Here is a 115,343-nt window from a genome sequence, read left to right as displayed (position 1 = left end):
AGAACAGACAGAGTTAAATGGTGAAAAACATTTTCGTTTCAAATGTTCTACTACAGAACATCATCACCATTTCATCTGTTTAGATTGCGGAGGAACGAAGGAAATTACATCGTGTCCAATGGAATTTATGAATAAAGACTTTACAGGTTATGAAGTAACGGGGCATAAATTTGAAATATATGGACGCTGTCCGAAATGTGCACAATAAAAAGCTTGTCAGTTTTTGAACTGACAAGCTTTTTTATTAGCAGTTTTGCATTTTATTTTTCTTGTTTTGCTGCGTATTCTGCTGCAATTTTATCAATTTCTTTCTTTAACTCTTCCACCATTGTTTCTTCTGGTACTTTACGTACAATTTCACCTTTACGGAAGAGAAGACCTTCTCCACGTGCTCCAGCAATCCCAATATCTGCTTCACGCGCTTCACCAGGACCGTTTACTGCGCAGCCAAGGACAGCAACTTTAATCGGTGCCTTAATTTTTGAGATGTATTCTTCTACTTCATTTGCAATGCTAATTAAGTCAATTTCAATACGTCCGCAAGTTGGACAAGAAATCAATGTAGCGGCATTAGAAGCAAGTCCGAATGACTTTAATAGCTCACGTGCTACTTTTACTTCTTCAACTGGGTCTGCACTTAATGAGATACGTAACGTATTCCCGATACCTTTGCTTAAGATTGCCCCAAGACCAGCCGCACTTTTTACAGTTCCAGCAAATAAAGTTCCGGATTCCGTAATGCCAAGGTGTAATGGATAATTGAAAGCACGAGATGCTTTTTCGTAAGCTTCAATTGCTAAATTCACATCAGAGGCTTTCATCGATACGATAATATCATGAAAATCGAGATCTTCTAAAATTTTAATGTGATGCAAAGCGCTTTCTACCATACCATCAGCAGTTGGATATCCATATTTTTCTAGAATATGACGTTCTAATGAACCAGCGTTTACACCGATGCGGATTGGAATGCCGCGTTCTTTCGCAGCATTTACAACTGCTTCAACTTTATGACGACGACCGATGTTTCCTGGGTTAATACGAACTTTGTCAATACCGCCTTCAATTGCTTTTAATGCTAGGCGATAGTCAAAGTGAATGTCAGCAACAAGAGGGATATTAATTTGTTTTTTAATATCGGCAATTGCATTTGCAGCGCGCTCATCAGGAACGGCTACACGAACAATTTGACAACCTGCCTCTTCTAAACGTTTAATTTCAGCAACTGTTGCTTCCACATCATGGGTTTTCGTTGTTGTCATGCTTTGTATAATTAATTCATTATTACCGCCAATTGTTAAATTTCCAACTTTAACAGGACGTGTTTTTGTACGATGAGTTATTTCATTCACGAATAGATCGCTCTCCTTATAAAAGAAGTTTCTTATTTTGTAGATAAACACAGTTATATTGTATGCAGTATTTATCTGGTGAAGCAAAATGTCTATATAAATCCATTTTGATTTTTCAATTTGTATTTATATAGTTTCACTTTTCCTATTGTATCAGCGCCTTACTACAGTTGACAAGAATTATGTGATGTTATTACTGGTAGAGGGGGAATTTGTATTTTTTTCCGACTTGTAATTTTGCTGGAGATTTGTCTTGATTTAAGTCTTTGAAATCCGTAACAACCTTTTCAATAGAAGGGATTTTTTTCTTGTTAATTTCTTCTGTAATGGAGAGAACAGTATCGCCCGTTTTTACTTCAATGACTTTAAATTTTGCCTGTGATGTATTTTCTTTTTGCTTATCATTTGCAACTTTAGCTGAGGTTTCTTTTGTTTTGGAATATGTATGAAGCAACGGTAACGTGCCGATTGTCATATCATAGTACAAGACGTAACCGAGAACAAGTAGTAACAAGACACCGCCAAGCCTTTTCATATTTTTCCACTCCTTTGTAGAGAAATATATGCTTGTCCAAAAAAAAAATGCCTTGAGGGCATTTTTTATAGTGAATTTTTTTCTTTTGGTCTTGGCACTTCTTTTATTGTTAAATAAAGAACGACGAGAACAACACCAATGAATATAAATAATGAGAATGGAACATTTATTTTTAATAAGTCCATAATCATAAAGAATATAGTCGGGATTGTAAAACTATAGGCAGTTAAAGTCCAAACTTGTTTGTAAGATAATTTACGAACTCCGCTCATTGCAGAGCCGATAAATGCCAATAGTGAAACACCAAGAAAAGTAATGAATAGTTCGAATAAGTAAATAAATATCCCGATTAAGAATATAGCAACTGAAGAGATGCTATCAATGAATGAAACGATTTCCTTTGCATCTTTCTTTTCAAAAGTTGTATTTCCTAAATCACTATATGGGAAGGATTGTGTTTGTTGTTGTGCCGTTGAAACCATTTTATTTTTTAAAATGAATATACCATCGCGGTTTGGATAAGCCTTTGTATCTGTTGCGTTTGGATCAAATACAAAAATAAAATCTGTTTCATCTTTTATAATTGGTTTACTAATGTCTGCGTGAAGTTCACCGTTTTCAATTTTAAAATCAGGCACATCTTTTTCGATAGAACGATCGATTAAATTAATGCCTTCATGGATGAAGTCTCCAAGTAAAATCGTTTTTGGAACGGTAGCAAGCAGACAGAGTAACATTATGTAAAGAATCGTCTTTCCGATTTTTTGAAAACGAAAAAGTGCCATTTCTTTTGGTGCGTATAAGCTTTTAAACAGCTGGATAAATATGGACATGCATTCACTTCCTTCATTAAATATATTGATTTATAATCTCATTGTAACGTATGTTTTTAAGGAATCACAAGATATATCATGTTGCATGTGAAAATACAATTGACACATTTCTTTTTAATATGGTAAATTTATCTTACATTTTTACATATAATATACCATCGAAGTTTAACTGATTAGAGTGTATGGTTGATGACTGCTCATATATTACGGACCCTTAGCTCAGCTGGTTAGAGCAGACGGCTCATAACCGTCCGGTCGTAGGTTCGAGTCCTACAGGGTCCATATCCATTTCGCATATTGATACATAGCGGAAAAGCTCTCTTATAGAAGGGAGCTTTTTTTTTGCGAAATGTATGAGCATTTCGTTTGAAAAGAAATGGGAAATTTGCTACCTTAATGTTAGCGAGGCAATACGTTAAATTTGTTTTCACCCTTATGTAATTAGGGTAAAATGAATTTGTATGCCAAGTCATTATCGGCAATACATACAATGGGAGGAATATAACAATGGCAAAACATGAATTACCAAATTTACCTTATGCGTATGATGCGTTAGAACCTCATTTTGACAAAGAAACAATGAACATCCATCATACAAAACATCACAACACATACGTAACAAACTTAAATGCGGCATTAGAAGGACATGCAGAATTAGCAGAAAAAAGCATTGAAGAGCTAGTAGCAAACTTAAACGAAGTGCCAGAAGCAATTCGCACAGCAGTACGCAATAATGGTGGTGGACATGCAAATCACTCTTTATTCTGGACAATTCTTTCTCCAAATGGAGGCGGACAGCCAGTAGGTGAACTTGCAAGTGCAATTGAAGCGAAATTTGGTAGCTTCGATGCATTTAAAGAAGAGTTTGCAAAAGCAGGCGCAACTCGTTTCGGTTCTGGTTGGGCATGGCTAGTTGTAAACAATGGTGAATTAGAAGTAACAAGCACACCAAACCAAGATACTCCATTAATGGAAGGCAAAACGCCAGTTTTAGGATTAGACGTTTGGGAGCATGCATACTACTTACATTACCAAAACCGTCGTCCTGACTACATCAATGCTTTCTGGAGCGTTGTAGATTGGAATGCGATTGAAAAACGTTACCAAGACGCAAAATAATAATAAATGTAAAAACTAGGAGGAATTTCTCCTAGTTTTTTTGTTTGCTCTTTTTTGGAGAGTTGATTGGCTCACCTTAATATATACAGTTCAAGTTGATTTACTAACATACAAATTGCTGCTATACAGAATACACCATAATGTGCACTTGCCTTCTCTCTTTGTTTTAAATAACGCATGTGGCAGAAAAGGGTCCTGATCGCTCCAAGCATGGCCGGACACTCTTGCCCATCTAAAAAAAGTGGTTTTTATGTTGGTTTTTCAAGTTGTATTTATATATTAATGAGAAAAACGTTTACTCATGAAAGTTTTATTTTCGGCTTTTCTTCTTTACATAATTGTGACCTTCTTTGGAAGACTAGAACATGAAGTAAAGGAGAGTTTATATGAAATGGAAACATTTAGTTGGCGATGTTGAGGTGAATCGTGATTTAGTTTTATTACTCATAATTGGCGGGTTATATACGTTGGCCATTTCGTTGTCCAATACGTTTGTTAATATTTATTTATGGAAGCAAACGAAGGACTTTATGAATATTGGCTTTTATAATTTAGCAAGCGTTGTTTTACAGCCGTTGACTTTTCTTGTTGCCGGAAAACTAGCGAAACGAGTAGATCGTACAATTTTACTTCGCATCGGTGTAACAACATTAGCTGTTTTTTTTATCGTTGTATTACTGGCAGGAACGAACGCTTCGCAGTATATTTTACTTATCGGTGGCATACTTGGGATAGGATATGGATTTTACTGGCTCTCATTTAATTTGTTAACATTTGAAATTACAGAGCCAGAGACACGTGATTTTTTTAACGGATTTCTCGGATTGCTCACCTCATTTTCAGGTATGATTGGTCCAATTGCATCCGGGTTTATTATTTCGCGTATGGAAAAGTGGAATGGGTATACATTCGTTTTTTTCCTATCTTTAACCTTATTTACTATTGCGATCGTTGTAAGCTTTTTTCTGACAAAACGTGAATGTGAAGGGCGTTACGAAATTGTTGAAGTAATGAAAGAGAGAAAGAGTAATAAAAACTGGGGGAGAATTACAATTGCTCATTTCTTTCAAGGGCTTAGAGAAGGTACATTTATATTTGTTATCTCTGTATATGTGTATATGGCCTCTGGTAGTGAATTAGCACTGGGGAAATATGGACTTGTAAATTCCGCTGTTTCTTTCGTTTGCTATTATGTAGTGGCGCGTGTATTGAAAAAGGAGTGGCGAAAACAAGCCATTTTACTCGGTGGAATTATTTTATATGCAGTTGTATTTTTAGTTGTCTTTCATGTCACGTATACAAAATTACTTATTTATGCAGCTTGTATTGCCGTAGCGTATCCAATTCTGCTTGTTCCGTATGGTTCGATGACATATGATATAATAGGCAGAGCTAAACAAGCAAAGGAGCGGCGAGTAGAATATATTGTTGTTCGTGAACTATGGCTAAACGGAGGAAGAATCTGTTCGGTTTTAAGTTTTTTACTAGCAGTTTCATTATTTCCGGCAGAAAAAAGCTTGCCTATTTTATTATTAATATTAGGTGCTGGACATTTACTTATCTATTTTGCGATTCGAAATGTCAAATATGATGATGAAAAAGCATGCCATGCAGGGCTTGCAGCTGTACAAACGACGCAAAATACAACAGAAGGAGAAGGTTAACTTCTGTGATGTTTTATGTTAAAATAAGAAAACGTATATGACAGTAGCGAGGACACCTGAAGAGGGTGTCCCTTTCCGCTTATATAGCTGTTGGCAGAGGGGGTCCGTATGAGTAAGAAAAAGAAAAAAAAGAAAACCCATGTTCCATTTCGGTTAAACGTGTTGTTTTTCTGTGTGTTTTTACTGTTTTCAACGGTAATTGTCAAATTAGGTATGATACAGATTGTCCATGGTGAAGATTATAAAAATGAAGTGAACAGAAAGGAAAACTTAACGGTAAGTACCCCTGTTCCGCGTGGGAAGATTTTTGACAGGTATGGCCGTGCAGTAGTGGATAATACACCACTTCGAACGATTACGTATACAAGAACGAAGGAATCGAAACGTGAAGAACGTTTAGAAACAGCAAAGCAACTTGCAAAGTTGCTTGATGTACCGACAGATAAATTAACGGAACGAGATAAAAAAGATTTTTGGATTTTGTTAAATGAAAAACGGGCAGAAGCAAAAATTACGAAAAAAGATGAAGCTGATTTAAAAGCGAAAAAAATTGATGATAAACAATTGGCACAGCGTCAACTCAATCGTATTACAGAATCAGAAATAAATGAATTAACTCCTGAAGATTTAAAAGTGTTAGCGATTAAGAGTAAGATGGAGGGCGGCTATGCGATGACGCCGCAAATCATTAAAAAAGATGTGACGCCTGAAGAATATGCTATAGTTAGTGAAAATTTAGCGAAGCTTCCAGGAGTAGACACTACAGTTGATTGGGATCGTCACTATGCATATGGAGATATGTTCCGCACTGTACTTGGTGGTGTAACGAGTTCTGATGAAGGATTACCGCGAGAGAATCTAGATTATTACTTAGTTCGTGATTACAATCGTAATGATCGCGTTGGGAAAAGTTATCTTGAGCAGCAATATGAAGATGTATTGCATGGTATGAAAGCACAAGTGAAAAATATTACGGATCAAAAGGGAAATATTCTTGAGACTGTATATCTTTCTAAAGGAGAAAGTGGAAAGAATGTAAATTTGACCATTGATATGGAGCTGCAAAAGAAAGTTGAGCAAATTATTGAAGAAGAAATGAAAAAAGCAAAAGCTTCAGGCTCAGCAGCGTATATGGACCGCGCGTTTGTTGTGATGATGAATCCGAAAAACGGAGAAATTTTATCGATGGCTGGTAAACAGTTTGGGGAAGAAAATGGACAAAGTGTGATAAAAGATTATGCACTTGGTACGATGACGAGTTCATATGAAATGGGTTCGACTGTAAAAGGGGCTACTCTTTTGACAGGATATCAAGCAGGAGCTATTACACCGGGACAATTAATTGTCGATGAACCACTTGTATTTAAAGGTACGAACGTGAAAAAATCGTGGACAGGATCAGGAATGGGACAAATTGACGACTTAACTGCCCTGCAGCGATCTTCAAACGTATACATGTTTAAAACCGCAATGGAAATTGCTAATGCACCGTATGTGCCGAATGGTACATTAAACATTAAACAAAAAGCTTTTGATACAATGCGTTATAACTTTAGTCAATTAGGTCTTGGAGTACCAACGGGAATAGATTTGCCAAATGAAATGTCAGGATTAAAAGGATACGCACCAGGAGAACCTGGTAAGCTACTCGATTTAGCAATCGGACAGTTTGACACGTATACACCACTGCAATTGGTGCAATATGTATCAACAATTGCCAACGGTGGTTATCGGATGAAACCACAGGTTGTAAAAGAAATTCGCACTCCGACTTCAAAACCTGAAGAGTTAGGAAAAGTAGTAGAGTCGATGGAGCCAACAGTTTTAAATCGGATAGATATGAAAGAGGATTATATTAAACACGTCCAAGCTGGCTTTAAAATGGTAATGCAAACACCAAACGGAACAGGTTATAGTTCTTTTGGTACTGCGACATATGATCCAGCAGGAAAAACAGGAACTGCACAGGCCGCTTATGCTGGTCCAAATGCTAAAGAAGTAAAAGCGCAGTTAGGTGATAGAAACATATATAATTTAACATTTGTTGGATATGCGCCAGCATCTGATCCAGAAGTTGCATTCTCTGTTGTTGTTCCGTGGCTCACGGATGATCATAACCCAGTAACTAAAACTATTGCACGCCGAATAATGGACGCATATTTTGATTTGAAAAAGCAAGAAGTAAGTGGAAACACTGGTAAACTAGAAGATACGAAGAAAACAAATGAAGAAGAATAAAAATGTGAAAGATTGGCACACTATCTATGAAGATAGTGTGCTTTTTTTTATACATGTTGCATATAGTGATGACAGAAGTGTACAAGCCTAAGAAAAATTATGTACAGTATATATTTTCAAAAGGAGGGTTGAAGAAGAGTATATAAAGTGAAACTTTAATCAGTGGGGGTTTTCTTCATCCCCCACTGATTATTAGTTGAACCAATCGGGCTTTTACGGGCAGTTTATCTCCCGCCTAACTTCTTTGCTTTTGCTGAATTTTGAGGCGGGAGTATTACTGCCCGTTAATGCGGGATAAATCGACATTGATCTTTCACCATCTAAATCGCTGCTATGCAAAACAAAAAGTGACAAGCACTCGTTCCCTCTTTTTGTTTAGCATGGCCCGTGGCAGAAAAAGGCCCTGACCGCTTCTAAGCATGGCCAGGTGCTCTCGCCCATCTAAAAAGAAAAGGTTTTTATCCTGGTTTTTTAATTTGTATATAGATATTTACAAAACTTTTACAAACTATTAAAACCGAATTAATAGTTCAACATTATTCTTATATATGTACTCCTGTTCGCAGGAGGCTCCTAGGAGGAAATATTACGTGAAACGTAATAGAACACACACCATGGTTTTTATCATATTACTGTTTTGTTTATCTGTTCATACGTTACCTGTTTCCGCCACTAGTATGGCAGGAGAAGTGCAAATTGATGGATCTTCTACAATTTTTCCGATTATGGAAGCAGTAGCAGAAGAGTATACGAAGCGAGAACCTCATGTAAAACTTTCTATTGGTATATCCGGAACGGGAGGTGGATTTCATCGTTTTGGAAAAGGAGAAGTGGATATAACAAATGCTTCTCGGCCAATGAAAAGGGAGGAAGAACGGCTTGCTAAGAAGCACCATATTACGTATACGCCATTTCAAGTTGCTTATGACGGTCTTACGCTTATTGTGAATCGTGAGAATACGTGGGCAGATAATCTTACAATAGAAGAGTTGCAAACGTTATGGAGTGAAAGTGAAACGCTGAAAAAATGGTCGCAAATTCATCCGAAATGGCCGCATGAAACGATACAATTTTACGCACCGGGCATAGATTCTGGTACGTATGATTATTTTCAAAGTGTAGTATTGCAACAAAAGCGGATTACAAAAACAGTTACATTATCTGAGGATGACAATGTTTTAATAAGAGGTGTTATGAGCAATAAACACGCAATTGCCTTTGTTGGATATGCATACTATGCTGCGAATCGTGACAAAGTAAAAGCCGTAAAAATTAACGGTATTTCACCGACGAAAGAAACGATACAATCCGGGGCATATAAGCCGTTGTCTCGGCCGCTTTATGTATATGTAAATAACGCTTCTATCCACGAGAAAAGTAGCGTGGCAAATTATGTATCTTTTATGATGAAACATGCCGGAGAGCTTGTAGAAGAGATTGGATATGTGAAGTTGCCGCAATATAAATATAATGAACAGCTGCGAATGTTAACAGAAATGCAAAAATAACGTCAAGATGGAAAGGGGTTTTCATCTTTGGCTCGTAATAAAAAGAGTCATGTTACGATTTCTGTTCAACATTTGATTGAAAGAAATGCAGGCAAGCGAAAGAAAGCACAGCGAATCAATCAAATGGTTCCTTTTGTGTTACGAATAATCGCCAGTATCTCTATTATTACAACGATGGGGATAATTGTAACTTTGGCAAATGAAACATTTATGTTTTTTGAAAGAGTATCAATCGTTTCCTTTTTTACTGAAAAAGAATGGCTTCCTTTTTTTGAAAATCCTAAGTTTGGTATTTTACCGCTTATATATGGAACGGTACTCGTTACTGGTATTGCAATGATTGTTGCTATTCCGATTGGATTAGGATGTGCAGTGTTTTTAAGTGAATATGCTTCTAATGCGGCGAGAAAGGTGTTAAAGCCAGTATTAGAGTTATTGGCAGGGATTCCGACAATTGTATACGGTTTTTTTGCTTTAACAGTTGTTACACCTATTTTGCAGCGCATTGTTCCAGATTTACAGTTTTTTAACGCACTTAGCCCAGGGATTGTAATTGGCATTATGATGATCCCGACGATTGCATCTCTTAGTGAAGATGCGATGCGAGCTGTTCCTCATAAAGTGAGAGAGGCTTCTTTTGCGATTGGCGCCACTCGTTTTGAAACGACAAAGCATATCGTGTTACCCGCTGCATTTACTGGAGTCTTAGCAGCAATTGTGCTAGCTGCTTCAAGAGCAGCTGGAGAAACGATGATTGTCGTCATTGCGGGTGGTTCGACGCCGAGTTTATCGTTAAATCCGACACAGTCTATACAAACGCTCACAGCATATATTGTGCAAGTTAGTTTAGGAGATGCCCCTTATGGAACGATGTCATATTATAGTATGTACGCTGTCGGAGCGACGCTATTTATGTTTACGTTGATTATGAATATGATTGCACAGCGTATTATGCGTCGTTTGAAGGGGGCGACATAATATGCGACTGCTAAATGAGCGAAACATAGAAGAACATATGCCTCCACGCTTTTGGAAAGATCGTGTATATAAAACTGTATTTCGCATAGCGATGTTATTTTCACTTTGTATATTGGTTTTTTTACTATACCAAATTTTTCAACAAGGAATAACATATATTTCATTAGATTTTTTAATCCGTTTTGCATCGCGAAATCCAGAGCAAGCTGGTATTGCAGCAGCTTTATCGGGAACGATTTTATTTATGAGTGTTGTCGCTCCTACTTCCTTTTTATTTGGAGTAGGAACAGCTCTTTATTTAGAATACTATGCAAAACAATCATGGTTTACAAAAATAATTGAGATCAACATTCAAACGTTGGCAGGAGTACCATCAGTTGTTTTTGGATTATTAGGATTAACGATGTTTGTATATGGCTTACAGTTAGGTGAAAGTATATTAGCGGCCGCATTAACGATGAGCCTTCTCGTTTTGCCAACTGTTGTTGTTGCAGCGCAAGAAGCACTGCGCTCTGTACCAAAATCGTTGCTAGAAGCTTCTTATGGAGTAGGAGCAACGAAGTGGCAAACGATGTACCATGTTGTGATTAAAGAAGCAATGCCAGGAATCTTAACAGGTTGTATTTTAGCGTTATCACGAGCGATTGGAGAGGCGGCCCCGCTACTTGTCATTGGGGCACTTGCTTTTGCAAACTATGTACCGCTTGATGTAATGGATAGATTTACAGTTTTACCAATTCAAATCTTTAATTGGATGAATAGGCCGCAAGAGGAATTTCAACATGTAGCAGCAGCTGGAATTATTGTGCTACTACTGTTGCTACTTCTTATCAATACTCTTGCAATATGGCTGCGAAATCGTAAGTAAGAAGGACTGGATGAAAGGGGAATTTCAAAATGGTAGCTACAGTAGTAAAAGTTCAGGTGAAAAATGAAGAAAAGGTAGAACCTCAAACAAAAAAAGTTGTATTTGATACGAAAAATTTAAACTTATGGTATGGGGAAGACCATGCATTAAAAGATATTAATTTAAGTATTCATGAAAATGAAGTGACAGCGATTATTGGACCGAGTGGGTGCGGGAAATCTACTTATCTAAAAACATTAAACCGCATGGTAGAGCTAGTGCCAATCGTTCGGACAACAGGTGTAATTGAGTATCGCGATCGCAATATTTTTGATAAATCATATCCTGTTGAAGAACTGCGTACGCATGTGGGAATGGTATTTCAGAAGCCAAATCCATTCCCAAAATCAATCTATGAAAATATTGTATATGGTCCGAAAATTCATGGTATTCGCGATAAGAAAACGTTGGATGAAATTGTTGAGAAAAGTTTACGCGGTGCGGCGATTTGGGATGAATTGAAAGATAGATTACATGATAATGCATACGGATTATCCGGTGGACAGCAGCAACGTTTATGTATCGCGCGTTGCTTAGCAATTGAACCAGATGTCATTTTAATGGATGAACCAACATCAGCATTAGACCCAATTTCTACATTAAAAGTAGAAGAGTTGATTCAGGAGTTAAAGAAAGATTTTAGTATTGTGATTGTGACGCATAACATGCAACAAGCGGCTCGTATTTCTGATAAAACAGCTTTCTTCTTAAGCGGAGAAGTTGTGGAATATACGGATACAAATAAGTTATTTACAACTCCAACAGATAAACGAACAGAAGATTATATTACAGGACGATTCGGTTAATAGTATTTGTTTGAAGGAGCAACTTGTCTTCTTATTGGATGCTTTATTTTAAATGAAAGTGCATGTGTAACAGGTGAGGGAGGAAACAACATGGTACGCGAACAGTTTCAATATGACTTACAAACATTACAGCAAAAAGTTATTGAACTAGGTGAATTAGCAAAACAAGCTCTTGAAATTGCAATGGAAGGATTGCGTACAAGAGATGTAGAGAAAGCAATTGCAGTAATTGATGGTGATTACCGTATGGATAATTTGGAAGAGGAAATTAATGATTTTGCCTTAATGCTGATTACGAAACAACAGCCCGTTGCTAGTGATTTACGAAGAATTTTTGTTTCGATTAAAACGGCAACAGATCTAGAACGTATTGCAGATCACGCGGTAAACATTGCTAAGTCAACCATACGTCTTGGAGAAAAAGAGGTTTCGGTTTCATTACAAAGCCTTGAAAGTATGTTTAAAATTGCAATAGATATGTTGCAAAATGTGCTTCTAGCTTATAGAGAAGAAAACTTAACATATGCGAAAAAAATTGCTGAGATGGATGATGAAGTTGATGAACTGTATGGAAAAGCAATTCGTGAATTTATTTCTTCTATTCCAGATAAGCCAGAGGCAATTGGACAAATTACACAACTATCGTTTATTGCCCGTTATATTGAGCGAATAGCAGATCACGGTACAAATATTGCAGAAAATGTTTTTTACCTTGTAAAAGGGAAGCATTATTTGTTAAATGAATAAAGTGAAACTGCCATTAGTGGGGATTTTACTGCCCGTTGATGCGGGATAAAATGTTTTATGAGAGGAATGCAAAGGCATTCCTCTTTTTTAGTCAAAATATGACGAAAAAGTATCATTGTTACTTTCTTGTTACGATGATACTATGGATTATAATGGAATTTTAAGAAAGCGTTTACTTTTAGTATGGCCCACTCAAACGGCTGGTAAGAAGCGCAAGAAAGAAGAAAACCAAACCATCCGTAAGAGCCCGATTGGTTCAACTAACCTTTCATGAAAAAAGCGTTCATGAAAGGAAGTTTCACTTTATTCTTCTATATGAAGAGAAAAGAGGGATGTATGGAACCTTTGCGTATTTTAATGTTGGCATGGGAATATCCCCCGATGATGGTAGGTGGCCTTGGAAGGCATGTGTATGAATTATCACGAGCTCTTGCACGTTATGGACATGATGTGCATGTAGTAACTGTGTACGAAGAGCAATGCACAACATATGAAAAGGTACATGGGGTACATGTACATCGCGTTGCAGTTGATTATCGTGAAAAGTATCATTTTTATGAGTGGATTGCTCAGTTAAACAAATCTATGATTGTTTATACACAAGAACTATGTAAAGTTTACGCGTTTGATGTCATTCACGCTCATGATTGGCTTGTTGCTATTTGTGCGATGGATTTACAAAAACAAGAGCAGTTGTCTCTCGTCACAACAGTTCATGCAACGGAACGTGGACGGAATAGCGGGATTTATACATCATTGCAATGGAAAATACATATGCATGAAAAAGAGCTAGTAACAGAATCTAACGTTGTGATTGTTTGTAGTCAGTTTATGAAAGATGAAGTTGTGCGGGATTTCGAAGTAAATAGTGATGCTGTTATTGTGCATCCTAATGGGATTGATCAATATTTTTTTCACGCGGTTACGCCTTCGCTAGAAATTACAAATCATTATAATTTAGTGAATCGATTGGTTGTATTTTCAATTGGCCGAATTGTAAATGAGAAAGGCTTCTATACCATTATTGAAGCAGCACCTCAAATTACCCAGCGGTATCCGCAGATTTTATTTATTATTGCAGGTCAAGGAACCATGTTAGAGCAGTATCGTGCCGCTGTACAGGGGATGGGACTACAACATTCTATTCATTTTCTCGGTCATATTACAGAAGAAGAGCAGCGAGCATTTCTTCAAAGGTGCGATGTGTTATTAATTCCAAGCTTGTATGAACCTTTTGGGATTGTTGCATTAGAAGGGATGTTAGCCAAGAGACCGGTTTTAGTTTCGCGTGTGGGCGGTCTGCAAGAGATCATTGTAGATGGTGTGAATGGGTTTCAAATGCAACCAGGTTGTTCGCAAAGTTTGAGTGAGAAATTAATATGGATTATAGAACAGCCAAAAATTGCTCATCGCGTCGCAAATAAAGGGTATGAAGATGTTCTTGTTCACTATAATTGGAATGAAATTGCAAGAACAACGGCACAGACGTATGAAAAAGCAGTTCAACATCATAAATGTGGAGGTTGAATGCCGATGAAGGGGGTTATTTTAGCTGGAGGGAAGGGGACGCGTTTACGTCCGTTAACATGTAACCTTCCAAAACCCATGTTACCCCTACTACAAAAGCCAGTGATGGAATATAGTATTGAACTATTGAAACAGCATGGTATTCGTGAAATTGCGATTACTGTTCAATATATGAGTTCCGTTATTCAAAATTATTTTGGTGATGGTAGTAAATGGGGAGTGAAGTTATATTATTTTGAAGATACCCCCCCTCTTGGTACAGCGGGGAGTGTAAAACAAGCAGAGAAATTTTTAGACGAACCATTTGTTGTAATTAGCGGAGATGCGCTCACAGATTTTCATCTATCGAAAGGAATTGATTTTCATAATAGTCATAACGGGATCGTTACGATGTTTGTTAAAGAAGTAGTGAATCCATCATCGTATGGATTAGTTGTCACAAATCAGCATCATGAAATTATTAAATATATTGAAAAACCAAGTTGGAATGAAGTCATTTCCAATACAGTAAACACCGGTATTTATATTATAGACCCCGACATTTTTTCTTATATTACACCTCATACGTTTTTTGATTTTAGTCATCATGTATTTCCTTTATTAGAAAACAAAGAAGCAATGTATGGATATGTAGCAGATGGATATTGGCTTGATATTGGTACGTTCACACAATATCGTCAGGCTCAATTTGACTTGCTTACGAAGAAAGTTCATGTATCTATTCCATATACAGAAGTGTTGCCAATGGTATGGATTGGAGAAGATGTAACAATTGAAAAAGGAACAAAGATACACGGCCCTGCTTTTATTGGTGAGGGAACAACAGTGCAAACAGGAGTTATTATTGAACCGTATTCTATTATTGGTAACCATAGCTTAATTTCAGCATATACTCGTCTTCAAAAAAGTATTTTACTCGCTCATACGTATGTAGGAAAGCGATGTGAATTGATTGGAACCACCATTGGAGACGGCACAATTATTGAAGATGGAGTTACTTTATTTGAAAAGAGTGTTGTGGCTGATCATTGTCGAATTGGCCAAAATGCAGTGATTAAGACGAAAGGGAAAGTATGGCCAGAGAAAGTGGTTGAGAGTAGTACAATTATTGCTTCATCTGGAATTACAGAACATGAAAATATTTCGTGTTTTTTGCAGAAAAGTCGTATATGCGGCAGAAGTAATTTAGATATTACGCCACAAGTTGTTGTGAAATTAGCGATGGCATATGGCTCTTTATTATCAGAAGGAGACAGTTTGCTGATTGGCAGCAGTACACATGCGGACGTGCAAATGTTTAAACATATTTTTTTACATGCTGTTCATACAGCGGGAGTGCATACAATGGAATGCCAAGACATGAACGAATCTTGCTTCCGATATGCAACCGGGCAAACAAATGTCGTTGGTGGAGTGTTTTTTTATAAGGGGAAAGATGAGAAACTCATTATTCAATTTTACGATGAAGAAGGAATGGCATTAACATATAAAAAGCAAAAAGAGATAGAAAATTTGTATATGGCAGAGTCATTTCGTTATGTCGATAGTAAAAGTATTGGGAATAATGAAGTCATAGATGTTTGTTCAGAAATGTATATTGAATCTACTTTGCAATTCATCGATACCCCTGTTATAAAAAGACAACATTTTCACCTTCTTATCAATAAGCCGGATGAGTTATTTCAACCGTTGCTATCCTCTTTTTTACAGAAAATCGGCTGCACAGTAACGTGGTTATATGCCGCAAAGCAAAAAGAACATATTAAGTCATTAATGAAATCGAGCCGGGCAGATATGGCGATTCTATTTCAAGAAGAAGAAAATACATTTGAATTATATGATACTTACGGGAATATTTATAAAAATACAAATTGCGAAGAAATCGATATTCCTAATTTATTGTTTGAAAAAGATAAAGGTTTTTACCCATTATCATTAAAATTAGGAGAATGTTATCTTCTTTTTTATATCCATATTGAAAATAAGAAGTTATTTCAAATGAGATGGCAGCAAGATATTTTATTTCGAGTTGGTAAATTATTGGAGTTAATTGTTCTTCAAGGGAAAACATTGCCAGCAATGTTAGAGCAATATTCACCACTGTACTTATTATGTGATGAAGTAGTTTGTTCATGGAATGAGAAAGGGAAAGTATTAGGGATGTTGCTGCGAGATCGCGTACAGCGCGAGTTTGAAGTATTAGAAGGAATTAAATTTACACATGCAGAAGAAGAGTGGTCTTACGTTGTTTCAGATGTAAATCAACCTAAATTTCTCGTTTATTCTCATGCAAGAAACCCAGTCATAGCAAAGGAAAATATGAATACACTTATAGAAAAAATTAGACAATATCAAAAGGTGTAGAATTTTTGTTTTAAAAGTGGTATTATGGTATAGTCTGATTTAAGTTATTAGTGACTGGAGGGAAATAAGAATGCGTGTGAATATTACTCTAGCATGTACAGAATGCGGAGATCGTAACTATATCTCTAAGAAAAACAAACGTAACAACGCTGAGCGTCTTGAGCTTAAAAAATATTGCAAGCGTGACAAGAAGTCTACGTTACACCGCGAAACAAAGTAAGCAGTAGGGATATTTTCCTACTGTTTCTTTTGTATATAGGGGGAATTCAAAATGAAAGAAGAGAAAAAAAAATTACGAACAGAAATATTACAGCGTATGAATGCTTTATCAGAAGAACAGTATACGACTTTATCAGAAAAAATTGCAGATTCTCTATTTAAACAACGAGAATGGACCGAGGCTAAAACAATTGGGATTACACTTTCTATGGAGCGTGAAGTAAATACATATACAATTATTGAAAAAGCATGGGAAGAAGGAAAAGCAATTGTTGTTCCAAAATGTAATCGTGAAACGAGAACAATGACATTTCGTCAAATTACAAGTTTTGAACAATTAGAAACCGTTTATATGAATTTACGGGAGCCTGCTCCATCAATGACAGAAGAAGTATTAGCAGAGGAGATCGATTTACTTGTCGTACCAGGTGTTGCCTTTACAAGAAAAGGCGAGCGTGTAGGATATGGCGGAGGATATTACGATCGTTATCTCGTGAATTATAAAAAGAAAACGCTATCATTGGTTTTTAATCTTCAAATTGTGTCTCATATCCCAGTGGAACCGTTTGACAAAACTGTGCAGAAAATTATTACAGAAAAAGAAACATTGTCAATTTTATAATTTATATAGATAAATTATAAATTGACGATTCTTTTTTATGTTGATTATAATAAACTATGTGAACGTTTTCTTATTGTATTTTTATAGTAAGTAGACATTTAGAGGGTGAAAAAATGAAAACTATTTATGATATTCAACAATTATTAAAGAAATTTGGAACGATTATTTATACAGGAGATCGTGTTGCAGATTTACAATTAATGGACGATGAGCTTCGTGAATTATATAAATCACAGCTTATTGAGCCGAAAGAGTATCAGATGGCTTTATTTTTATTAAAGCAAGAAATTCAAAAAACGACATAAAAACTTCTTTCTTTTTAGGGGAGGACAAGAGCGCCTGGTCATGCATAGAAGCGGTCAGTGCTTTTTCCTGCCACATACGAGTACAGGTGATGTTGTATTCTGTATAGCATTAATTTATATGTTGAAAAATGAAACTGAATTTATATATTCTATTGACGAAATAGATGAAAGAAGGCGAACAACATGGAAGAGAAATGGTTGGTTGGTGTTGATCTTGGCGGAACAACTATTAAATTAGCATTCATTAATACTTATGGTGAGTTTATCCATAAATGGGAAATTCCAACGAATACAAGCGAACAAGGAAAACATATTACACTCGATATTGCAAAGGCAATTGATAAAAAGTTACAAGAACTAGGTGAGCTAAAAAGTAAGTTGGCTGGAATTGGGATGGGTGCACCGGGTCCTGTTCATGTTGCTTCTGGAATGATTTATGAAGCAGTAAACTTAGGATGGAAAAACTATCCTCTTAAAGATTTATTAGAAGTAGAAACTGGTTTGCCAGTTGTTGTTGATAATGATGCGAATATTGCAGCGCTTGGAGAGATGTGGAAAGGCGCTGGAGAAGGTTCAAAAGATATCGTTTGTATGACGCTTGGAACGGGCGTTGGTGGCGGTGTTATCACAAACGGTGAGGTCGTCCATGGTGTAAGCGGAGCAGGCGGTGAAATTGGTCATATTACAGTTGTAACAGAAGGTGGCTTTGCTTGTAACTGCGGGAAATCAGGATGCTTAGAAACGGTTTCTTCTGCAACTGGTATTGTACGGGTTGCAATGCAAAAAATACAGGAAACAGATGAGGCTAGCGTATTGCGTTTGATGCTAGAGCAAGAAGGTCTTATTACATCTAAAGATGTGTTTGATGCACTTGCACAAGGTGATGGATTAGCAAAAAAAGTAGTTGAAAAGGTTGCTTCGTATTTAGGATTAGCAGTCGCAAATCTAGCTAGTACATTAAACCCAGAGAAAATTGTTATTGGCGGTGGTGTATCAAAAGCAGGTGATGCATTGTTACAACCAATTCAACGCTATTTTGAACAATATGCATTTTCACGTGCTGTTAAAAGTACAAAATTAGCAATTGCGACACTTGGTAATGATGCTGGGGTAATTGGCGGAGCATGGCTTGTGAAAAAGTATATTTATGAAGTAAAGTAAAATGAAGCTTTTTATTTATAGAAGATGAGCAAGAAAAGAAGAAGGAAGGGGTTTCCCTTCCTTTTTCATATGCTAGAAATCATGGTGTATGTAGAGTTTGTAAAGAATTGCTTAATGTGTTGGTGGATAGCCATTGTTTAGTACTGTCATGACTGTAAACCACCCGAAAACAATTACAGTTGCAACAGAAAAGCCTCCAGCAAGAAGGTTTTTGTCCCGCAATGTTTTAAGAGAAGAGTATACAGCTAACAGAGTGACTAACGCAAAAATAATAACAAGACCCATACATATCCCCTCTACTCTCTTGATTTGTTTGATTTTTTGTAATATTTTTTCATTTCAATTGTACATGTTTTCAATAGGGTTGTCGAGGTTTCGTTTCCTATAAGAAGAAAATATTGTATGATGGAAGTGAGTGTAATGACTGGAGGAGATTAAGTATGAAGTGGATTCAAATGCCGTTAGGGCCACTGCAAACAAATGCATATATTTTAAGTAATGACCAAAAAGAATGTATTATTTTTGACCCAGGTAATGAAGGGGAAAAACTTATAAATTATGTAAAACAAGAACAGTTAAAACCATTAGCTATTTTATTAACACATGCACATTTTGATCATATTGGTGCGGTGGATGAAGTACGTACTGCTTTTCAAATTCCAGTATATGTTCATCAAGAAGAAGCGGATTGGTTAGGAGATGCTGCTGTTAACGGTTCGCAAATTTTTATGATGAATCGTAGTATTACAGCAAGACCTGCGGATCACATCATTGAAGGAGAAGGAACTTTGACAATTGGTTCGTTTACGTTTGATATGTTTGAAACGCCGGGGCATTCACCGGGAAGTATTTCATACTATTGCAAAGAAGCAAACGTTGTCATTTCAGGTGATGTTTTATTTCAAATGAGTATTGGCCGCACTGATTTGCCGGGAGGTAGCTTCCAAGAATTAATCATGAGTATTGAAGAAAAGTTATTTGTATTATCCGATGATACAACTGTGTTATGTGGGCATGGTCCAGAAACAACGATTGGCTTTGAAAAAGAAAATAATCCATTTCTACAATAAGGGGAACGGCAATGAAGCACGTTCTAAAACAGGCGATGGAAAAAGAAGAAGACCACTCTATTTCTTATAGTACATATATGAGCCTTGCTTTATATGACGAAAATAATGGCTATTATATGAAAGAACGTGAAAAAATTGGCAGGCAAGGAGACTTCTTTACAAGTAGTAATGTGTCTTCTATTTATGCAAAAACATTTGCTCATTTTTTTCTTCGGCTTGTAAAAGAAGGAGTTGTTACACCTCATATATGTGAAATTGGTGGTGGAACGGGGAAATTTGCTTATAATGTATTGCAAGAGTGGCAAACGATTTCACCTGATACGTTTGCAAACTTGCAGTATTCTCTTATAGAAGTGAGTCCATTCCATAGAAGGTTGCAAAAACAGCAACTTATTTCTTTTGCAAACGTTTCGCAATATGCATCCTATGATGAATTGGATGTCCCTTTTACAGGAATTGTTTTTTCAAATGAGTTGTTTGATGCATTTCCTGTAGAAGTCATTGAGAAGCGGGAAGGCATGTTATATGAAGTACGCATAAAGTATAACAGTGAAGGCAGACTCATAGAAGTATTGCGCCCGTTAGATAATGAACAAATTATAAGCTATTTACAAAGACACCAAATTCAATTGTATGAAAGACAGCGATTTGAAGTGCCATTACAAATGAATGCTTATGTCAAACAGCTTACAAGATGGCTACAGGAAGGCTTACTTATAACAATCGATTATGGATATACAAATGAAGAATGGATGCACCCAGCTCATCGTGAAGGAAGTTTACGAGGTTATTATGAGCATCAAATGATTCGTAACCCTCTTCAATTTCCAGGAGAGATGGATATAACAACTCATATTCATTGGGATGCATTGAAGACTGCTTGCGAAGAACAAGGATTGCAAACAGTATGGCATACGAAACAAAGAGAATTTTTGCTTGCTGCAGGAATTTTAGAACAATTTGTTAATCATGAAGATCGTAACCCATTTTCTAATAATCAAAAGAAAAACCGCGCGATTTATTCTATGATTTTACAAGGTGGAATGAGCGATGCATTTGATGTTGTCATTCAGCAAAAAGGATTGCCTCATTTCAATTTAACCCATTATTTACATACCTTTTCATAAAACGAGGCGCAGTGTAAAATACTGCGCCTCGTTTTATAGGTAAATACGACATTTTGTTTAGGATTATGTAGAATGTTTATATTTCATCTCATGATATATATTTATATTAAAGATATGAGATGAAATATACATACATTATACGCCTTTTGTATATTTGAATACATTTAACCTAGTAATACACGAACTAATTGAATAATTGTTTCGTTTTCTACTTTGTAGTAAATTTCTAATCCTTTTCTTTCACTTGAAACAATTTTAGCGCTTTTTAATTTCGCTAAATGCTGAGAAATTGTAGATTGGGGCATGTTTAAACCTGTGTACATTGTAGAAACGTTACTTGGTCCTCGCTCAATCAATCCTTTTACAATACATAAACGCACTGGATGAGCAAGTACTTTTAATAATTCTGCATTGTTTTCATATAGCTCTAATTCTTGTTGAAAGGTTTCTAACATATTTTCTCCACCTCCATGTGTGCTGCTGTTATACCCATACTATACATAACAAAATTCTAAACCAAAGAGAATAGTTGTTGCAAAAAAAATGCTTTAAAGTAAAGAAATTGTAAGAAAAGAGACTGTGATGTAAATAAATTGGGTAAATCTAGACGTTTTTCCATTAGGATAAAGCAGTACTTGATAGATGTTAATCATAAATATTTTTGTTCTCAACAAAAAACATTTCCAGTTATATTACAATCTTACCATATTTTATTTTTCTTTCAACAACGGAATTGAAAAAATTTTTCGATAATTTTGAAGGAGTTATATATAGTAATCTGGAAATTAATACGGATAGAAAGAAGGGATAGTCATGAAAATAGAATTTTTAGGAACAGGTGGTGCCACACCAACTCCAAGACCAGGGAGTTATAGCAAAGTAAGTAAAGAGGCAAGAGAAAAAGGGTTGCCATATAGTAGAATGGGACCGAGTGTTTTTATTCACGATCTCCGCTTATTAATTGATACGCCAGAGGAAATACGCTTGCAATTAGAGCGAGCTCAAATATTGAAAGTAGAAGCCGGGATATACTCTCATTGGCACCCAGATCATACAATGGGACGGAGAATTTGGGAAACGATGGCGTTTGATACGAACAGAGCTTGGAGTACAGCGGTTTATGTACCAGAGCAAGTAGCAGAGGATATGAAAACATTTTTAGGATCGTGGGATCATTTGCAATTTATGCAGCAGCAAGGATGGATTGATATAATCGTATTACGAGATGGGCAATCTTTTGTGAAAAATAAAATAAAAGTTACACCATTTCGTTTACATGAACAATATGTGTATGCATTCCTGTTAGAAGAAAAAGAAAAGCGAGTACTTATTGCAATGGATGAACTGTATAAATGGGAACCGCCTGCTCATTTGATTGATAATTTAGATGTAGCTATTTTACCAATGGGAATTGCTGAGTTTGATTGGAAGACGAAAGAGCGAATAAGAGACCGTGCTTTTATTGAAAGCATGCGGGAGGCGACGTTTGAAGATACGCTAGAAGTAGCGAAACAATTACGAGCAAAACATACCATTATTACGCATATTGAAGAAGTAGACAACATTGGATATGACGAATTGAAAGAAATTGAATCTGAATTACGAGCGGAAGGTATAAATATAACATTTGCTTACGATACGATGAATATCGATGTGTAGAGGTGCAAAATACATGGCTACACCAAAAGGGAATCTATATGAAAATACAGCTGAATTTTATGATTTAGAAGAGAGGCAGGATCATAGAGAAATATCATTTTATCTCGAAAGAGCTTCTAAATTATCAGGTGACATTTTAGAAATTGCTTGTGGAACAGGAAGAATTACTTTGCCCTTAGCACAAGCTGGTTTTTCGATATGGGGAATTGAATTATCTGAATATATGTTAAATATACTTGGAGAAAAACTAAGCATTATGCCAAGTGAAATTCAGAAGAAGGTTCATCTTCAGCAAGCAAATATGGCCAATTTTACTATGAACAAGAGCTATGAGTTCATTTTAATTCCGGGTATTTCATATCAAGCACTTCTCAAACAAGAAGACCAAATCGAATGTTTGAAAACGATCTATAACCATCTAAAAGCTGATGGAGAATTTATCTTCAATGTATTTCGCCCTTTTCAGCAATTAGATAAAACTTGGGTTCAACCTGAAAAGGTGCAATGGGAAAAGATAGATCCGCAAACAGGAAGTACAATTCAAAAATCTCATATTGCCAAAGCCATTGATGTAGAAAATCAAATCATTTATCCAGAATATATATTTCGGATTACACATGAAAATGGGACAAAAGAAGAATTAAGAGAACAGTTGTCTCTAAAATATTATTATTATGAACAAATTACATATATGATTCAGGCTGCTGGATTTACAATCGCTGAGCAATATGGGGATTATGATGGCTGCGCTATTGAAGAAGGGCCAGAGATGATTTTTGTTTGTAGGAAGTAAAAAGGAGAACTTGTCTAAAGTTAGATGGACTATCATCTGTCACTTCCGCTAACGGAACTTTTTGAGTCTATCATTCTTTTTTAAAAGATCAATACTTGTCATTTGAATTTTTCAACATAAAACATAGCCTGCACTCGCTTGCTCCTCTAAACATCGCACGTGGCAGAAAAAGGCCCTGACCGCTCTTATACACGGCCAGTTGCTCTCACCCATCTAAAAATGGTTTTAAAATTTGTATTTATATAAGTTTCCAGTCTAAGAGATAACGACTTCCTCTACATAAGTAAGAGCATGCCCAAAATCCGCAATTAAATCGTCTGCGTTTTCTAATCCAACCGATAAGCGTAGCAATGCATTTGAAATTCCTCGTTTTTCACGTTCTTCTTCTGGCATGGCAGCGTGTGACATTTTCGCTGGGTACGAAAGAATTGATTCAACGGCTCCTAAACTAACTGCAAATACGGGAAGTTGGATGTGTGCTAGAAATTGCCTTAGCGCATGTTCAGATTCTAGTGTAAAGGAAAGGACCGCTCCCGCTGATTTTGCTTGATTGTGCTGCGTTTCATATCCGGGATGGGACGGCAAGCCGGGATAATAGATATCTTTAATTTTAGGATGTTGCTGTAAATAACAGGCGATTTTTTCAGCATTTCGTGAAGAGTGCTCTAAGCGCACGTATAATGTTTTTAAACCACGAAGCACAAGGGAGCAATCTTGTGGTCCTAATATAGCTCCAAAAGAATTTTGTAAAAATCCCACTTTTTTTGCGAGTTCTTCATCTTTTACGACTGCTAATCCTGCGGTAACATCACTATGACCTGCAAGGAATTTTGTTGCGCTATGAAGAACGATATCAGCCCCAAGTTCTAATGGTTTTTGGTAAAGGGGTGTTAAAAATGTATTATCAACAAAAGTGAGCGCATCAATAGATTTTGCAAGTTCACAAACGGCTCTAATATTTGTTACTTTTAATAATGGGTTTGATGGTGTTTCGATGTAAAAGACTTTTGTATTGGGGCGAATGTTTTGTTTTACCTCTTCTAAATTTGTCATGTCAACGAATGTGTGGGAAACGCCGTAACGAGAAAGAACTTCTGTTATGATTCGGTATGTACCCCCGTACACGTCTTCAGAAATAAGGACATGATCTCCTTGCGATAAAAGAAGAAAAGTTGTTGAAATAGCAGCCATGCCAGATGAAAAGGCAAATCCTTTGCTTCCGCCTTCTAGTAAAGCAATTAGTTCCTCGAGTGCTTCGCGCGTTGGATTTCCAGAACGACTATAATCATATTTTCCAAATGTATCTACATCAAATTGATGGAATGTAGATGTATTATAAACAGGAACATTTACAGCACCTGTTTGTTTGTCATGCTTAAAACGGTTATGAAGTAAAAGCGTATCAAAGGAATAGCTCATATTCTCACTCCTTCTTTTACTCGTTTTAATGATCGCTGTAAGTCTTGAATTAAATCATCTTGGTTCTCAATTCCTACGGAGAAGCGGAGCAGACGATTACAAACGCCTCGTGCTGTGCGAATATCTTCTGGTATATCGGCGTGTGTTTGTGTTGCGGGGTATGTAATAAAGCTTTCTACACCGCCAAGACTTTCTGCAAACGTAATAAGAGAAAGAGATTGTAAGAACGGATCAACCCACGACTCTTCTCGCAGTTTAAAAGAGATCATGCCGCCTTTTCCTGGATAATACACATCAGTTATCGCTTCTTCTCCTTGTAAATAGGCAACAATTGCTTTGGCATTCTCTTCATGCTGCCTCATGCGCAGTGCTAATGTTTTCATGCCGCGTATTAAAAGCCACGAATCAAACGGGCTTAACACAGCTCCAGATGCGTTGTGGTAGTGAGCGAGTTCTTCGCATAATTTTACTCCTTTTGCAACAACGAGCCCACTTAATACATCGTTATGACCGCCTAAATATTTTGTAGCGCTATGCAGGACAATGTCGGCGCCTGTTGTTAATGGTTGTTGTAAATACGGTGTGTAAAATGTGTTATCAACAATAAGGAGCAAGTCGTGACGTTTTGCAACGGCAGCAACTGCGGCAATATCTGTTACTTGCATAAGTGGATTTGTTGGTGTTTCGATGAAAATGGCTTTTGTTTTCGGTGAAATGGCTTTTGCAATTTCTTCTATATGCTGCGTATCTACATATCTACATCGAACATCCCATTTTTTCTCGTGTTCTGTAAATAAACGATATGTTCCGCCGTACAAATCTTCAGATACAATCAGTTCGTCACCAGAGCAGAATAATGAAAGGACAAGAAGAACAGCGGCCATTCCTGAGCTACAGGCGTAGCCTTGTTCGCCGTGCTCTAAGTCAGCGATCGCACGTTCTAATAGAAGGCGCGTTGGATTTCCAGTTCGGGAATAATCAAACCCTGTTGACTTCCCAATTCCTTCGTGGCGATAAGCAGTGGAGAAGTAAACTGGTGGATTGACTGCTCCAGTTGTTGTTTCACTGCGATTTCCAATTTGGGCAAGCTTTGTTTCCATTGTAGACATAATAGAATTCCTCCTTAAACAGGTAAATCCATTTTGATTTTTCGACATTTAGATTGTTGGTATGAAGAAAAAAAGAGCCTGCACTTGCTTTCTCTTTTTGTTTGCATTTTACGTGTGGCAGAAGAAGGTCCGATTGCTTCTATGCGCGGCTAGATGCCCTCGCTCATCGAAAAAGAATGGTTTTTGTTTTTTAAAATTTGGATTTGTATGCAAAAAAAGCCTTCTAAGAAGAAGGCTTATATACGACAAATATAGTCTTCTTCTTATCTGTCAAATCATTTCTCAATTCGCTGGAATTAGCACCTTATTAACAAATAAAAAGTTTGTTAATGGTTGCTGAGGCGTCAAAGGGCCAGTCCCTCGACCTCTCTCGATAAGAATTCGAAATATGAAGTTTTTGATTATGTTTTTTACTTTACAACAAATTTAGAAAGAAATGCAACTATATTTTGAATAATTTTATTTTTCTTTCTTTTTGTTGACTTTCATATTTTAACATGCTAAATTAGTGAGAAAATTAACAAAGATTGCTAATAAGTGAACGGACGATGTTTGCTTTTTGAAATCATAAATGAATATAACTCTTATCAAGAGTGGTGGAGGGAAAGGCCCTGTGAAACCCAGCAACCTTCAAATTATATGTTTGAAACGGTGCTAAGACCTGCGGAACAAAGCGTTCTGAATGATAAGAGGAGGATAAAACGCTGTCCCCCTCTTCATTGAGAAGAGGGGGTTTTTATATTGAAAGAAGAGAGGGAGACATGTGAAACTACTAGATTTATTGCAAAGAGGAATTGTCATTGGGGACGGAGCGATGGGAACGTTTCTGTATTCTCATGGTTTACAAAGCTGCTTTGAAGAATTGAATATATCTGAACCAGAGCGGATTATTTCGATTCATAAACAATATGTTGCAGTAGGAGCAGATGTCATTCAAACCAATACATACGGAGCAAATGAAGGGAAACTTCGCATGTACGGTCTTGAGGATAGCGTAAAGGAAATTAACCGGGCTGCTGTAAGACATGCAAAAGCAGCAGTGACAGAAAAAAATGCAATCGTTGGAACAATCGGTGGAATGAAACATATTGGGGCAGTTACAACTACTGATATGGAGCGTGAGTTTATGCTCTTAGAACAAGCGGATGCCCTGCTAGAAGAAGGTGTGGATGGGCTATTATTAGAAACGTTTTACGATGAGTTTGAATTACTTCATGCAGTGAAGGTATTACGTAAACAAACAAATGTCCCTCTTATTGCGCAGCTTGCTCTTCACGAAGCTGGTACGACTCAAAACGGAAATAGTGTAGATGATGTATTGAAGCAAATTATAGAGTATGGTGCAAATGTGGTCGGATTAAATTGTCAGTTAGGACCGCTTCGTATGATCGAATCTTTTAAAACGATAGAAATCCCTAAATATGGTTACTTATCTGCGTATCCAAATGCTGGTCTCCCTAAATATGTAGAGGGCCGTTACGTATATGAAGGAAGTCCGGCTTATTTTGAAGAGATGGTGCCGGAATTTATTAAGCAAGGCGTTAGGCTACTTGGAGGTTGTTGTGGTACAACTCCTGCCCATATTGAGGCAATGAAGCGAGCGCTTGGAAATGAGCGTCCTGTAACAGCAAAAGAAGTTGTAAAGCGTGCAGAGGTTATAACTGCGCAGCGTGTAAATGTAGCAGATCGAATTACATTAGCAGAAAAAGCGAAAAAGGAAACGACGGTGATTGTTGAGCTAGATCCTCCTAAAACGTTGGATACACAGAGGTTTTTTGAAGGAGCAAAAGTGTTGAAGCGTGCTGGAGCAGATGCTATTACGTTAGCAGATAACTCTTTAGCATCGCCTCGCTTATCAAATATGGCAATGGGAGCGTTATTAAGAAAATACGATATCCCGATATTAACTCATTTAACATGTCGTGATCATAATGTGATTGGGCTGCAGTCTCATTTACTTGGATTAGCAGCGCTCGGTATGGAGGAAGTATTGGCATTAACCGGAGACCCTGCGAGGGTTGGTGATTTTCCTGGTGCAACATCTGTATATGATCTTTCTTCTATAGAACTTATTAAAATGATTAAGGAAATGAACAATGGCCGTTCTATTTTAGGGAAAACAATTGGAGCAGCCACCAATTTTTCAATTGGCGGGGCTTTTAATCCGCATGTCAGACATATCGATGCAGCTGTAAAACGTATGGAGAAAAAAATTGCAGCTGGTGCGGAGTACTTTTTAACGCAGCCCATTTATGATGCGGCAGTCATCCGAAATGTATATGAAGCAACGAAGCATATTGAACAGCCAATTTTTATTGGAATTATGCCGCTTGTAAGTAAACGAAATGCAGACTTTTTACATTTTGAGGTGCCAGGCATTACGCTTCCAGAAGAAGTGAGAAGGCGTATGGACGCACATAAAACGTCAGAAGAAGCGGTGGCAGAAGGTATTTGTATAGCTAAAGAATTAATTGATATTGCGATGGAGTTATTTAATGGTATTTATTTAATTACACCATTTTTAAAATATGAAGTGACAGAAGCGCTCGTTCGGTATATTCAAGTGAAGAAAGGGCAGAAAGAAGGAATGAATGTATGAGACAAATCGAGGAAAGATTGCAGCAAGAAATTTTAATATTAGATGGTGCAATGGGAACGATGATTCAACAAGAAGACCTTTTAGCTGAAGATTTTGGCGGAGAAGAATATGAGGGCTGTAATGAATATTTAGTAAAAACACGGCCGGACGTTATTTTACAGATTCATAAAGCGTATATTGAAGCAGGGGCAGATATTATTGAAACGAATACATTTGGTGCAACGAACATTGTACTTAGTGATTATAACCTTTCTCACTTAGATGAGGAGTTGAATGAAAGGGCGGTCAGGTTAGCAAAACAAGCTGTAAAGGAGAGCGGTAAAGAAGTATATGTAGCCGGGTCAATGGGTCCAACGACAAAAGCAATTAGTGTCACGGGTGGCGTTACTTTTGAAGAGCTCATTGAGGCATATACAAGACAAGCACGCGGTTTACTGCGCGGAGGTGTAGATCTGTTACTTGTAGAAACAAGTCAGGACATGCGTAATGTAAAAGCGGCATGCTTAGGAATTGAAAAGGCATTTATTGAGGCAGAGAAAAAAGTTCCGCTTATGATTTCGGGAACAATTGAACCAATGGGAACGACGTTAGCTGGGCAAACAATTGAAGCATTTTACTTATCGGTAGAGCATATGAATCCATTATCGGTTGGGCTAAACTGTGCAACAGGACCAGAGTTTATGAGAGAACATATTCGTTCACTTGCAGAGTTATCAGAGTGTTACATCTCTTGTTATCCCAATGCTGGACTTCCAGATGAAGACGGTCATTATCATGAATCCCCGCAGTCACTTGCTCATAAAGTGAAACAGTTTGCAGAAGAAGGCTGGATGAATATTGTTGGTGGTTGCTGCGGGACGACGCCAGCGCACACTCGTGCGATGAAAGAGGCGCTAATATCATTTGAGCCCCGTGTGAAACGAGAAAGAAAAGGTCATGGGATTAGCGGGCTTGAAGCGTTGCAATATGAAGATTCTATGCGCCCGTTATTCGTTGGAGAGCGTACGAATGTAATTGGTTCACGCAAATTTAAACGTCTTGTTGCAGAAGGGAATTTTGAAGAAGCAGCGGAAGTCGCAAGGGCACAAGTAAAGAAAAATGCCCATATTATTGATATTTGCATGGCAGACCCAGACCGTGATGAAATAGAAGATATGGAAAATTTCTTGCAAGCTGTGACGAAAGTATTAAAAGTACCCATTATGATTGATTCGACAGATGAGCAAGTGATAAACCTGGCTCTTACTTATTTGCAAGGAAAAGGAGTAATTAACTCTATTAACTTAGAAAATGGAGAAGAGCGTTTTGAAAAAGTAATTCCACTTATTAAACAGTACGGATCGGCTATTGTTGTGGGAACAATTGATGAAATTGGTATGGCGGTAACGGCTGAGCGAAAACTTGAAATTGCGAAAAGAAGTTATGAGCTCTTAACAATAAAATATGGAGTGCGCCCGTCAGATATTATTTTTGACGCACTTGTCTTTCCGGTTGGAACAGGTGATGAAGAATATATCGGTTCAGCTGCAGCGACAATTGAAGGCATTCGGCTCATAAAAGAGGCATTGCCTGAATGTTTAACAATATTAGGTGTAAGTAATATTTCATTTGGTTTACCGCCAGCAGGACGCGAAGTATTAAATTCGGTCTTTTTATATCATGCGACAAAGGCTGGTTTAGATTATGCCATTGTGAATACCGAAAAGCTAGAGCGGTATGCTTCTATTTCTGAAGAGGAAAAGCTATTAGCGAATGCTCTTTTGTTTGAGACGACGAAAGAAACGTTAGAAGAATTTACAAATTTTTATCGAAATGTGAAGAAAAAAGAAGTCGTAGCAGCTGAAACGTTAACGCTTGAAGAGCGGTTATCTCATTATATTGTAGAAGGGACAAAACAAGGACTACATGATGACTTGCAATTTGCTCTAGATGAAGGAAGAGCACCGCTTGATATTATTAACGGACCGCTTATGACTGGCATGGATGAAGTGGGACGTTTATTTAATAATAATGAGCTTATTGTGGCAGAGGTATTGCAAAGTGCGGAAAGTATGAAAGCGGCTGTTGCGTATTTAGAGCCGTATATGGAGACAAGTGATAGTGCGAAGAAAGGGAAAGTGCTGCTTGCGACAGTAAAAGGTGATGTGCATGACATCGGTAAAAATTTGGTGGAAATTATTTTATCGAACAATGGATACGACATTGTAAACCTGGGTATTAATGTGCGCTCTGATCGTATTATTCAAGAGGTAAAAGAACAGAAACCAGATATTATTGGTTTATCAGGATTACTTGTTAAATCTGCGCAGCAAATGGTAACAACAGCAGAAGACTTAAAAGCGGCAAATATTGATGTTCCGATTGTTGTAGGAGGTGCTGCGCTGACGCGGAAGTTCACAGAAACGCGGATATCTCCCTCTTATCAAGGGCTTGTTTTATATGCAAGTGATGCGATGACAGGATTAGATCTGATCAATCGCCTGCAAAACGAAGAAGAACGGGAAAAGATGAGTGAGGAAAAAGCGAAACGCCATTTACATGTTGTTGTAGAAGAAGAGAAAAGCCGGGCACTGGTACCGATTCAAATTGAAAAATTACCGCCGGCACCAGTATATGTACCGTATTCTACAAAACGTGTCGCTTTGCGTGATATTTCAGTAACACATCTTGCTCCGTTTTTAAATCGGCAAATGTTACTTGGGCATCACTTAGGTTTAAAAGGGAATGTAAAAAAGTTGCTACAAGAAGGGGATAGAAGAGCCCATGAACTGAATGACTTAATCGATGAATTGCTTCGCGAAGAACAATCATGGTTACGTCCGAGCGTTGTGTATCAATTCTTTCCTGCACAAAGTGAAAATCAAGACATTTTAATTTATGATCCAGAAGATCAGGGTCGTGTGCTAGAGCGTTTTACATTCCCAAGACAAGGAAAAGCACCGCATCGCACGCTTGGTGATTATTTACGCCCAGTTGGAGATGAAATGGATTATGTTGCTTTTTTAGCTGTAACGGTTGGAACAGGTGTCCGTGCTGTAGCAGAAAAGTGGAAAGAACAAGGCGATTATTTGCGTAGTCATGCGATTCAATCACTTGCGCTGGAACTTGCAGAAGGATTAGCTGAAAAAACGCATATGCTCATCCGTGATCGCTGGGGATTTCCAGATTCACCAAACATGACGATGGAAGAGCGGTTCCGAACAAAATATCAAGGGATTCGCGTTTCTTTTGGCTATCCTGCGTGTCCAGAGCTTGCTGATCAAGAAAAGTTATTTCGGTTGCTTCGCCCTGAGGAAATTGGAATTTCCTTAACAGAAGGGTTTATGATGGAACCGGAGGCTTCTGTATCGGCGCTGGTGTTTGCTCATCCAGAAGCGCGTTATTTCAGTGTGTTATAATAAAAAGTAAATCTTTTATTAAAAGGAGACATACTGTTGAAAACGATTATATTTACAGGCGGTGGTTCTGCGGGTCACGTTACGCCGAACTTAGCACTTATACCACATTTTCAAAAGAGCGGTTGGAAGGTGTGTTATATTGGTTCACATAATGGAATTGAAAAGACGATCATTGAAAAAGAAGGGATTCCTTATTATGGAATAGCGAGTGGAAAGCTTCGCCGCTATTTTGATTTAAAAAATATAAAAGACCCCTTTCTTGTTATGAAAGGGGTTATGGATGCGTATTTCCTGATTCGAAAGCTAAAACCAGATGTTATTTTCTCAAAAGGCGGCTTCGTGTCTGTGCCGGTTGTAATTGGTGCGTGGCTAAATCGTGTTCCTGTTTTTTTACACGAGTCTGATATGACGCCTGGGCTTGCAAATAAAATTGCTCTTCGCTTTGCTTCAAAAATATTTGTTACGTTTGAAGAAGCGAAAAAACATTTACCGAAAGAAAAAACAGTATTTACTGGCTCACCTGTGCGTGAAGAAGTATTGCAGGGAAGTAGAAACAAAGGACTGCAATTTTTACGATTCACTGCATCAAAACCAGTTATTACGGTTATGGGAGGCAGCTTAGGAGCACGCCGTATTAATGAAGCAGTACGCGGTGCCCTGCCAAACCTCCTGCAAACCTATCAAATTGTTCATTTGTGCGGGAAAGGCAATATGGATGAAACGCTTGAGAATACACCGGGATACAAACAGTTTGAATATGTTCACGATGAACTTCCTGATATATTAGCGGCAACTGATATCGTTATTTCTCGTGCAGGATCCAATGCGATTTTTGAATTTTTAACATTACAAAAGCCAATGTTATTAATTCCTCTTCCGAAATCTTCGAGCCGAGGAGATCAAATTTTAAACGGACAGTCTTTTGAAAAACAAGGATATGGACGCATGTTATTTGAAGAAGATATAACAGAAACGTTGCTAATTGAACATGTAGAAGAACTGTATAAAAATCGTTTGCAGTATAAAAGATCGATGCAGCAATATAGCGGACAAGAAGCTTTGCAAACGATTATTGATTATGTAACGAAAGCATGATTTCTATGAAATCATGCTTTTGGGGCTGGTTGGAAAGCTGTTAACACCTTTATTTTTTTAAGAGTATGATTACACCAGTGGAAGATATTCAGGTACTAGTAGGGAACTATAGGGAACCTGCTGTATTTCAGGTTTTTTTAGATGGATATTTTAAATCGTAACGTGTTACTTTCAAAATGGAATGAATTGTATAATTTTAGGAAAAACCTCTTAAAAAATGAATAAACTAATAGTATGATGTAGTTAATTGGAAATTAAACTAATTATAGGCATATTTCTATTTAGCAGCATGATTAGAGGGGGGAGAAAATGAAACAAGATTTGAGCAAAAAAATAGAAGCTCTAGAAACAGCAATTGATACATTGCAGGAGACGCTCTATGAGTTAAAAGCACAGCGAAGAGAAATGGACGAAGAAAGAGTTCAACAAGTAAAGGAACCTATTGAGAAGAAACAAGAAGTTAGTACTCCTGTGCAAAATGTACGACAAGAAGAAAGAGTCATTAGCCAAGAAAGTGTGAAGGAACCGGAGATAAAGCAGGTAGATATATCTGCGTTTAAGCCTGAACCATTTGACATTATAAAATTTTGTCAAACATGGCTACCACGTATTTTCGTTGCCATTATGCTGCTTGGGGTAATTTGGCTATTTAAAGCGGGAGTAGATGCAGGATTACTTACTCCAGCAATTCGTATTGTATTTGGCGTAGCATTATCAGTTGCTTTGTATTATGTAGGTGATATACAAATAAAAAAAGAACATCAAGCGTTAGGCTTAGTGTTAGCTGGAGGAAGTATTACAGGCATTGTTTTAACGACATTCGCTGCGCATTATTTGTATCATTTCTTTCCGGCAAGCATGGCATTTATATTCAATATTATTTGGATTATACTCGGTATTTATTTAGCTAAGCGATATCAATCAGAGTATCTCGCTATATTTGTATCTGTAGGAGCCTTTTTTGTACCGTTCTTATTAAATAGTACAGCACCTAATTCTTACATTTTCTTTGGATATGAAACAGTGTTAACGATGAGTTTATTATGGTATGCGTATAAAAATCGCTATCAATATTTATATATGGTATCTTACTCTGTTTCTGTACTTGTAACGTTTGTCTTTTTTGTAATTATGACCATGTTACTAGGGAATTTACAGGTACAATTAACAATTGTTTATGGATTAATTCATATTCTGCTTTTCTGGCATATGTTTATTGATCGAAGTTTTATTTATCAACCTAGAATGGCTTTATTTAGTGCCAATGCAATCTTCTTTATTCTGGCAATTATAAAAATTCCGGATTTTACAACATGGGGATTGTTAATTAGTACAATTGTACACAGTGTAATGTTTATAGCTGACTATATGAAAAATAAAAAATCGTCATTTACAGATCTTTTATTTGGTTTTGCGATGGGGTCGTTTAGTTTAACAATTTTAAATGAATTTAGTTTAGTAAATGGAGCAATTGTATTGATGTTGCAAGGTTTTTTAGGTATCGTTACTTCTGCGAAATTAAAACAAGAAATCAAGTTTTATATCAGTGCAGTTATTTATGGAATCGGTATGTTGCAAACGCTTGTGAGTCCATTTGAGACATTCATGTCAGCAGCTTTTGTAGCCCATCTCATTTTAGTTGGAACATTTTATTATGGAATGATGAAAATGAAACCAATGTTGCAACGTTTTGGGAAATATGTGTATTCGATTACGTTATATGGCTTTATGGTACTTGTATTTATTACGATTACTAGAATAGGAGAGGTTCTTTCAACAGACGGAAGTATTATCAGTGTATTTGTCTCTCTTTTATGGATGATATATGCTTTAGTTTCAGTTTGGTTTGGACGTAATAGAGGAATGAATGAAATATTATACGCTGGATTAGTTGTGTTAGTTGTAACAGTGATTAAGTTATTCTTCTTAGATTTACCAGAAGTATCAATGATGATTCGTGCAGTATTATTCTTACTTATTGGTGGGCTAGGAATTGTTATTTCTAGAATGTTTTTCTCGAAAGAAAAAGGTGAGTAGTAAAAAAAAGCGATCCATTTAGGATTGCTTTTTAAGATAGAGATAAAAGCACACTTTATGTTACAATAGCATAGATTTGACGGACGAATTCTAATTATTGAAGCGTGATAATATGGATGAGATTAGGAGTGACTACATTGGGGCTAAGTCTCTGTGAAAATATTGCTCTAGTTGTTTGTTTAGTATTGTATATTGGTAGTATTATAATATATATGGGACGGAATTTTTCACAAGAACGCAAATTAGAAAAATCAGAAATTACAGCTGAATTAGACATGTTAAATGATAAAATTGATAAAAAAGAAAAAAGGGATTCGTAAACGTCCCTTTTTTTCAATATCTTCCTGTTTGTTTTTATATGAAGGAGAGAGGTAACATGAAATTTTACATCGCTTCAACTTTTACAAATAAACACATTGTCCACATTGTAGCAGATAGACTGAAACAAGCAGGATGGATTCATACATACGATTGGACAAAAAATGAAAAAGCGACAAATCGATTAGAATTACAACGTATAGGACAAGCAGAAAAACAAGCTGTACGAGACGCAGACGTTTTTCTGCTTTTATTAGATGGTGGAAAAGGAAGTCATACCGAATTTGGAATGGCGCTTGCTTGGGAAAAGAAAATATTTGTGTATAAAGGAAACGGTTCTTTGGATACAACATTTTACCATTTGCCAGAAGTATGTATAGTCGAAGGCAGTCTAGATGGATTAGTGGAGAAAGTGTTAGAGGGTGAAGGAGCATGATTATAATTAATGATTCTGTATATGGTGAACATTATATAGATGGTGTGCTTGCGGAACTATTACAATCAAAGGCGGTGCAGCGTTTGCAGAAAATTCATCAAGGCGGCGCAAGCTTCCTTGTGAATCCAACGTGGAACGTAACACGTTATGAACATTCTGTTGGTGTTATGATTCTTGTGAGAATGCTAGGTGGTAGTGTGGAAGAACAAATTGCGGCATTGCTTCATGATGTATCTCATACAGCATTTTCTCACATTGTTGACCACGTATTAGAAGAGCAAGATGAGGATTATCATGAACAAATTTTTATGGATGTTATTGAAGCTTCAGATATTCCCTCTATTTTGGAGAGATATGGCTATGATTATAGAATGGTTGAGAAATGGGAACAATGGACGTTGTTAGAGCAACCGCTTCCGAATTTATGTGCAGATCGTGTAGACTATACGTTACGGGATTTATATACATATGGAATGATCTCAAAGCAAGAAGTGTCCTCTTTTTTAGAAGATGTAATAGTTCGTAACGGACAAATTTGTTTACAATCTGTGCAGGCAGCAGAATGGTTTACAGAAGCTTATTACAAAGAAACGATTGATTTCTTTTTGCATCCGTCGAATTCGTATGGTTATTATATATTAACAAAGGTGTTAAAAGAGGCGTTGCAAAAGAATATTTTACAGCTATCTGATTTTTTAACTGACGATGAAACGGTGTTACATCTATTACGAAGTTGTGGGGATTGTCAAATTGATAAGATGCTTCACTCTCTGCATTCGAAAGTAGTATTAGAAGAGAATGAGACCGAATACGACATTTGTTATAAGGGAGGAAAAGAACGATTAATTGACCCGCTCATTTATACAAATGGCAAGATGCAAAGGGCATCTTGCGTATCTTCATTTGTTAAACAGTGTAATGAGAAAGCGAAAAAGCAATTGAAACAAAATATATATTTAAAAATAAAGAGTGTATAAAAGGAGTTATAAATCATGCATTTAGAACAAGGATGGAAAACAAATTTCTTAACAGTTGTACAGCAAAGTGAATATAAGAAAGATGCAACTTTAGCGCAATTACTATTTGAAGACGGCGAAGAAGTAGAAGAACTTGTCGATGATTATGGATATGAAGAGATTATCAATCGTGAACATGATGAAGAATTAGCAGAGATTTTAGGTGAAGAATTATATTATGAACTTGAGCGTAACGTCTTTTTATCAACGCAGTCAAAAGAAAAATTCATCTCTTTTATAAATGGCTTAGGGTTTCAATTATTAGACTACATTGTGTTATTGGAATCAGAATTTCGTGTAGATAGTGCGATGTTTTCATCTGATACAATAAAGAAAATGGAGAAACGTTTTTCAAAATTCCCTTATGTAGAAGGTCGCCAAACAATATTTGAGCTGACATTAGAAGAAGCGATTGAATTAGTAGAGAATGTGACAGGCCTTCAGATTAAAGAAGATATGAATGTATAAAAAAAGAACGTGTCGAGCACGTTCTTTTTTTATAGAATGATTGTATGTTCTGCGTTTTTATATTGCTTTTCAATGATCGCATTTAAATGCTCAACCTTCCGGATACAAGATTGTATATGCTTCTCGACTTCTTGCAATTCTGTAAGCTGATGCGTTTCAATAGGATGGATTTGTAAGCTGAATTTTTCAAATTGAGTACTATAGGTAATTTCAGCATAGCCACTCATTATATCTGTTACATTTTGAAATAGATATTGTTTTGTTTTTTCACAATATGCTACATTTTGAAATCCGTATGATTTTAAAGCTTCGATGATTTTTGTAATTGTTACTGTATTCATTGTTTTTCCTCTTTAAGAAATTCGACTTTATCTCGCTATTTGCGGACAGTATGCCCTCCACCTAAAGACTGTGAGAAAGCCTAAAAAATTGTGAAGAATAAATACCCGCTAAAAACGATGTATGAAAATGATCATTAGTGAAGCCATATTTTGATGGTGATTTCACTGTATTAGTATAACATGAGTCTATTAAAGAAAGCGCTAACAATTTATTTTGAAGAGGAATCTTTATATGTACTTTATGAAATTAAAATAAATGAAAAATAATTGTAATAAAGAAAAAAAGTAGGGACTCTTTCGATGTTTCATCATATACATAGTTAAGTGGAGCAAAAGAAAGAGGTGAAGATGTTGAACTTTGATATTATAGGACAAAAAGCATATGTAAAAGATGGACCGCATCGAAATCAAATAGGAATCATAAAACGAACTAGCACGGAGAATGGTGCAAAATATGCGATTGTAATTGACGGCATGGATATTGATATTGAATTAAAAGATATTGTTTTAATTGATGTAGATGTTCGGCAATTTCATGATTGGTGTGAAGAGCAAGGATATTTGTAAAACAATAGATGTGTATGGCATTGAACACGCTTATAATAGCGTGTTTTTTAATGTTTACTTATATAGAAAAACACCCTGGAAATCCAGGGTGTTTTCTTTCTTATAATGCAATCTCTTCAGTTTTATCGACTGCTTCATTGTACGTATTTACATCTAACTCTCCAAGCCATTTGCTAGAAATAAGACCAGCTGTCATAGAACCGCTTACGTTTAATGCTGTACGTCCCATATCAATTAATGGTTCAACAGAGATTAATAGAGCGACAATTTCGATTGGTAAGTTCATAGTAGAAAGTACGATGAGTGCAGCAAATGTTGCTCCGCCTCCGACACCTGCAACGCCGAATGAACTAATTGCAACAACGGCGATTAACGTTAAGATAAATTGCGGTTGCAATGGATTGATACCAACAGTTGGCGCAACCATCATCGCAAGCATGGCTGGATAAATACCAGCACATCCATTTTGACCAATTGAGACACCAAAGGAAGCAGCGAAGTTTGCAATTCCTTCTGAAACACCGAGTTTTTCTTTTTGCGCTTCAATATTTAACGGCATCGTACCTGCACTTGAACGTGATGTAAATGCAAATGTTAAAACCGGGAATGCCTTTTTTAAATATTGCACTGGGTTTAAACCAGACAGAGCGATTAGTAATAAGTGAATAATAAACATAACAATAAGTGCTACATAAGATGCCAAAACAAAGTTACCAAGTTTTAAAATCGCTTGCACATCACTTCCTGAAACTGTTTTGGCCATAAGAGCAAGTACGCCGTATGGAGTGAGGCGTAAAATTAATGTGACCATACGCATGACCACTGCATATACGGCATCTAGTATATTCTTAAATTGTTCTGCTTGTTCTGGATATTTCTTTTTTACTCCTAAGAAGGCAATCCCAATAAATGCCGCAAAAATGACAACAGAAATTGTAGATGTTGGACGGGCTCCTGTTAAATCGAGAAATGGATTTGCAGGAAGTAGTTCTAATAATTTTTGCGGGATAGGTGTTTGGTCAATAGAAGTGAATTTTTCTTGTACTAATTTTAAACGAGCTGCTTCTGCACTGCCCTGCTGTAAGCCAGTTGCTTGCAAATCAAAGCCAGCACTTGCTGCAATTCCGACTGCAGCAGCAATTCCAGTTGTAAGAAGTAAAATACCGATGATAAGTCCGCTAATTTTGCCAAGATTACTAGTTAATTTTAATTTTGTAAACGCTGAAATAATGGAAACTAAAATAAGTGGCATAACGATCATTTGTAATAACTTAACATAACCGCCCCCGATTAAGTTAAACCAGTTATTAGATTGAATAATGATTTCGGAAGTTGGTTTATAAAAAAGTTGTAAAATAAGTCCAAATATAATTCCGAGTCCGAGTGCGGTAAATACACGTTTATTAAAAGAAAGGTGTTTCCGTTGCATATAATATAATACACCTACTAATAGGAGCATAATAATGACGTTTATGCTAACTAACAATGTGTTCATACTGTTTTCCTCCTTAAAATTTGTTACAATAAATATATTCAAAGAAAACCAATAAGTCAACTATGAATTTAAGCGGAGATAAAAAAAGATGGCATATATGCCATCTTAATGTCCAACTCCTGGTGTAAGAAGGAACGTCGTATAGTATGTAAATCCAATGAAGAAGACTGTTAAATATGCGCCAAATACATAAATGTACATGCGCTCTGTTAACTTTAAATAACTTAAAAGTACAAAAAATCCTGTTTGTCCTAAAAATAATAGTGCTGCCCCATACATATCCCCTAAATAAAACATCACGGAAAAAATACCAGTCCAAAAGCCAAGAACGCGAAACATGCGCTCCATCCCATTCCCCTCCCTTTGTATGAACTCAATACTCCTTTTAATTATAATGCACTATTCTAACTATTGTAAACATTTACAAAATAATAAGAAGCCAGTATAATCTGGCTTCTTAGTTTACATATGAAGATGATAATTACAAGACTTACAACCTGTTTCGAACATCGTATCATCACGTGTTAATTCCATGTTTGGGAATAGAACTTCAAAGATGCCTTTCATCATATCGACATGCATGTTACAAACTTCTTTTGGATGATGAACAGCAACTTCTTTAAATGGACAATTGTATACGTCATAGAAAATTTTAGATCCATCGGTGCTTAATTCAAATTCCGGGGATAAGCCCGCCGTTGATAAAGCTTCTTTGGCAATTTGTATTTTTTGTTCAACCGTCAATTCATTTTCGTTCCTGTTTAATCGGTTCATTTGTTGTTCCATTAATTCTTTACCAAACTTTTTACCCGTTTCATATAGAGCTTTCTCGCCAACTTCACCTAAGCTAAATAATGTATTGCAAGCAATTTGTGCTAACAATTGATAATCACGAAACGGAAATTGTAGTTGAATGACATCATCTGATAAGGCATATAATCGGCTTGGTCTGCCGCCTTTACCTGTTTTTTTTGTTTCTGATTTTAACATATTTACATCTTCTAGCTTTGAAAGATGTAAACGCGCAACATTCGGATGAATATCAAATTCGTCGGCAATTTCTTGTACGGTAACCTCCGTATGTTTTTGAGAAATATATTTATAAATATAATAGCGTGTTGGATCGGATAGTACGTTTGTAATTTTTAAAGCCTGTTCCATGAGGATCGCCACCTTTATCGGTTTATCTGAGATAACAATATTATAATATAGATAACGTTGCATAACATGTTTTTGGGCAATGATTCATTAATTGTTCATAATTTCACAAACTTATTTCGGTTTTTAATGTAACTACTCAACCATCCACTCTATTCGCAGAAAGATTGGTGCTTTTCTTTTTTTAAACGTTGCGCGTAGTAGAAATAGGCCCTGACCGCTTCTATGCATGGCCGGTCCCTCTCAGACCATTTAAAAAATGGTTTTCCGTCTTTTTCTTTCATAAAGTGGCTGAGTGAGTAGTTACTTTTTTTATTTGGAAAGTTCAAAAACATTACGATAAAAACAGGAAATTCGCTATTTTTCTTTTCATGATGACCATGATATATACATAGTGAGGAGGCGATAACAGTGAATGCTGTCGAACAGTTTGCTGACACAATTATGAAAGAAGCTTGTAGCTTGCGCGCATCAGATCTTCATATTGTGCCGCGTCACGAAGATGCTGTTGTACAATTGCGTATTGGAAAAGATTTGGTGACAAAGCATCATACTTCAAAAGAATTTTGTGAACGACTTGTATCACACTTTAAGTTTTTAGCAGCTATGGATATTGGTGAAAGGAGAAAGCCGCAAAATGGTTCATTGCAGATGAAAGTTGATGATGAGGAAGTATATTTACGCCTATCTACTTTGCCAACTGTACATCATGAAAGTCTTGTTATTCGATTACACTTACAAACTGCAGTCCCGAACCTCTCTCATCTCTCATTATTCCCAAGTTCCGCAAAAACACTTCTCTCTTTTTTACATCATTCACACGGACTAATAATTTTTACAGGTCCGACCGGCTCCGGAAAAACGACAACGATGTATGCTCTTTTAGAAGTAGCAAAGAAGGAGCAGACCCGCCGCATTGTTACACTGGAGGATCCGGTTGAAAAGAAAAAGGATGGACTATTACAAATTCAAATTAATGAAAAAGCTGGTATTACGTACGCAACAGGATTGAAAGCAATTTTACGTCATGATCCAGATATTATTTTAGTGGGAGAAATTCGTGATGAGGAAACAGCAAAGGTGGCGGTTCGAGCGAGTTTAACAGGTCATTTAGTGATGACGACATTGCATACGAATGATGCAAAGAGTGCAGTGCTACGTTTAATGGATTATGGTATAACGCTTCTAGAAATTGAACAATCGCTACTAGCGGTTGCAGCGCAGCGGTTAGTGGAATTAAAATGTCCATTTTGCAAAGGGAAATGCTCACCTCTATGCAAAAAAATGCGTCACATACGCCGAGCAAGCATTTATGAATTATTGTACGGTGATGAGTTGAAAGAAGTCATTTATGAAGCAAATGGAAAGCAAGCAGCGTACCAATATACAACACTTCAAGATGAACTAAGAAAAGGGTATGCGCTCGGGTTTATTGAAGAAGATGTTTATGTTTAAGCAAGAAAAGTGGCGTTTACATGAACAAGCATTATTGCTCCGAAGGCTTGGAGAACTTTTGGAGAAAGGATATTCTTTATTGCACGCATTAGAGTTTCTATATTTTCACTTAACCCCGCGTAAACAAATACAGCTTCAAGATGCTGCCGAAGAATTTAAAAAAGGAAGTAGTTTACATGATGTATTTGATAAACTGGCATTTCATCCTGATATTTTAAGCTATTTGTTTTATGCAGAGCGGCATGGTGACATTGCCTTTGCGTTGCAGCAAGGGAGCTCACTCCTTGACAGAAAAGATAAACATCAAAAAAATATGGTGAAGGTGCTGCGCTATCCATTCGTTCTTTCTTTGTTTTTATTAGGTATTCTCCTTGTATTTAACCTAGTTCTTCTTCCGCAGTTCACTACTTTATATCGTTCACTCCGTGGATCATCCACTTCATTTACAGACAATATTTTAATGGTTATTCAAGCACTTCCGTATGTTATGGGAGGTGTCGCTTTTGCAATTGGCGCCGTAGTTCTTATCTACGTGCTGTATGTAAAAAGGTTGCATCCAGTTACGAGAATGAACATTTGTATGAGAGTGCCTCTTATACAAATGTTTTTAAAATTAACGAACTCACACTATTTTGCAATTCAATTAAGCGGCCTTTTACAAGGCGGGCTCTCTATATTAGAAGCGCTAACGTTAATGAAGGAGCAAAAACATCATTTGTTTTTTCAATGCGAAGCGCTCAAAATACAGGAGTTATTAACGATAGGTGAACACCTGGATTCTATTATGATGACTCGTTCGTATTATGAACAGGAGCTCGCTTACATTATTAAACATGGACAAGCAAATGGCAATTTAGCAACTGAGCTTTCCGATTATAGTGACATGACAATAGAAAAAATTGAAGAGAAAATTAATCGTATGTTGTTTGTGATACAACCCCTTTTGTTTACATGTATCGGACTGGTCGTTGTGCTTATGTATTTAGCGATGATTATGCCGATGTTTCAAATGATGGATTCTATTTAGGAGGCGTGTTCTGTGAAAAATGAAAAAGGCTTTACGCTGTTAGAAATGTTGCTTGTTATGGTTGTAATTTCTGTGTTGCTACTGCTTATTATTCCAAATGTCGTAAACCAGCGTTCTTCCGTACAAGGGAAGGGATGCGATGCTTTTGTAAAGTCAGTTGAATCACAAGTACAAGGATATCAATTAGAGCATAATAAAATCCCAACGGTGGATGAATTGTATACGGGTAAGTATATTACATCGAAAACTTGTCCAAAGGGAGAAAGTATTGCAATTGATCCTACAAATGGAGAGGTTAAAGTTGTAGGAAAATCGTGAAGAAAAATGGTTTCACATTATTAGAAATGCTCCTCGTCTTAAGTGCTATTTCTATTTTAAGTGTTGTAACATATTTTAATTTTTCACCGATTTATGAAAAGCAAAAGATGAATCAGTTTATGAATCAATTTTCTCAAGATATCCTTTTCATGCAACAAGTAGCGATGAGCCGTCATAACCGTCACACATTACGGTGGTTTCCTAATCAATATTCGTATAGCATTACATCGTCAGGAGAAACCAATCCTCTTCTCGTTCGTTACTATCCATCAGATATAGAGGTGAATGTAAATACATTCCCTAATCCAATGAGTTACGGAGCGGACGGTAATATTAATAGAGGCGGAACAATTATTATTTCTTATAAATCCAAAACGTACCATGTTGTATTTCAACTTGGGAGAGGAAGATTTACGTATTATGAAGTGTGACAAAGGTTCGGTTATGTTAGAAATTCTTGTGTCTCTTAGTTTATTAATGATGGCGGTTTCGCTCTTGATTCCGCAAACGCTTCTCATTATGCAGGAAAGAAAAAATATTCAGCTTCGGTACAGAGCGCAGCTACTTTTGAAAGAAGCGGCATCTGTATATATGTATAATCATGTCGTTTCGTCAGTAATAGAAAAGCGCTATGAACATACGGTATATACAATTCAATGGAAGAGTGAAAAGGTATGCGTAATGTGGAAAGATAGTAAACAGCGTGAGAATGAACGGTGTCGTCATGTTAAAAAATAAGCAAGCTGGGTTTACGTTGTTAGAAGTTATGATATGTTTTCTATTTTTATCTGTATTTTTTCTTCTTCTCCCGCGTCTTCAAGTTCTCTTTATAGAACCCCCGTACCCTAAACAGATTACGAATTGGGAATGGAACGTTTTTTTAGAGCAAGTGCAAATTGAGTTTCGCGATGTAGAAGAAGGAAATAATGGGGAAGGAAAATTGTTTTTCAAAACAAAGGCAGGGGAACATATCACATATGTCAAATCTGGAAATAATATTGTTCGAAAAGTAAATGGGGCGGGACATGAAGTTCTATTACAAAAAGTAGAGGACATTTCTTATCAATTAACAGCTCATACATTAATGATATGTGTGCGGGATATAAACGGTAAAGTATATGATGGTGTTGTTACCCGTTATTCTGCTATTGAGGTGAAATGATGAAGTCGGAAAGTGGATTTACAATGCCGGGAACAATCATCCTCCTATTTTTACTCATGTCTTTTTTAGTATATGAGACAAATATATTTCTATTAGATCAAAAATTTTATACAGAAGCAGAAGAATTGTTTATATTAGAAGAAATAACGAGCCAAGCTGTTGCGGATGTGAAACAAGAATTAAAAGCTGAAATGGGAAAAAGAGAATTTTTTTATTTGTATGAGGCAGGAGAAGCAAAGGGAGATTACACAATTGTAGATGGGAATGCTCTTATTACTTTACAATGTATAACAAAACGAAAGCGAGCAAGTAAAGTTAGCTTTCGTTATAATACAAGTAACGAAGCGATTACGAATTGGCAAGAGGAGAGAGGATAACATGCAAACGTTATATATAACAGGTTTTATGGGAGCGGGGAAAACAACTGTTGGCAAAGCGTTAAGTAGTGCACTTCATATGCCGGTTATTGATACAGATCAGCGTATTGAAGAAAAGACAAAGAAACTGATTCGGAATATCTTTTCAGAAGAAGGAGAAGATGTATTTCGAAAGTACGAAAGTGAAGTGCTGCAATCATTACCGACAAATGATTACATTATTACAACTGGAGGAGGAATCGTTGAAAAAGCGGAGAACCGAGAATGGATGAATGAACATGGAACGGTAATTTATTTGTACTGTGATCCATATGTGATTGCCGAGCGAATTGCTGAGGATACAACAAGACCGTTATTTCAAAAAGAAAATATAGGGGCGTTTATTCAGAAATTTGAAAAGCGTCAAGCTTACTATGAAGAAGCAACAGTAAAAATCGACACGACGAATAAAAGCATTGAAGCAATTGTGCAAGAGATTCACGGGTCGATTAATAAATAAAAAAGTGGACATACTAATCTAGTAGAGGTGATAAGTATGTCTACAAATGATTATGTAAAATATGTCACACAACAATTTGTATCATATATGGATGCTCCAAAAGAGGATCGAAAACAAAAACGGCAGCAGCGCCGTGAAGAGAGAGAACCATTTTTGAATCGTTGGTTTGGGATGTTACCGTTAAGCGCTACTATTTTTTACCGTCAAATGAAGAAAATCAGAAAGAAATCGAGTTAAGTATCTTTGGAATGATATAAAACTATATAAATACAGATTAAAAAATCGACATAAAAACCCTTTTTCTTTTTAGGCGGGCGAGAGCATCTGGCCATGCATAGAAGCGGTTAGTGCCTTTTTCTACCACATGCAAGGTTTAAAACAAAAGGAGAAAGCAAGTAGCGGGCATGTTGTATTCTGCATAGCAGCTAATTATGCGTCGAAAAATTAAAATGAATTTATATAGAAAAGGATACTATGTCATAGAAATCGACAATATAACATAAAAAAGAAGTTCCGCTGCTTATAAACAGTGGAACTTCTTTTTATACATTAAACTTCAGCTTCAGTCACCTGTTTAATCTTATTGCTAATCCAAAGGAACCCAGCACCAATTCCTATTGAAATGCACCAACCAATCCCTGTCATAATGGCTTTCATTTCTCCGTATCCATCTACTCCAAATTTAGAAATCATATAGATCTTAATACAGCTAAGTACAATAAATTGTAAGCCAAAAAAGAAAGTAAAGTATTGGAAAGATGGAAAGAGGCGTGGGTCACGATATAACAATTGTGATTCCTTTCGATCATCCCCTTGCAATGCAGCATAGTCTGCTGCAAAGTACAACATGAGTGGTTGTTTAATAAAAATGGTACATATCACAACAATCCCAAGTGCAATGTGATAGTACACGTCGTTCCATAGCATCTTTTCAGCTGAACCGGAAAGTAAATCTACGCTTGTATTTACAATCATCGTAATGAGGATAAAAAAGCCAGTCATATGAAATTGCCGTTCTTTCTTAAAACAATACAATGTATAAAAAATGCCTGGCACAGAAGAAATAAGCATAGCATAATAGGCACCCATATATTGTTTGCCGAATTTCCAAATAACAAATGGAAAGATGAGATAAAAAATAATATCGTAGATCGCTTTATTGTTTTGCTTCATTGAAATCCTCCTTTGTTTGTATTTTACAATAAAGGTTCTGAATATTATACTTATTTGTAGAGTCAAGAATAAAAAATTGATAGAATGAGAATCATTATATGATTAAGACAATAACAAGTTCTTTTCTGTCAAAATGTTAGGGTAATTCCTGTTCAAATCCAAAAAAAATTATGGATTGAAAGTTTAAGTTATATTTATGAAATATAGGTAATTCGAAATGAGTTGTTGAAAAATCGACATTGTTTTACGCTTTCATTGTGATATAATAGTCGTGAATTGATAAACTTAGTAATCAATTTGTAAAAAATTGTCCATAAAAATGTTGTAGGTAAAGGAAGTTTGGTGAAATTCCAACGCGGTCCCGCCACTGTAATAGATTAGGTATCTAGTCTTAAGTCAGGTCGATTACCTACAGCTTTGTTTAGACTAACTGTTTCGAGGCAAAGGAGTTAGTCTGCAGGTCTAGTTTTGCTTACATGCCTTACTAGGCCTTTTTTATTTGGGCAGAAAGGAGACGAGGATGAAATTTACAAGAACAATGATGGGGGTATTCTTGGCAATCTTGATGTTAATAAGCATCGTTGGTTGTTCAAACAAGGAATCATCTGATAATGCCTCAAATAAGAAAGATGCAGTAAGTAAAGTAACAATTGAAGTAACGCAGAATAATGGTGAAAGTAAGGTAGAAAAAAAGACTGTTGAAATTAAGGGAAAAGAAACACTATTAGACGTGATGAAGAAAAACTTCAAAATTGAAGATAACAAAGGGTTTATCACTTCGATTAATGGAGTTAAGCAAGATACGAAAGAAAATAAGTATTGGCTGTTTGATGTTAATGGTACACCAGCAGTAAAAGGTGCAAACGAAACTGAATTAAAAAATGGTGATAAAGTGAAGTGGGATTTACATGCAGCTTCATAACCAATCTTCTAATGTTCCAATTACACACATTAAAAGTATTGCGTTAGTGGCTGTATTAACAGCATTATCAGTTACTGGAAGGATAGTATTTGCGTTTATTCCTAATGTACAACCAACAACGACATTACTTATTTTAGTAACATTGCTGATGGGAATGCGTTATGGAACTTTGCACGCTATACTTGTTATGGTAGTATCGAACTTAGTATTAGGAATGGGAATTTGGACAATTCCACAAATTATTGCGTATGTCGTCATTGTGCTCATTACCGGTTTGATTATTCGACCTATGTTTTCGAAAATCCCACATGTCATCATGGGAGTGTATGCTGGATTTACAGGTTTTTTATATGGGTTTGTCATCTCTTTATGTCAGGCACCGATTTATGGTTTGAAATATTTTTGGGCTTATTATTTGGCGGGCATACCGTTTGATTTTAATCACGCGATTGGAAATGTTGGATTTTATATGGTGCTAGCACCGATTTTATTACCATTGCTAGATAAATTATTAATTAAATATCAAAGTTCATGTTTACATGAAAAAGCAAAAAGCACAAAGGTGTGCGATTAAAGATCACATACACCTTCAATGAAGAGGGCTTATATACACGAAGGCGTGTAGATAATTTTGAAAAATATAGTTAATGTGATGTTGACTATGCTATAGATGAAGTAGTACATTGTTAGTATGAAAAATGAATAAATATTACACAATGGCGTGTACATAACAAATAGCAAAGAAGCTTTTAGAGGAAGAAATTCCTTTAAAAGCTTTTTTTATGCACTTTTTTAATTTTGATAAAGTTACTTAAGCATGTCTCTCTTGTAATGTAAGGGAATTATTAGAAGTTTTTATTTTTTTGGAGGTGTAAGTATGGATAGAGTAAGTTTTAAGACGGATATCTATATGGGGAAAGGAGCGTTAAATCGATTAAAAGAATTTAACGATAGAAGGATTTTTATTGTAACTGATCCATTTATGGTTCAATCTGGGATGATTGAACATATTGAAAAAAATTTAAATGATAGTAATACATATATTATTTTTAGTAATATTGTCCCTGATCCTCCAATTGAAGTTGTAGTTGATGGGATTAAAGAATTGAGCACATTTAATGCCGATTTAATGATTGCACTTGGAGGCGGTTCAGCTATTGATGCGGCAAAGGCGATGAAAGATTTTTCAAGACAAATTGTTAAAAAGGAAGAAATTCCGTTCATAGCAATTCCGACAACTAGTGGAACAGGATCAGAGGTTACCGCATTTTCTGTTATTACAGATAAGCAAAAGAATGTAAAATATCCAATTGTGTCAGATGCGATTATTCCAGAGGAGGCGATTTTAGACCCAGAACTAGTCGTGAGTGTTCCTAATTTTGTTACTGCCGATACAGGTATGGATGTATTGACACATGCAATTGAAGCATATGTATCAACGAAAGCAAATGATATTTCCGATGCATTGGCGGAGAAGGCCATTCGTCTTGTATTTAATTATTTAGTAAAAGCGTATAAAGATGGAAATGATCTTGAGGCAAGAGAAAAAATGCATAATGCATCATGTCTTGCAGGTATGGCATTCAATACGACATCTCTTGGTTTGAATCATGGAATCGCACATATTGCAGGAGCGAAATTTAAAATTCCGCACGGACGGATGAATACCCTTTTACTTCCATTCGTCATTGAATACAATGCGGAATTAAAGGGATTTATCGGAGGAGAGTATAGTGTTGCAGCAACTAGATATGCGGCCATTGCAAAATTGTTAGGTTTATCAGCATCTAATCCACGAGTGGGTGTACGTAGTTTAGTGAATGCAATTAAAAACATGCAAAAGCAATTAAATATGCCACTAACGTTAAAAGAATGTGGAATAGATAACAAGAAATTAGCAGAGGTAAGAGATGAAATTGCAATAGGAGCACTTCAAGATGGATGTACAGTAACAAACCCTCGTATTCCAACAAAAGATGATGTAAAAGAAATTTTGAACAAAATGTATCAATTGTAAAATATCAGAATTATTCCTAGGAGAACGTATTGACACCGTTTTCAAGTTGGATTATATTTGAGGTAACACAACGGCGTGTTACTATTGATTAGAGCGATGAGGCTTCTTAAAAATATCTATGTGTATTTTTAAGAGGCCTTTGTGTGTTTATAAGTAAATTTTATCAATTATTATATAACGATAGGATGATGACATGAGCGAACAAAATGAAAAACAACGGGTGATTCAGGAATATGTTCCTGGGAAACAAGTAACTTTAGCTCATTTAATCGCTAATCCAAATCAAGATATATACAAGAAACTAGGATTAGGTAATGAGTTAAAAGAGTCAATTGGAATTTTAACAATTACACCAAGTGAAGCTTCTATTATTGCTGCAGATATTGCTACAAAAGCTGCTGGTGTATCCATTGGTTTTGTCGATCGATTTAGTGGTTCATTAGTCATCACAGGTGATGTTTCGTCTGTAGAATCTGCTTTAAATGAAGTGTTAAATGGCTTGCAAGCAATTCTTGGATTTTCAGCTGCAAAGATTACGAGGACATAACATGAAAAAAGTTATTTTTATCGGGAAAACTGGTAGTGGGAAAACGACTCTTTGTCAACAATTACATGAACATGTAATTGAGTATAAGAAAACGCAGGCAATTGAAAATTTTGATCATGCAATCGACACACCTGGAGAGTATATTGAAAATCGACATTACTATAAAGCCTTAATTGTAACAAGTGTAGATGCGGATATAATAGGACTTGTGCATGATTGCACAGAGGAAGAAAATTACTTCCCTCCAGCATTTGGAAGTGTTTTTCCTCAGCCTATTATCGGCATAGTAACTAAGATTGATCAAGTGGAAAATCGTGATAAGATCGAACAAGCAAAAAAGCATTTAGAAACAGCAGGTGCGGAACAAATATTTGAAATATCTGCCGTGCAAAACATAGGAATAGATAAAATAAAACGACTTTTAGATGACAAAAAGTAATCGTGTAAATTCAGCTGAGATAATGAGGTGTATGCCACAATGAATAGGAAAATTGTAATAGTCGATGATGAACCTATTACAAGAATGGATATTCGTGACATGTTAGAAGAAGCGAACTACGATGTAGTAGGTGAAGCTTCAGATGGTTTTGAAGCAATTGAGTTATGTCAAAGGCATTTACCTGATTTAGTAATTATGGATATTCAAATGCCTATCTTGGATGGTTTGAAAGCGGGAAAACGAATTATTTCAGAACAGTTAGCTGGAGGGGTCATTTTATTGACGGCATTCAGTGACTCTACGAATATTGAAAAAGCAACGAATATTGGGGCTTTAGGTTATTTAGTGAAACCTCTTGATGAAAAGTCATTAGTTCCAATGATTGAAGTTAGTATTGCGAAAGGTAAGTCTGTTCGTAAGTTAGAAAATGAGTTAACAAAGGTTACGAAAAAGCTTGCAGAACGAAAAGTAGTAGAAAAAGCAAAAGGAATGTTAATGAAGGAAAATGGTTTATCTGAAGAGGAGGCATATGAAACAATTCGTAAATTAAGCATGACTAGAAGGTGTCCGATAATCGAGATTGCTAGGACAATCGTGATTTCATATGACTAGTCTACATATACAAGATTTATGTAAAAAGTATACGAATTTAACAAATGCCGAAATAAATAAAATCATAGAAGTATCACAAACTACTAGCACATTAAAAAAGTATGATGGATACGATCTATTTATTGATGTTTTATCTAGATTTTCTGATGAAGCAATGGTTGTATATCACCGTCATCCGAGAGATGGGAAATCTTTTTATAAAAAGTCTGTCGTTGGAGAGAAGGCGCTTCGAGCAAATGAGCCAGGTGTCTTACGGACGCTACAGACAGGTATATCTTCACATGAGTTAGTCGCTAAGACACAAGAAAATCAACTTGTTAGACAAACTGTTTATCCAATCAAACATAAGAAAAAAGTGATTGCAGTTCTAATAGTAGAAAAGGATATAAGTGAAGCTATAAAAGAGAACTTTGATATTGTAAAAAATCATTATGATATTGAAGATGTTTCGTCGACATTAACGGCAATGGTACGATTTAACGAATCTATTTCAAATCAGCTAGATGATGCAATTCTAGTATTTGATAAATATGGTTACGTACGTTTGAAAAATAGTATAGCAGATACTTACTATCGAAATTTAGGATATTTAGAAGATATCCAAGGTTTACATTATGATAATCTTTCTCTTGATCAAACAACTTTTGGTGATATCATGATGGAGGATGTGTCCTCATCTTGTAAAAAGGAAATACATATCGGGGCATATTATTTTTCGGTAAAAAGGAATTTCATTTATGAAAAGGATTTTCGACTCGTAGTTATTCTTCATGATTTAACGGAGATGAAAGATAAAGAGGCTGAAATTATTTCTAAATCTGTCGCAATTCGTGAAATTCATCATCGCGTGAAGAACAATTTACAGACAGTTGCTTCTCTACTTCGCATTCAAGGTAGAAGGTGTAAGAGTGATGAAGCGAAAAAAAGCTTAAATGAAAGTGTTAATCGGATATTAGCAATTGCCGCTACACATGAACTATTATCTAAACAATTAGGGGATTGTGTAGACATGGTGGAAGTTATTCAATCAATTATTTACAATATTCAAAGGTGTTTTATAGATTGTAAGAATGTTAATGTTCAAACGGATGTGCATCAAGCTATTTATATTGATAGTGATCGTACAGTAGCAATTGCTCTTATTATTAATGAGTTAATGCAAAATTCATATGAGCATGCGTTTAATGGTAATAGAAATGGTACTATTCGTGTAAATGTTATCGAAGAGCAAGGATATATTACAATAGAAGTGAATGATGATGGGACTGGATTTGATATTGCTACATGTGCGAATAGAAGTTTAGGATTAACAATTGTCCAAAGCTATGTGAAGGACAAGTTAAAAGGAAATATTCAAATGAATTCAAGTATAAACGGTACAAAAATTACAATTACATTTAAAAAATAACAGATCTACAACGTTGTAGAAAGAATTAAGCAAAGAGGCTTAAGGTTATAAATTCCAATGGTTATGGGATATTTATAACTTTAAGCCTTTTTGTTTTCTCTTATATAACGCGATGGGGGTGAAAAAATGAAAGAAACATTATTAAGTGTTGGCATTGATATTGGAACATCTACAACACAACTTGTACTATCAAAACTTCATGTCCAAAATATGGCTTCTTCTTTTTCAGTTCCACGTATTGTTATCAGTGAGAAAGAGGTTGTTTATAAAAGCGATATATGCTTCACACCTTTTCTTTCAAATAAGAAAATTGATGCCAATCAAATAAAAGCATTTGTAGAAGAACAATATGCAAAAGCAGGAATCAAAAAGGAAGAGATTCGGACTGGAGCAGTAATAATTACAGGGGAAACAGTAAGGAAAGAAAATGCAAATGATGTCCTTTTAACATTAAGTGGTTTTGCGGGTGATTTTGTCGTTGCGACAGCCGGTCCAGATTTAGAAAGTATTATTGCTGCAAAGGGAGCAGGCATACATAGTTATTCCAAGGAACATTCTACTTCCGTTGTAAATATGGACATTGGGGGTGGAACGAGTAATTTAGCATTATTTGCCCATGGAGAACTAAAGGACACTGGATGTCTAGATATTGGTGGCAGGTTAATTAAAGTACATCCATCCACTCACGAAATAACATACATATCACCAAAGCTTCAACAACTTATTATGCAAAAAGGATATGATATAGCACTTGGCCAAACGGCAATGCCAAATAAACTTAAGCCGATCATTCAAGATATGGTAAAACTGCTAGAAGAAAGTGTTGGTATTCATGAGCGAAGTCATTATTATGATGCGATTGTTACGAATAAAGGATTAAAGCTTCAAGATGAAATCTCATGCATATCATTCTCCGGAGGTGTAGCAGATTATATTTACTATGAAACAAATGAAGATGTTTTCCGCTATGGAGACATTGGAATTTTACTTGGAAAAGCAATTGCTGATTCAGCTTTGATGCACCGTTTCAATGTTGTTAAGGCGGATGAAACGATTAGAGCTACCGTAGTAGGAGCGGGATCCCATACGACAGAAGTTAGCGGAAGTACGATTACGTATACGGATGACGCATTTCCATTGAAAAATATTCCAATACTAAAGCTTTCATTTGATGATGAAAATGGTTCTGGGGAAGCAATGGCAAAAGCTATTTGCGAGAAGATAAATTGGTACAAAGTAGAAAACGATCTACAAAAAGTTGCTATTGCTTTTGAAGGAAAGAAAAATCCTTGTTTCCAAGACATTCAGGAGTATGCGAAAGGCATTGTACAAGGAATGCAGGAACTTCTGAAAAAGGAGTATCCACTCGTAGTTATTGTACGGCACGATATAGCAAAAGTACTTGGACAAACATTGTATGCATTAATGGATCGCAAAAAAGAAGTTGTATGTATTGATAGTATTCAAGTAGAAAACGGTGATTATATCGATATTGGTAAACCGATAGCAAACGGTAAAGTTTTGCCAGTAGTTATTAAAACATTAGTTTTCAATTAATTAGGAGATAGATGGAAGGAGGAGCTTTTGTGATTTTAAAAACAAAATTATTTGGTCATATGTATCAATTTACATCAATTATTGACGTATTAGCAAAAGCAAATGAAGAAAAATCCGGTGATAAATTAGCGGGACTAGCGGCTACTTCAGCAGAAGAACGTGTTGCGGCAAAAGTAGTTTTATCTAATCTGACATTAGCAGACCTACGTAACAATCCAGTTGTTCCTTATGAAAAGGATGAAGTAACACGGATTATCCAAGACCAGGTAAATGAACGTATTTATAATGAAATAAAAAATTGGACAGTCGAAGAACTACGTGAATGGATATTAAATGAAAATACAACGGAAGCAGATATTAAACGGGTTGCAAGAGGTTTAACAGCTGAAATGGTGGCAGCTGTTGCAAAAATTATGTCAAATTTAGACTTAATTTACGGTGCAAGAAAGATTCGAATTACGGCACATGCTAATACAACAATTGGACGAAAAGGTACGTTATCTGCTAGGTTACAACCGAATCATCCAACTGATGATCCAGATGGAATCATAGCGTCAGTAATGGAAGGTTTAACATTTGGAGTAGGAGATGCAGTTATAGGGTTAAACCCAGTTGATGATTCAGCGGAAAGTGTAACCCGAGTTTTAAAGAGATTTGAAGAGTTTAGAGAAAAATGGGATATTCCGACGCAAACATGTGTATTAGCACACGTAACAACACAGATGGAAGCAATTCGAAATGGTGCTCCAAGCGGTTTGATTTTCCAATCCATTGCGGGGTCACAAAAAGGAAATGAAGCGTTCGGTTTTAATGCAGCGACAATCGAAGAAGCGCGTCAATTAGCATTAAAAGAAGGAGTAACAGCAGGACCAAACGTAATGTATTTTGAAACAGGACAAGGCTCTGAATTATCTTCAGAAGCACATCACGGAGTAGATCAAGTAACAATGGAAGCACGTTGTTATGGGTTTGCGAAAAAATATGATCCATTTTTAGTTAATACAGTAGTTGGTTTTATTGGCCCTGAGTTTTTATATGACTCTAAACAGGTTATTCGGGCAGGTCTTGAGGACCATTTTATGGGTAAATTAACCGGAATCCCTATGGGTTGTGATGCTTGCTATACGAATCATATGAAGGCTGATCAAAATGATATTGAAAATTTAGCTGTTTTACTATCAACTGCAGGATGTAATTTCTTTATGGGAATTCCTCATGGAGACGATATTATGTTGAATTATCAATGTACAGGTCATCATGATATAGCGACTTTACGTGAATTATTAGGATTACGCCCAATTAGAGAATTTGAGCAATGGATGGAAAAGATGGGCTTTATTGAAAATGGGAAACTAACGAAAAAAGCTGGAGATGCATCTGTATTTTTAAAATAAAGGAAGGAGGAAGAGTTAATGGTGAATGAAAAAGATTTGAAGTTTATGATTGAAAATATTTTATCTGAGATGATAGGGGATAAAAAAGATGAAGCTATTGAAGGCATTACCGAACAAGTAGCAGATGAACTTCAAGTGAGTGATGAATATTTAGCAGATATCACAAAAATTGATATTAAGAAACAACTTTTAGTTCCAGATCCTGAGGATCGAGAAGGGTATTTAAAAATGAAGGAAAAAACGTCAGCCCGTATTGGAATTTGGCGTGCTGGACCTCGCTATAAAACAACTACTTCATTACGTTTCCGTGCAGATCATGCAACTGCACAAGATGCAGTATTTTCTTATGTATCGGAAGATTTTGTAAAAGAAATGGAACTTATAAGTGTAAATACACTCTGTCAGGATAAGGATGAATATTTAACAAGACCTGATTTGGGACGGCAATTTCCAAAAGACGCAATTGATAAGATAAAGCTAAATGCAACAAAAGGTGCAAAAGTACAAATTGTTGTTGGTGATGGATTAAGTTCAGCTGCAATTGAAGCGAATCTTCGTGATATTTTACCGGCAATAAAGCAAGGACTAACGATGTATGGTATTGAGCTTGGTGAAATTATCTTCGTCAAACATTGTCGTGTACCATCAATGGATGTTATCGGTGAAGCAACGGAAGCGGACGTAGTGTGCTTATTAGTAGGTGAACGTCCAGGACTTGTAACAGCTGAATCTATGAGTGCTTACATTGCATATAAACCAACAGTAGGGATGCCAGAAGCAAGACGCACGGTAATCTCCAATATTCATCAAGGTGGTACACCTCCAGTAGAAGCAGGAGCACACATTGCAGAGCTTATTAAAACAATGATTGATAAGAAAGCATCAGGTATTGATTTAAAGCTATAAGAATGGAGGGCAATTTATGAAGAACGAGCCAATTCGCGCAACCGTTTTAAGTATTAAATTAATTTCGAACGTAAGTCCTGATATGGCAGAAAAGCTTAAGCTCAAGTCTCACCAAAAAAGTTTAGGAATTATTACCGCAGATATTGATGATGTGACATATACCGCTTTAGATGAAGCTACTAAATCAGCAGAGGTAGATGTTGTATATGCAAAGAGTATGTTTGCGGGATCTGCTAATGCCTCTACGAAACTTGCAGGTGAAGTAATTGGTATTTTGGCTGGGCCAAGTCCAGCAGAAGTAAAAAGTGGATTAAATGCAGTTGTTGATTTCATGGAGAGCGGTGCTCATTTTGTTAGTGCAAATGACGATGATTCTATTACTTACTTTGCACATTGTGTTTCACGTACAGGTACTTATTTATCAGAGGTAGCCAATGTCAAAGAAGGTGAAGCAATTGCCTATTTAATTGCACCTCCTCTTGAAGCGATGTATGCCCTAGATGCAGCATTAAAAGCAGCGGATGTAAGTATAGGAGCTTTCTTTGGTCCTCCTTCTGAAACGAATTTTGGCGGGGCATTATTAACAGGTAGCCAATCTGCTTGCAAAGCAGCATGTGATGCCTTTGCAACAGCAGTACAATATGTAGCTGATAATCCAACGAGCTATTAAGGTGTTGATAATAGATGGAAAATCAAGCGTTAGGTCTCATTGAAGTTCGCGGATATTTAGGTGCAGTTCAAGCCGCTGACACAGCATTGAAAGCAGCAAATGTCACATTGATACGCTGTGAAGTAATAAAAGGTGGGCTTGTTACTGTTCAATTAACAGGAGATGTTGGCGCAATTCAAGCTGCTGTGGAAGCAGGGGAAGAAGCTGCTAAAAAACTGGGCGTACTAATAACGAGCCATGTAATTGCACGATTACATGAAGAATTACACAAAATGATTAAAGACGAGCCTACTAGTTATATAGAAGAGCAAATACAAGAGGTTGTTGATTCGTATCAAAAAATAGAAGAAGCACAGGAGAATGAAAGTGTGCAAGTACCTAATACTAGCGAAATAGCAGTAGTTTCCGAGAGAAAGGTACCATCTTTTCAACAAATGAAGTTAGTTGAATTAAGAAAACTTGCTTACAAGCTAGATATATCTAATATACCAAAAAGCCAAATAAAGTATGCAAAAAAAGAACAGTTGATTGACGCAATTCAACAATGTAATAGGGGGGAGGATAAATAATGGAGATATATGATAAAGATTTAAGATCTATCCAAGAAGTACGTCATTTGGTCAAAAAAGCAAAAAGTGCACAGCAAAAATTAGCGACTATGTCGCAAGAGAACATTAATACAATTGTGAAAGCTATCGCAGATGCTGGTTATAAACATCGAGAAAAATTAGCGAAAATGGCGAATGAGGAAACAGGTTTTGGTCGTTGGCAAGATAAGATTCTCAAAAATAGTTTTGCATCAAAGCATGTTTACGAATCAGTGAAAGACATGAGAACAGTAGGAATTATAAGTGATGATAAAGAGACGAAGATCATGGAGGTAGCTGTTCCTGTTGGAGTAATAGCGGGATTAATTCCATCAACAAATCCAACATCAACAGTGCTGTATAAAGCAATAATTTCACTGAAAGCAGGCAATAGTATTGTGTTTTCACCTCATCCTAATGCATTAAAGTGTATTTTAGAAACGGTGAAAATAATTAATGAAGCTGCGAAACAAGTTGGTTGTCCTGATGGAGCAATTAGCTGTATGACTGTTCCAACAGTTCAAGGAACGAACGAATTAATGAAGCATAAAGATACTAATCTCATTTTAGCTACAGGTGGGACTCCAATGGTTAAAGCGGCGTATTCATCTGGAACACCAGCCATTGGTGTGGGCCCGGGCAATGGCCCAGCTTTCATTGAAAAGAGTGCAAATATTCCTTTGGCTGTCAAACGAATTTTAGATTCTAAAACGTTTGATAACGGAACAATTTGTGCATCTGAACAATCCATTGTTGTGGAAGAATGCAGCAAACAAGTTGTTATGGAAGAGTTAAAGAAACAAGGTGCTTACTTCCTATCTAAAGAAGAAAGTGAAAAATTATCGGAATTTATTATGCGTGCGAATGGTTCGATGAATCCTCAAATTGTCGGAAAAAGTGTGGAACACATTGCGTCATTAGCAAAGTTAAATATACCTACAAGTGCAAGAGTTTTAATTGCAGAAGAAACTCATGTTGGAAGCAATGTTCCTTATTCTCGAGAAAAATTAGCACCAATTCTAGCATTTTATACAGAAAAAGATTGGGAATCTGCATGTGATCGCTGCATTGAAATTTTACATAATGAAGGTGCAGGGCATACGCTTATCATTCATTCTGAGAATGAAGAAGTAATTCGTGAATTTGCGTTAAAAAAACCAGTATCTCGTCTACTAGTGAATACGTCCGGAGCATTAGGAGGAATTGGTGCAACGACAAATTTAGTTCCAGCGTTAACACTCGGTTGCGGAGCAGTAGGTGGAAGTTCGACATCGGATAATATTGGACCGGAAAATTTATTTAATGTAAGAAGAATTGCATATGGTGTAAGAGAGTTAGAGGATCTGCAAGAGAATACACCTATTCTAGAAGAAAAAACAACAAACTTAAATGAAAATGAAGAGCTTATTAACATGATTGTGCAACGTATTTTAGAAAAGATTAATTAATTTTATTATAAAAACATTTAATTAGGAGGAATTATATTATGGCAAACGCAAATGCATTAGGAATGGTAGAAACTAAAGGGTTAGTAGGAGCAATTGAAGCAGCAGATGCAATGGTAAAAGCAGCAAACGTTACATTAATTGGTAAAGAACAAGTAGGTGCTGGATTGGTAACTGTTATGGTTCGAGGTGATGTTGGTGCAGTAAAAGCTGCAACAGATGCAGGTGCAGCAGCAGCTGAGCGTGTAGGAGAGTTATTATCAGTTCATGTAATTCCAAGACCACATTCAGAAGTAGATGCGATTTTACCGAAAACAGCAGAATAATGAGAGTTAGGATGCAGATGGAAAACCATCTGCATCCCTCTTATCTAACTTGAAATTTAGTTTGATAATTTCATCGTAACCAAAAGCTTGGCACCACTTATTAAGGGATGTGAAAGTGTGGCTGTTATTACGGAAAGTTACTTAAGAAAGCACTTTAAAGATCAAAATCTGAAAGAAATTGATGTATATGAAGTTCAGAAAGGAGTTATTTTGACACCTTCTGCTAAAAGTTTTTTATCCGACCATCATATTAAACTTTCTTATGCTAAAGAAAAGAGGCAAGAAGAGAAAGATGATGAAGTAAAGGAAACACCTAAAGAGAAGAAAATGCGTTATCAGACCATTTATGGTGGTTCATTAGATGAAAAGCCAGAACATATGACACAATTGTACGGTAATTTATTAGTTTTTAAAGATCATCCTCGGATTATTTTTCGTGGGAAACTTGATTCACTAGAAGCGAAGATTTTAGAAGCGCAAATTTTAGCGACGAAACAAAGTCTTCCAAAGCTTGCAAAGGATTTAGAGGAGATTTTGATGTTTGTTCGAAACTTAGTTCGATGTGAAGTATTAGGGGAAACGGTAGAAGAGTTTTTTTTGTTAAATATGACACAGAAAGAATTACGTGAACAATCGCATCATCCGAAAAAATACTTTGGTCTGGATCATTTTCAACCTAGCTATGAAATGGGAGAAGCAGTTATTATGTTAAATTCGCTCCGAACACTTACTCGAGAGACAGAATTACTTGGTTATGAAGCATTTAAAAATAATTATGGGGCGATTGAACGCGAAGATATTATTCGTGCACTTAATCGTTTATCGTCTCTTTTTTGGATTCTGATGTTTAAAGTTCGGACAAATAAATACAAATAAAACAGGAGGAAGCAATGAACAATCAATTAATGGATAGTCTCGTAGATGAAATATTAAAACGTGTACAAAAAGAAACATGTATTGAAATTGAAGCTTCTGGCCGACACGTGCACTTAAGTAGAACTACAATTGATTTATTATTCGGTTCTGGATACAAGTTAACTAAATTAAGAGATTTATCTCAACCTGGACAATATGTATGTAGAGAGCGTGTAACATTAATTGGTCCAAAAGGAGTTATTCATAATGTAGTGGTATTAGGACCAGAACGAAAACAGACACAAGTTGAAATATCACAAACAGATGCAGTTTCGTTAGGAATTAAAGCTCCTATTAAAGAAAGCGGACAACTTGACGGAACACCAGGTATTGTTCTTTCGACAGGGAAAAATGTTGTACATCTTAATCATGGTGTTATTGTAGCGAAACGTCACATTCATATGACCCCAGAAGACGCAAAGAAAAATAATGTTGTAAATGGTGAAATAGTTCAAGTAAAGGTATTTGGAAAACGTCCATTAATTTTTGATGATGTTGTCATACGGGTTAGTTCATCATATGAGACGTATATGCACATTGATTATGATGAGGCAAATGCTTGTGGTTTTGTTAAAGGTACGATCGGAAAGATTATAAAAAAAAGTACCTAGGAGTGTGAAAAGATGAACGTGGAAGCATTAGTTGAAGTTATTACGAAAGAAGTGTATAACCGTCTTCAAAATATACCAGTTGCAAAGAGAGCAGAGCCCCTAAAAACAGCAGTGTTTGTTGCAACAGAAGTTTATCCACAACTTGAAGGCATTTTAGCACATGAATACACTATTCAATACTTTGATGATTCGGTAATGGATTGTGATGTCGTTGTTATTCCTAAAATGTGTATTCAATTGTTAGGGAATCTTGCTAACGGCTTAAGTAGTAGTCCTCGGGAACGATTTATTTTAACAATGCTTTTAAAAGGAAAGAACGTGATTGCCTTAGATGATGGTCTTGTCTATAAAAAATATAAACAAACAGCTAATGCTCATTTATTCAAAATGTATGAAGAATATCAAGCGAAAGTAGAAAGTTTTGGTATAAAGATTATTCATGACACACAGCTATTGCAGTCGTGTTGTGAGAAAAAAGTAGTACATAATGTACAAGTTACAAATAGCCAAATGAACGTTGAAACTCAACTTCAAACGGAAGCAGCGGTGATCTCCAAAAAAGTAATTACAGAAGCCGATTTGAAAAAATTTCATTTACGAAACGTGAAGGAAATTATCGTGACACCAAATAGTATTATTACGCCATTAGCAAAAGATTATATTCGTATGCAACAGATGCATGTACAAAGGGCTTGATGGAGGGACACTATGATTATTGGAGAGGTTGTTGGAAGTCTTTGGGCAACTAGGAAAGATGAAAAGTTAAACGGTTGGAAGTTTTTGGTGATAAAACCTCTTTCGCATAATAAAACGCGAGATACTGATATATTTGTTGCTGCAGATAATGCTGGTGCTGGAATTGGTGATACCGTACTTGTCAGCCAAGGAAGTGCTGCCCGGGCGTCTGTTGAAAATCAAGATGTTCCTGTTGACGCAGTAATTGTAGGAATTATTGATTCTATTGAGGTTAATGATGAATAGTTCTATCGGTGTATTGGAACTAAGGAGTATAAGTAAAGGATACGAACTAGCTGATAAAATGCTTAAGCAGTCCTCAGTTGAAATGCATGTTTTACGTCCTATTTGTCCAGGGAAATTTTTAATTATTATAAGTGGTGAAGCTGAAGATGTAAATGAAGCGATGGGTAAAGCAGTGAATGAAGCAAAGGGGTTTTTAGTAGATACATTTTTACTACATGGAGTACATGAAGAGATTTTACTTGGCTTAAAAAATCGATATCCTCAACAAGAGACGCATGCTGTTGGAATATTTGAAGCATCAAATGTATCAGCAGGAATTTTTTCGATAAATAAGGCGTTAAAAGAAGCGACTATATCATTAAAAAGAATGACACTAGGCATGGGGATTGGCGGTAAGTTTGTGGCGATTTTTACAGGTACCGTTAGTGATGTAGAACAAGGTATGAAAATAGCTGTTTTATCTATTGATAAGAAACGTGTTGTTCACTATACAGTCATTCCTTCGCCAAGTGAGTTGATGAAAAAATATTTATAAGAAGAACGGAGGGGAACAAATGAGCATTAATGAGATTATTATTTATTTAATGGTTATTTTTATGATACTTGGAGCTATTGATAAGTGTATTGGTAATAAATTTGGACTCGGCGAGCAGTTTGATGAAGGGATAATGGCGATGGGATCATTAACCTTGGCGATGGTCGGTATCATTTCATTATCACCTGTACTTGCAAAGATATTAAGCCCAATTGTTGTTCCAGTATTTAGTGCTTTGGGAGCAGATCCATCTATGTTTGCGACAAGTTTATTAGCTAATGATATGGGTGGGTATTCATTAGCATTAGAATTAGCCAAAGACCCAGATGCTGGAATGTTTGCAGGAGTTATTTTAGGTTCTATGTTAGGCCCAACAATTGTATTTACTATTCCTGTCGCATTAGGAATTATTCAAAAAGAAGATCATAAGTTTTTAGCAACAGGTGTTTTATCAGGCATTATTACTATTCCTTTAGGTTGTTTTATTGGTGGACTGGTTGCAGGATATTCTGTGTCAATGATTCTATCAAACTTAGTGCCAATTATTATTTTTGCTGTGTTAATCGTGTTAGGACTTTGGAAATTCCCGGATGGAATGGTTAAAGGATTTACAATTTTCGGGAAGTTTATCGTCATTCTGGCAACACTTGGTTTAGTGTGTGGGATTGTGAAACAGTTAACAAATATAACAATTATTCCTGGTCTTGCACCGATCAATGAAGGAATTGAAATCGTTGGAAATATCGCGATTGTATTAGCAGGTGCTTTCTGTATGGTATTTGTAATTACGAAAGTATTTAAGAAACCATTAATGAGACTTGGAAAAATGCTTGGAATGAATGAAATTGCAGCAGCTGGTATGGTTGCTACACTTGCAAATAATATTCCGATGTTCGGCATGATGAAGGATATGGATGCTAGAGGAAAAGTAATTAATGTCGCGTTTGCTGTATCGGCAAGTTTTGTCTTTGGTGACCATTTAGGATTTGTAGCTGGTGTAGCAAAAGACATGATTTTTCCAATGATAGTTGGAAAGTTTGTTGGGGGTATTTCAGCTGTGTTTGTAGCGATCTTTATGTCAAAAAGATTGCTTGAAAATAAAAAAGATGCTAATCAACAAAAGGAGGCTATGTAAGTCATGAATACATTGGATAAACAAGTTATTGAAGATCTTGTTCGTAAAATCATTGCAGAGAAAATAGGAAATACGCCTCAAAATGAAATGTTTAGTCGTCGTGACGAAAGTGGAGTAATATCTGTACAATTACCAACGGTTAAAGTAGCTGAAACAGACCGTTTAAATACAGGTAAACAAGAGGATATAGTTTACTGTAAAGACATTTTTTCTTTAGAAGAAAGTCCACGTTTAGGCTGCGGTATAATGGAAATGAAAGAAACGACATTTGATTGGACCTTGAACTACGATGAAATTGATTATGTAATTGAAGGTAAACTAGAAGTAATAATTGATGGCCGGAAAGTAAGTGCACAAGCAGGTGAAATTATTCTCATTCCGAAGGGAACAAAAATTCAATTTTCTGTACCTGAATATGCTCGTTTTATGTACGTTACATATCCAGCGGATTGGGCATCACAAGCATAGAACTAGAGCACATTAATGTGAGATAAAATAAGAATTTGGGAGGCATAATATAATCATTATGCCTTTTTTTCATAGAGTGACTGAGTAGTTACTTTATTTCAAGATAAAAATTTTTTTGGTTACCTTAATAGTAAGAATTAATCTTTCTATTATATTATATTGAATTATCATGCTTAATTGGTGTATTATTAATAATAAGCAATTAAAACGCTTTCATTTTTAGATTTGTTCACAAAATTGTCTAAAATACACTTTAATACAGTGGCAATATTGTTTTATAATGGAACTAATCATCTATACATGCATACATTAATTGTGAAATAAATAACATTCTTAGTTTATATAAATGTAAACGCTATCAAAGGAGAGGTGATACAAATGAGTAAATTTTTCTTCGATCAAAACCCTGCAACAGTTGAAGATGGAAAATTAATAGAATATGCAGAAACAATTTATGGAAAAGGCGGACGTTCCGTATTAGAGAATTTAATTTTAAAGGCATCTATTCGACTGCGCGATCGTTATCCTGAAAAGTCAGATGAGCAGATTTCTTTCCTTGTGAATCAAGGACTGCGTGATATGTTTCAAAAATATATGTAAGGAGAGGCAAATGCCTCTCCTTATTTTTTGTATAAGGGAAATGTTGATTGCGAAAACTAATGTCGAAGTATATACGAGTGGGGTGAACAAAATGAGTAACGGAGCTGGCGGTTCAAAGAAGAATAGAGAAACAGATGCAAATCATGTAAGTGCAAAAGATAGAGAATATCAAAAGAGAATGACAAAGATTCATCAGCAAGAACATAACGATGGCCGGAAATATAATGGGAAAATTTAAAATGAACTTTTACTTTCTAACATAAAAAAGCTCCTTGTAGAAGGAGTTTTTTTATGCGAGAAAATGGTTTGCTGTCACATAAAAGAGTCCGCCGTTTATAATTTGGATCGTAATGCGCGGCTCGTATTGTTCTTGCAAAGCTCGTTTTTCTATCTCATAGCTTTCTGGTAATTCATTACTTTCCTCATAAAAGCGGTTTAGGAGTTGTAAATCGTGATTCCAACGAATTTTTGCTTCTTCAGCCCATGAATGATCGTCGGAAGTAATGATACGTTTCATTGCTTCTTCAATTCTAGTTAGCCCGCTTTGTGGTTTAATAATCGGCGTTAATGTAAAACAAAAATCAGGAATTTTTGGTGTGAGACGAAGTGCTGCCAATGCTTCATGAAAATTGGTAATCATCGTACCGGAAATAAGATGAATACCGATTGAGTACAACATATCTTTTTTTCGATCACATTGATAGGAGACTTTTATATTGACGCCAAGCCAAGGATGGAGCGGAGTGCTTGTTTTTCCATTTGAATGTACATCTTCAAATAAACGAATGTAAGCACCTAATTCTTTTGTTGTTTGAAAAATTTGATGTAGGCGCGGAGAACCGTAGTGAATGAACTCGCCTTCTTGCTCCTCGTGTTTTGTATCAGTAATGAATGTAAGGCGCATTGGATTTGGTATGCCGCCTGTTTTTTCAAGATAATGCCAGTAAAATGGACGGTTCATAAGTAGTTTGTCCATTTCAATTGTTAATTGAACATCCAATAAATGAGGAAAACGCTGCACAATTTCGCAGTCGTTTGCCTCGAAAAAACAATGCAAATAATGATGGATTTCATGTTGCTGCATAGCCATGCACCTCAGCTTCATTTCGTTTGGCAAATTCAATAATAGATGTTAAATTTTCCATTTTAATTCGGATTTCGCCTTCGCTTTTGGAATGAGCAAAAATATCGTGAATGTGTGCATCGATATTCTTCATATTAATTCTTGTTAAAATTTCATCTAAATCACCAATGACACGCTCAAATAAGTCAATTTTCTCATAAAGCAGTTTTAAAATATGCTCTTCTACTGTATGTTTCGTTGCCAAATTATAAATGTGAACATCATGCTTTTGTCCGAGACGATGAATCCGGCCGATTCTTTGTTCAAGGCGCATCGGATTCCAAGGAAGGTCGTAGTTGATCATGTAATTACAAAATTGTAGATTTATCCCTTCACCGCCTGCTTCTGTCGCAATTAATACTTGGGCATGGTTTTGAAACAATTCTTTCATCCAATCTTTTTTTCCACGTTTAAACCCGCCGCGAAATGGTACAGATGAAATGCCGTGCTGTTTTAAAAACCATTGTAAATACATTTGAGAAGCACGGTATTCTGTAAAAATGACAACTTTATCATTAATTTCTTTAATGATTTCTAATGCTTTATTTGCTTTTGAATTAGCGGAAATACCATTGATTTTTTCCATTAACACATCTATGTATGGATCCACTGTATATTGCTCATTTTCTTTTTGCCGCTTTTCTACATGTTTTTTGAGTGAGAAATAGACAGCTTCGCGGCTACTGCACGCTTCACGCTTTAATGTTAAAGCAGAAAATGCTGAGGTACATGCATCTTGTCTTTTCCACCCTTCAATTGCATCGTATAAAGCCTTTTCCTGTTCATTGAAGTCGACAAAGAGCGTATGAACGTGCCTTTTTGGCCACTCGATGCCAGTGTCGTGCCGTCGATTCCGTACCATTACTTTATTAATGAGTTGTTTTAAATGTTCATCTGTTTCAGTAGTGCGATTTTTGGAAGCATAATATTCTTCAAAATTAGATTGGTTGCCGAGATGACCGGGCTTTAATAATGAGACAAGATTAAATATTTCATCAATACGATTTTGAACAGGTGTTGCGGTAAGTAATAAGCAAAATTTTTTCTTTAATAGTTGCGCAAATTCATAGTTTTTCGTTTTGTTGTTTTTTAGTTTATGCGCTTCATCAATAATAATGAGATCATATTCTAAATTTAAAACGATATCACGGTGCGGAGAGCGCTTCGCGGTATCGATAGACGAAACAATAACGTCAGCTTGCTCCCAAGAGTAACTTTTTCGCTGCATGGCGGCTGGAATGAAAAATTTTGTATTTAATTCATATGCCCATTGGGAAACGAGAGATGCAGGTACAAGAATGAGCACTTTTTTCACAAGTCCGCGCACCATATATTCTTTTAAAATAAGTCCGGCTTCAATTGTTTTTCCAAGGCCAACTTCATCTGCTAAGATTGCTTTTCCGTTCATTTGTTCAATAACGGTTTGCGCTACTTCTAGTTGATGTGGAAGCGGCGTGAAATTAGGTAAATGTTTAGGCGCCTGTAGCCCGTCAAATGTGGGAGTGAGAAGGGACTGTTCAGTTTGATATGCGAGATGAAATAGTTCCCAATTTGTCCACGGACCATCTTCTTCTATTCGTTTTAAGAAGTTTTCTTGCCAAGAACGTTCTATTGAAATTTCGACATTCATGGATAATATCTCACCTTCTATAAATTCTAAATTATTTTTTTAGCTAGAATATTGATGAAACTACTCGAAAAATGTTAGGATAATGGTGTGAAATGTGTGGAATCTTTCGTATTTTATCCAAGAAAGTACTTTTTTATTTACGCTTTCATAAAAAAATAGCATGAGATTCCGTATATCCCATCTTTTTAAATTTGAAAATGTTTAGAAATGGGAAGTCAACTTTTATTAATTTGTCATAGAAAGTGCAAGGGGGAGAGAACATGATTACGTTACAACGTACACCGCTATTTGATGTATACGCGAAGTATGGTGGGAAAACAATTGACTTTGGTGGTTGGGAACTGCCAGTTCAATTTTCAAGCATTAAAGAAGAGCATGAAGCTGTTCGTACAGAAGCAGGTCTTTTTGATGTTTCTCACATGGGAGAAGTAGAAGTAAAAGGTGCAGATAGTTTAGCATTTTTACAACGTGTAGTTACAAATGATGTTTCTATCTTAAAGGTAGGCGGAGCACAATATACGGCAATGTGCTACGAAGATGGTGGTACGGTAGATGATTTATTAATCTACAAACGCGGAGAAGAAGACTATTTATTAGTAATCAATGCATCAAATATTGAAAAAGATTATGAGTGGTTAGCTTCTCATGTAAGCGGTGATGTGCAAGTAGTCAACGTTTCTAGTGAAATTGCACAACTTGCAATTCAAGGACCAAAAGCAGAGGGCATTTTACAAAAAGTTGTCTCAGAAGATTTAAAAGAAATTAAGTTCTTTAAATTTAAAGACCATGTTCTTGTGGACGATGTAGAAGCGCTTGTATCTCGTACTGGTTATACAGGTGAAGATGGATTTGAAATTTACTGTAAGAGCGAAGAGGCTGCAAAGATTTGGGAGAAACTTCTTGAAGTAGGCGAAGAAGACGGCTTAAAACCATGTGGTTTAGGAGCGCGTGATACACTGCGTTTTGAAGCTGCACTTCCTCTTTATGGTCAAGAGTTATCAAAAGATATTACACCAATTGAAACTGGAATTGGCTTTGCAGTAAAAACAAATAAAGAAATGGATTTCTTTGGAAAAGAAACGCTAAAGGAACAAAAAGAAAACGGTGCACCTCGTAAATTAGTCGGCATCGAAGTAATTGAACGTGGTATCCCGCGCACGCATTACCCAGTATATGTGGGCGAAGAAAAAATCGGGGAAGTTACAAGTGGTACACAATCTCCAACGTTAAAGAAAAATATTGGTTTAGCGTTAATTGATGTAAAATATGCAGCAGTTGATACAGAAATTGAAATTGAAATTCGTAATAAACGCGTCAAAGCAGTTGTTGTTCCAACACCATTTTACAAACGTTCAAAGTAACGGGGAGAGGGGTAAATTTCATGTTGCATCGTTATCTTCCAATGACAGAAGAAGACAAAAAAGAAATGTTACAAACAATCGGCGTTCAAACGATCGATGAGTTATTTTCTGATATTCCAGAAAGCGTTCGTTTTCAAGGAGATTTAAATATAAAACAGGCAAAATCAGAACCAGAACTTTTAAAAGAACTGTCTGAGCTTGCTAGTAAAAATGCAAACTTAAAAGACTATGCTTCCTTCTTAGGAGCAGGTGTATATGATCATTATGCACCAGTAATTGTAGATCATGTTCTTTCTCGTTCAGAATTTTATACAGCTTATACACCATACCAACCAGAAATTTCACAAGGGGAATTACAAGCGATCTTTGAATTCCAAACTATGATTTGTGAACTAACAGGTATGGACGTAGCAAACTCTTCTATGTATGACGGAGGTACAGCGTTAGCAGAAGCGGCAATGCTAGCGGCAGGTCATACTCGTAAAAAGAAAATTCTTGTTTCTAAAGCAGTTCATCCAGAATCAAGAGCAGTTCTTGAAACATATGCAAAAGGTCAACACCTTGAGGTTGTTGAAATTGATTATAAAGATGGTGTAACAGATTTAGACGTATTACAAAGTGAAGTAGATGATACAGTAGCTTGCGTAATCGTTCAATATCCAAACTTCTTCGGACAAGTGGAGAAATTAGCTGATATTGAGAAAATCACTCATCAGCAAAAATCATTATTCATCGTTTCTTCAAATCCACTATCACTAGGTGCATTAACATCACCAGGGAAATTTGGTGCTGATATTGTCATTGGTGATGCACAACCATTTGGTATCCCAACGCAGTTTGGCGGCCCACACTGCGGTTATTTTGCTTCAACAAAAGCGTTTATGCGTAAAATTCCAGGACGCCTTGTTGGACAAACAGTGGATTCTGAAGGACAACGTGGTTTCGTATTAACACTGCAAGCACGTGAGCAACATATTCGTCGTGATAAAGCGACATCTAATATTTGTTCAAACCAAGCATTAAATGCATTAGCAGCTTCTGTTGCCATGACAGCACTTGGAAAGCAAGGTGTGAAGGAAATGGCACGTCAAAACGTTTCTAAAGCACAATATGCAAAACGTCAACTTGAGGCAAAAGGCTTTACAGTAACATTTGCTGGACCGTTCTTCAATGAATTTGTTGTAGATTGCAAACGTCCAGTACAAGAAGTAAACGATGCATTATTATCAAAAAATATTATCGGTGGTTACGACTTAGGCCGTGATTATAAAGAATTAACAAATCATATGCTTCTAGCGGTAACAGAACTTCGCACAAAAGAAGAAATCGACACACTTGTAAACGGAATGGGGGCTATCCAATGAAGAATCAAGACCAAGCACTTATTTTTGAAATGAGTAGAGAAGGACGCGTAGGATATAGCTTACCCCAATTAGATGTAGAAGAAGTAAAATTAGAAGATGTGTTTGGGAGCGAGTATATTCGCATTGAAGATGCAGAGCTTCCTGAAGTATCAGAACTTGATATTATGCGCCATTACACAGCGCTTTCAAACCGTAACCACGGTGTTGATTCTGGGTTTTATCCATTAGGATCTTGTACGATGAAGTACAACCCAAAAATTAATGAAAATGTAGCACGTTTCCCTGGCCTTGCGCATATTCATCCGCTTCAAGATGAAAAGACAGTGCAAGGTGCAATGGAGTTAATGTATGACTTACAAGAGCACTTAAAAGAAATTACAGGTATGGATACTGTTACACTTCAACCGGCAGCAGGAGCGCACGGTGAATGGACAGGATTAATGTTAATTCGTGCGTATCATGAAGCAAACGGTGACTATAACCGTACAAAAGTTATCGTTCCTGACTCTGCGCACGGAACAAACCCAGCTTCTGCAACAGTAGCAGGATTTGAGACGATTACAGTACAATCAAATGAAAATGGTCTTGTTGATTTAGAAGACTTAAAGCGCGTTGTGAACGAAGAAACAGCAGCGCTTATGTTAACAAATCCAAATACACTTGGACTATTTGAAGAGAACATTTTAGAAATGGCAGAAATCGTCCATAATGCAGGCGGTAAATTGTACTATGACGGTGCAAACTTAAATGCGGTATTAAGTCAAGCACGCCCAGGAGATATGGGATTTGACGTTGTGCATTTAAACCTTCATAAAACATTTACAGGTCCGCATGGCGGCGGTGGTCCAGGTTCTGGTCCAGTAGGTGTAAAAGAAGATTTAATTCCATTTTTACCAAAGCCGATTTTAGAGAAAACAGAAAGCGGCTACCACTTTAATTACGATCGTCCACAAGCAATCGGACGCGTGAAACCGTTCTATGGCAACTTCGGTATTAACGTTCGTGCATATACGTATATCCGTTCAATGGGTCCAGATGGACTTCGTGCTGTAACAGAATATGCAGTATTAAATGCGAACTATATGATGAGAAGATTAGCGCCATTTTACGATCTTCCATTTGATAGACATTGTAAGCATGAGTTTGTTTTATCTGGTCGTCGTCAAAAGAAACTTGGCGTACGTACGCTTGATATCGCAAAACGTTTGCTTGATTTCGGCTACCATCCACCAACAATTTACTTCCCATTAAATGTGGAAGAATGTATTATGATTGAGCCGACAGAAACAGAATCAAAAGAAACATTAGATGGATTTATCGATACGATGATTCAAATCGCAAAAGAGGTAGAAGAAAATCCAGAAGTGGTTCAAGAAGCACCGCATACAACAGTAATTAAGCGTCTTGATGAAACAATGGCAGCACGTAAGCCGATTTTACGCTATCAAAAACCATCTATGGTACAAGTTTAATAATCAATAATAATTTGTAGAGAACTCGCTATATGCGGGTTCTTTTTTCATATTGTCGAAGAAGGTGTCATTACCTAAAAAAGATGTTACAAAATTGCAGGTTTTATGTAAGATTGGAGAATTATCATACTTTCTCAACATTTTTGTTGAAAAAGTCCCTTTGATAATAGTGTGTATTTTTGTTAGAATTTTATTGAAATTAAAGTAAATGAGAAGCAAAAATGTCAATTTTTCATACATATGTGAAGAAATGAACAAGGGGATGGGAAAGATGGGCTATAAACGTTGCAGGATGGTGTATCATTTAGAAAATGGTGATATGATTAAAGATATTAAAGAATTTTATTACCAAGATACAGAAAAAATGTTAGAAAGAGTGAAGCATCACGTATTAGATAATAAGAGTGTAACTGCAATTGATAGTAAAGGAACACTGATTCCAATTGCTTGTCATGACATTGTGAAAGTTGAGTTAGATCATTTACAGGAAACTTAGTCTTGAGTCATAGGGGATAATTCGTTACAATAAATGAGTAATTAGAGAGGAGTTTATTATGGGTAGTAAAAGTCATTTCTATATGTTTATTGTTGCATTTTTACTTGTTGCAGCTTTAACGGTATATTTGGTTATTGATAGCCATTGGTACAATACAGTACATCCAGCATTTCTTATTTTTATGTATGTCGGGATTGCGATTGTGAGCTTTGGTATGAGAGACGAGATGTTAAATCGCTTTGAGAAGTGATACATATATGAAAGACCAACAGGAAATTGTTGGTCTTTTTTTGTTGCCAAAATAGAGAAGTGTGTATATACTGTGTATATAAGATATGTACAGTATATACACAGTGGAGGGGAATATGAATATTATTATTTCAAACTCTTCACCAGATCCTATTTATGAACAAATTAGTAAACAGCTTCGGCAGCTAATTTTAAATGGGAATTTAAAAGGTGGAGAGCAATTACCGTCTATCCGTAGTTTAGCGAAAGAATTACAGATTAGTGTGATTACGACGAAACGAGCATATGAAGAACTTGAAAGAGAAGGGTATATTGAGACAGTTGCTGGAAAAGGGACGTATGTTTCTGTGCAAAATAATGAGCTCATACGAGAACAAAGGTTGCGATTGTTAGAAAGTAGAGCGGAAGAAGTAGTCAATGAAAGTAAACTTCTTCAGCTGTCTCTTGAAGAATTGCAGCAGATGATTGCGTTTTTATATAAGGGGGAATAAGACACATGCTAGAATTAAAAAATGTTTGCAAAGATTATCAAGGTTTTTCAGTCCGAAATGTAAATTTTACACTGCCACGTGGATATATTATGGGGTTTATTGGACCAAACGGATCTGGAAAAAGTACAACAATCAAAATGATTATGAATTTAGTAAAACGAAATAGTGGTGAAATTCATATTTTTGGTAAGGACAATCAAAAATATGAAAAAGAAGTAAAACAAAATATCGGCTTTGTGTACGATGAAAATCATTACTATGAAGATTTAACATGTGAACAAATGAAGCGTATTATCGCACCGTTATATAAAAAGTGGGATGAAGAACAATATGAATCTTATATGGAACGATTACAAGTTCCGAAAAATAAAAAGATTAAACAATTATCAAAAGGAATGAAAATGAAATATGCCATTGCTATGGCGCTGTCACATCATGCCGAGCTTATTATTATGGATGAACCAACAGCAGGTTTAGATCCAGTTGTCCGAAGTGAGTTGCTGGATATATTGCAAGAAGTTGTGATGGAAGAAGAAATATCCGTGTTATTTTCTACACATATTACAACTGATCTAGAACGCATTGCCGATTATATTACATTTATCAATGAAGGTGAAATCGTCTTTACTGGAGAGAAAGACGAACTACTGGAGAATTACATAATCGTAAAAGGAAGCAACGATTTGTTAGACGAAGAAGGAAAAGAATTGTTTAGTGGTTTAAGAAAAAATAAATATGGGTTTGAAGGATTGGCGAGAGATAAACAGGCAGTTGTAGAGTGGTTTGGTCAAGAAGTTGTGTTAGAAAAGCCGACGTTTGATGATATTATCGTGTATACGGCGAAGGGGAGAAAGAGAAATGCGTCAGCTTGTGTTTAAGGACTTGTATTTTCTGCGTGCCATGTGGATATTTTGTTTGGGGTTTTCGGCTTTCTTGTTTATAACGAATCCATCAGATTCAAGCATTTTTTCTGTAAGCTGTTTAATATCAGTAATAGTATCAATTCTGTTGTCTGTAGGAGCGGATGAAAAGAATGGCAGTGAAAAAATCATTGCTAGTTTACCGATAGAACGAAAGGATATTATTATAGCGAGATATATGACTTTTATTATAATTGCGATTATAGCGATTGTACTAACAACAACGGTCGTTTGGATCATGAGAGGAATGACTGTAATTGAAGACATTCGAGTATACCATCCTTATTTCTATATTGAACTTAAGTGGTATTCAGTGCTAAGAGGTATTATCGTTCCTTTTATATACATTGCATTATATTTGCCAATCTATTATGGAGCTGGGTCAAAAATTATCCGTAGTTTATTTGCAATAGGACTAATTATACCTACGACGCTTATACCGTTATTTGTTATAGATGGAGGAGAAAATCGTGTGGAGGATTCATTTGGTGATTGGATCATGAATCTGTCACATGTAGGCATATGCATGATGGGGATAGTTGGGTTGGCAGTTATGTATATTGCCTCTATGTTTATTGCAATTAAATTATATGAAAAAAGAGATATATAAAGGGGAGAAGGGATTATGGGGCAGTTAGTTTGGAAGGATTTTTTCTTACAACGAAAAGTTTTTTTTCTTTATCTTATATTGCCAATTTATTGTGCATTAAAACAATCTGTTGACCCGTTTCAGATTGCGGTCGTTTGTTTTGCTACTTGTAGCTTATTGATATTTGTACCATTACAGGTTGAAGATAAAAATGAAGCAGATAAATTATTAATTAGTTTTCCATTTGTTAGAAAAGATATTGTCATTGCGAAATATATATCGACAATTCTCTTTATTGGATGCGGGTTAATTGCTACTTTAATTATTGCTATTTTACCTAAATTTTTGTTAGGTAAAGCTATAAATATTCCATGGTATGCAATTTTTATAGGTGTTTTTCTCTCGGCTCTTTATGCAATTATGCTACTTCCTTTGAAGTATGGAGGGAGTAAACAAATAGTTACTATTTTTAATGTGGCTGTTATGTTTCCACTAATAGGATTGTTAGGACTTATGTGTAATGTTCTTGGTGAGGAAAGGCTTATGTTAATGTTTTTTTACTCTTCAAATCTTATGTTTATCATAAGTATGTTAAGTATTGGAGTATGTATCGCGTATTTTGTTTCTATGTTGTTTTCTATTTCGTTTTTTCAAGATAGGGAATTTTAAAAGACTAAGTAACAAATAAAACAGAATGATTATGAAGAAAGACTTTTGTTTTGTGGTGAACGGCATTCAGCGAAGTGAGAGATATAATTAGAAAAAAAGAAAGTCATACGTTATAAAAGGTGCCTCATTACGAGACACCTTCTTTATTGCAACAAACTATGCATAACAACTTTATAAACCGACACCATACTTGGTGAGTAAACAGGTACGTTATATGTATGTAAGATGAAACTAAAAAACAGAGCAAACGTAATAAAGATGAAAAATAGCAGTAAAATTTGCTTGTGGACAGAAATTTGCATATCATCAGCTCCTTTTTTCGTAGTATGTCCAAAGGAGGAAATGATATGAAAAAAAGACAGTTACTTCTTAGTTTGAAGAACTGTCTTTTGAAAAGAGCTTTTTCCAGAGTTTTACGATACTCCAAATGATAATAACGATAATAGAGGCAATAATGGACCAAATTACAGAAAGGGCCTCAAGAGCCATGTTAGGCAAAAACGTGAGGATTGCAAATGCTTTATGAAATAACCATTCTGCAATATGGAATATAGATTGCAATAAGAATGCAATGGCAATTACGATTCCTGTCATAATTTGTGTACTTCTTTTTTTCCACACTGCATTCACCTCGTTAACTCATTAATTTTAAACCAACTGCCCCGCATAAGATACAGCTTAAAAAGGCAAGGCGACGCCAATCAGCGGATTCACGGAAGAGGAGAATACCAAGTAGTGCACTTCCAGCAGTTCCGATTCCAGTCCAAATTGCGTAAGCTGTTCCCATGGGCAGTGTATCCATAGCGAGAGATAAGAAGAAGAAACTTACACCGAAGTTGCCGATTAACATAAGTTTTGGCATCCAGCCTTTTTTTTCATTGGCTATCTTCATAAAGATAACACCAGTGACTTCACAAATACCAGCAATAATCAAATATACCCATGCCATTTTATGCAGCCTCCTTCTGTTCTTGTTCACCTGTTACTCGTTTTAAGCCGATAACACCTACGAAAATTAATCCGATAAATAAGATTTTTGTTATTGAAAAAGGTTCACCAAATACAAAAATTTCTGTTAGGACAATACCTCCAGCTCCAATTCCTGTGAACACAGCATATACAGTTCCAACAGGCAGCTTCGCATAAGCTTTAAATAAAAGAAAAAAGCTTATTGCAATTGCAAGTACAACCCCAATCCATTCTAGTGGTGTTGTCGCATGTTTTAAGCCAATTACCCATACAATTTCAATGATTCCTGCGATAACAACATAAATCCATTCCATCATTCATTCTCCTTCCTACCAGTCGTTAGGTTTAGGGCGAGAAAATGACGTATTGCGTGTGCAATCCGTCAGCTTGACAATCCGCGCCAAAATACTTTCCAAGATGCGTGTAATCGATTTTCAAATGGTTGTATTCCAGCAAATAAAAATTCAACCATTAATCCGTCCATTAAACATAAATAAGCTGCAACAGCTTCTGTTACTTCAATGCTACAAAGTTCATTCTTTTCTTGTGCCTGTTCAAATATAGGTACTAAAAGCTGTCCGATGCTTTCAATGTGTGCATTTGCTTTTTCGACAATTTGCTCGCGAAAGGAAAATGGTGGAAAATACGAAGTGCGTAACCAAAACATTGCCTCAATACTTTCTTGAAAACGATGGCTATAATCTTTAAGAAGATGAAATAAAAAGTCTCCAAAGGGAGTTTCTTCTGAATTCTTCACATACTGTTTAAAGAATTCAAGATCCTTTTGTAAAGATTCTTCTAAGCAAATAAAATAAAGCTCTTCTTTTCCTTTAAAGTGTGCATATATTGACGGCTTCTTAATGCCAACCTCCCCGGCAATATTTGCTAGTGAAGTTCCTTCATAGCCATAGCGTGCAAAGTGTGAAAGTGCTACAGATTTAATACGGTTTGCTGTCATGTTCATCCCCTACCTACCGTTCGTTAGTTAAAATATAGAATAATACACGGGTGTTGTCAAGAAGGATAAACATACAAAAGTGATAAAAGCTCCAGTAATAGGAACTTTTATCCCGCTATTCGTGGGCAGTAATACTCCTGCCTCAAAATGCAGCAAAAGCATTGTCCAGTTCCAGTGGCTAGAATGTTCGGTGGCTTCGCTTCTTCCTGCGAGGTAAAAAACACCTCTACGTCAGAAGCTCTATCCCCCTGATTAAAGTTTCACTTTATACTGTTCCTCGTTCAATGAGACGAAATGGTAACTCTTCAGAAGTCCCTATAATTTGTTCCTGTTGTACTTGTTCATAAAATAAGGAAAAAGCATGGCTTCCCATTGCTAAGCCAGGATTTTCAATTGTTGTGATCTCTAACGCTTCAGAAATAGGATGGTTATCAAATCCTAAGATTGCTAAATCCTCTGGTACTCGCAGTCCTTGTTTTTTTGCTTCAGTTAATAATCCAGAAGCAACTTGATCGCTTGCAGCAAAAAGAGCAGTAGGGCGATTTTTCATCGTTAGTATGCTTTGGATGACATTTGCACCGTCTTGAATCGTGTAGCATTGATAAAACTGCCAGTCTGTTTGTGAACGTTTACCATATGCGTGTAGAGTATCAAAGAACGCTTGCTCACGCTGCTGTGTGCTCACGCTATTTTTGCGTGCTAGACAAAATCCAATGCGCTCATGTCCGTTTTGTAATAAATATTCTGTTCCAATCCGAAATCCGTCGTAATGATTAACATAGACAGAAGATATAAGCGGATGCAGCAGTTTTTCACACGAAATGATAGGCGCAAATTTTGCGAAAGGTTCAATGACTTCCCATGAGCTTGACCGGGAACAAATAATCATGCCATCAAATTGTTTCATTTTCATCATTTCAAGAACACGCATTTCTTCAATGCTATCGTAGTTTGTTTGACAGAGAGTAATACGGTATCCGGCTTCAAGTGCTTTCGTTCCAATCCCTTCAATAATTGTACTAAAGTACGGCAGATTAATAAAAGGAAGCACAACGCCAATTGTATGTGTTTTTCCTTTTAGAAGATGAACAGCATTTACATTTTTGGCGTAATTCAATTCTTTAACAGTTTCTAAGACGCGTTTTCGCTTTTCTTCACTGACATATGGATGCTCATTTAAGACGCGTGAAACAGTGGTAACAGAGACTCCAGCCGTTTTCGCGATTTGTTTTATATTTACCATATGTTTCACCTCTATTTCTATTATACAAGAAAAGGATCAAAGAAATCTTGTGAAACTCTTGACATGAAAAGCGTTTCATATTCTATCTTGTTAATATCGCTTTTGTTATTCGCGTAACGATTCAATTCGGCGTGAGAATAGCAAAAGCGTGTTTGTCAAATTGTGTGAGATAAAAGGGGAAAGTTTTCAAAGGTAGAACAGTAAGAAAAAGAGAATATGAACATAACATACGAAAGCCTGAAAAGAGAATGTTAGGAAAGGGCGGATACAAGTTGAAAAAACGGATGATATGTTTCGTATTTTCGAGTATGGTGTTAAGTGCATGTTCTTTTCAGCAAACAATGGTCGAAGAAAAAAAGTTTGCAGCAGATTTAGAGGCAAGTGAGGATATGATGTCTGATCCAATGCCGGTACAGTCTGTAAAAAACGTTCTTCCTTTTTCTTTTTACACACCATCATTTTTACCATATGAATCAACAGATAATCCAAAAGCAGTAGTTCGAAAAATGGGAGATAAGCGGATTGCTCTTGATATTAAATATGAACGGCAAGAAAAAGGCATGCGGGATTATATTGAATTAACAGTTGCGAACTTTTCGTATAATTTTCCTTTTATCGTAGAACAAAATCGTTTTCAAGAGAAAGTAAAACTTGCAAATGGTATAACAGCCTATTTTAAAAATAATAACGAAGAAATAGACGGAGAAGATATGGCGACTCTCACATGGAAAGAAAAGAATGTAGAGTATCAGTTGCTTTACCGAAATGTTCGTGATCAAGATAGTGAAGATGTTAAACAAAATTTAGTATATATTGCAAGTAAAATGCAATAGCTAGCTTGTCTTGCACAAGCTAGCTATTTATTATGAGTTTTTCTTTTTCACTTTACCAGACCAAGTTTTAAAGCCGCCTTGTAATTGATAAAATTCTTTATAGCCGTGTTTCTTTAAGAATTGTGCTGCACGGCCTGTTCGGAAACCGTTTTGGCAATACATATAAATCGGTTGATCAGTACGAAGTTCTTTGTAACGAAGACGTATTTGTGAAATCGGAATATTACGCGCTCCTAAAATGTGACCAGCATTATATTCGTCCGTTTCACGAATATCAATCAGCTGCGCCTTACGGTAACCAGCACGAAATTCTTCTTCTGAAAGTGTTTTAATTAATTTTTTTTGATAGAAATACATCCATACAGAATAGCCGATGATTCCTGCAGCTATGGCTAGTAAAATAATAACGTTTGTTGACACGATTATATCGCTCCCTTTTTCTTATCCTACTTTTCATATTATAATGCCCACATGTATTTATGCAACAAGTTCATTTTATATTAGAAGAAATTTCGTATTCTTTCACAAATTTTGTCGAATTTGATAGACTAGAGAATGTGAGAAAAATTAGTTATATGAGGTGTGGGATGGAAAAGGAAAAATGGTGTTATATAAATTCTGGTAAATGCTCTCCAGCGTTTAATATGGCGTTAGATGAATGTTTGTTAAATTGGCAAAGTGAAAAGAAAATGCCGCCAACAATTCGTTTTTATGAGTGGGAAGTTCCGACGTTAACAGTCGGTTATTTTCAACGTGTTTCAAAAGAAATTGATATGGATGCAGTAAATAGAAATGGTTTTGGCTTTGTACGTCGTCAAACGGGCGGGCGCGGCGTTCTTCATGATAATGAATTAACGTATAGTGTCATTGTGTCTGAAGAGCATCCAAACATGCCAAAAACAGTGACAGAGGCATATCGCGTTATTTCACAGGGATTGTTAGATGGATTCCAAGCATTAGGTTTAGAAGCTTATTTCGCAGTACCAAAAACAGCTGAGGAGCGCGACAATTTAAAAAATCCACGTTCAGCAGTTTGTTTTGATGCTCCGTCATGGTATGAAATTGTTGTAGAAGGGCGCAAAATTGCTGGGAGTGCACAAACTAGACAAAAAGGTGTTATTTTACAGCACGGTTCCATTCCGTTAGAAATCGACTTAGACATGCTGTATGATCTGTTCTTGTTTCCAAATGAACGTGTGAAAGAACGCATGAAAAAAATGTTCTCCTCAAAAGCAATTGCAATTAATGATTTAACAGATCGTACTTTTACGATTCAACAACTGATCGATGCATTCCATATTGGATTTGAAAAAGGGTTAAATGTGGAACTAGTACCGTATGAGTTAACAGAAGAACAACTTCATGAAGTGCAAACATTAGCGAAAGAAAAATATGAAAGTGATGAATGGAATTACAAAAAATAAGGAGATGGATACCCATCTCCTTATTTTTCTATGAATGCGAGCTCTCTAGCAAGGAAAGCAGCGCTATATTATTTATAATAAGTTTAATACTTTTTCCACGTTAATGCCTTTTTGTTTCAGTAAACGCAAACGGTTTACAGCGTCCATAATTTCTGCATCGAATGCTACCGATATTCCTTGTTTGTGTAGCTCATTTTTTAAGTTCTCGATAGAATCGTCAACATCCATGCCAAGTTCGTAATCTTGACATACATCTACAGCTTGTTTTACAAGACGAACATATTTTTCTTGTAATTCAGAATTTGGTTGATTTGTCACAGATTGTTTAGCTGAAGGTGTTGGCTCTACTGGAGTTGACACCGTTACTACTTTTTGTGCTGCAGTTGGTGCAACTACTTCTTTTTGTACAGGTTTTGGTGTTGCTTTCACTACAGGTTCTGGACGCACTGGCTTTGGAATTGGTGCCTCTGCAGGCGCAACATTTACAACTGGTTTTGTTACAGGTGTCGTTTCTTTTGAAGTTTCAACTACTGTTTCTTTCTTCGGCGCTGACGTTTCGACAACGGATAGCGGATTTTCATCCAATTCTACCGTTTCTTCTTTTGTTCCTTTGCTCCACATCACGCGTTCGATTTGCAGGGAAACATTGTTTTTGTTCATGGCGCTTAATGTCACTTTCCCAACTTCAGCATTGCCAGTAAAATCGACAATTTTATAAATAACACTCTTGTTCCAATCTACATTTCCGCTCAAAAATAATTCTTCGTTACATTTCGGTGTTAAGCCCTCGATTTTAATTTCTGCGTTTACACCGTTTTCACTATATACCATAATTAGCGAAGCATTTACATCCTCGTCGGCTAACATTAGTTCACGTACCATTTTGCCGGTGCGTACTTGCGTTTTCTTCTTCAGTGACATCAAATTTCCCCTCTCAAAAATTTAGTAACAATAAAAATCCATATAACGAAAAATAATTGCTCACGAAGAAATATGATACCGATAATAAAAGCATCACGTCAACAATTTACTTTAATTATTTTGCATTTTTCTTTTTTTGTTTATGAAATTTTTTAATTTGTAAAATTAGACAGGAGAAAAACAGCCCTAAAAAGAGCTGTTAAAATTTTGAAGTTTTATACAAGAATTTATATGAAACGTAAAAGAAAAGGGTTAATAGTGCACCTAGCCAAATCGGTAAGTTATAGGATAGATAACTTTGTTTTTTAAAATAAATACTAAAAAAAACAGATGAACAAAATGGAATCGAAAAAGCTAAGCCAAATGTAATTCTTTGTTTCCAATTCATTGTTTGATTAAATGAATCTCGTTTTAACAAATATAAAATAACAAAAATGCCAGCAGTAATCATAATGATTGATAATAAAGTTCCTGGAATACTAAACGGTACACCAGAAGGATGGTTTTGTTTTTTAGCAAAAGAAAATCCTAATGCACCTATAGTATCTATTCCAAACTGGATTGCAAGCAATAAACTAATCATGAAACCAGTAAAAGAAAATTTCTCTAACATTGTTTGGCGAGGTAATGCGCTAACTAATTCGTCACAATAATTTTGTAGATTACTCCCAAAAACATCGTAAGCATTTTTCCCATCTTCTTGCGCCTCAAGAAGATGATCTAAAATTTCTAGTAATAGCTCTTCTACTTGCTGCTCTGGAACGTCAGCTAATCGAAGGTATACAAGCATATCCCCATAAGCTGCTTCATTTTCCACTGTTAATAACTCACGCTTTTTATTATTGAGTTCAACCATGTCTTTCGCCTTCATCCATTTCACTCTCCCTTTAACAAACCATTTACCGTGCTTGATACCATATCCCAGCTTTTTTTAAATTCCTCCAGTTGTTCAAAGCCTTTTTTTGTGACGTGATAATATTTGCGCTTTGGTCCAAGGCTGGAGGCTTTCAATGTGCCTTCAATGAGTTTTTCTTTTTGCATACGTAACAAAAGAGGATAGATACTCCCTTCACTTACGAATGTAAAGCCGTGTTGATGTAATTTCGTACTGAGTTCGTACCCATACACTTCTTCTTGCGAAATGATATATAAAATACATCCTTCAAGCACACCTTTTAGCATTTGACTGTGCATTACTTTACCACCTCCTGGTAACTTGCCTTGCAAGGTAGTTGTTGTTTGAATTATAGCACCCAGTAACTTGCCTTGCAAGTTACTGGGTTGGGAAGTCATAAAAAAGTAATCCAGCAGCGTTATCCAAATACAAAGCACGATACCGAATTGGAAAATATCTTTATCCAAAAGATGAACCGACGAGATTAGAAGAAACAATGAGAGGTTAGATTTATCAATATTTTACATAAAAGAACTTACATAAATAACGCAGGTTCTTTAATGTGTTGCGGAAAATGAGGTTGTTTATCCCCTTGTCACAATATCCTTTCTGTTGTATCATTTTATTGATTGCTTAGTACGGAATTTATAAACTGAATTGGATGGAGGAAAACGATGCCTACTCCTAGTATGGAAGATTATATCGAACAAATTTATTTGCTAATTGAAGAAAAGGGATATGCCCGTGTATCTGATATTGCTGAAGCGCTTAATGTACATCCATCCTCTGTAACAAAAATGGTTCAAAAACTTGATAAAGATGAATATCTTATTTATGAAAAATATAGAGGGCTTGTATTAACAACTAAAGGGAAAAAAATTGGTAAGCGCCTTGTTTATCGTCATGAATTGTTAGAACAGTTTATGCGTATTATTGGTGTGGATGAAAGTAAGATTTATAATGATGTAGAAGGAATTGAACATCATTTAAGCTGGGAAGCCATCGATCGTATTGGCGATTTAGTGCAGTATTTTGAGCAAGATGAAGGGCGCATTGAGAAGCTTCGTGGCGTTCAAAAGACAAATGAAGAACAAACGCAGTAAGAAACGATAAAAAAGAAAGACCACACTTCTTAAAAAGAAGCGCGGTCTTTCTTTTTACCTTTTTCCCCTTCAATAACTGTTAAATGGGATTGCTTTCTCTTTCGTTTTAGGAAGGAAGTTTTTCCTTTCTTTCCTTTCGTATCGGAAGCACTTTTCTTTAACATATTATTGCTTAGGGGTGTTACATTTTGTTTTCCATATTTTCGGTTCGATTGTTTCGCAGCACGTTTGTAGGAAGACTGTGAGTTATTAGCTGAACTGCTCGAACTTGTAAGCATCTTATAAAGTAAATAAAAGACACCAACAACAATGAGCATGATCAAAATTTTTCTTACAACTCCCATTGGGTCTTCAATTGTGAATGATACAAGGCTAAATATTGCCAATCCAACAATTACAACAAATAGGGCGAACATAAATGAGCGACCGTTCATAAGGAACACCTCCTAAAAAGAAAGATATTTTAATTAGTTTATTAACGAAAGGCTAAGGAATTGAATAACATTACGAAAAAGTTATTATTGTTTTCCTTCTAGATGCAGTAGTTCTTCAAATGATGCAATGGCTACTTCTACTTGATCATCTGTCGGTTCTTTCGTTGTTAACAGCTGAAGCCATAGGCCAGGATATCCTAGTGCACGGAGCACTGGAACGCCTCGTAAGCTGTTTGTAAATTGCAACACTTCAAATGAAATGCTTAGCACTACAGGGATAAGTAAAATACGATTTAAAACGCGAACCCAAAGAGGATCAGTTGGAACGAGAAAATATACAAACATTCCGATAATAACAGTAAATAAAATAAAACTGCTGCCGCACCGATAATGGAGACGGGTTTGTTTTTGTACGTTTTTTACTGTTAATGGAAGATTGTTCTCATAGGCATTAATTACTTTATGTTCCGCTCCGTGATATTGAAACACACGTTTAATAAGTGGAGTCAATGAAACAAAGTAAATGTAACTAAGCAATAGCATAAGTTTAATAACGCTTTCAACAATGATTTGCCCTGCGTGAGATGGAAAAACAGGTCTTGTTAGTTCTGCTAAAAGTGCAGGAACTGCCGTAAAAATCACTTTTCCAAAGATAAATGATAAAACACCGACTGCTGCAACGCTAAGTATCATCGTTAACTTTGACTGTTCTTCTTTTTTGTGTGCGAATTGTGCATCCTCTGAAGGATCTACATCAAAGCGTTCTGAAGCAAAATTTAAATGCTTTGCTCCGTTTGCACTCGCATCAATAATTGCTGCGATTCCGCGTAGGAAAGGAATTTTTTTAAACATAGATGATACTTTATTACGAACGCGAGGTAATCGATAAAATTCGATAGATTTATCTTTACGACGAATTGCTGTAACAGTATATTCTCTACCGCCAAACATAACTCCTTCTACTACCGCTTGACCGCCGTAGATTTGTTTTGTCTCTTCTGCCATGTCAACACCAACCTGTATTTGTTTCTCTCTTATCAGAAGAGAGGTAATGACTCTAGGTGATGTCATTATATTGTATGACATCACTACAGTTTCCTTTATTTTATCGACAAAAGTGCACTTCTGACAAGGAAAATCGGCAGGTTAAGCGGACATTTTCTATTCTTTTTATAGACAAATTTCGCAGTATTTAAACATGCTTTAAATAAGTTTCGGACATACTAGTAGGCGGAGGTGTAGATGTGAAACAAGAACAATCTGTCACGGAAAAAATTGTCCAAATTGGTGTGTTTGGAGGTTTGTTTTGGGGAGCCGTCTGGTATTTTCTTCATATTTTTTCTTTTACTGTCCCAGGACCTAATTATTTGTTACTTCCGTTTGCGCTTGGAGATTGGAAAGAAGGGGTATGGGGAAATATAGCTGGTATTATATGTATGGGGATACTTTCAGTTGTTGTGGCGTTTATATATAAAGCAGTTTTGAGTAAGTTTGAAGGTCTAATTTCAGGTATTATATATGGGCTTGTATGGTGGGGATTATTATTCTTTGTAATTCCACCTGTTGCACCAGTTATAAAAAGCATGATGGAAATGCCTAAGGAAACGATTGTAACGACAGCATGTATTTTTATTTTATATGGCGTTTTTATTGGCTACTCCGTTTCGTTTGAAGTGAATAACAATGCTAGTGCAACAGATGAGGAAAAGACAAACTATTCAAATAAGTGAGGGGTGTGATAGAATATTATATATAAGTCCAACTTGACTTTCCGACACACAATTCGCTGCCATGCAAAGCAAAAAGTAACCTGCTACTTTCTCTCTTTGTTTGAATATCGCATGTGGCAGAAAACGGAACTGACCGCTTCTACGCATGAATAGACACTCTCGACCATCTAAAAAGAAAAGGGTTTTATGTCAGGTTTTTAATTTGGATTTATATATATTTTTTATTAAGGAGTTAGATATATGGAGAAGTTGCTCCTCGTTAACGGTCCCAATTTAAACCGTCTCGGTGTACGAGAGGTTAATGTATATGGTACGGGGACGTTAGCGTCGTTAGAAACAGATATGAAGCAACAAGCAGAGAGTTTGGGAGTAGAGTTAGAGTGTTTCCAATCTAATCATGAAGGTGCCATTATTGATATCATTCATGAGGCAGAGGGTACATATAGAGGGATTATTCTAAATCCAGGAGCATTTACGCATTATAGTTATGCAATTCGTGATGCAATTGCAAGTGTTTCGATTCCTGTTATTGAAGTACATATTTCAAATATTCATCAACGCGAATCGTTTCGCCACGTATCTGTTACGGCGCCGGTCACAGCGGGACAGATTGTAGGATTCGGTTTGTATGGCTATCATTTAGCGTTACTTGCATTAGTGGAGAAAATTCGGGAGGCGTAATTCATGGAAAAACTTACAAAATTAAGAAGTGCATTTGGGGAAGCGGGTATTGATGGTATTTTATTAACGAATCAACATAGTCGTAGATATATGACAAACTTTACAGGTACAGCAGGCGTTGTATTAATTTCAAGTGAACGCGCTTTATTCATTACAGATTTCCGTTACGTTGAACAAGCGCAAAAACAAGCGGTTGGTTATGAAATCGTACAGCATACAGGTACGATTATTGAAGAAGTTGCAAAACAAGTAAAAGACTTAGGAATTCAAAAGCTTGGTTTTGAGCAAGATACACTTACATACAGTTCTTATACGGCGTATAAAGGAGAAGTGAATGCAGAATTTGTTGCAACTTCTGGTATTGTAGAAAAGTTACGCTTGATTAAGACTGATTCAGAGATTAAGATATTAAAGGAAGCTGCACAGATTGCAGATGCTGCCTTTGAGCATATTCTATCATTTATTCGCCCGGGAGTATCTGAGATTGAAGTGTCAAATGAACTTGAATTTTTCATGAGAAAGCAAGGAGCAACTTCTTCTTCGTTTGATATTATCGTTGCTTCGGGACTTCGTTCAGCATTGCCGCACGGCGTGGCATCTGAAAAATTGATAGAAAAGGGAGATTTTGTGACATTAGACTTCGGTGCTTACTATAAAGGATATTGTTCCGATATTACTCGTACAATTGCAGTAGGTGAGCCGTCTGATAAGTTAAAGGAAATTTATAATATCGTATTAGAAGCGCAATTGCGTGGTGTAAACGGTATTAAAGCTGGTTTAACTGGTCGTGAAGCAGATGCGCTAACACGTGACTACATAACTGAAAAAGGATATGGTGAATATTTCGGGCATTCTACAGGTCATGGAATTGGTCTTGAAATTCATGAAGCACCAAGCTTATCTTTCCGCTCTGAAACGGTACTTGAGCCAGGAATGGCAGTCACTGTAGAACCGGGAATTTATATTCCAAATGTCGGCGGAGTTCGCATTGAGGATGATATTATAGTAACAGCTGAAGGTAATGAAGTGTTAACTAAATCTCCAAAAGAACTTATCATTTTGTAATACACAGGAGGATTTTTTGCATGATTTCAGTAAATGATTTTCGTACAGGATTAACAATTGCGGTGGACAACAGCCTATGGCAGGTTATCGATTTCCAACACGTAAAACCAGGTAAAGGTGCTGCGTTCGTTCGCTCTAAATTACGTAACCTTCGCACAGGTTCTGTTCAAGAAAAAACATTCCGTGCTGGTGAAAAAGTAGAAAAAGCACATATCGAAAACCGTCGTATGCAATATTTATATGCAAGCGGTGATGCTCATGTATTCATGGACAACGGAACATACGAGCAAATCGAACTTGGTGAAAAGCAAATCGAACATGAATTAAAATTCTTGAAAGAAAACATGGAAGTCGCAATCATGACATACCAAAGCGAAGTACTTGGTGTAGAACTTCCAAACACTGTTGAGTTAAAAGTTGTTGAAACAGAACCGGGTATTAAAGGTGATACAGCTTCTAACGTAACAAAACCAGCTACATTAGAAACTGGTCTAGTTGTACAAGTGCCGATCTTCATTAATGAAGGTGAAATGCTTATTATTAACACAGGAGAATCAAAATACGTTTCTCGTGCGTAATGAAAAACACTCGTGGATTGGATCCACGAGTGTTTTTTTATGTGAAATAAGGTAAGTATTGAATGACAGTTATAATAAAGCTAATGGTAAGCAGTAGAAGGGTCCCAATCATATAAGGATTCATTCGAATTTGAAAAGGTGTTACTTCTCCGCCGTCAAGCCCCGTCACCCCTTTTGTGATGGCACGGTCCACATTTGCGTTTCGGTTCATATTTAAAAGAAACAGCCAAGTGAGTCCGAAAATGGCCAAACTCCCTAAAAAGAAACTTTCCATGAATGTCCAATTAACAAATTTAGCAAATAAGAAAATAAGAGCTACTTCTAAAATGAGTGTAATAGTTATTTTTAGAATTTTCATATATTTACCCTTTTTATCTTAATATACCATATTTTCACAAAAAAACGACTTAACTTTATTTAATAATCAAAAAATTCCTTTTTCACTTCTGAAATAGACAACCTGTGCATATGGTTGTACAAACGTACTCTTTCATCTTGTTTGAGCAGGATATATGTGTGCAGGATAACGAGAGAAGGTGAGAGGATGAAACAGTGGCTAGCGGCATTTGAAACGTCTGTGCTCGTAATGGCGCTCCTTAGAATTTTTTCGGGTAGCATGGAGATTTTCGCCGCTTTGCTTATGTTGTATTTCAATGATGCCAAAAAAGCATTGTTCGTAAATGGCATGCTTGCATTTGTAGGTCCAACCGTTTTGATTGTAACGATGTCAATTGGCATTGCGAGCGTTACGAATGAAATTTCTTTTTTGAAATTGTTTTTTTTGGCGCTTGGAATTGGCTGTATTTTTATTGCGGTACTGAAATAGCGATGTGATGGGGAGAGAGCTATGAAAGAAGTATTAGAGATGTTACCAAAGCAAATCGAACATTTTATACAGGACTATAAAGAAGATGACGGGTTGGAAGAAATACGGATCCGGATTGGAAGGCCGCTTGAATGTATTGCGCGCGGGGAAGCGCATTTTTATAACTACATTGTGACGAGAGAAGATGCAGCGTATTTGCTGAATAAGCTGAGTCAATATTCACTTTATACGATGGAAGAAGAATTAAAGCGAGGGTATGTTACACTGCGCGGAGGACATCGCGTTGGTTTAGCGGGCAAAGTCATTATGGAAAAGAGTGCAGTGAAAATGATTCGGGATGTGGCGTCATTTAATGTTCGGATTGCTCGGCAAAAAAAGGGGATTGCTGAGCCGCTTATCCCCTTTTTATATGATAAGCATTGGCTAAATACAATGATTATCGGTCCGCCGCAAACAGGGAAAACAACGTTACTGCGTGATGTAGCACGTCTCATAAGTGCAGGTGTTCCGAGGCAACATATCCCGTCTTGCAAAGTTGGTATTGTAGATGAAAGATCAGAAATTGCGGGGTGCGTGAAAGGTGTGCCGCAATATGAGTTTGGAACAAGGGTGGATGTGCTAGATGCATGTCCAAAAGCAGAAGGTATGATGATGATGATTCGCTCAATGAGTCCCGATATATTAATTGTTGACGAAATTGGCCGGCCAGAAGATAGCGAAGCAATTATGGAAGCAGTTCATGCTGGTGTTCAATTGTTTACGAGTGTGCATGGACAAGGACATGAAGACATACTGAAACGACCTTCGTTAAGGGAAATTATAGAACTAGGCGTGTTTGAACGCTTTATTGAGCTTTCGAAAATAAAAGGACCCGGAACGATTATGAATATGAAGGATGGCAGCGGAAAGCCGATTCGCCGCGGAGAGAAGGTGCTGAGCGGATGATTAAATTTTTTGGTGCGGCACTTATTGTGGCTGTATCAACATTTTTTGGTTTTTCATATGCGAAGAAATATAGTGAGCGTCCTCGCCAACTAAGGTTATTAAAGGCAGCTCTGCAATCACTTGAGGCGGAAATTATGTATGGACATACCCCGTTGTCAGAAGCAGCTGCACGTCTTGTAAAACAAATGCCAAAGCCTCTGAACTGGTTATTCGATAGTTTTCATGAACGATTAGAAAAGGGAGAGCAAACGGTTCGGGAGGCATGGATGGATAGCTTACAAGAAAATTGGAAACTTACAGCATTGAAGCAAACAGAATATGAGATTTTACAACAATTTGGAGAAACGTTAGGACAACACGATCGTGAGTCACAGCAAAAGCATATTCGTTTATGTATTACTCATTTAGAGAGAGAAGAAGGAGAAGCAAAAGAAATGCAAATTCAGTACGAAAAGATGATGAAAAGTTTAGGAGTATTAGCAGGATTACTTATCGTTATTTTATTGTTGTAAGGGGGAAAGGCGATGTCAATCGACGTTGGGTTAATCTTTCAAATTGCAGGAATTGGCATTATTCTAGCTTTTATTCATACTGTGCTGAAAGAATTAAAACGAGAAGATATTGCCAACTGGGTGATTCTCGTTGGCTTTGTCGTAATTTTATTCCAAGTTGCCTTTTTAATTAACAATTTATTTGACAAGATTAAAAGCGTCTTTCTTTTTCAGTAAAGGGGGCGATTCGAATCGAAATATTACAAATTGTAGGGCTTGGACTCGTAGCGACTTTTTTGGCGGCGGTATTGAATCAACATAAATCGAGTGTCACTTCAATGTTTATTGTATTTGTTAGTAGCGTTATGTTTTTACTTGTAATTGATCAAATTCATTCTATTTTAACGATGATTGAGCGCATTGCAAATGAAGCGAAAGTTAGCAATGTATATGTGGAAACGCTGCTGAAAATTATCGGGATTGCTTATATTGCAGAATTCGGTGCACAAATTACGAAAGATGCAGGGCAAGGAGCGATCGCTTCCAAAATTGAATTAGCGGGAAAAATTTTAATTTTAGTGATGGCGATTCCGATATTAACAGTTGTAATTGAAACGATTCTCGGTTTTTTACCGACCGGATAAAGGAGGGATGAATTGTGCGCCCATTTGGAATGAAGCTTTTGTTTGCTTTTTTCCTCTTTTTTTCTCTTCCAATTATCGTACAAGCTTCTCCCCCAGAACATAACGTGATAGATGAACAACTTGGACAGCTTGGGATAGAGGATGTTAAGAAATATTGGGATGACCTCGTTGCGAAGTACGGTGGATATTTACCAGAAAGCCAAAAAGGAAGTTTTATGGAGTTCGTCAAAGGGGAAAAAGAGTTTTCGATTAAAGAGTGGATGATTGGATTACTAAAGTATTTATTTCATGAATTAGTATCTAACGGAAAGCTACTTGGGACACTTATTATGCTTACTATTTTCAGTGCGCTTTTGCAGTCGCTTCAATCTGCCTTTGCGAAAAGCAGCGTCGGGAAAATAGCGGATGCTGTTGTATATATGGTACTTATCGTTTTCGCTTTAAACAGCTTTTACGTTGTAATGACATATACAAGGGAAACCATTCAAACAATGATTGATTTCATTTTAGCACTCCTCCCAATTTTATTGGCGCTCATTGCGACAGGCGGCGGTGTTGTATCTGTTTCTTTCTTTCATCCCATTATTGTTTTTCTTATGAATACGAGCGGAATGCTTATGAATTATATTGTTTTACCGCTTCTTCTTCTTGCTACAATTTTAAGTATTGTTAGTACAATGAGCGATCAATATAAAGTTACAAAATTGTCCAAGCTGCTGCAAAATGTTAGCGTTAGCGTCATTGGGATTTTTTTAACAATCTTTCTTGGTGTGCTCTCTGTACAAGGAACAGCAACAGCAGTAGCAGATGGAATTGCTGTGAAAACAGCAAAGTTTGTAACAGGAAACTTTATCCCAGTTGTCGGTCGCATGTTTACTGAAGCAGCAGACACTGTACTTAGTGCATCGGCTTTATTAAAAAATACAGTGGGGATTGTTGGAGTTGTTATTTTATTACTTATCGTTGCTTTTCCTGCGATTCAAATTTTCTGCATTGCATTTATTTATAAATTTGCAGCAGCAGTATTGCAACCTGTCGGTGGAGGAGCAATTATTCAATGCCTAGATATTATTGGAAGAAGCATTATATACGTGTTTGCTTGTTTGGCTATTGTATCATTTATGTTTTTTCTAAGTATCACGATTGTTATCGCAGCTGGAAATATTACGTTAATGATGCGTTAGGAGTTGAGAAGGTTGCAGTTTGTCGTGGAATGGATTCGAAATATCATTGTGTTTCTCTTGTTAGCAACGATGCTTCATATGTTACTTCCTAATTCAAATTTACAAAAGTATGTCAAATTTGTTGTAAGTTTGCTTCTAGTCGTTCTAATATTAACTCCCCTATTTAAACTATTTCAAACAGATATTCAAGATGTGATTGCAAATGCTAGTCAGAACAAGTATATGGCAAACGGATCCATAGAAAATGAAATTAGTGAAAAGAAAAAAGAAATACAAGCCTCACAACGTGCATATATTTTAGAACAGATGGCTGTCCAAATGAAAAAACAAGTTGGAAAAGAACTAGAAGAACAATATGGTATGGCCGTTAAGAGTATGCAGATAAAAGTACCAGAAGACAAAAAGGAAGTGAAATCCCAGCAGGATATTCAGTCTGTTGTTGTATTACTTCAGGCAAATGAACGAAGTCGAACAGGAGCTATTGAAACAATCCAAAAGGTAGAAATTAACTCGAAAGAACCTCAAAAGACGTCGGAACAAAATACAGCTGAAATGAAACAATTTTTCTCAAACAAATGGCAACTAGAAGAGAACAAAATTAAGATTCAGGTGGAAGGGGGGATAGGCAAAGTAAATGAATAATAAATTTCAATTTCTTCGCAATCTTTTTAAAGGAAATGAAAAAGACGAGAAAGAGAAAAAAATTTCAGCAAAGTTTTTAATTATTTTACTCATAGTTGGGATCATCCTTATGTTTTCTAGTAACCTTTTCCAAGCAAAAGAACCAGAAGTACCTGTTCTTAAATCGCAAACAGAACAACCAAAAGATGTACCAACATTTGGACAAAAGAATAGTGACAACAAGTCTAACATTGATAAATACGAAAAAGAATATGAACAACAATTAAAAGAAGCGTTAGAAAGTGTTGCAGGCGTTAAAGATGTAACAATTGAAATTAATCTTGACTCATCAGAAGAAAAAATACTTGATAAAAATACAGTGAAACGATCGCAAACGACAGATGAAACAGATAAAGAAGGCGGAAAGCGAAAAGTTGGAGATGAATCGACAGATGAGAAAACAGTAATTGTCCGTCAAGGTGATAAAGAAGCTCCGATTATACTTCGAGAAAATAAGCCGAAAGTTCGCGGCGTTCTTGTTGTTGCGAAAGGAGTGGATAATTTACAAGTGAAACAGATGGTGATAGAGGCTGTTACGCGTATGTTAGAAGTTCCAAGTCACCGTGTATCCGTCTTACCAAAAAAGAATTAGGGAGGAAATAAAGTGCTAAAAAAACAAACAGTTTGGTTATTAACAATGCTAAGCTTGGTTATTGTACTTTCGGTATACTATGTGATGACGCCGGATAATAAAACAAAGGTTGTAACAACGTCATCAGGAGAGGGAGCGAAGGAAAAGCAAGGCTTTGAAAAGGAAACTAGTAAAAAAGAAGCAAGCCAGAAAGAAGGAAAAGTAACGAGTCATTCTGCTAGTGATGATAGTTTCACAGCACTTCGTTTGAAAATGGAGGATCAGCGCAGTGAAGTGAAAGAAAAATTGCAAGATGTAATGAATTCAACAAACGCTTCTGCAGACGAGAAAAATAAAGCAAAAGTTGAATTTGATGCATTGACTGATTTGGCAGCGAAAGAAACGTTATTGGAAACTTTAATTAAAACAAAAGGCGGTTTTAAAGACACGCTTGTACGTACAGATGGAAATGATATAAAAGTGACAGTAAAAGCAACAAAACTTTCTGCAAAAGAAGCAAATAGTATTATACAACTTGTAAAAAGTGAGACAGGTTTAATGGCAGATGTTCGATATGAAATAGCAAAGTAAAAAGCTATCGATTTTTTCGATAGCTTTTTTTATCCATTAGAAGTTCATCAAGCAATTGCAGTTCCGCTTCTGTTGTTTTTATAGGAGAAATTTGTTGTGAATGAAAAATCATTGGTTCTTGACAAAGGCGATTACTTTTTCCACATTTCATTTGAATACAGAGTGCCGCGCCCCAAATAATAACAGCTGGTAGAAAGAGAATAAGCCAAATGTTCACGTCTCACACCTCACTGTATTTGATTTCACCTTTACGATACTATTTTTATATGAAGGGAATATGAAGTGGATGTAAATAAACTTCAATTATTTAGTTAAAAATATACAAACTATAAATAAAGGGAATGGAGTGTTTTTTCGGAAGTGGTCTTGCCAATTTCGAGTGAAACTTGGTATTATTACTAGGTAACAAGAATATCATACTGTCATTTTGACAGGGATTTTCATACATCATACAGAAAAAATAAAATTGGAATGTTGAAAATATTTATCGTAAGATGAATATAAATATAAATGCATTTTGATTTTCCGACATACAAGTCGCTGTTATGCAGCGTACAACATGACCGCTTCTATGCGTGGCCAGACACTCTCGCCCGCATAAAAAGAAAGAAGGTTTTATGTCGATTTTTTAATTTGTATTTATATAGTATGAAACTTCATAGTAGTTTTTCATTGATAGTACGAGAAAGAGTTTATGATTGACTGTTCTAGCTGGATTCAGTGAATGGTATTTATTGAGCTGTTACAACAGGAAAAACAAGTATATAGGAGTGGATTTTACATGTTTAAAATTCAAGAAGTTCGTGAGTTAATTAAGTTAATTGATGATTCTAATATTGATGAATTTGAATACAAAAAAGATGGTACGACAATTAAGATGAAAAAGCGTGGCAATGAAGTAATTGCTGTGCAGCAGGCTCCAGTAGTGCAAAAACCTGTACAAGTTATAGCGCCAGAAGTAGTTGCTGCGCCAGCTCAAGTTGAGGCTCCAAAGCAAGAAGAGAAACAAGTATTACAAGATGAGAACTTACTTAAAATTACATCTCCAATGGTTGGGACGTTCTATGCATCTCCATCACCAGATGCATCAGCATATGTAAATGTAGGAGATCGCGTAACAGAAGGAAAAATTGTTTGTATCGTAGAAGCAATGAAACTCTTTAATGAAATTGAAGCAGAAGTAAATGGAGAAATCGTTGAAATTCTTGTGAATAACGGTCAGCTTGTTGAATATGGACAACCGCTATTTCTTGTAAAAGCATAATAAGGGAGTCTAGAATGATGATTAAAAAAGTATTAATTGCCAACCGTGGGGAAATTGCGGTACGAATTATTCGTGCATGCAAAGAAATGAATATTGAAACAGTTGCAATTTATTCTGAAGCAGATAAAGAAGCACTGCATGTACAAATTGCAGATGAAGCGTACTGTGTTGGTCCAACTGTATCGAAGGAAAGCTATTTAAACTTAACGAACATTATTAGCGTTGCAAAATTAACAGGTTGTGATGCAATTCACCCTGGATATGGATTTTTAGCAGAAAATGCTGATTTTGCAGAACTTTGCCGTGAATGTAACTTGATTTTTATCGGTCCAAGCCCAGAAGCTATTTCAAAAATGGGCACAAAAGACGTTGCACGTGATACAATGAAGGAAGCAGGGGTTCCGATTGTACCGGGTTCACAAGGAATAATTAAAAATATCGAAGAAGCAGTAGCACTTGCAGAGAACATTGGATATCCTGTTATAATTAAAGCAACAGCGGGCGGCGGCGGAAAGGGAATTCGCGTTGCGCGTACAGAAGAAGAGCTTGTAAAAGGAATTCAAATTACACAGCAAGAGGCAAGTACCGCTTTTGGAAACCCTGGTGTATACTTAGAAAAGTATATTGAAGATTTCCGTCATGTAGAAATTCAAGTAATGGCAGATAATCATGGTAACGTCATTCATTTAGGAGAGCGTGATTGTACAATTCAGCGTCGTTTGCAAAAACTGCTAGAAGAGTCACCATCTCCAGCTTTAGATGCTACCATTCGTCAACAAATGGGAGAAGCGGCAGTGAAAGCAGCGGCAGCAGTAGATTATACAGGTGCTGGCACAGTTGAATTTATTTACGAATATAAAACGAAAAGTTTCTATTTCATGGAAATGAATACGCGAATTCAAGTTGAGCATCCTGTAACTGAAATGGTGACGGGAGTAGACCTTATTAAAGAGCAAATTCGCGTCGCATCAGGAGAGCAGTTATCACTGCAGCAAGAAGAAGTACAATTTAACGGTTGGGCAATTGAGTGCCGAATTAATGCGGAAAACCCTGCCAAAAACTTTATGCCATCTCCAGGAAAGGTAGAAATGTATTTACCGCCAGGAGGATTTGGTATTCGCGTTGATTCAGCTGTATATCCTGGGTATACGATTCCACCTTATTACGATTCGATGGTTGCAAAGCTTATTGTTTATGGTAAAACACGTGAAGAAGCAATTGCGAAAATGAAACGAGCGCTAAGTGAATTCGTCATTGAGGGTGTACATACGACGATTCCGTTTCATTTACAACTTCTTGACCACCCTGAATTTGTACAAGGGGAATTTAATACGAAGTTTTTAGAACAGCATGATTTAACGGCGCACTGATACATTTAAAGGAGGTTTTTTCATGGCTGATCATATGTTAGACATGGGACAAGATACAACTCTTGGTAAAGTAGAAATCGCACCGGAAGTAATTGAAGTAATTGCAGGAATTGCTGCTTCTGAAGTAGAAGGCGTAGCAGCAATGCGTGGTAACTTTGCAGCAGATGTTGTTGAGAAGTTAGGAAAGAAAAATCATGGAAAAGGCGTAAAAGTAGAATTAGCAAACGATGATATTATCGTTGATGTTTACGTATTAATGTATTTTGGTGTTGCAATTCCGGTTGTTGCACAAAACATTCAAGATAATATTCGTCAAGCGCTGTTTACAATGACAGGTCTTGAACCGAAAGAAATAAACGTTCATATCGTTGGTGTAACATTTGAGACACCAAAGACAGAAATTGAGCCAGTGTAATACTGAAAAAGGTGCCTTGTGATTCGGGCACCTTTTTTATCGTTTGTATTCTTCAAAATTAAATTTTTAAAAATATTAAATTATTTGGAAGAATAAAAAATCCCTAAAGGTGAACTTGTGTTTTTTAAAAAAACGTACATTGTGGTATGATATGGAACCTGAAGTTAATCTTTTTATTATTTTTCCGTGAGGGAACTCGTGTATGAAACGATAAATTGTGGTATTATCATTGTATTATAAGATTGAAAGCTGAGCAAAAATTATAAAGAATAAGTAATTCGATGGCTTATAAATTATAATAATATAACAAAACATAAGAAAGACTTGAAGCACAAAGGAGAGTTATAATGAAACGTAGGACGGCTAGAGAAAGAGCGATGCAAGCACTCTATCAAATGGATATTACCGGAGACTACAATCCGAAAGCAGCAGTAGAAAACACACTTGAAGAAGGCGAAAATACAAATGAATTTCTAGAAGCGCTTGTCTTCGGCTGTGTAGAGCATAAAGAAGCAATTGATGAACTTATTCGCCAAAATTTAAAAAAGTGGAAATTAGAACGCATTAGCATTGTTGATCGCAGCATTTTACGAATTGCTGTGTATGAAATGAAATACATGGAAGATATTCCACATAACGTGTCTATTAATGAGGCAATTGAAATTGCAAAAGCATATGGGGACGAGGAATCTCGTCGTTTTATTAACGGCGTTTTATCTAGCGTACAGTAAAACTTTCTTGGGCGGGGAACTTCATCCCCGTTCAAGAAAGTTCTTGTCAAAACGGCTTTTACGGGCAGTTATCTTTCATCTTTATTCTTTCTTTTTTCAGAATGTTAATGTGGGAGCTATACTGCCCGTTAGAGCGGGAGAAAAAGTAGCTTTGTAATTTTAAAAGGGGGAATTTTGATATGGTAGCAGTAATCATCAAAGGAAATGAAGTTGCAGAGAAAAAGAGATCACAGTTAAAAGAGAACGTTGCAGAACTAAAAAAACAAGGAATTGTACCAGGATTAGCTGTTATTTTAGTCGGAGACGATCCCGCTTCTCATTCGTATGTAAAGGGAAAAGAAAAAGGCTGCGAACAAGTTGGAATTTATTCTGAGTTAATTACATTTCCAGATTCAATTACACAAGATCGTTTATTAGCGGAAATCGACCGCTTAAACAATGATGATCGTATTCATGGTATTTTAGTGCAATTACCGTTGCCAAACCATATTGAAGAGAAAGCTATCATTGAAAAAATTTCTCCTGAGAAAGATGTGGATGGTTTCCACCCAATTAGTATTGGTCGTATGATGACAGGACAAGATACGTTCCTTCCATGTACACCGCATGGTATTTTAGAATTAGTAAAAGAAACAAATCTTGATATTACAGGGAAACACGTTGTTGTTATTGGACGAAGCAATATTGTTGGAAAACCGGTCGGACAACTGTTTTTAAATGAAAATGCAACAGTTACATATTGTCATTCAAAAACAGCGAATATAAAAGAATTAACGAAATTAGCTGATATTTTAATTGTTGCAGTTGGAAGAGCGAAAATGGTAACAGCTGATTACGTAAAAGAAGGCGCAGTTGTAATTGATGTCGGAGTAAACCGTTTAGAAACTGGAAAACTGTGCGGTGATGTTGATTTTGACGATGTATTAAACGTTGCAAGTCACATTACACCAGTACCAAAAGGCGTAGGCCCAATGACGATTACAATGCTATTAGAAAATACAGTATTATCTGCACAGCGCGCAGGTGTTGTTTGTAAGTAATTGTAGGGCGGCTATGAGGAGAGAGAAATGGAAAAGCAATATTTAACCGTTACAGCGTTAACTCGTTATATGAAAACTAAAATAGAGTATGACCCTCACTTGCAGTCTGTTTGGTTAAAAGGAGAAATTTCAAATTTTAAATATCATAGCCGCGGTCATATGTATTTCACATTAAAAGATGAAAATGCAAGAATTGCTGCGGTCATGTTTGCGAGTCATAATCGCAATGTAAAGTTCAGACCAGAAGACGGGATGAAAGTGCTTGTAAAAGGAAAAATCTCTGTTTATGAAGCAAGTGGTTCATATCAAATCTATATTCAGGATATGCAGCCAGATGGAGTAGGGAATCTTCATTTAGCGTATGAGCAATTGAAGGCTCGTTTAGAAGAAGAAGGGCTGTTTTTACAAGTATATAAACGAATAATTCCTGCGTATCCGACAACAATTGGTGTGATAACCTCACCAACGGGTGCGGCAATTCGGGATATTATGACGACAATTGCTCGCCGTTATCCGATTGGAAACGTAATTGTATTTCCAGTTTTAGTACAAGGGGAGTTTGCAGCCCCCTCAATTGTGCAAGCTATCGAACAGGCAAATGAAATGCATGATATCGATGTGTTAATTGTTGGACGCGGCGGAGGTTCGATTGAAGAGCTGTGGGCGTTTAATGAAGAAACAGTGGCCCGGGCAATTTTTGTGAGTCAAATTCCAATCATTTCTGCTGTAGGACATGAAACAGATTTTACAATTGCAGATTTTGTTGCGGATTTAAGAGCTCCAACGCCAACAGCGGCAGCTGAACTGGCAGTCCCTCATATTCTTGAATTAGAAGAAAAAGTGATGCAGCGTACACTTCGCTTGACACGAGCGATGCGTGAGATGATGAACTCTAGGCAGGAACATTTGCAAGCACTGCAAAAATCATATGCGTTTCGTTATCCAAAGCAATTGTATGAGCAAAAGGAAGAACAATTGGATCGTACAATTGATAAGTTGATACAAACGAAAGAGCGTTACATAGAAAAGAAGACGAATCAACTTCAACAATTGTCATTTTATTTAGGAAAGCATCATCCCACGCAAAAAATTGAACAAACGAAAATTGCGTTAGACACATTGCAAAAGCAATTGCAACGTGAAATGCAGTCTCTATTGCAAGGAAAAGAGTTTGCTTTTACAAGAGCGATAGAGAAGTTAGAAACGTTAAGTCCGCTTAGAGTGATGATGCGAGGCTACGGTCTTGTTTATAATAATGAGAAACAGGTGCTAAAAAGCATAAAAGAAATTGAGCTTGGAGCTGAAGTGAAAGTACAGCTTCAAGATGGTGTATTAGACTGTAATGTATGGGGAATAGAGGAGCGTGAACTAGGCGATGGAAAATAAAGTGAGCTTTGAAGAAGCGATTGCAAAGCTTGAACAAATTGTTTCCAAGCTCGAGCAAGGTGATGTTCCGCTTGAGGAAGCAATTTCGTATTTCAAAGAAGGTATGGAGCTTTCTAAACTTTGCGATGGAAAATTAAAAGATGTACAAGAACAAATGGCTGTCATACTTGGTGAAAATGGTGAACTTCGTCCGTTTTCTACTTTAGGAGAGGAAGTATAATGACGCATTTAACTTTTGATGCTTTTATGAAAGATAGTAAAGCATTAGTAGAGGAAAATCTTGTGCGTTATGCAAATGCCTTGCAATGTCCAAAGGTGCTGCGCGAGGCGATGGTGTATTCATTAGAAGCGGGCGGAAAGCGACTCCGTCCGTTACTTTTATTTGCGACGCTACAAGCGTTTGGAAAAGATAGAGAGTTAGGGATAGGTACAGCTTGCGCATTAGAAATGATTCATACATACTCCTTAATTCATGATGATTTACCTTGTATGGATGATGATGACCTACGCCGCGGGAAACCAACAAATCATAAAGTGTTCGGTGAGGCGATGGCAGTACTAGCTGGTGATGGGTTATTAACATATGCATTCCAAGTCGTAACAGAGCAAGACCATAAAGAAATTACTTCCGAAACAAAACTACGCATCGCACTAGAGCTCGCTAAAGCAGCGGGACCGGAAGGAATGGTCGGTGGGCAAGTTGCGGATATGGAAGCGGAAGGGAAGCAATTAAACCTCCGTGAATTAGAATATATTCATAAGAATAAAACCGGACGTTTATTAGAATTTGCTGTATTAGCTGGTGCGTTATTATCGGGGGCTACGGCTGAGCAACAAGAAAAATTACTTGCCTTTGCAAAGAATGTCGGACTTGCTTTTCAAATTCGTGATGATATTCTAGATGTAGAAGGAATAGAAGAAGAAATTGGGAAACCGGTCGGAAGCGATATGACAAATGAAAAAAGTACATATACAACATTATTTACAGTAGAAGAAGCGAAGCAAATTTTAGAAGAAACAATTACGAAAGCAAAGGATGCCATTTCTTCATTACGATTACAAGATGAATATTTGTTAGTCATTTGTGATTTAATTGCAAAGCGCAACCACTAGTATAAGAATGTTTTCATTTGTTGAGCCATTCAGGATTTTATGGTATAAATGTAGACAAAGGTTTTTCTTTTCTTTTTATTGGCAAAAATATACGTAGATTACATTGCCGTTATCACTTTGTGTTAGCGGCTCTTTTTTCATCGTATAAAATAAAGAGTATGCTTGATTTTTGTAATACAATTAAGTGCAACTATATTTTACGGTTGCCATGATGACAGATTATGAAACGAAAGTGAGTGATCCTGGTGGATCTGACGCAAATTCAAAATCCTAGTTTTTTGAAGGATATGTCTATAAGCGAGCTAGAAGCGTTAAGCGAAGATATTCGAAAGTTTTTAATTGAAGAGCTTTCTCAAACAGGTGGACATATTGCTCCAAATCTAGGTGTAGTAGAACTCACAATTGCTTTGCATAAAGTATTCGATAGTCCAAGAGATAAATTTTTATGGGATGTAGGACATCAATCCTATGTACATAAAATTTTAACGGGGCGTGCAAAGGAATTTGGCACATTAAGACAATATAAAGGTTTATGTGGTTTTCCAAAGCGTTGTGAAAGTGAACATGATGTATGGGAAACGGGACATAGCTCTACTTCCTTATCTGCTGCCATGGGAATGGCACTTGCTCGTGATTTAAAGAAAACGAAAGAGTACATTGTTCCGATTATTGGCGATGGTGCATTAACAGGCGGAATGGCGCTTGAGGCACTCAATCATATTGGACATGAACAAACAGATATGACGGTTATCTTAAACGATAATGAAATGTCGATTGCACCGAACGTTGGAGCATTGCATAACGTACTTGGACGTTTACGTACAGCAGGGAAATATCAATGGGTAAAAGATGAACTAGAATACTTATTAAAGAAAATTCCAGCTGTCGGTGGTAAAGTAGCTGCAACGGCTGAAAAAGTAAAAGATAGCTTGAAATATTTACTCGTTTCTGGTGTGTTTTTTGAAGAGCTAGGCTTTACATATTTAGGGCCTGTTGATGGTCATGATTATGAAAGTTTATTTGAAAATCTTCAATATGCTAAGAAAACGAAAGGGCCTGTTATTGTTCATGTCATTACGAAAAAAGGAAAAGGCTATAAGCCAGCTGAAAGTGACGTAATTGGAACTTGGCATGGTACAGGACCGTACAAAATTGAGTCTGGTGATTTCGTAAAGCCGAAAGAAGCTGCGCCAGCATGGAGTTCAGTTGTTAGTGAAGCAGTTCGTAAATTAGCGAAGAATGATCAGCGCATCGTTGCTGTGACGCCAGCAATGCCGGTTGGGTCAAAGCTTGAAAAATTTGCAAAAGAATTCCCAAATCGTATGTTTGATGTTGGGATTGCTGAGCAGCACGCAGTAACAATGGCAGCTGGTTTAGCAACGCAAGGCATGAAGCCGTTTTTAGCGATTTATTCTACATTTTTACAACGCGCTTATGATCAAGTTGTTCACGATGTATGTCGCCAAAATTTAAATGTCTTTTTCGGGATTGACAGAGCGGGATTAGTAGGAGCTGACGGAGAAACGCATCAAGGTATATTTGATATTGCATTTTTACGTCATCTTCCAAATATTGTTTTGATGATGCCGAAAGACGAAAATGAAGGTCAACATATGGTATATACAGCAATCAATTACGAAGATGGACCAATTGCGCTTCGTTACGCGCGTGGAAATGGACTTGGTGTGCCTATGGATGAAGAGTTTAAAGAAATTCCAATCGGTACATGGGAAACAATTCGCGAGGGATCACAAGCAGCGATTTTAACATTTGGTACGACAATTCCGATGGCAATGGAAGCGGCAGAATTACTTGAGAAGAAAGGGATTTCTGTAAAAGTTGTGAATGCCCGCTTTATTAAGCCAATGGACGAAGCGTGCTTGCATGAGCTATTAGGAAAGAATATGCCGATTTTAACAATTGAAGAGGCATGTTTAATTGGAGGTTTTGGTTCTGGTGTGTTAGAGTTTGCAAGTGAGCATGGATACCATAATGCGCTAATTGAGTGCATGGGTATACCAGACCATTTCATTGAACATGGCAGTGTCTCTAAACTTCTTGAAGAAATTGACTTAACAACAGATGCCGTTGTTGAACGCATTTGTACAATGATTCCATTAAAACAAAAAAGGGCGTAACAAATGAGCGGAAAAAAAGAACGAGTAGATGTACTATTAGTAGAACGAGGACTTGTTGAAACAAGAGAAAAAGCGAAGCGTGCTGTTATGGCAGGTCTTGTATATGCAAATGAAATGCGTCTAGATAAGCCAGGTGAAAAAATACCGCAAGATACAGAAATTACAGTAAAAGGACAAGTAATGCGTTATGTAAGCCGTGGTGGATATAAGTTAGAAAAGGCGTTAGAGACGTTTCATATAGATTTGCAAGATAAGATTATGCTCGATATTGGTTCATCAACGGGTGGATTTACGGATTGTGCTTTGCAAAATGGTGCAAAGCTATCATATGCTTTAGATGTAGGTTATAACCAACTTGCATGGAAATTAAGACAGGATGAGCGTGTTGTCGTAATGGAACGGACGAATTTTCGTTATGTAACACCTGCTGATTTGCAAAAAGGATTACCACAATTTTCAAGCATTGATGTATCGTTTATATCATTAAAATTAATTTTACCTGTATTGAAAACGATGTTAACACCTGGTGGTGATGTTGCAGCGCTTATTAAGCCGCAATTTGAAGCTGGGCGAGAGCAAGTTGGGAAAAAGGGAATTGTTCGAGACCGTAAAGTGCATGAAGCGGTGATAGAAATGATTGTCGATTTTGCGCTGGCTGAAGGTTACGATGTTCAAAACTTAACATTTTCTCCAATTACAGGTGGAGATGGAAACATTGAATTTTTAATACATTTAAAATGGCATGGTGAGCGTGAACAAGGAGAAAATCAATCACCTGTTCAAGCGGAGGAAGTTGTGACAGAAGCTCACGAAGCCCTAAAGAAAAAAGGAAAAGAGGAATAACAATTGTTGTTCCTCTTTTTACACATATAGAAAGTTAGAATTGTATAACGATTGTAAAAACAATTATGTACAAGTAGCCGATTATACGTTAACATAAATAAGTGAAGTATAACAATGGTAAAACTACGGTAAGAGATAGTGCGAGGTGCAAAAATATGAATAAAGGGCAGCGCCATATTAAAATTCGAGAAATTATTGCAAATAAAGAAATTGAAACACAAGACGAACTAGTGGATATTTTACGTAATGAAGGTTTTAATGTAACACAAGCAACGGTATCACGAGATATTAAAGAATTACATTTAGTAAAGGTACCACTTCATGATGGACGGTATAAATATAGCTTACCGGCCGATCAGCGTTTTAATCCACTTCAAAAACTAAAACGCAATCTTGTTGATTCGTTTGTTAAATTAGATACAGCTGGTCATATGCTTGTGTTAAAGACATTGCCAGGTAATGCGCATGCTCTCGGTGCGCTGATTGATCATTTAGAATGGGATGAAATTATTGGCACAATTTGCGGTGATGATACGTGTTTAATTATTTGCCGTACACCTGAAGATACAGGGGTTGTATCGAATCGCTTTTTAAATATGCTGTAACAAAAAGAATCTTGTCTACTTTATTACTCAAAAGAGTAAAAAGTAGGCAAGATATTTTTGTTATGGAGAAAGAGAAAAACTTATCAATACAAGTTGAAAAAATGGACATAAAAAACTCTTTCTTTTAGGGGAGACGGAGCGAGTCTGGCCATGCATAGAAACTGTCAGGGCCTTTTTCTGCCACGCACGGCGGTAAAACCAAGAGGGAAAACGAGAGCATATCATATTTTGTTCCGTATAACCGTAATGTATAGGTTGAACAACCGAAATGGATTTATAGAGTATGTGAAAATATACTTTTCTACATGGGAATATCATTATTGATACATTGACCATAAAAACAAATGTTTGGTACAATGAAGCAGGTTACATAACATATTCTTCATCAAAAAGAAGTAATAGAAGAATGAATGTGTGAATAGTTTAAGCCTCCCATGCGGAGTGTGAATGAAATAACGAGGTGAATGAGGCATTGTTATCGGAATTATCGATTAGAAACTTTGCTATTATAGAATCATTAAACATTTCTTTTCAAAAAGGGCTCACGGTTTTAAGTGGTGAAACGGGCGCAGGGAAATCCATCATTATTGATGCGATTAGTCTTCTGGTTGGGGGACGTGGTTCAGCGGAATTTGTCCGTTATGGGACAGATAAAGCTGAAATTGAAGGTTTGTTTTATATTGAAGATGAACAGCATCCTTGTGTTATGAAAGCAGAAGAACTTGATATTGAAATTGAAGATGGCATGATCATTTTAAAGCGGGATATCTCTGTGAATGGAAAAAGTGTATGCCGTGTCAATGGAAAGCTTGTTACATTAAGTACGTTAAAGGAAATTGGAAAAACGCTTGTCGATATTCATGGACAGCATGAAACGCAAGATTTGATGAATGAAGACCGCCATTTATTTATGCTTGATCATTTTGAGGGAGATCATATTTTAGTTCAGCTAGAAAAGTATCAAAGTATGTATAGGGAATATGAGCAATTAAAAAAGCAATTGCAATCTTTAACAGAGAATGAGCAACAAATGGCACATCGTCTAGATTTAATTCAATTTCAACATGAAGAGATTCGAAATGCGGATTTAAAAATAGATGAGGAACAAAATTTATTAGAAGAACGATTGAAGATTTCGAACTTCGAAAAGATTTATAAAGCATTGGGTGATTCGTATCGTGCTTTAACGGAAGACAGTTCTGGTTTAGATCATGTTCGAAATGCAATGAATCAAATGGAGAACATTACGGATTTGGATACTGCATATCAAGAAAGCTATGATGCGATCGCAAATAGTTATTATTTATTGGAAGAAGTAGCGTATCAGCTCCGCGAAAAGTTAGATATGATGGAATACGATCCAAATCGTTTAGATGAAATTGAAACACGTTTAAATGAAATTCGTATGTTAAAGCGTAAATATGGAAATACTGTAGAAGAGATTTTAGCGTATGCAGATGAAATTGAAAAAGAGATATTTACGATTGAAAATAAAGATGTACACATTGAAACGACGAAAAAGAAACTAAAGGAAATCGAACAGCTTATAGTGAAAGAGGCGATTATCTTAAGTGACATGCGTCATGATCTTGCGAATCGATTAACAACGGCTATTCATCAAGAGTTGAAAGAGCTGTACATGGAAAAAACAAAATTCGAAGTGATGATAAAGAAAAAAGAAGGAACAATTGACGATCCGCTAGTTGAGGGAGCTCCTGTCAAAATGACACAAGATGGGTATGATAATGTAGAATTTTATATTTCCACGAATCCAGGGGAACCGTTAAAGCCGCTTTCTAAAGTTGCTTCAGGAGGGGAATTATCCCGTATTATATTGGCGTTAAAGAGTATTTTCTCTAAACATCAAGGAGTTGCCTCTGTTATTTTCGATGAGGTAGACACTGGGGTAAGTGGACGTGTTGCGCAGGCGATTGCTGAAAAGATTTATCGCGTTTCTGTCAATTCGCAAGTGCTATGTATTACGCATTTACCGCAAGTTGCGTCCATGGCAGATTCTCATTTATTTATTCGTAAACAAATTGCGAATGAACGCACGGTTACATCTGTTGCTGTACTTAGTCAAGATGATAAAGTAACAGAAATTGCTCGTATGATATCTGGTGTGGAAATTACTGACTTAACGACGGAGCATGCTAGAGAGTTGCTCTCGCAGGCACATCGTTTTAAACAAGCAGCAGAAGCTATCCAGTAATGGATAGCTTTTTTATTAACAGCATGGATTTCTTAATTCTTCCGGTTATAAAGAGAGGGTGGCAAGGAGACATTAAATAATGAAGCCGCTTGGCTGAATGTGGGTTAGGAGCGAGGAGAGTGAAAAGATTGAAATTAGAGCAATTTCGAAAAATCATAGGGATCTGTCTCCTTGTTTCACTTGTCTTTATCGGATGTTATAAACCGATTCGTGAGTTTATTTCATTTCCAAAGCAACTTGTTATATTTCAAAATCAAGATTCAAAAGTATCTTCTTTGCCTGTATTTCAAACAAAATCAACTGATGAAACGGTTTTTACGATTGCTTCTGGGCGTGCTAGTGAAAAAACAATTTCACTAAATACGCATCAAAGTGGAGAAGCCGATATGGTTTATGAGCTTGCAGGATTACCTGTGAAAAAAGTAAATGTGAAAGTACTAAAAGATTTTAAAGTAATTCCAGGCGGGCAATCAATTGGTGTGAAATTAAATGCAAAAGGGGTACTTGTTGTAGGGCATCATTTAATTCAAACAGAAAAAGGGAAAGTATCTCCTGGTGAGCTTGCGGGTGTACAAGTTGGGGATATGATTACTGAAATAAATGGTAAGACAATTGAACGAATGAGTGATATTGCACCATTTATTCATAATAGCGGGAAAACGGGAGAATCGCTTAATCTTGTTTTGTTAAGAGATGGAAAATATATTCGAACAAAATTATCTCCGCAAAAAGATGGTGGGGAACAGTCTTATCGAATTGGATTGTATATTCGTGACTCAGCTGCAGGTATTGGGACAATGACGTTTATTCATCCAGAATCAATGAAATATGGCGCGCTTGGTCATGTGATTTCTGACAATGATACGAAAAAACCAATTCAAGTTGAAGATGGACAAATTGTCCGTTCGACAGTAACATCAATTGAACGCGGTAGTAATGGAGATCCAGGTGAAAAATTAGCAAAATTTTCACCAGATCATGAAGTTATTGGTAATATTACAACGAATAGTCCATTTGGTATTTTTGGTAAGTTAAATACAGAAATGAAAAATGGGATTATGGATGAAGCGCTTCCGATTGCCCTTTCTCATCAAGTAAAAGAAGGGCCTGCGAAAATTTTGACAGTTATTGACCAAGATAAAGTAGAAGCGTTCGATATAGAAATTGTAAGTACAGTTCCGCAAAAGTTCCCTGCAACAAAGGGAATGGTTGTAAAAATTACAGATAAGCGCTTGTTAGAAAAAACAGGTGGGATCGTACAAGGAATGAGCGGTAGTCCTATTGTACAGGATGGGAAATTAGTTGGAGCTGTAACGCACGTATTCGTTAATGATCCAACATCTGGATATGGTGTTCATATTGAGTGGATGTTACATGAAGCGGGAATTAATATTTATACGGATCAGAAAAAAGCAAGCTGAACTTGTATTCAGCTTGCTTTTTTTGTTACTTTTAAATGGAGAAGAAAGAAGGAAAAATCTTCTTATTAATAAAAAAATTTCTTGTTAAGCCGTTGAAATGTTACAAAAGTTTCGCAACGGGTGGATTTTGTTGTAAAATAAAAGTAGAGTATGTATATTCGGCTGTAATCATATGATGGAATATGTAAAAGAACAATAAGAAATGGACGATAAAAATGTTTTTTTGTGATTTTTTCGGAATTTAAGAAAGTTTTAAAGGGGATTTTCACATAATTGTCGAACAATTCATGTAGTCTAGAAGGAAATACTTTTTGCCGGGAGAAACCATTAGTAGGGAGGAAAAGCTGTGGAGAAAATTAAAGTGTGTCTCGTGGATGATAATAAGGAACTTGTATCGATGTTAGAAAGTTATGTTGCTGCACAGGATGATATGGAAGTGATTGGTGTAGCGTATAATGGTCAAGAGTGCTTAAATTTATTAAAAGAGAGACAACCAGATGTACTCGTTCTCGATATTATTATGCCACATTTAGATGGTCTCGCAGTACTAGAAAAAATGCGTCATATTGATCGTTTTAAACAGCCAAATGTTATTATGTTAACAGCATTTGGACAGGAGGATGTGACGAAAAAGGCTGTTGATTTGGGGGCGTCATATTTTATTTTAAAACCATTTGATATGGAAAATTTAACAAGTCATATTCGTCAAGTTAGTGGGAAATCAAGCACTACTATTAAACGACCGCTACCAGCTTTTCGCTCTGTAACAACGTCTGATGGAAAACCAAAAAATTTAGATGCAAGCATTACAAGTATCATTCATGAAATTGGCGTACCAGCTCATATTAAAGGGTATATGTATTTGCGTGAAGCGATTTCTATGGTCTATAACGATATTGAATTACTTGGATCCATTACAAAAGTACTATATCCAGATATCGCAAAGAAATATAATACAACAGCGAGTCGTGTGGAACGTGCGATTCGTCATGCGATTGAAGTTGCGTGGAGCCGTGGGAATATTGATTCCATTTCTTCTTTATTTGGCTATACAGTATCCATGTCAAAAGCGAAACCGACGAATTCCGAATTCATCGCGATGGTTGCAGATAAGTTAAGGCTTGAACATAAGGCGAGTTAATTGTTGATAATATAAGGTTTTTAATGTTTAGTGGTAATGGAAAGTTACCTATACACTTCTTTTCTTACCAACAAATAACGTTAATATAGTTTAAAAAACACCGTCTTTTATTGGTTTGTAAAAATACAAATCAATGGAAGACGGTGTTTTTATATTGTTCAATAGAAGATACAACTATTGCATGGCGTTGGCGATAAATAAAATATTATTAAGGAAAGGGTACAGATTAGTATTGTTGTCCTTTTTTGTATTTCGCTAGTGCTATTAGAGGTTTTCTTTTGAACAGATAGAATATTTAAGTGTTATAAGTCATTGTCGTAATGAATAAGAGGTAATCCCCCGCTGATTAAAGTTTCACTTTATAAGAAAAGTCCTGTACATAACAGGACTGCCTATTCTTTCTCTTGATTTTGTTTTTCTAATTCAACGAGTTTTTGAATTAAAATATGCTGAGGCATATGCATAAGCTGTTCAAGTGGAACGCCGAGAGCTTTAGATAATTTAATAGCTGTCTCTGGTGAAAGTTGTAATGGTCTCATAACAGTACCTCCTTTTTGTATAGTATAACATAAAGTGAAATAAGCATTATTGTAGGGGAATTGATAGCTCATAAGGTTATGTAAATGCCGTATGGAAAATAGATTGTTTCATTTACAACCTGCAATGATTTTGTGCTAACTTTTAAAGTGTGAGGAAATTTGAGGTGAGAAGATGACGCTTATTTTGGGGCACCGCGGAGCCGCGGGGACGTATCCGGAAAATACGATGGTTTCTTTTCGTGCGGCGGAGAAATTTGGGGCTGATGGAATTGAATTAGATGTGCAGTTCACAAAAGATAATAAAATTGTCGTCATTCATGATGAGACAGTAAATCGAACGACAAATGGAAAAGGTGCTGTTCGAAATTATATATATACAGATTTACGTGCGTTAGATGCGAGTTATACATTTTATGATAAGGTCGGTGTGCAGCCCATTCCTTTATTAGAGGAAGTATTAGAGTGGCTGAAAACAAACAAACTTATTCTTAATATTGAATTTAAGAATAATAAGGTGCCGTACCCTGGTTTAGAGGAAGAGGTAATTACACTAATTCGAAAATATAGCATGGAGGAGCGAACGATTCTATCTTCTTTTAATCATTATAGTATGAAAAAGTGTCATATGATGGCTCCTGATATTGAGACGGCGATTTTATACAAGGATGGATTACATAGCCCTTGGGCTTACGCCAAAAAGATGGGAGCGAGTGCTATTCATCCGAACTACCAGTATATTTCGGATGGAGTTGTAGAGTTAACGATGGAAAATGGTGTAGCTGTCCGTCCATATACAATCAATGATGAGGACGTGATGAGGAAGTTTTTTAAGATGAATGTGACGGCTATTATTACAGACTATCCAGAGCGTGCAAAAGGACTATTACAAGGTAAAAAATGAGACCTTTTTTCAGTGAAGGTCTCATTTTTTTTAGAACCTTGAAATTGTGAGGTATTTCAAGGTGAAGAATTCTATTGCGCTATCCGTGTGCTACTTCGGCATTTCTAAAGAAGAAAGATGTGTGCTAACTGTCCGTAAAAGTCCGATTGGTTCAACTAACCATTCGAAGGGAAAGCGCCTTCGAATGGAAGTTTCACTTTATCTTCGAAATCGAGCTTGTACTTTATTTCGTTTTCGGTCGCGGTATAAAACGAAGCCGCCAAAGATATAAAAACCAATCGCAAAACAGAGTACTCCAATTACAAATTGTAGCCATAAGGCAGGGATAGGAGAGAAAAGAATGCCGAAGACAGTATCTCTCATCAGTTTAATGCCTACTACAGCTAGTAAAATCGGGATAACTGCAAATAGGAGAGCGAGATAACGTTGCATAAGGAAGACTCCTTTTCTGAAAATTTGGTATATAAAAAATGATGTAATAATTCATGTTCGTTTGTCAAGAGGTTTTGGAAGAAGTAAGATAAAGGTGTGAAAAATTTTGCAGAGATGCTGCGGGAGGATTGGTAGCATATGAAACAAAGAGCGTTAATTATTGGAGCGGGTGCTGGAGGTAGTGCGATTCTAGGACTGCTACAAAAATCGAATATATTTGAAGTAGTTGCAATTGTAGATATTAATGAAAAAGCAATGGGAATTCAACTTGCAAAGAGTCTTTATATCCCCACCGGGAGTAATTGGGAATTGTTTGTGCGTGAGGATGTTGACGTCATATTTGATATGACAGGTGATTATAGTGTGTATGAACAAGTTTTGGTGAAGAAAAAAGAAGATTCGCTACTTGTCCCAGGGAATGTTGCGAATATTGGTGTGAAGCTTGCGCATGAAAAGGAAAGGTTGATCGGGCAATTAAAAGATCAAACGCAGCAACGGGATCTTATTTTAAATTCCACACACGACGGTATGATTGTGGTTGATAAAGAAGGGCATGTACTATTATTCAATAAAAGTGCGGAACGGATGACGGGATATAAAAGAGAAGAAGTTGTTAATAAATACATTTTAGAAGTGATTCCAACAAGTAAGTTGCTTCGAATTATTCGTACGAAACAAATTGAGATTAATCAAGAGTTAACGTTAGATAATGGGAAGAAAATTATTTCAACGCGTATTCCGATTTTAAATGAAATTGGAGAGGTGCAAGGGGCGTTTGCAGTTTTTAAAGATATTACTGAAATTGTGAATTTGGCCGAAGAAGTAACGGATTTAAAAGAAATTCAAACATTGCTAGAAGCGATTATTCATTCTTCTGAAGAAGCAATTTCTGTTGTCGATGAACAAGGACGAGGACTTGTGATTAACCCGGCTTATACAAAATTAACGGGTCTTTCAGAAGAAGATATTATTGGTAAGCCGGCGACAACGGATATTGTAGAAGGAGAAAGTATGCATATGAAGGTGCTGCGGACACGCCGGGCAGTGCGTGGTATTCATATGAAAATTGGGCAAAAAAAGAGAGATGTTATTGTAAACGTAGCTCCGGTTATTGTTGATGGGATTTTAAAAGGGAGTGTCGGAGTAATTCGCGATGTATCCGAAATTCAAAAATTAACAGACGAATTAAATAGGGCGAGACAAATTATTCGTACGTTGGAAGCAAAGTATTCATTCGACGATATTGTTGGAACGTCAGAGGAAATTGTGGTAGCGATTGAACAAGCAAAACTAGGGGCGAATACACCAGCGACAGTACTTCTTCGGGGAGAGTCAGGAACTGGAAAGGAATTGTTTGCGCATGCTATTCATAATGGCAGCAATCGGAAGTACAATAAGTTTGTTCGTGTAAACTGTGCAGCAATTTCTGAATCGTTATTAGAGAGTGAACTGTTTGGTTATGAAGAAGGTGCGTTTTCAGGAGCGCGTCGCGGGGGGAAACGAGGCTTTTTTGAAGAAGCGAACAATGGAAGTGTTTTTTTAGATGAAATAGGAGAATTGTCTGCGAATACACAAGCGAAGTTACTTCGTGTGTTGCAAGAGAAGGAAATTGTGAGAGTTGGAGGTACGAAGCCGATTCCAATTAATGTTCGAGTGATTGCTGCAACACATGTGAATTTAGAAAAGGCAATTTTAGATGGTGATTTTCGGGAAGATTTATATTATCGGTTAAATAAAATTCCGATTCATATTCCATCACTTGGTCAGCGTAAAGAAGATATTAGTGAAATTGCCGAGCGATTAATTCAAAAGATTAATCAAGATTACGGACGTAATGTTGAGGGATTAACGGAAGCAGCGGTACAGTACTTACAATCATATGATTGGCCGGGAAATGTGCGTGAGCTTGAAAATATTTTAGGACGAGCAATTATTTTTATGAATTATAACGAGATGTATATCGATGTTCATCATTTACCGCCGTTACATCATGAGGAACAACATGAACTTATTGGGAGTAATTTACTTCCTGAAATAGAAGAAAGGCCTCTTGAAAATTTAGTGGCTGAATTTGAGGGGAATATAATTCATGAGTACTTGTCTAGATTTAACGGGAACAAAACAAAAACAGCACAAGCGCTCGGGATTTCGGTTCGGAATTTATATTATAAGTTAGAAAAGTACGAGTGTGCAAAAAATGGCATGCAATAAATTGCACACCACGCAAAGTTTTGCGTGGTGTGCATAATGCGACAATATTAGACAGAATTTTTTGTGTAGTTACAAAATGTTGATTTTTCTACGTTTTGAATGCGTTTTCAAAAATATTTAAACGAAATTAAAAAGTTGGCACGCTATTTGCTTTTAATATAAGCGAGGGACGACGAGGAAGGGTTGATTACAAAATATGAAGTTACAAACTTTAATTGATCAAGCAGCAAAGCAACCGAAAAAAACAGTTGCTGTTGCAGTAGCTGAAGATCATGAAGTAATTGAAGCCGTTGCAAAGGCTGTACAATTACAGTTAGCTCAATTTCGTCTATATGGAAATCAAGAAACAATTATAAGTATGTTACAAGAGCATGGATTAGGACCTTCAGAACATATTGAAGTAATCTCTACTACATCTAGCGCAGAAGCTGCTGAATTAGCGGTAAAGGCTGTAAGAGGTGGAGAAGCGGACGTACTTATGAAGGGTAATATTCCAACAGCTAACATTTTGAAAGCAGTATTAAATAAAGAATGGGGTCTTCGCAAAGGCAGTGTATTATCACACGTTGCAACTTTTGAAGTACCGAATTACGATCGCTTTATCATCGTGACAGATGCAGCGATGAATATCGCTCCAGATGTACAGCAAAAAGCGGCGATTGCACAAAATGCAGTTGAAGTTGCCCGGGCAATAGGAGTAGAAGTACCAAAAGTAGCTCCGATTGCTGCTGTAGAAGTTGTGAATCCTGCAATGCAAGCAACGATTGATGCAGCAATGTTAACGCAAATGAATCGCCGGGGTCAAATTAAAAATTGTATCATTGACGGGCCACTTGCATTAGATATTGCTGTTTCACAAATTGCAGCAGAGCATAAAGGAATTCAAAGCGATGTAGCTGGTAAAGCAGATATTTTACTCGTCCCAACAATTGAAGCTGGAAATGTATTATATAAATCGCTTGTATATTTTGCAGATGCAAAAGTAGGAGCGATTATCGCTGGAGCGAAAGCACCGATTGTGTTAACATCTCGTGCAGATTCAGCAGAAACAAAAGTGTATTCATTAGCATTGGCAGTTACGACTGCTTCTAAATAAACTTTCTTGCAACACATGTTTTATTTTCATTTATGGTTAAGGAAATGAATCCGATATAACGGACTAAAATTGAAAAGGGTAAACATATCAAGGGGGAAATTATAATGACATTAGAAATTTTCAAATACTTAGAAACTTACGATTACGAGCAAGTAGTGTTCTGTCAAGATAAAGAATCAGGATTAAAAGCAATTATTGCAATTCATGACACAACTCTTGGACCAGCTCTTGGCGGAACAAGAATGTGGACATACGACTCTGAAGAAGCTGCAATTGAA

The 115,343-nt window shown here is 36.4% G+C and carries 133 protein-coding genes, 1 tRNA gene and 3 riboswitches (2 of these 137 cut by a window edge); of the genes, 104 read left to right on the top strand and 30 right to left on the bottom strand.

Annotated elements, in window-relative coordinates; genetic code table 11:
• On the top strand, nt 1-208 hold the 3' portion of the coding sequence (locus tag BR72_RS02670; protein WP_035429752.1) for a Fur family transcriptional regulator. The gene continues 206 nt to the left of window position 1, outside the view; only the last 208 of its 414 coding nucleotides appear in the window; the start codon falls outside the window, past its left edge; its stop codon occupies nt 206-208.
• Nucleotides 209-260: 52 nt separating this feature from the next.
• Here BR72_RS02670 and ispG read toward each other — a convergent pair whose 3' ends face one another.
• From ispG to BR72_RS02655, 3 genes are all read right to left on the bottom strand, one after another.
• The gene (gene ispG / locus BR72_RS02665) at nt 261-1,352 is read right to left on the bottom strand and encodes a flavodoxin-dependent (E)-4-hydroxy-3-methylbut-2-enyl-diphosphate synthase (RefSeq protein WP_035429750.1); all 1,092 of its coding nucleotides are present in this window, start codon (nt 1,350-1,352) and stop codon (nt 261-263) included.
• 193 nt (nt 1,353-1,545) lie between these two features.
• On the bottom strand, nt 1,546-1,887 hold the full coding sequence (locus BR72_RS02660; protein ID WP_035429748.1) for a hypothetical protein: 342 nt from the start codon (nt 1,885-1,887) through the stop codon (nt 1,546-1,548).
• 65 nt (nt 1,888-1,952) lie between these two features.
• Nucleotides 1,953-2,720 carry a DUF1189 domain-containing protein gene (locus tag BR72_RS02655; protein WP_035429746.1) on the bottom strand — a complete coding sequence of 256 codons (768 nt, stop codon included), beginning with the start codon at nt 2,718-2,720 and terminating at the stop codon, nt 1,953-1,955.
• Between the two features lie 208 nt (nt 2,721-2,928).
• On the opposite strand from BR72_RS02655, the gene BR72_RS02650 reads away from it, so the two are divergent.
• From BR72_RS02650 to BR72_RS02580, 15 genes are all read left to right on the top strand, one after another.
• A tRNA-Ile gene (locus BR72_RS02650) sits at nt 2,929-3,002 on the top strand.
• A 225-nt stretch (nt 3,003-3,227) separates the two neighbouring features.
• A complete protein-coding gene (gene sodA / locus BR72_RS02645) occupies nt 3,228-3,839 on the top strand; it encodes a superoxide dismutase [Mn] (protein ID WP_035429743.1) in 612 nt (203 codons plus the stop codon).
• Between the two features lie 386 nt (nt 3,840-4,225).
• Complete coding sequence (locus tag BR72_RS02640; protein ID WP_035429741.1) at nt 4,226-5,503, top strand: MFS transporter; 1,278 nt, start codon at nt 4,226-4,228, stop codon at nt 5,501-5,503.
• 108 nt (nt 5,504-5,611) lie between these two features.
• Entirely contained in the window at nt 5,612-7,741 is a 2,130-nt protein-coding gene (locus tag BR72_RS02635; RefSeq protein WP_035429738.1) for a peptidoglycan D,D-transpeptidase FtsI family protein, read from the top strand.
• Between the two features lie 590 nt (nt 7,742-8,331).
• A complete protein-coding gene (locus tag BR72_RS02630; RefSeq protein WP_156107885.1) occupies nt 8,332-9,249 on the top strand; it encodes a PstS family phosphate ABC transporter substrate-binding protein in 918 nt (305 codons plus the stop codon).
• A 27-nt stretch (nt 9,250-9,276) separates the two neighbouring features.
• Nucleotides 9,277-10,227: a phosphate ABC transporter permease subunit PstC gene (gene pstC / locus BR72_RS02625; RefSeq protein WP_035429735.1), complete on the top strand. Its 951-nt coding sequence runs from the start codon at nt 9,277-9,279 to the stop codon at nt 10,225-10,227.
• Nucleotide 10,228: 1 nt separating this feature from the next.
• A complete protein-coding gene (pstA, locus tag BR72_RS02620) occupies nt 10,229-11,095 on the top strand; it encodes a phosphate ABC transporter permease PstA (protein ID WP_035429733.1) in 867 nt (288 codons plus the stop codon).
• 29 nt (nt 11,096-11,124) lie between these two features.
• Nucleotides 11,125-11,940: a phosphate ABC transporter ATP-binding protein gene (gene pstB, locus BR72_RS02615; RefSeq protein WP_035429730.1), complete on the top strand. Its 816-nt coding sequence runs from the start codon at nt 11,125-11,127 to the stop codon at nt 11,938-11,940.
• A 90-nt stretch (nt 11,941-12,030) separates the two neighbouring features.
• Nucleotides 12,031-12,687: a phosphate signaling complex protein PhoU gene (gene phoU, locus BR72_RS02610; protein WP_035429728.1), complete on the top strand. Its 657-nt coding sequence runs from the start codon at nt 12,031-12,033 to the stop codon at nt 12,685-12,687.
• Between the two features lie 336 nt (nt 12,688-13,023).
• The gene (locus BR72_RS02605) at nt 13,024-14,214 is read left to right on the top strand and encodes a glycosyltransferase family 4 protein (RefSeq protein ID WP_051957198.1); all 1,191 of its coding nucleotides are present in this window, start codon (nt 13,024-13,026) and stop codon (nt 14,212-14,214) included.
• A gap of 6 nt (nt 14,215-14,220) precedes the next feature.
• Nucleotides 14,221-16,578 carry a sugar phosphate nucleotidyltransferase gene (locus BR72_RS02600; protein ID WP_035429961.1) on the top strand — a complete coding sequence of 786 codons (2,358 nt, stop codon included), beginning with the start codon at nt 14,221-14,223 and terminating at the stop codon, nt 16,576-16,578.
• Nucleotides 16,579-16,648: 70 nt separating this feature from the next.
• Nucleotides 16,649-16,798, top strand: a complete 150-nt coding sequence (rpmG, locus tag BR72_RS02595; RefSeq protein WP_012095458.1) for a 50S ribosomal protein L33 — start codon at nt 16,649-16,651, stop codon at nt 16,796-16,798.
• 51 nt (nt 16,799-16,849) lie between these two features.
• Nucleotides 16,850-17,419 (top strand): 5-formyltetrahydrofolate cyclo-ligase, encoded by a 570-nt coding sequence (locus tag BR72_RS02590; RefSeq protein WP_035429725.1) that lies wholly within the window; start codon nt 16,850-16,852, stop codon nt 17,417-17,419.
• Nucleotides 17,420-17,532: 113 nt separating this feature from the next.
• Nucleotides 17,533-17,724 (top strand): YqgQ family protein, encoded by a 192-nt coding sequence (locus BR72_RS02585; RefSeq protein WP_035429721.1) that lies wholly within the window; start codon nt 17,533-17,535, stop codon nt 17,722-17,724.
• Nucleotides 17,725-17,907: 183 nt separating this feature from the next.
• Nucleotides 17,908-18,885 carry an ROK family glucokinase gene (locus BR72_RS02580; RefSeq protein WP_035429719.1) on the top strand — a complete coding sequence of 326 codons (978 nt, stop codon included), beginning with the start codon at nt 17,908-17,910 and terminating at the stop codon, nt 18,883-18,885.
• A 111-nt stretch (nt 18,886-18,996) separates the two neighbouring features.
• On the opposite strand, the gene BR72_RS25170 is transcribed toward BR72_RS02580, so the two are convergent.
• A complete protein-coding gene (locus BR72_RS25170; RefSeq protein ID WP_035429716.1) occupies nt 18,997-19,170 on the bottom strand; it encodes a DUF2759 domain-containing protein in 174 nt (57 codons plus the stop codon).
• A 155-nt stretch (nt 19,171-19,325) separates the two neighbouring features.
• Here BR72_RS25170 and BR72_RS02570 point away from each other — a divergent pair, with 155 nt between their 5' ends.
• A complete protein-coding gene (locus BR72_RS02570) occupies nt 19,326-19,955 on the top strand; it encodes an MBL fold metallo-hydrolase (protein WP_035429714.1) in 630 nt (209 codons plus the stop codon).
• Between the two features lie 11 nt (nt 19,956-19,966).
• A complete protein-coding gene (locus BR72_RS02565) occupies nt 19,967-21,082 on the top strand; it encodes a class I SAM-dependent methyltransferase (protein ID WP_035429712.1) in 1,116 nt (371 codons plus the stop codon).
• Nucleotides 21,083-21,246: 164 nt separating this feature from the next.
• On the opposite strand, the gene BR72_RS02560 is transcribed toward BR72_RS02565, so the two are convergent.
• Nucleotides 21,247-21,537, bottom strand: a complete 291-nt coding sequence (locus tag BR72_RS02560) for an ArsR/SmtB family transcription factor (RefSeq protein ID WP_020062633.1) — start codon at nt 21,535-21,537, stop codon at nt 21,247-21,249.
• A 358-nt stretch (nt 21,538-21,895) separates the two neighbouring features.
• Between BR72_RS02560 and BR72_RS02555 the strand changes: the two genes are divergently transcribed.
• Nucleotides 21,896-22,741 carry an MBL fold metallo-hydrolase gene (locus BR72_RS02555; RefSeq protein WP_035429708.1) on the top strand — a complete coding sequence of 282 codons (846 nt, stop codon included), beginning with the start codon at nt 21,896-21,898 and terminating at the stop codon, nt 22,739-22,741.
• A gap of 13 nt (nt 22,742-22,754) precedes the next feature.
• Nucleotides 22,755-23,534 (top strand): class I SAM-dependent DNA methyltransferase, encoded by a 780-nt coding sequence (locus BR72_RS02550; RefSeq protein ID WP_035429705.1) that lies wholly within the window; start codon nt 22,755-22,757, stop codon nt 23,532-23,534.
• 255 nt (nt 23,535-23,789) lie between these two features.
• Here BR72_RS02550 and metC read toward each other — a convergent pair whose 3' ends face one another.
• Complete coding sequence (metC, locus tag BR72_RS02545) at nt 23,790-24,953, bottom strand: cystathionine beta-lyase (RefSeq protein WP_035429703.1); 1,164 nt, start codon at nt 24,951-24,953, stop codon at nt 23,790-23,792.
• Nucleotides 24,950-26,062, bottom strand: coding sequence for a methionine biosynthesis PLP-dependent protein (locus BR72_RS02540; RefSeq protein WP_035429700.1), 1,113 nt, complete (start codon nt 26,060-26,062; stop codon nt 24,950-24,952). Before BR72_RS02540 ends, metC begins: the two co-directional genes overlap by 4 nt.
• Nucleotides 26,063-26,322: 260 nt before the next feature.
• Nucleotides 26,323-26,442: riboswitch (SAM riboswitch) on the bottom strand.
• A 201-nt stretch (nt 26,443-26,643) separates the two neighbouring features.
• Nucleotides 26,644-26,754, top strand: a riboswitch (SAM riboswitch).
• A gap of 71 nt (nt 26,755-26,825) precedes the next feature.
• Here BR72_RS02540 and BR72_RS02535 point away from each other — a divergent pair.
• The 8 genes from BR72_RS02535 (at nt 26,826) to BR72_RS02500 (ending at nt 37,429) form a co-directional block, all read left to right on the top strand.
• Nucleotides 26,826-28,661, top strand: coding sequence for a bifunctional homocysteine S-methyltransferase/methylenetetrahydrofolate reductase (locus BR72_RS02535; RefSeq protein WP_035429698.1), 1,836 nt, complete (start codon nt 26,826-26,828; stop codon nt 28,659-28,661).
• Entirely contained in the window at nt 28,658-32,059 is a 3,402-nt protein-coding gene (gene metH, locus BR72_RS02530) for a methionine synthase (RefSeq protein WP_035429695.1), read from the top strand. The genes BR72_RS02535 and metH overlap by 4 nt, the downstream gene beginning before the upstream one ends.
• Nucleotides 32,060-32,095: 36 nt before the next feature.
• Complete coding sequence (locus BR72_RS02525; RefSeq protein ID WP_035429692.1) at nt 32,096-33,154, top strand: undecaprenyldiphospho-muramoylpentapeptide beta-N-acetylglucosaminyltransferase; 1,059 nt, start codon at nt 32,096-32,098, stop codon at nt 33,152-33,154.
• 309 nt (nt 33,155-33,463) lie between these two features.
• A complete protein-coding gene (locus tag BR72_RS02520) occupies nt 33,464-35,191 on the top strand; it encodes a DUF2339 domain-containing protein (RefSeq protein WP_035429689.1) in 1,728 nt (575 codons plus the stop codon).
• A 116-nt stretch (nt 35,192-35,307) separates the two neighbouring features.
• Nucleotides 35,308-35,511 (top strand): DUF3966 domain-containing protein, encoded by a 204-nt coding sequence (locus tag BR72_RS02515; RefSeq protein WP_035429686.1) that lies wholly within the window; start codon nt 35,308-35,310, stop codon nt 35,509-35,511.
• 56 nt (nt 35,512-35,567) lie between these two features.
• The gene (locus BR72_RS02510; protein ID WP_035429684.1) at nt 35,568-35,945 is read left to right on the top strand and encodes a nucleoside 2-deoxyribosyltransferase; all 378 of its coding nucleotides are present in this window, start codon (nt 35,568-35,570) and stop codon (nt 35,943-35,945) included.
• Complete coding sequence (locus tag BR72_RS02505; protein WP_035429959.1) at nt 35,945-36,922, top strand: HD domain-containing protein; 978 nt, start codon at nt 35,945-35,947, stop codon at nt 36,920-36,922. Before BR72_RS02510 ends, BR72_RS02505 begins: the two co-directional genes overlap by 1 nt.
• 15 nt (nt 36,923-36,937) lie before the next feature.
• Entirely contained in the window at nt 36,938-37,429 is a 492-nt protein-coding gene (locus BR72_RS02500; RefSeq protein ID WP_035429683.1) for a hypothetical protein, read from the top strand.
• Between the two features lie 29 nt (nt 37,430-37,458).
• Here the strand turns inward: BR72_RS02500 and BR72_RS02495 are convergent, their stop codons facing one another.
• Nucleotides 37,459-37,770 (bottom strand): hypothetical protein, encoded by a 312-nt coding sequence (locus BR72_RS02495; protein WP_035429681.1) that lies wholly within the window; start codon nt 37,768-37,770, stop codon nt 37,459-37,461.
• A 351-nt stretch (nt 37,771-38,121) separates the two neighbouring features.
• Between BR72_RS02495 and BR72_RS02490 the strand changes: the two genes are divergently transcribed.
• Complete coding sequence (locus BR72_RS02490; protein ID WP_035429958.1) at nt 38,122-38,337, top strand: DUF3912 family protein; 216 nt, start codon at nt 38,122-38,124, stop codon at nt 38,335-38,337.
• A gap of 100 nt (nt 38,338-38,437) precedes the next feature.
• Here the strand turns inward: BR72_RS02490 and BR72_RS02485 are convergent, their stop codons facing one another.
• From BR72_RS02485 to BR72_RS02475, 3 genes are all read right to left on the bottom strand, one after another.
• Nucleotides 38,438-39,832, bottom strand: coding sequence for an L-cystine transporter (locus BR72_RS02485; protein WP_035429679.1), 1,395 nt, complete (start codon nt 39,830-39,832; stop codon nt 38,438-38,440).
• 105 nt (nt 39,833-39,937) lie between these two features.
• The gene (locus tag BR72_RS02480; RefSeq protein ID WP_035429676.1) at nt 39,938-40,180 is read right to left on the bottom strand and encodes a DUF2626 domain-containing protein; all 243 of its coding nucleotides are present in this window, start codon (nt 40,178-40,180) and stop codon (nt 39,938-39,940) included.
• A gap of 114 nt (nt 40,181-40,294) precedes the next feature.
• Entirely contained in the window at nt 40,295-40,993 is a 699-nt protein-coding gene (locus tag BR72_RS02475; protein WP_035429673.1) for a helix-turn-helix transcriptional regulator, read from the bottom strand.
• Between the two features lie 408 nt (nt 40,994-41,401).
• On the opposite strand from BR72_RS02475, the gene comGA reads away from it, so the two are divergent.
• From comGA to BR72_RS02430, 9 genes are read left to right on the top strand one after another with little or no spacing between them, the layout of a single operon-like run.
• Nucleotides 41,402-42,445, top strand: coding sequence for a competence type IV pilus ATPase ComGA (gene comGA, locus BR72_RS02470; protein WP_035429670.1), 1,044 nt, complete (start codon nt 41,402-41,404; stop codon nt 42,443-42,445).
• The gene (gene comGB, locus BR72_RS02465; RefSeq protein ID WP_035429669.1) at nt 42,432-43,472 is read left to right on the top strand and encodes a competence type IV pilus assembly protein ComGB; all 1,041 of its coding nucleotides are present in this window, start codon (nt 42,432-42,434) and stop codon (nt 43,470-43,472) included. The genes comGA and comGB overlap by 14 nt, the downstream gene beginning before the upstream one ends.
• 12 nt (nt 43,473-43,484) lie before the next feature.
• Nucleotides 43,485-43,790 (top strand): competence type IV pilus major pilin ComGC, encoded by a 306-nt coding sequence (comGC, locus tag BR72_RS02460; protein ID WP_035429667.1) that lies wholly within the window; start codon nt 43,485-43,487, stop codon nt 43,788-43,790.
• Entirely contained in the window at nt 43,787-44,221 is a 435-nt protein-coding gene (gene comGD / locus BR72_RS02455) for a competence type IV pilus minor pilin ComGD (RefSeq protein WP_035429664.1), read from the top strand. Before comGC ends, comGD begins: the two co-directional genes overlap by 4 nt.
• Entirely contained in the window at nt 44,211-44,528 is a 318-nt protein-coding gene (locus BR72_RS02450; protein WP_035429662.1) for a type II secretion system protein, read from the top strand. The genes comGD and BR72_RS02450 overlap by 11 nt, the downstream gene beginning before the upstream one ends.
• The gene (gene comGF, locus BR72_RS02445; protein WP_035429660.1) at nt 44,515-44,952 is read left to right on the top strand and encodes a competence type IV pilus minor pilin ComGF; all 438 of its coding nucleotides are present in this window, start codon (nt 44,515-44,517) and stop codon (nt 44,950-44,952) included. The genes BR72_RS02450 and comGF overlap by 14 nt, the downstream gene beginning before the upstream one ends.
• The gene (gene comGG / locus BR72_RS02440) at nt 44,949-45,329 is read left to right on the top strand and encodes a competence type IV pilus minor pilin ComGG (RefSeq protein WP_231559655.1); all 381 of its coding nucleotides are present in this window, start codon (nt 44,949-44,951) and stop codon (nt 45,327-45,329) included. Before comGF ends, comGG begins: the two co-directional genes overlap by 4 nt.
• Nucleotide 45,330: 1 nt before the next feature.
• Nucleotides 45,331-45,828 (top strand): shikimate kinase, encoded by a 498-nt coding sequence (locus tag BR72_RS02435; protein ID WP_035429656.1) that lies wholly within the window; start codon nt 45,331-45,333, stop codon nt 45,826-45,828.
• 36 nt (nt 45,829-45,864) lie between these two features.
• Nucleotides 45,865-46,065, top strand: a complete 201-nt coding sequence (locus BR72_RS02430; protein ID WP_035429655.1) for a YqzE family protein — start codon at nt 45,865-45,867, stop codon at nt 46,063-46,065.
• A gap of 312 nt (nt 46,066-46,377) precedes the next feature.
• On the opposite strand, the gene BR72_RS02425 is transcribed toward BR72_RS02430, so the two are convergent.
• Nucleotides 46,378-47,001, bottom strand: coding sequence for a VC0807 family protein (locus BR72_RS02425; protein WP_035429654.1), 624 nt, complete (start codon nt 46,999-47,001; stop codon nt 46,378-46,380).
• Nucleotides 47,002-47,306: 305 nt separating this feature from the next.
• Nucleotides 47,307-47,460: riboswitch (adenosylcobalamin (AdoCbl) riboswitch) on the top strand.
• A gap of 61 nt (nt 47,461-47,521) precedes the next feature.
• On the opposite strand from BR72_RS02425, the gene BR72_RS02420 reads away from it, so the two are divergent.
• The 23 genes from BR72_RS02420 (at nt 47,522) to BR72_RS26625 (ending at nt 65,314) form a co-directional block, all read left to right on the top strand.
• A complete protein-coding gene (locus tag BR72_RS02420; protein ID WP_081904757.1) occupies nt 47,522-47,923 on the top strand; it encodes a DUF4430 domain-containing protein in 402 nt (133 codons plus the stop codon).
• Nucleotides 47,910-48,497, top strand: a complete 588-nt coding sequence (locus tag BR72_RS02415; protein WP_035429652.1) for an ECF transporter S component — start codon at nt 47,910-47,912, stop codon at nt 48,495-48,497. The genes BR72_RS02420 and BR72_RS02415 overlap by 14 nt, the downstream gene beginning before the upstream one ends.
• 303 nt (nt 48,498-48,800) lie before the next feature.
• Complete coding sequence (locus tag BR72_RS02410; RefSeq protein ID WP_035429651.1) at nt 48,801-49,940, top strand: 1-propanol dehydrogenase PduQ; 1,140 nt, start codon at nt 48,801-48,803, stop codon at nt 49,938-49,940.
• A gap of 193 nt (nt 49,941-50,133) precedes the next feature.
• On the top strand, nt 50,134-50,487 hold the full coding sequence (gene eutS / locus BR72_RS02405) for an ethanolamine utilization microcompartment protein EutS (protein ID WP_035429649.1): 354 nt from the start codon (nt 50,134-50,136) through the stop codon (nt 50,485-50,487).
• A 1-nt stretch (nt 50,488) separates the two neighbouring features.
• A complete protein-coding gene (locus tag BR72_RS02400) occupies nt 50,489-50,926 on the top strand; it encodes a EutP/PduV family microcompartment system protein (RefSeq protein WP_035429648.1) in 438 nt (145 codons plus the stop codon).
• 39 nt (nt 50,927-50,965) lie between these two features.
• Nucleotides 50,966-51,538, top strand: a complete 573-nt coding sequence (locus tag BR72_RS02395; protein ID WP_035429646.1) for an ANTAR domain-containing response regulator — start codon at nt 50,966-50,968, stop codon at nt 51,536-51,538.
• Nucleotides 51,531-52,946 carry a sensor histidine kinase gene (locus BR72_RS02390; protein WP_035429645.1) on the top strand — a complete coding sequence of 472 codons (1,416 nt, stop codon included), beginning with the start codon at nt 51,531-51,533 and terminating at the stop codon, nt 52,944-52,946. The genes BR72_RS02395 and BR72_RS02390 overlap by 8 nt, the downstream gene beginning before the upstream one ends.
• A 126-nt stretch (nt 52,947-53,072) precedes the next feature.
• Complete coding sequence (eutA, locus tag BR72_RS02385; RefSeq protein WP_035429643.1) at nt 53,073-54,503, top strand: ethanolamine ammonia-lyase reactivating factor EutA; 1,431 nt, start codon at nt 53,073-53,075, stop codon at nt 54,501-54,503.
• Between the two features lie 29 nt (nt 54,504-54,532).
• Nucleotides 54,533-55,897: an ethanolamine ammonia-lyase subunit EutB gene (locus BR72_RS02380; protein WP_035429956.1), complete on the top strand. Its 1,365-nt coding sequence runs from the start codon at nt 54,533-54,535 to the stop codon at nt 55,895-55,897.
• An 18-nt stretch (nt 55,898-55,915) separates the two neighbouring features.
• Complete coding sequence (eutC, locus tag BR72_RS02375; RefSeq protein ID WP_371261860.1) at nt 55,916-56,803, top strand: ethanolamine ammonia-lyase subunit EutC; 888 nt, start codon at nt 55,916-55,918, stop codon at nt 56,801-56,803.
• 16 nt (nt 56,804-56,819) lie between these two features.
• A complete protein-coding gene (gene eutL / locus BR72_RS02370; RefSeq protein ID WP_035429641.1) occupies nt 56,820-57,473 on the top strand; it encodes an ethanolamine utilization microcompartment protein EutL in 654 nt (217 codons plus the stop codon).
• Between the two features lie 14 nt (nt 57,474-57,487).
• Nucleotides 57,488-58,042, top strand: coding sequence for a BMC domain-containing protein (locus tag BR72_RS02365; RefSeq protein ID WP_035429639.1), 555 nt, complete (start codon nt 57,488-57,490; stop codon nt 58,040-58,042).
• Nucleotides 58,042-59,508 (top strand): acetaldehyde dehydrogenase (acetylating), encoded by a 1,467-nt coding sequence (locus BR72_RS02360; RefSeq protein WP_035429637.1) that lies wholly within the window; start codon nt 58,042-58,044, stop codon nt 59,506-59,508. Before BR72_RS02365 ends, BR72_RS02360 begins: the two co-directional genes overlap by 1 nt.
• 38 nt (nt 59,509-59,546) lie before the next feature.
• Nucleotides 59,547-59,831 carry a BMC domain-containing protein gene (locus tag BR72_RS02355; RefSeq protein ID WP_035429634.1) on the top strand — a complete coding sequence of 95 codons (285 nt, stop codon included), beginning with the start codon at nt 59,547-59,549 and terminating at the stop codon, nt 59,829-59,831.
• A 117-nt stretch (nt 59,832-59,948) separates the two neighbouring features.
• Nucleotides 59,949-60,707, top strand: a complete 759-nt coding sequence (locus tag BR72_RS02350; RefSeq protein WP_035429632.1) for an ethanolamine utilization cobalamin adenosyltransferase — start codon at nt 59,949-59,951, stop codon at nt 60,705-60,707.
• Nucleotides 60,708-60,721: 14 nt separating this feature from the next.
• The gene (gene eutD, locus BR72_RS02345; RefSeq protein WP_035429629.1) at nt 60,722-61,357 is read left to right on the top strand and encodes an ethanolamine utilization phosphate acetyltransferase EutD; all 636 of its coding nucleotides are present in this window, start codon (nt 60,722-60,724) and stop codon (nt 61,355-61,357) included.
• Between the two features lie 12 nt (nt 61,358-61,369).
• Nucleotides 61,370-62,053, top strand: a complete 684-nt coding sequence (locus tag BR72_RS02340; protein ID WP_035429626.1) for an ethanolamine utilization protein — start codon at nt 61,370-61,372, stop codon at nt 62,051-62,053.
• Between the two features lie 12 nt (nt 62,054-62,065).
• Nucleotides 62,066-62,338 carry a EutN/CcmL family microcompartment protein gene (locus BR72_RS02335; protein ID WP_035429623.1) on the top strand — a complete coding sequence of 91 codons (273 nt, stop codon included), beginning with the start codon at nt 62,066-62,068 and terminating at the stop codon, nt 62,336-62,338.
• Entirely contained in the window at nt 62,328-62,873 is a 546-nt protein-coding gene (locus BR72_RS02330) for a BMC domain-containing protein (RefSeq protein ID WP_035429620.1), read from the top strand. Before BR72_RS02335 ends, BR72_RS02330 begins: the two co-directional genes overlap by 11 nt.
• A 19-nt stretch (nt 62,874-62,892) precedes the next feature.
• Entirely contained in the window at nt 62,893-64,008 is a 1,116-nt protein-coding gene (gene eutH, locus BR72_RS02325; protein ID WP_035429618.1) for an ethanolamine utilization protein EutH, read from the top strand.
• Nucleotides 64,009-64,011: 3 nt separating this feature from the next.
• Complete coding sequence (locus BR72_RS02320) at nt 64,012-64,476, top strand: cupin domain-containing protein (RefSeq protein WP_035429616.1); 465 nt, start codon at nt 64,012-64,014, stop codon at nt 64,474-64,476.
• A 369-nt stretch (nt 64,477-64,845) separates the two neighbouring features.
• Complete coding sequence (locus tag BR72_RS02315) at nt 64,846-65,076, top strand: hypothetical protein (protein WP_177206896.1); 231 nt, start codon at nt 64,846-64,848, stop codon at nt 65,074-65,076.
• A 91-nt stretch (nt 65,077-65,167) separates the two neighbouring features.
• Nucleotides 65,168-65,314, top strand: a complete 147-nt coding sequence (locus BR72_RS26625; RefSeq protein WP_090996252.1) for a hypothetical protein — start codon at nt 65,168-65,170, stop codon at nt 65,312-65,314.
• A 51-nt stretch (nt 65,315-65,365) separates the two neighbouring features.
• Here the strand turns inward: BR72_RS26625 and BR72_RS02305 are convergent, their stop codons facing one another.
• On the bottom strand, nt 65,366-66,160 hold the full coding sequence (locus tag BR72_RS02305) for a YqhG family protein (RefSeq protein WP_035429607.1): 795 nt from the start codon (nt 66,158-66,160) through the stop codon (nt 65,366-65,368).
• Nucleotides 66,147-67,829, bottom strand: a complete 1,683-nt coding sequence (locus tag BR72_RS02300) for a DEAD/DEAH box helicase (RefSeq protein ID WP_035429604.1) — start codon at nt 67,827-67,829, stop codon at nt 66,147-66,149. The genes BR72_RS02305 and BR72_RS02300 overlap by 14 nt, the downstream gene beginning before the upstream one ends.
• Nucleotides 67,830-68,089: 260 nt before the next feature.
• On the opposite strand from BR72_RS02300, the gene gcvT reads away from it, so the two are divergent.
• From gcvT to BR72_RS02255, 9 genes are all read left to right on the top strand, one after another.
• Complete coding sequence (gcvT, locus tag BR72_RS02295; protein WP_035429602.1) at nt 68,090-69,190, top strand: glycine cleavage system aminomethyltransferase GcvT; 1,101 nt, start codon at nt 68,090-68,092, stop codon at nt 69,188-69,190.
• A 20-nt stretch (nt 69,191-69,210) separates the two neighbouring features.
• A complete protein-coding gene (gene gcvPA, locus BR72_RS02290; protein WP_035429599.1) occupies nt 69,211-70,554 on the top strand; it encodes an aminomethyl-transferring glycine dehydrogenase subunit 1 in 1,344 nt (447 codons plus the stop codon).
• Nucleotides 70,551-72,026: an aminomethyl-transferring glycine dehydrogenase subunit 2 gene (gcvPB, locus tag BR72_RS02285; protein ID WP_035429596.1), complete on the top strand. Its 1,476-nt coding sequence runs from the start codon at nt 70,551-70,553 to the stop codon at nt 72,024-72,026. The genes gcvPA and gcvPB overlap by 4 nt, the downstream gene beginning before the upstream one ends.
• A 271-nt stretch (nt 72,027-72,297) precedes the next feature.
• A complete protein-coding gene (locus BR72_RS02280; RefSeq protein ID WP_035429594.1) occupies nt 72,298-72,522 on the top strand; it encodes a DUF3929 family protein in 225 nt (74 codons plus the stop codon).
• Between the two features lie 58 nt (nt 72,523-72,580).
• Complete coding sequence (locus BR72_RS02275) at nt 72,581-72,772, top strand: hypothetical protein (RefSeq protein WP_035429591.1); 192 nt, start codon at nt 72,581-72,583, stop codon at nt 72,770-72,772.
• A 115-nt stretch (nt 72,773-72,887) separates the two neighbouring features.
• Nucleotides 72,888-73,262 carry a GntR family transcriptional regulator gene (locus BR72_RS02270; protein WP_035429588.1) on the top strand — a complete coding sequence of 125 codons (375 nt, stop codon included), beginning with the start codon at nt 72,888-72,890 and terminating at the stop codon, nt 73,260-73,262.
• Between the two features lie 5 nt (nt 73,263-73,267).
• A complete protein-coding gene (locus BR72_RS02265; RefSeq protein ID WP_035429586.1) occupies nt 73,268-74,140 on the top strand; it encodes an ABC transporter ATP-binding protein in 873 nt (290 codons plus the stop codon).
• Nucleotides 74,121-74,792: an ABC-2 transporter permease gene (locus BR72_RS02260; protein ID WP_035429583.1), complete on the top strand. Its 672-nt coding sequence runs from the start codon at nt 74,121-74,123 to the stop codon at nt 74,790-74,792. The genes BR72_RS02265 and BR72_RS02260 overlap by 20 nt, the downstream gene beginning before the upstream one ends.
• A 15-nt stretch (nt 74,793-74,807) precedes the next feature.
• Nucleotides 74,808-75,440 carry an ABC-2 transporter permease gene (locus BR72_RS02255; RefSeq protein WP_035429581.1) on the top strand — a complete coding sequence of 211 codons (633 nt, stop codon included), beginning with the start codon at nt 74,808-74,810 and terminating at the stop codon, nt 75,438-75,440.
• Between the two features lie 143 nt (nt 75,441-75,583).
• Here the strand turns inward: BR72_RS02255 and BR72_RS26620 are convergent, their stop codons facing one another.
• The 6 genes from BR72_RS26620 to BR72_RS02230 all read right to left on the bottom strand — a co-directional run bounded on the left by BR72_RS26620 (nt 75,584) and on the right by BR72_RS02230 (nt 78,610).
• On the bottom strand, nt 75,584-75,742 hold the full coding sequence (locus tag BR72_RS26620; protein ID WP_177206895.1) for a hypothetical protein: 159 nt from the start codon (nt 75,740-75,742) through the stop codon (nt 75,584-75,586).
• A 67-nt stretch (nt 75,743-75,809) separates the two neighbouring features.
• Complete coding sequence (locus BR72_RS02250) at nt 75,810-76,061, bottom strand: DUF3975 family protein (RefSeq protein WP_035429578.1); 252 nt, start codon at nt 76,059-76,061, stop codon at nt 75,810-75,812.
• Nucleotides 76,062-76,074: 13 nt separating this feature from the next.
• Entirely contained in the window at nt 76,075-76,389 is a 315-nt protein-coding gene (locus BR72_RS02245; protein WP_035429577.1) for a DMT family transporter, read from the bottom strand.
• Between the two features lies 1 nt (nt 76,390).
• Nucleotides 76,391-76,723, bottom strand: a complete 333-nt coding sequence (locus BR72_RS02240) for a DMT family transporter (RefSeq protein ID WP_035429574.1) — start codon at nt 76,721-76,723, stop codon at nt 76,391-76,393.
• A gap of 68 nt (nt 76,724-76,791) precedes the next feature.
• The gene (locus BR72_RS02235; RefSeq protein ID WP_035429571.1) at nt 76,792-77,373 is read right to left on the bottom strand and encodes a TetR/AcrR family transcriptional regulator; all 582 of its coding nucleotides are present in this window, start codon (nt 77,371-77,373) and stop codon (nt 76,792-76,794) included.
• Nucleotides 77,374-77,632: 259 nt separating this feature from the next.
• Entirely contained in the window at nt 77,633-78,610 is a 978-nt protein-coding gene (locus tag BR72_RS02230; RefSeq protein WP_035429569.1) for a LacI family DNA-binding transcriptional regulator, read from the bottom strand.
• A 248-nt stretch (nt 78,611-78,858) separates the two neighbouring features.
• Between BR72_RS02230 and BR72_RS02225 the strand changes: the two genes are divergently transcribed.
• Complete coding sequence (locus BR72_RS02225; RefSeq protein ID WP_051957197.1) at nt 78,859-79,443, top strand: hypothetical protein; 585 nt, start codon at nt 78,859-78,861, stop codon at nt 79,441-79,443.
• 30 nt (nt 79,444-79,473) lie between these two features.
• Here the strand turns inward: BR72_RS02225 and BR72_RS02220 are convergent, their stop codons facing one another.
• The gene (locus BR72_RS02220; protein WP_035429567.1) at nt 79,474-79,863 is read right to left on the bottom strand and encodes a rhodanese-like domain-containing protein; all 390 of its coding nucleotides are present in this window, start codon (nt 79,861-79,863) and stop codon (nt 79,474-79,476) included.
• Nucleotides 79,864-80,030: 167 nt separating this feature from the next.
• Between BR72_RS02220 and BR72_RS02215 the strand changes: the two genes are divergently transcribed.
• On the top strand, nt 80,031-80,867 hold the full coding sequence (locus tag BR72_RS02215) for a lipoate--protein ligase family protein (protein WP_035429564.1): 837 nt from the start codon (nt 80,031-80,033) through the stop codon (nt 80,865-80,867).
• A gap of 72 nt (nt 80,868-80,939) precedes the next feature.
• On the opposite strand, the gene BR72_RS02210 is transcribed toward BR72_RS02215, so the two are convergent.
• The 3 genes from BR72_RS02210 to BR72_RS02200 all read right to left on the bottom strand — a co-directional run bounded on the left by BR72_RS02210 (nt 80,940) and on the right by BR72_RS02200 (nt 82,982).
• Entirely contained in the window at nt 80,940-81,788 is an 849-nt protein-coding gene (locus tag BR72_RS02210) for a hypothetical protein (protein ID WP_035429562.1), read from the bottom strand.
• 199 nt (nt 81,789-81,987) lie between these two features.
• Nucleotides 81,988-82,659, bottom strand: coding sequence for a DUF1129 domain-containing protein (locus BR72_RS02205; protein ID WP_035429559.1), 672 nt, complete (start codon nt 82,657-82,659; stop codon nt 81,988-81,990).
• A gap of 5 nt (nt 82,660-82,664) precedes the next feature.
• Nucleotides 82,665-82,982, bottom strand: a complete 318-nt coding sequence (locus BR72_RS02200; protein WP_035429557.1) for a PadR family transcriptional regulator — start codon at nt 82,980-82,982, stop codon at nt 82,665-82,667.
• 375 nt (nt 82,983-83,357) lie between these two features.
• On the opposite strand from BR72_RS02200, the gene mntR reads away from it, so the two are divergent.
• Entirely contained in the window at nt 83,358-83,786 is a 429-nt protein-coding gene (gene mntR / locus BR72_RS02195; RefSeq protein WP_035429554.1) for a transcriptional regulator MntR, read from the top strand.
• Nucleotides 83,787-83,815: 29 nt separating this feature from the next.
• On the opposite strand, the gene BR72_RS02190 is transcribed toward mntR, so the two are convergent.
• The gene (locus BR72_RS02190; protein WP_035429552.1) at nt 83,816-84,220 is read right to left on the bottom strand and encodes an SA1362 family protein; all 405 of its coding nucleotides are present in this window, start codon (nt 84,218-84,220) and stop codon (nt 83,816-83,818) included.
• 84 nt (nt 84,221-84,304) lie between these two features.
• Nucleotides 84,305-85,225 carry a DUF1385 domain-containing protein gene (locus tag BR72_RS02185; protein WP_035429550.1) on the bottom strand — a complete coding sequence of 307 codons (921 nt, stop codon included), beginning with the start codon at nt 85,223-85,225 and terminating at the stop codon, nt 84,305-84,307.
• Nucleotides 85,226-85,464: 239 nt separating this feature from the next.
• Between BR72_RS02185 and BR72_RS02180 the strand changes: the two genes are divergently transcribed.
• The 4 genes from BR72_RS02180 (at nt 85,465) to efp (ending at nt 88,274) form a co-directional block, all read left to right on the top strand.
• Nucleotides 85,465-85,950: a YqhR family membrane protein gene (locus BR72_RS02180; protein WP_035429548.1), complete on the top strand. Its 486-nt coding sequence runs from the start codon at nt 85,465-85,467 to the stop codon at nt 85,948-85,950.
• 240 nt (nt 85,951-86,190) lie between these two features.
• On the top strand, nt 86,191-86,631 hold the full coding sequence (gene aroQ / locus BR72_RS02175; protein WP_035429545.1) for a type II 3-dehydroquinate dehydratase: 441 nt from the start codon (nt 86,191-86,193) through the stop codon (nt 86,629-86,631).
• Nucleotides 86,632-86,634: 3 nt separating this feature from the next.
• Complete coding sequence (gene pepQ, locus BR72_RS02170) at nt 86,635-87,696, top strand: Xaa-Pro dipeptidase (protein WP_035429543.1); 1,062 nt, start codon at nt 86,635-86,637, stop codon at nt 87,694-87,696.
• Between the two features lie 20 nt (nt 87,697-87,716).
• The gene (efp, locus tag BR72_RS02165) at nt 87,717-88,274 is read left to right on the top strand and encodes an elongation factor P (protein WP_035429541.1); all 558 of its coding nucleotides are present in this window, start codon (nt 87,717-87,719) and stop codon (nt 88,272-88,274) included.
• 37 nt (nt 88,275-88,311) lie between these two features.
• Here the strand turns inward: efp and BR72_RS02160 are convergent, their stop codons facing one another.
• Nucleotides 88,312-88,632 carry a hypothetical protein gene (locus BR72_RS02160; protein WP_035429539.1) on the bottom strand — a complete coding sequence of 107 codons (321 nt, stop codon included), beginning with the start codon at nt 88,630-88,632 and terminating at the stop codon, nt 88,312-88,314.
• A gap of 186 nt (nt 88,633-88,818) precedes the next feature.
• On the opposite strand from BR72_RS02160, the gene BR72_RS02155 reads away from it, so the two are divergent.
• Genes BR72_RS02155 through BR72_RS02115 form a run of 9 tightly spaced genes read left to right on the top strand, consistent with a single transcriptional unit; the run spans nt 88,819 to nt 94,207 of the window.
• Nucleotides 88,819-89,100, top strand: coding sequence for a YqhV family protein (locus tag BR72_RS02155; RefSeq protein WP_035429538.1), 282 nt, complete (start codon nt 88,819-88,821; stop codon nt 89,098-89,100).
• A 21-nt stretch (nt 89,101-89,121) separates the two neighbouring features.
• Nucleotides 89,122-90,045, top strand: coding sequence for a stage III sporulation protein AA (gene spoIIIAA / locus BR72_RS02150; protein WP_035429535.1), 924 nt, complete (start codon nt 89,122-89,124; stop codon nt 90,043-90,045).
• Nucleotides 90,042-90,557, top strand: coding sequence for a stage III sporulation protein SpoIIIAB (spoIIIAB, locus tag BR72_RS02145; RefSeq protein ID WP_035429533.1), 516 nt, complete (start codon nt 90,042-90,044; stop codon nt 90,555-90,557). The genes spoIIIAA and spoIIIAB overlap by 4 nt, the downstream gene beginning before the upstream one ends.
• A gap of 12 nt (nt 90,558-90,569) precedes the next feature.
• On the top strand, nt 90,570-90,773 hold the full coding sequence (gene spoIIIAC, locus BR72_RS02140) for a stage III sporulation protein AC (RefSeq protein WP_020061584.1): 204 nt from the start codon (nt 90,570-90,572) through the stop codon (nt 90,771-90,773).
• A 20-nt stretch (nt 90,774-90,793) separates the two neighbouring features.
• Complete coding sequence (gene spoIIIAD, locus BR72_RS02135; RefSeq protein WP_081904754.1) at nt 90,794-91,180, top strand: stage III sporulation protein AD; 387 nt, start codon at nt 90,794-90,796, stop codon at nt 91,178-91,180.
• 11 nt (nt 91,181-91,191) lie between these two features.
• Nucleotides 91,192-92,364: a stage III sporulation protein AE gene (gene spoIIIAE / locus BR72_RS02130; RefSeq protein ID WP_035429530.1), complete on the top strand. Its 1,173-nt coding sequence runs from the start codon at nt 91,192-91,194 to the stop codon at nt 92,362-92,364.
• Between the two features lie 12 nt (nt 92,365-92,376).
• Nucleotides 92,377-93,006 carry a stage III sporulation protein AF gene (gene spoIIIAF, locus BR72_RS02125; protein ID WP_035429528.1) on the top strand — a complete coding sequence of 210 codons (630 nt, stop codon included), beginning with the start codon at nt 92,377-92,379 and terminating at the stop codon, nt 93,004-93,006.
• Nucleotides 92,999-93,637 (top strand): stage III sporulation protein AG, encoded by a 639-nt coding sequence (spoIIIAG, locus tag BR72_RS02120; protein ID WP_035429527.1) that lies wholly within the window; start codon nt 92,999-93,001, stop codon nt 93,635-93,637. The genes spoIIIAF and spoIIIAG overlap by 8 nt, the downstream gene beginning before the upstream one ends.
• A gap of 12 nt (nt 93,638-93,649) precedes the next feature.
• A complete protein-coding gene (locus BR72_RS02115) occupies nt 93,650-94,207 on the top strand; it encodes a SpoIIIAH-like family protein (protein WP_035429526.1) in 558 nt (185 codons plus the stop codon).
• A 4-nt stretch (nt 94,208-94,211) separates the two neighbouring features.
• Here the strand turns inward: BR72_RS02115 and BR72_RS02110 are convergent, their stop codons facing one another.
• Complete coding sequence (locus tag BR72_RS02110; RefSeq protein WP_035429525.1) at nt 94,212-94,424, bottom strand: hypothetical protein; 213 nt, start codon at nt 94,422-94,424, stop codon at nt 94,212-94,214.
• Between the two features lie 564 nt (nt 94,425-94,988).
• On the opposite strand from BR72_RS02110, the gene accB reads away from it, so the two are divergent.
• The 14 genes from accB to spo0A all read left to right on the top strand — a co-directional run bounded on the left by accB (nt 94,989) and on the right by spo0A (nt 109,886).
• Nucleotides 94,989-95,471 carry an acetyl-CoA carboxylase biotin carboxyl carrier protein gene (gene accB / locus BR72_RS02105; RefSeq protein ID WP_035429524.1) on the top strand — a complete coding sequence of 161 codons (483 nt, stop codon included), beginning with the start codon at nt 94,989-94,991 and terminating at the stop codon, nt 95,469-95,471.
• 17 nt (nt 95,472-95,488) lie between these two features.
• A complete protein-coding gene (gene accC, locus BR72_RS02100; protein ID WP_035429950.1) occupies nt 95,489-96,841 on the top strand; it encodes an acetyl-CoA carboxylase biotin carboxylase subunit in 1,353 nt (450 codons plus the stop codon).
• A gap of 22 nt (nt 96,842-96,863) precedes the next feature.
• A complete protein-coding gene (locus BR72_RS02095; RefSeq protein ID WP_035429523.1) occupies nt 96,864-97,256 on the top strand; it encodes an Asp23/Gls24 family envelope stress response protein in 393 nt (130 codons plus the stop codon).
• 347 nt (nt 97,257-97,603) lie between these two features.
• A complete protein-coding gene (nusB, locus tag BR72_RS02090) occupies nt 97,604-97,987 on the top strand; it encodes a transcription antitermination factor NusB (protein ID WP_035429522.1) in 384 nt (127 codons plus the stop codon).
• Between the two features lie 179 nt (nt 97,988-98,166).
• The gene (folD, locus tag BR72_RS02085; RefSeq protein WP_035429521.1) at nt 98,167-99,027 is read left to right on the top strand and encodes a bifunctional methylenetetrahydrofolate dehydrogenase/methenyltetrahydrofolate cyclohydrolase FolD; all 861 of its coding nucleotides are present in this window, start codon (nt 98,167-98,169) and stop codon (nt 99,025-99,027) included.
• Between the two features lie 27 nt (nt 99,028-99,054).
• Nucleotides 99,055-100,413: an exodeoxyribonuclease VII large subunit gene (gene xseA, locus BR72_RS02080; protein ID WP_035429520.1), complete on the top strand. Its 1,359-nt coding sequence runs from the start codon at nt 99,055-99,057 to the stop codon at nt 100,411-100,413.
• Complete coding sequence (locus BR72_RS02075) at nt 100,403-100,633, top strand: exodeoxyribonuclease VII small subunit (protein WP_035429519.1); 231 nt, start codon at nt 100,403-100,405, stop codon at nt 100,631-100,633. Before xseA ends, BR72_RS02075 begins: the two co-directional genes overlap by 11 nt.
• Nucleotides 100,633-101,526, top strand: a complete 894-nt coding sequence (locus tag BR72_RS02070; RefSeq protein WP_035429517.1) for a polyprenyl synthetase family protein — start codon at nt 100,633-100,635, stop codon at nt 101,524-101,526. The genes BR72_RS02075 and BR72_RS02070 overlap by 1 nt, the downstream gene beginning before the upstream one ends.
• A gap of 245 nt (nt 101,527-101,771) precedes the next feature.
• Nucleotides 101,772-103,664: a 1-deoxy-D-xylulose-5-phosphate synthase gene (gene dxs, locus BR72_RS02065; RefSeq protein ID WP_035429516.1), complete on the top strand. Its 1,893-nt coding sequence runs from the start codon at nt 101,772-101,774 to the stop codon at nt 103,662-103,664.
• Between the two features lie 3 nt (nt 103,665-103,667).
• Nucleotides 103,668-104,507: a TlyA family RNA methyltransferase gene (locus BR72_RS02060; RefSeq protein WP_035429515.1), complete on the top strand. Its 840-nt coding sequence runs from the start codon at nt 103,668-103,670 to the stop codon at nt 104,505-104,507.
• Between the two features lie 155 nt (nt 104,508-104,662).
• Complete coding sequence (gene argR, locus BR72_RS02055) at nt 104,663-105,112, top strand: arginine repressor ArgR (protein WP_028411221.1); 450 nt, start codon at nt 104,663-104,665, stop codon at nt 105,110-105,112.
• 472 nt (nt 105,113-105,584) lie between these two features.
• On the top strand, nt 105,585-107,324 hold the full coding sequence (recN, locus tag BR72_RS02050) for a DNA repair protein RecN (protein ID WP_035429514.1): 1,740 nt from the start codon (nt 105,585-105,587) through the stop codon (nt 107,322-107,324).
• A gap of 119 nt (nt 107,325-107,443) precedes the next feature.
• Nucleotides 107,444-108,745 (top strand): SpoIVB peptidase, encoded by a 1,302-nt coding sequence (gene spoIVB, locus BR72_RS02045; protein WP_035429513.1) that lies wholly within the window; start codon nt 107,444-107,446, stop codon nt 108,743-108,745.
• A gap of 346 nt (nt 108,746-109,091) precedes the next feature.
• On the top strand, nt 109,092-109,886 hold the full coding sequence (gene spo0A / locus BR72_RS02040) for a sporulation transcription factor Spo0A (RefSeq protein WP_035429512.1): 795 nt from the start codon (nt 109,092-109,094) through the stop codon (nt 109,884-109,886).
• 392 nt (nt 109,887-110,278) lie between these two features.
• Here spo0A and BR72_RS25155 read toward each other — a convergent pair whose 3' ends face one another.
• Nucleotides 110,279-110,425, bottom strand: coding sequence for a YycC family protein (locus BR72_RS25155; protein ID WP_081904752.1), 147 nt, complete (start codon nt 110,423-110,425; stop codon nt 110,279-110,281).
• A gap of 172 nt (nt 110,426-110,597) precedes the next feature.
• Here BR72_RS25155 and BR72_RS02035 point away from each other — a divergent pair, with 172 nt between their 5' ends.
• Complete coding sequence (locus BR72_RS02035; RefSeq protein ID WP_035429511.1) at nt 110,598-111,326, top strand: glycerophosphodiester phosphodiesterase; 729 nt, start codon at nt 110,598-110,600, stop codon at nt 111,324-111,326.
• A 198-nt stretch (nt 111,327-111,524) separates the two neighbouring features.
• Here the strand turns inward: BR72_RS02035 and BR72_RS02030 are convergent, their stop codons facing one another.
• The gene (locus tag BR72_RS02030) at nt 111,525-111,758 is read right to left on the bottom strand and encodes a DUF2627 domain-containing protein (protein ID WP_035429510.1); all 234 of its coding nucleotides are present in this window, start codon (nt 111,756-111,758) and stop codon (nt 111,525-111,527) included.
• A gap of 138 nt (nt 111,759-111,896) precedes the next feature.
• Here BR72_RS02030 and BR72_RS02025 point away from each other — a divergent pair, with 138 nt between their 5' ends.
• The 3 genes from BR72_RS02025 to BR72_RS02015 all read left to right on the top strand — a co-directional run.
• Nucleotides 111,897-113,969: a sigma-54 interaction domain-containing protein gene (locus tag BR72_RS02025; RefSeq protein ID WP_035429509.1), complete on the top strand. Its 2,073-nt coding sequence runs from the start codon at nt 111,897-111,899 to the stop codon at nt 113,967-113,969.
• Nucleotides 113,970-114,165: 196 nt separating this feature from the next.
• On the top strand, nt 114,166-115,065 hold the full coding sequence (gene yqiS, locus BR72_RS02020) for a phosphate butyryltransferase (protein ID WP_035429508.1): 900 nt from the start codon (nt 114,166-114,168) through the stop codon (nt 115,063-115,065).
• Nucleotides 115,066-115,169: 104 nt separating this feature from the next.
• Nucleotides 115,170-115,343 carry the beginning of a leucine dehydrogenase gene (locus tag BR72_RS02015; RefSeq protein WP_035429507.1) on the top strand. It continues 927 nt past the right edge of the window, so the window shows 174 of its 1,101 coding nt (coding positions 1-174); it begins with the start codon at nt 115,170-115,172; its stop codon lies off the right edge, out of view.

Source organism: Bacillus sp. UNC322MFChir4.1 (assembly GCF_000746135.1).
Taxonomy (GTDB): Bacteria; Bacillota; Bacilli; order Bacillales; family Bacillaceae_G; genus Bacillus_A.
Note: the sequence above shows the minus strand (reverse complement) of the source record. Positions and strands in the feature narration are given on the sequence as shown.

Bases quoted from the DNA above. Each gene is read 5' to 3' on its own strand.
- BR72_RS02660 (WP_035429748.1), bottom strand. From the start codon at position 1,887: ATGAAAAGGCTTGGCGGTGTCTTGTTACTACTTGTTCTCGGTTACGTC.
- BR72_RS02655 (WP_035429746.1), bottom strand. From the start codon at position 2,720: ATGTCCATATTTATCCAGCTGTTTAAAAGCTTATACGCACCAAAAGAA.
- sodA (WP_035429743.1), top strand. From the start codon at position 3,228: ATGGCAAAACATGAATTACCAAATTTACCTTATGCGTATGATGCGTTA.
- BR72_RS02640 (WP_035429741.1), top strand. From the start codon at position 4,226: ATGAAATGGAAACATTTAGTTGGCGATGTTGAGGTGAATCGTGATTTA.
- BR72_RS02635 (WP_035429738.1), top strand. From the start codon at position 5,612: ATGAGTAAGAAAAAGAAAAAAAAGAAAACCCATGTTCCATTTCGGTTA.
- pstA (WP_035429733.1), top strand. From the start codon at position 10,229: ATGCGACTGCTAAATGAGCGAAACATAGAAGAACATATGCCTCCACGC.
- pstB (WP_035429730.1), top strand. From the start codon at position 11,125: ATGGTAGCTACAGTAGTAAAAGTTCAGGTGAAAAATGAAGAAAAGGTA.
- phoU (WP_035429728.1), top strand. From the start codon at position 12,031: ATGGTACGCGAACAGTTTCAATATGACTTACAAACATTACAGCAAAAA.
- BR72_RS02605 (WP_051957198.1), top strand. From the start codon at position 13,024: ATGGAACCTTTGCGTATTTTAATGTTGGCATGGGAATATCCCCCGATG.
- BR72_RS02600 (WP_035429961.1), top strand. From the start codon at position 14,221: ATGAAGGGGGTTATTTTAGCTGGAGGGAAGGGGACGCGTTTACGTCCG.
- rpmG (WP_012095458.1), top strand. From the start codon at position 16,649: ATGCGTGTGAATATTACTCTAGCATGTACAGAATGCGGAGATCGTAAC.
- BR72_RS02590 (WP_035429725.1), top strand. From the start codon at position 16,850: ATGAAAGAAGAGAAAAAAAAATTACGAACAGAAATATTACAGCGTATG.
- BR72_RS02585 (WP_035429721.1), top strand. From the start codon at position 17,533: ATGAAAACTATTTATGATATTCAACAATTATTAAAGAAATTTGGAACG.
- BR72_RS02580 (WP_035429719.1), top strand. From the start codon at position 17,908: ATGGAAGAGAAATGGTTGGTTGGTGTTGATCTTGGCGGAACAACTATT.
- BR72_RS25170 (WP_035429716.1), bottom strand. From the start codon at position 19,170: ATGGGTCTTGTTATTATTTTTGCGTTAGTCACTCTGTTAGCTGTATAC.
- BR72_RS02570 (WP_035429714.1), top strand. From the start codon at position 19,326: ATGAAGTGGATTCAAATGCCGTTAGGGCCACTGCAAACAAATGCATAT.
- BR72_RS02565 (WP_035429712.1), top strand. From the start codon at position 19,967: ATGAAGCACGTTCTAAAACAGGCGATGGAAAAAGAAGAAGACCACTCT.
- BR72_RS02560 (WP_020062633.1), bottom strand. From the start codon at position 21,537: ATGTTAGAAACCTTTCAACAAGAATTAGAGCTATATGAAAACAATGCA.
- BR72_RS02555 (WP_035429708.1), top strand. From the start codon at position 21,896: ATGAAAATAGAATTTTTAGGAACAGGTGGTGCCACACCAACTCCAAGA.
- BR72_RS02550 (WP_035429705.1), top strand. From the start codon at position 22,755: ATGGCTACACCAAAAGGGAATCTATATGAAAATACAGCTGAATTTTAT.
- metC (WP_035429703.1), bottom strand. From the start codon at position 24,953: ATGAGCTATTCCTTTGATACGCTTTTACTTCATAACCGTTTTAAGCAT.
- BR72_RS02540 (WP_035429700.1), bottom strand. From the start codon at position 26,062: ATGTCTACAATGGAAACAAAGCTTGCCCAAATTGGAAATCGCAGTGAA.
- metH (WP_035429695.1), top strand. From the start codon at position 28,658: ATGAGACAAATCGAGGAAAGATTGCAGCAAGAAATTTTAATATTAGAT.
- BR72_RS02520 (WP_035429689.1), top strand. From the start codon at position 33,464: ATGAAACAAGATTTGAGCAAAAAAATAGAAGCTCTAGAAACAGCAATT.
- BR72_RS02515 (WP_035429686.1), top strand. From the start codon at position 35,308: ATGAGATTAGGAGTGACTACATTGGGGCTAAGTCTCTGTGAAAATATT.
- BR72_RS02510 (WP_035429684.1), top strand. From the start codon at position 35,568: ATGAAATTTTACATCGCTTCAACTTTTACAAATAAACACATTGTCCAC.
- BR72_RS02500 (WP_035429683.1), top strand. From the start codon at position 36,938: ATGCATTTAGAACAAGGATGGAAAACAAATTTCTTAACAGTTGTACAG.
- BR72_RS02495 (WP_035429681.1), bottom strand. From the start codon at position 37,770: ATGAATACAGTAACAATTACAAAAATCATCGAAGCTTTAAAATCATAC.
- BR72_RS02485 (WP_035429679.1), bottom strand. From the start codon at position 39,832: ATGAACACATTGTTAGTTAGCATAAACGTCATTATTATGCTCCTATTA.
- BR72_RS02480 (WP_035429676.1), bottom strand. From the start codon at position 40,180: ATGGAGCGCATGTTTCGCGTTCTTGGCTTTTGGACTGGTATTTTTTCC.
- BR72_RS02475 (WP_035429673.1), bottom strand. From the start codon at position 40,993: ATGGAACAGGCTTTAAAAATTACAAACGTACTATCCGATCCAACACGC.
- comGB (WP_035429669.1), top strand. From the start codon at position 42,432: ATGTTTATGTTTAAGCAAGAAAAGTGGCGTTTACATGAACAAGCATTA.
- BR72_RS02450 (WP_035429662.1), top strand. From the start codon at position 44,211: ATGAAGTGTGACAAAGGTTCGGTTATGTTAGAAATTCTTGTGTCTCTT.
- comGF (WP_035429660.1), top strand. From the start codon at position 44,515: ATGTTAAAAAATAAGCAAGCTGGGTTTACGTTGTTAGAAGTTATGATA.
- comGG (WP_231559655.1), top strand. From the start codon at position 44,949: ATGATGAAGTCGGAAAGTGGATTTACAATGCCGGGAACAATCATCCTC.
- BR72_RS02435 (WP_035429656.1), top strand. From the start codon at position 45,331: ATGCAAACGTTATATATAACAGGTTTTATGGGAGCGGGGAAAACAACT.
- BR72_RS02430 (WP_035429655.1), top strand. From the start codon at position 45,865: ATGTCTACAAATGATTATGTAAAATATGTCACACAACAATTTGTATCA.
- BR72_RS02425 (WP_035429654.1), bottom strand. From the start codon at position 47,001: ATGAAGCAAAACAATAAAGCGATCTACGATATTATTTTTTATCTCATC.
- BR72_RS02420 (WP_081904757.1), top strand. From the start codon at position 47,522: ATGAAATTTACAAGAACAATGATGGGGGTATTCTTGGCAATCTTGATG.
- BR72_RS02415 (WP_035429652.1), top strand. From the start codon at position 47,910: ATGCAGCTTCATAACCAATCTTCTAATGTTCCAATTACACACATTAAA.
- BR72_RS02410 (WP_035429651.1), top strand. From the start codon at position 48,801: ATGGATAGAGTAAGTTTTAAGACGGATATCTATATGGGGAAAGGAGCG.
- eutS (WP_035429649.1), top strand. From the start codon at position 50,134: ATGAGCGAACAAAATGAAAAACAACGGGTGATTCAGGAATATGTTCCT.
- BR72_RS02400 (WP_035429648.1), top strand. From the start codon at position 50,489: ATGAAAAAAGTTATTTTTATCGGGAAAACTGGTAGTGGGAAAACGACT.
- BR72_RS02395 (WP_035429646.1), top strand. From the start codon at position 50,966: ATGAATAGGAAAATTGTAATAGTCGATGATGAACCTATTACAAGAATG.
- BR72_RS02390 (WP_035429645.1), top strand. From the start codon at position 51,531: ATGACTAGTCTACATATACAAGATTTATGTAAAAAGTATACGAATTTA.
- eutA (WP_035429643.1), top strand. From the start codon at position 53,073: ATGAAAGAAACATTATTAAGTGTTGGCATTGATATTGGAACATCTACA.
- eutC (WP_371261860.1), top strand. From the start codon at position 55,916: ATGGTGAATGAAAAAGATTTGAAGTTTATGATTGAAAATATTTTATCT.
- eutL (WP_035429641.1), top strand. From the start codon at position 56,820: ATGAAGAACGAGCCAATTCGCGCAACCGTTTTAAGTATTAAATTAATT.
- BR72_RS02365 (WP_035429639.1), top strand. From the start codon at position 57,488: ATGGAAAATCAAGCGTTAGGTCTCATTGAAGTTCGCGGATATTTAGGT.
- BR72_RS02360 (WP_035429637.1), top strand. From the start codon at position 58,042: ATGGAGATATATGATAAAGATTTAAGATCTATCCAAGAAGTACGTCAT.
- BR72_RS02355 (WP_035429634.1), top strand. From the start codon at position 59,547: ATGGCAAACGCAAATGCATTAGGAATGGTAGAAACTAAAGGGTTAGTA.
- eutD (WP_035429629.1), top strand. From the start codon at position 60,722: ATGAACAATCAATTAATGGATAGTCTCGTAGATGAAATATTAAAACGT.
- BR72_RS02340 (WP_035429626.1), top strand. From the start codon at position 61,370: ATGAACGTGGAAGCATTAGTTGAAGTTATTACGAAAGAAGTGTATAAC.
- BR72_RS02335 (WP_035429623.1), top strand. From the start codon at position 62,066: ATGATTATTGGAGAGGTTGTTGGAAGTCTTTGGGCAACTAGGAAAGAT.
- BR72_RS02330 (WP_035429620.1), top strand. From the start codon at position 62,328: ATGATGAATAGTTCTATCGGTGTATTGGAACTAAGGAGTATAAGTAAA.
- eutH (WP_035429618.1), top strand. From the start codon at position 62,893: ATGAGCATTAATGAGATTATTATTTATTTAATGGTTATTTTTATGATA.
- BR72_RS02320 (WP_035429616.1), top strand. From the start codon at position 64,012: ATGAATACATTGGATAAACAAGTTATTGAAGATCTTGTTCGTAAAATC.
- BR72_RS26625 (WP_090996252.1), top strand. From the start codon at position 65,168: ATGAGTAACGGAGCTGGCGGTTCAAAGAAGAATAGAGAAACAGATGCA.
- BR72_RS02305 (WP_035429607.1), bottom strand. From the start codon at position 66,160: ATGCAGCAACATGAAATCCATCATTATTTGCATTGTTTTTTCGAGGCA.
- BR72_RS02300 (WP_035429604.1), bottom strand. From the start codon at position 67,829: ATGAATGTCGAAATTTCAATAGAACGTTCTTGGCAAGAAAACTTCTTA.
- gcvT (WP_035429602.1), top strand. From the start codon at position 68,090: ATGATTACGTTACAACGTACACCGCTATTTGATGTATACGCGAAGTAT.
- gcvPA (WP_035429599.1), top strand. From the start codon at position 69,211: ATGTTGCATCGTTATCTTCCAATGACAGAAGAAGACAAAAAAGAAATG.
- gcvPB (WP_035429596.1), top strand. From the start codon at position 70,551: ATGAAGAATCAAGACCAAGCACTTATTTTTGAAATGAGTAGAGAAGGA.
- BR72_RS02280 (WP_035429594.1), top strand. From the start codon at position 72,298: ATGGGCTATAAACGTTGCAGGATGGTGTATCATTTAGAAAATGGTGAT.
- BR72_RS02275 (WP_035429591.1), top strand. From the start codon at position 72,581: ATGGGTAGTAAAAGTCATTTCTATATGTTTATTGTTGCATTTTTACTT.
- BR72_RS02270 (WP_035429588.1), top strand. From the start codon at position 72,888: ATGAATATTATTATTTCAAACTCTTCACCAGATCCTATTTATGAACAA.
- BR72_RS02265 (WP_035429586.1), top strand. From the start codon at position 73,268: ATGCTAGAATTAAAAAATGTTTGCAAAGATTATCAAGGTTTTTCAGTC.
- BR72_RS02260 (WP_035429583.1), top strand. From the start codon at position 74,121: ATGCGTCAGCTTGTGTTTAAGGACTTGTATTTTCTGCGTGCCATGTGG.
- BR72_RS02255 (WP_035429581.1), top strand. From the start codon at position 74,808: ATGGGGCAGTTAGTTTGGAAGGATTTTTTCTTACAACGAAAAGTTTTT.
- BR72_RS26620 (WP_177206895.1), bottom strand. From the start codon at position 75,742: ATGCAAATTTCTGTCCACAAGCAAATTTTACTGCTATTTTTCATCTTT.
- BR72_RS02245 (WP_035429577.1), bottom strand. From the start codon at position 76,389: ATGGCATGGGTATATTTGATTATTGCTGGTATTTGTGAAGTCACTGGT.
- BR72_RS02240 (WP_035429574.1), bottom strand. From the start codon at position 76,723: ATGGAATGGATTTATGTTGTTATCGCAGGAATCATTGAAATTGTATGG.
- BR72_RS02235 (WP_035429571.1), bottom strand. From the start codon at position 77,373: ATGAACATGACAGCAAACCGTATTAAATCTGTAGCACTTTCACACTTT.
- BR72_RS02230 (WP_035429569.1), bottom strand. From the start codon at position 78,610: ATGGTAAATATAAAACAAATCGCGAAAACGGCTGGAGTCTCTGTTACC.
- BR72_RS02225 (WP_051957197.1), top strand. From the start codon at position 78,859: ATGTTAGGAAAGGGCGGATACAAGTTGAAAAAACGGATGATATGTTTC.
- BR72_RS02215 (WP_035429564.1), top strand. From the start codon at position 80,031: ATGGAAAAGGAAAAATGGTGTTATATAAATTCTGGTAAATGCTCTCCA.
- BR72_RS02210 (WP_035429562.1), bottom strand. From the start codon at position 81,788: ATGTCACTGAAGAAGAAAACGCAAGTACGCACCGGCAAAATGGTACGT.
- BR72_RS02205 (WP_035429559.1), bottom strand. From the start codon at position 82,659: ATGAAGGCGAAAGACATGGTTGAACTCAATAATAAAAAGCGTGAGTTA.
- BR72_RS02200 (WP_035429557.1), bottom strand. From the start codon at position 82,982: ATGCACAGTCAAATGCTAAAAGGTGTGCTTGAAGGATGTATTTTATAT.
- mntR (WP_035429554.1), top strand. From the start codon at position 83,358: ATGCCTACTCCTAGTATGGAAGATTATATCGAACAAATTTATTTGCTA.
- BR72_RS02190 (WP_035429552.1), bottom strand. From the start codon at position 84,220: ATGAACGGTCGCTCATTTATGTTCGCCCTATTTGTTGTAATTGTTGGA.
- BR72_RS02185 (WP_035429550.1), bottom strand. From the start codon at position 85,225: ATGGCAGAAGAGACAAAACAAATCTACGGCGGTCAAGCGGTAGTAGAA.
- aroQ (WP_035429545.1), top strand. From the start codon at position 86,191: ATGGAGAAGTTGCTCCTCGTTAACGGTCCCAATTTAAACCGTCTCGGT.
- pepQ (WP_035429543.1), top strand. From the start codon at position 86,635: ATGGAAAAACTTACAAAATTAAGAAGTGCATTTGGGGAAGCGGGTATT.
- efp (WP_035429541.1), top strand. From the start codon at position 87,717: ATGATTTCAGTAAATGATTTTCGTACAGGATTAACAATTGCGGTGGAC.
- BR72_RS02160 (WP_035429539.1), bottom strand. From the start codon at position 88,632: ATGAAAATTCTAAAAATAACTATTACACTCATTTTAGAAGTAGCTCTT.
- BR72_RS02155 (WP_035429538.1), top strand. From the start codon at position 88,819: ATGAAACAGTGGCTAGCGGCATTTGAAACGTCTGTGCTCGTAATGGCG.
- spoIIIAA (WP_035429535.1), top strand. From the start codon at position 89,122: ATGAAAGAAGTATTAGAGATGTTACCAAAGCAAATCGAACATTTTATA.
- spoIIIAB (WP_035429533.1), top strand. From the start codon at position 90,042: ATGATTAAATTTTTTGGTGCGGCACTTATTGTGGCTGTATCAACATTT.
- spoIIIAC (WP_020061584.1), top strand. From the start codon at position 90,570: ATGTCAATCGACGTTGGGTTAATCTTTCAAATTGCAGGAATTGGCATT.
- spoIIIAG (WP_035429527.1), top strand. From the start codon at position 92,999: ATGAATAATAAATTTCAATTTCTTCGCAATCTTTTTAAAGGAAATGAA.
- accB (WP_035429524.1), top strand. From the start codon at position 94,989: ATGTTTAAAATTCAAGAAGTTCGTGAGTTAATTAAGTTAATTGATGAT.
- accC (WP_035429950.1), top strand. From the start codon at position 95,489: ATGATTAAAAAAGTATTAATTGCCAACCGTGGGGAAATTGCGGTACGA.
- BR72_RS02095 (WP_035429523.1), top strand. From the start codon at position 96,864: ATGGCTGATCATATGTTAGACATGGGACAAGATACAACTCTTGGTAAA.
- nusB (WP_035429522.1), top strand. From the start codon at position 97,604: ATGAAACGTAGGACGGCTAGAGAAAGAGCGATGCAAGCACTCTATCAA.
- folD (WP_035429521.1), top strand. From the start codon at position 98,167: ATGGTAGCAGTAATCATCAAAGGAAATGAAGTTGCAGAGAAAAAGAGA.
- xseA (WP_035429520.1), top strand. From the start codon at position 99,055: ATGGAAAAGCAATATTTAACCGTTACAGCGTTAACTCGTTATATGAAA.
- BR72_RS02075 (WP_035429519.1), top strand. From the start codon at position 100,403: ATGGAAAATAAAGTGAGCTTTGAAGAAGCGATTGCAAAGCTTGAACAA.
- BR72_RS02070 (WP_035429517.1), top strand. From the start codon at position 100,633: ATGACGCATTTAACTTTTGATGCTTTTATGAAAGATAGTAAAGCATTA.
- BR72_RS02060 (WP_035429515.1), top strand. From the start codon at position 103,668: ATGAGCGGAAAAAAAGAACGAGTAGATGTACTATTAGTAGAACGAGGA.
- argR (WP_028411221.1), top strand. From the start codon at position 104,663: ATGAATAAAGGGCAGCGCCATATTAAAATTCGAGAAATTATTGCAAAT.
- BR72_RS25155 (WP_081904752.1), bottom strand. From the start codon at position 110,425: ATGAGACCATTACAACTTTCACCAGAGACAGCTATTAAATTATCTAAA.
- BR72_RS02035 (WP_035429511.1), top strand. From the start codon at position 110,598: ATGACGCTTATTTTGGGGCACCGCGGAGCCGCGGGGACGTATCCGGAA.
- BR72_RS02030 (WP_035429510.1), bottom strand. From the start codon at position 111,758: ATGCAACGTTATCTCGCTCTCCTATTTGCAGTTATCCCGATTTTACTA.
- BR72_RS02025 (WP_035429509.1), top strand. From the start codon at position 111,897: ATGAAACAAAGAGCGTTAATTATTGGAGCGGGTGCTGGAGGTAGTGCG.
- yqiS (WP_035429508.1), top strand. From the start codon at position 114,166: ATGAAGTTACAAACTTTAATTGATCAAGCAGCAAAGCAACCGAAAAAA.